We start from the raw sequence: 107,219 nt of genomic DNA, 5'->3' as shown, positions 1-107,219 counted from the left end.
TTGTGGAAAGCGCGATACTCGTTAAGGTGGCGGGACGCTGCTGGCTTGATCCTCCTGGCAGTAGGGACCGGCGGTCCTCCTCAAACCAAACTGCCGGTCCCATCATCAAAAATATCGGAAGGCCCGCCTTGTCCCGATCTGGGACAAGTCTAAATCAACTTTATGCAGCCTCTCCGTCTGCATGACCCGGCCGCCGCGTGCCCAACCCAACAGCCGGGCCTTCGAGGAAGGGCCTGATCGTTTCGACCGATCTCCTTGGGCAGCGATCAGGCCCGATCTCCTTCCGAGCTAACCCAGACAGGCGATATCTTCCCACGAATCCGCCGTGCTACAAGGCGGCGACTACCTCAAAGGGGCCGATTGGTAGAAGGGTCCGGTCGCTGCTCCCCTACCCCGACCATCTTGAAGAGCTTCAGCGCTCGCTACAGTGGCAGGCTGCCTTGTCCAGGCAGTAGGGCCTGGCTTCTCGCCCATCCACAGTACAGCGGTCAGGCCCGCTTGGCCCACGTGTCGCCTCGACGTTTTAAGAAGCTGTTTACGATGCGTGCGGGTCGCGGCCGAAGAAGCGCAATCGTGGTTTGCCAGCCGAACCGCCGTTGCTATGTCTAACGTCGGACTTGAGCTTGAGCAATTCAGGTCAGGGTCCGGCAGCATCCCCCGCCCAACCGCAACCCACTGCCGGACCCGCTTAAAAATCCCAGCACCAGCCTTGTCCCGATCTGGGACACATCTAGATTCTGTCCCGTGCAGGTCTCCTAAGACTGCATGGGTCCGACCGTCGCGCGTCCCTCATCTACAGCCTGCGGCGGCCGGTCCCTCAACGACAATGGGCCTGATCGCACTTACTGGCACCACAGAGCGGCCAGGCCCGCTTTCATTCGTCGACGTGATCGCTTAATCAGGTCTCGGGTGCGGCTTCGGCTGGTCTGAGTGGGTCTCGTCACGAATCGCTTGGTCGCTCGAAGGATTTGTAACCCCCGAGCCGCCCACTGCCCACCTGCTGTAGAGTCGGTCGCGCTTCCCAAGGTTCGCCCCTAGAAGCGACCGGACTCGTGGCACGTTTCTAAATACAAGTGCGGCACGGTTCGCGCTATGGCCCGGTAACTTGGCTCGTGGCGCCATTGCGGCGTTGCATCTCAATCGCCGCGTAGGCACCCATAAGCAGCAGCGCAACTGCACCGCCGTGCGAAAGCATCACCACGACAAAATCAGAAGTGATCATATTGAAGCTGATGACTGCGACTAGGCCGACTCCGACCGGGAGTAAATTCGTTGGCGACCGGCGCAAGATCAAAGCCGTAGCCACATCAAGCGCCAGAACACAAGCTAGCGCCAGCGCTACTCCCCAGAAACCAAAATATGCCGGCCACGAAAAAATAAAGCTTGTCGGGGCAGTGCTGGTGCTTGTCTTGTCACCCCCAGAGTAAACGGTTCCATAGCGCTGGTAGACAAGCACTGTTGGGTCTACGCTGAACCCCACGATTTTCTTCGCTAAAGGGAAAGCGCCGATACCAGGAGAACCTATTTCATCAACATAAAGGTGATGCCACGCGGCGACTTGGATTGGTGCTATAAAGGCACGATTGAAAATTGCCTTCAGGTAGTCTCCGGCTGTGAAGGTACCAACATCACTTTTGCGCTTCGTCGCAAATGTTTGTGAATTCGCGCTCGTGTGGAACTGCTTGCTTAGTTCCGCGATCTGCTCTGGCCTTAGGTTGAGCCCCCCACGCTCCAGCATCGATGCGATCAACTCTCTCGCTTGATCATTAGCTCCGAGTTTATTCACGCACCCGGCAAAATCGTAGGCCTGAACACTCCCGTTGCGGTCTTTAGCAAGCTCAAATGCGGCTAAGGCGCTGACGATGCAAAGAACGGAAGCCGCACCCGAAAATACCTTACCCCAAAAAGAGGTGCTCCAGAATACGGCGCTTAGCAGCACTACTCCAACGAGGGGCAGTAAAAGACCTTTGGCTCCTGCGAGCATGATTAAGGTGATGCAAACAAAGATTCCAAGCGTCCAAGCCGCAATCGCAATAGGTCGACGTTTTTTTATGCCGACGAAGATGATCTGGACAATTCCTATTGCTGCAATGGCTGGAAGAACCGTATTCACCAGTGCGCCGTATGACGATGTAGCAAGAGTCGAACCTGCGAATTTGATTGACACCTCACGCGCTAGTAACGTGCTCGCCGGATCGTAGATCAGCGCGAATAAGGCAGTGCACCGCGCAGGGACACGTGCAAAATAGAGCAATGTAAAAAGTAGCGCGGCCGCTATGGAAAGCGTGACTTCCACGGTAGGCAGTTTACGGGGAGCAACAGTGGCTCCGGAGAGGCTCAGCCTGTCAGTCCCCGAAACCCAGGCAATTGCACCAAACACGACGAGATGAGGGGTTAAAACGAAAAACAATGGCGAAGCTAATGACGATTCTATCTGTTCTGATGCCATTGCAATCGGCCACTGGTAGAGCAAGTTGACGAGCCCGGCGAAGGCAAAAGCAGGGCGACCAAGCAGCCAATTGTTCTTGATCAGAAGAAAAAAAAGGGCACTGGTGGCAATAGCTGCCAACAACATGCTCAAAACCGAAAACGTCGTCAAAGGTGGAAAGTCTACTTCGATAGGGTAGACGATTGAAGGCATCATGCGAACAGGCCCCATTGCTTCTTTGAACGACTAATCCTTTCTACAAACGCGAAGGCAGCGAGTAAGCAGAGAGCGACGAGTGCCCCATGCGAGAATATCGTCGTAACGAAATCTGACGTGATCATGTTTAATGAGATTGCTGACACCAAGCCAGCAGCTAGCGGCAAAGTCTCACGAGGTAGCCTTGTGGCGATGGCTGAGGCAGTTATGTCCAACGCCAATATGGCACCCACGGCCATAAGGATGCCCCACCACGAGAAATATGCCGGCCACGAAAAAATGAACGATGTTGGGGCTGTTGATGTAGAGGTCTTGTCCCCAGATGAATAGACCGTTCCGTAGCGCTGGTAGACTAGCATCGCCGGATTTACTGAAGTCCCTAGGACCCGCCCAGCGAGCGGGAACGCCCCAATCCCCGGGGGGCCAACCTCATCCACGTAAAGGTGATGCCATGCCGCCACCTGCGTCGGCGCGATTATGCCGCGATACACTATTGCTTGAAGATATGTGAACGCTCGATCAACGCTCGCGCCTTTTCTCTCACCAAATGTACGCTGCGCCGCGGGTTCGCCCGCAGACGATTCCAACTCTGCGGCACCTCCCTTCTTGTCGAAGCTCTCATTAAAGATTGGCTCTTTGGCTGTCCGGTCTGCTGACCCCATCTTGGCCGCCAAGTCTGCCTGAATTTCGGCTACCTGCGAAGCTGCGAGGCCTAGACCGCCACTTTCCTTGATAGAATTAAGCAGTTCCATGCCCTTCTCATCTGAGCCCAACTCTACACTACATGCGGCAAAGTCGTAAGGAATGCGGCCCCCCCCTCTTTCGCGCGCTAATTCGAACCCCGCCAAGGCAACAAAGAGAAGTAGTACCGACATAGCCCCGGTGACTAGTTTGGCAAGCAGGCCATGACTCCAAAAGATCGCGCTCACTAGCACGACGACAAATAAGGGGATTGTCAGACCCTTTGCACCAGCTGTCATCACCATCAGTAAGCTGGCGAGTACAGCCAATGCCCACTGCGCTACCCGCGACATGCTCCGCGCCCTAAAGCCGTGAATCATCTGAGACAAGCCAATGGCAGCTATGACAGGTGCCACGGAGTTCGCCAGAGCACCAAACGACAGAGCAGCTAAAGTCGAGCCGGAAAGCTTAATCGTCACTTCTCTTGCAAGGAGGGTCGCAGCCGGATCAAACAACAACGCGAACAAAGCCGTGCAGTGTGCAGGCATTCGCGAAAAATAAAGGGCGCCGAGCACAGCAGCAGCAATAACTGGTATGATGAGCTGCAGAACTGTTAGATCGGTACTCGTGGTTGTGCCAACCGGGATTGTCAAGTTGTGGTTGGTACTGGCAGGCCAGAGGATTCCTATTAACGCCAAGAGGTTAGGAGTTAATGAAAAATAAAAGGGGGTCGCCAGAGAGCTTTCCAGCTGCGCTGCGAGAACCGCAATAGGCCACTGATACAATAGATTAACCAAGCCGGCGAACGAGAAGGCCGGCCTGCAGATTCGCCATGGGTTGCGCAAGAATAGCCCGACCAGCAAGATCGTAGACGCCCCCGCAACAGCCAAGCTCCAGATCGCGAAAACCGACAAATCGGGAAGACTCAGTTCAATAGGATAGACAATCGGCGGCAAACGGCATCCTCCACGGCGCCGCTTGTTATCGCAGTTTCGACCGAGCCCGCAAGCTCCTAAGTCCAACGCGGTGTCGCAACACGATTAAGATCGGAGCTAGACGAGTTTGTAGTTGTTGACCCACCCAAAACAATGACCCGGAAAGCATCCCCGCTCTAAAAGAACTTGACCTCGCGCTCATCCCCGATCAAGAAGCGGTCGGGCTTTGGTTTTCATGGGCGGGTTAGAATGAATAAATTATCATCTATTATCTATTTTTTTACATGGCTTGCCTTGCTGGCCATCAGTTTTTCTTTTTTGGTCGAAACGCAGATGCCGTGGGCAACTGACGCGACTGTTTGGCAATAAATGGCAAGCAGTTGTTGAAGCGTACCTTGTTTTCATTTCTGGGTGCTGGTGCGTTCGTCGGAGCTGGTGTGTTGTTCGCCTATGAGACGCGTCCAGCGCATCATAAGGCCAAAATCGTAGCAGAACACGCGAATGGGCTCCGTAATATTGTGCGCGAAGCCGGTTTCGCCGTTGGCGGGAAGCGCGCGACCAATCAAGTAGACGCCAGTGGACACGACATTTCCACGCATATTGTCGAAACCGGCTTGCCCTTCGATCTGTTTCACCGTGCCTGGCGCACTCGCTTACGCCTCATCCTCACGGACAGTGATGAAGACGGCACCATCGCGGTCGATCCCGCAGGAGAGTATGCCATCGACCTGAAGCTCTCCGGTCAAGCCAATGTCGCACTTCAGATGAGCGAGTTTTCGGGAGACGGGCGCCAGTTGAGGTACATTTCCCTGACCACGCTGGAGTTAGTCAGGGAGCACCCTACCCGAGAATTTGGTGTGCGATTCCGAGTGTCGCCAGACGCCAGGGCGGTTCAACCGATCCTGTGGGTGACTGGTCAATCCGTCATGAATATCCACTCTGCCGACCTGGTGAGGCTACGATAAGAACGTCTCCCAACACAAATCAAGATGCTCCTCCCGGCAGGACGCAAGACAGACTCAGTCAAAAATTTCTTTTACCGGGGTAACAGTCCCCTGATAGACGTAGGCGGATGCGCCGGCGGCCAGCTTTCGAACGCGCGTCACCTGGATGAAATCAGGCTGGCTGGCCCCCGCGTCCAACTGATAATGAAGCAGCCGAGTCCAAGCGCCCGCAGCGTCAACGCCATCAATCCTGACGTTGAACGGCTTACCCGAGGTAGTGCTTTGATTTCTGGCCCACATGAAGAACTGACCGACCGTGACCCCGGGGGCAACCCTAACTTCCATGTCCACGATGTTGACCGCGACAGGGCCTTTCGTCCATTCGGTGACGGCGGAGCTTTGTGCGTCGATCAGCCCTGAATTTGCTGAACCGTTGGGGTCGGACAGCACGTAGAAGCGCGGGCGAATGATGTTAATAGAACCGCCGCGTAATCTCGTCAAATAAAGCGCTCGCTTGTCGTTGGCAGAATTGTAAAAAACGCAGTCGATGAGGTCGTTATCCTGCCCGCCGATCTTCGCGCTTTGCAAGTTGCATCGCTCGTAGACCGAATTGCGGATATCAACGTGCATGTCAGCGCCGCCGAAAGATCCGATCTGATCGGGGTGGCCGATCCACATATCCCGTAAGACGATATCATGGTTGACGATGCTGGCCGCGATCTGGAAGCCGCCAGTCGCCGTGCCGTGCCGGCCTCCGAAGCAATGGCCCCCGTTGACCGTTATGTGAGCGCACGATGCAATGACGACGCCATAGTCGAGAGTTGTCGTAAAATGAAAACCTTCCGCGATTGGCGCATTGATTTCCACGCGCGCGGATCGGTCGATGATGCCGCACCCGACATACCCGCCGACTGATCGAACGTGATCAATACGGCCACGATCAAGACCTTCCGCAAACCAGCCGTACATGGCGAGCGTTGGATCGTGCACAACGAAGTCAACGCCCGCGACATCGATCGCGCCCTTGATTTTGTGAACAGTCGTTCCGCTCGCATAGACCAGCTTTACAGGAGCCATGAGAGTTATAACCGGACCAGCTATGGACTGAACGACAACGGCCTCACCGTTCTTTTGACCAGCGGCCTCCCCGAACCATGATGAGCTTATCTGATCAACGATGAACAGAATGTCGCCAGGCACAATCGCGCCGGCAGTCGGCGTCGTGAGCAGCGTAATGGTCTTGTCGGAAATAGCGCCTGTGGCTAGCCCAAAATTGGTTATGCTGCCGGGGAAGTAAGCCAATATGTCCGTGGCGCTGCCGCCCCCAATGCGGGACTGCGTATAGACGCCACCGGCAACCGATGTAATTCGGCTCTTGCCGATTGTCCCGCGAACCTTGTCCTGACTGAACGTGAGCGGGCCAGAGGCAATGTATTCGCGCGGCGGGACGACCTTCTCAACGCCCTCGGCAGAAGCCCAAGCCTGAAGGGCCGCGAGATTTGCCGCGTTGCTGTTGCTGTCGCTGTAGCCGAAAAATTCAGGCGTGCCTGCCTTGAGGCCATCAATTTCCCAGAATGCCATTAGATTGCCTCTCCACAGAACCATGTCGAAGTTGCTTCGCCGTTGATGGCCTTGTCGCCCGTCCCGAATGCCTCGAAAAAGACCTCGAAATAGTCGGTTCCGTCTGCGCTAACGATGGTCGTGATTGATGGCGAGATGTTCGTTGTCCCGCTCGCAACGAGATAGGCGCGCGCGATACGCGCCCCGTTCTGATAGATCATCACCGCAGCTGCCGACTGGTCGACCATTCCGGAAGCGGTTAGGAGTGTGGCGCTCAGCCGATACTTTCCAGCCGGCGGTGTGAAGCGGCTTGTCGCCGTGTCATAGTAGTTGCCAATATCGAAGCTCTCTGACCCGAAGCTAATCTTCGTCGCCGTTCCGGTAACAATGGCGGTTTGGTTGACGTTGTTCTTATGGGCCTTGAAGCAGACCCCGGACCCTATAGGTTGTCCAGAGATCGTGAGCCCCGCAAAGTCCGGCGTGTCGCCGGTTCCTAGGCCGAGCTTGGTTCGCATTGCCCCGGCCGCCGCCGCATCCAAGTGTGTGGCGTTGACCGTCTCTTCGTCCAGTTCATTCGGCCCGACTGCATCCGGCCCAAGCTTGGCTCGTGTCACACTGCCATCCGAAGGCACGCCCACCTCGATTGCCGTGCCATAGGCTACTTCAATCGTCTTGCCGTCAGGCCACACCGAGCCTGATGGCGGCGACAGGTTAAGCCCGTCCAGACTGAAGATGTGGCGGGGCTGCGGTCCCTCACCTTCGACGGTGATGACGCAGTTGTTGACGCTGCCGGGATTGACGGTGAGGACAAGTGGATCGGCTGTGCCGTCGCCAACGAAGGTGTCAACAACCCAGTTGCTAAGCGCCAAGGCTGCATATCCAGCAGCTTCAGCCGCCGAAGCTGCAGCCGCCGCTTCAGCCGCTTCCGCAGCCGCCTGGATTGCTGCGCTGGCGACATCAGATAGCAGGCGATAATTCGCGCCGGCGTCCACAAAGGCCACCAGCATGCCGGCGGTCAGGTATCCGGCCGCAAGTGCATTGCCCGAATTGGTAACAAGCGGCTTTCCCGTAGCGCCATTGATCGCAACGGTCACAGCGCCAGTATTCGCAGCGAACACATTCATCAGGATAATTGCGCCATATGCAGCCGATGGAAGCGGTATCGACGACGTGGCGACGATCGCGTTGGCCGCTCCTGCGCCGGCATTGTTCGCGCGAATGAACGAATACGGCAGGTCTGCAACCCGCAGCCACGAGCCGGCACCGGATGCACCCTGCTTCTGATAGACGCCGTTGTTGGCGACCGTGCTGTCGCCGATCACCCACGCCATCTGGTTTGCGGCGTAGGTCAGGGTCATCGCCGCTTTCGTCTGGAACACGATGCCGCCACCAGCCTGAAAGCCATTGATAGCCGCCTCGTATCCTGTCAGCAGCTCGCGTATTTCGGCCTTCTTGACCTTATGCTCACCACTGGACGGAACACCCGCAGTGGTGAAGTCGCGGTATACGTTTTCGGCGGTCTGCGCCATGTGGACTCTCCAATGCAAAAAACCCCACCGGATCGGCAGGGCGAAATGTCAGTGCTGTTGGTGGATCAAGGGACGGAGTCGGCTATAGCGATGGTGCTGGCGCTCCACTCACCTGGGCGGCCTTTTTCGGTCACGTAGCGGAGCTGGAATTCATATTCTTCGTCTTCGACCAGCGTTGAACTGTCCGCGGTGGTAGCGCCCTTCGTGACCGTGATGCTGTTCCAGCTGCTGAACGAGGTCAGCTTGTAGCGCGCCTCGATGTCCAGAATGGCACTCGGCGACGGGCTGAACGACAGCCGCGCAATTGGACCAGTCAGGATATCGACTGTCGGTGCAGCCGGCACAGGAACCGTGTTGTCGACTTCCGTTTCATCGTAGACCGGCGCATCGCCCTCTTCCTGCGCCGCGTCCCATGAGTATGCAGCAGACGGCATCGACTGCACCTGCAATGTGACGCCTGCCAGAATGCCGCCCTCCCCGATGTTGAAGCGGAAATCCTGCACCTCGAACACGCTGTTGATGCCAAACGCCGGATAGGAGATGCGCACGAAGCGCTCGCCGAAGGCGGCAAGACCACCAAGATTGCACTGGAACTGCCCGACCCAGGACGGATTCGCACGGAAAGCGGCCAGTTTCATCAGCCGGCGCGCCTGGCTGTGCGACGGCGCCATAATGAATTCCATGTCGGTGGCGATCTCGCCCCGGTCACTCACATCAGCGGCATCCACCCAAGGATCGGCGTCCGCACCTTGATAGTCCTGCCCGGGATCGAGATACTTCGCCCGGATCGTGTTGGCGGTCGTAAGAATGTCGCGGCCGCGCCCGACCTCCGAGAAGCCGACTATGGTGTTCTCGTCCAGCGTGACCGTTGGCTCCTGCCACTCACCGATGTCCAACGTCAGGCCACCATCGGCTGTCGGAACCAACCGGCCATCGCAGGAGGCCATCATGCGGCCAAGCACATCGGCCGGCCGCTCCTCCAGGCTGTACGAGCCCCAGAGGCGATAGCGCGGCTCTGAGCCTGTTTTGGTAGCGATGGGGGCCGCGGCACGATTATAGGCCGTCACCCATCCGGCTTGCGCCTGAGGCGTCGAGACGATGCTTTCCGGCAAGCGCATGCCATCGGCATGGGTGACATAATCGCGGATGACAGCCGCCGCGTTGTCGTTCCAGCCCGTTGCCGAAGTAACCGGGTTCTTGACCTTGGCACCTCGGATCACCAGCCGATAGTTGGTGTTGATGCCGTTCGGAAAAGCGCCGGCATAGAATTCGGCTTCGACCGGGGCTTGCCGCACACATAGCGAAGCAACACCATCGCCGGGATGTGCCGAGGTCCATTCGGGGAAGGCGTTGGTCAGAAGGCCGTGGGCGGTCTCGATCGATGCTCCAAGGCGCGTCTGAATATTGACCAGCGGCCCGGAATTTGACTGCCAAGAGCTATCAGTGACGTTGCCGCTGCCGTCCAGAACCACGTTATTGTCGTCGAGCCAATATTGCTCGATCCCGTCGATTGGCCCCTGCCCGATAGCGAGAAGCTTGTAGAAATAGCCCGCTTTCGCCTCGGCAAACACCCACGGCCCCGAAACCTTCACCCTGCCATAGTGGCGAACACGCGGTGCCGCCGGCTGGCGCACCGATTGCTGCACATCCTCCGGCTTCGGCGCCTTCGGGGCAAAGATGCTGGCCGCCAGATAGGACAGCCCGACCGAAAGGCCGATAGAAACGGCACCTGTTATGGCAGCGATTGCGAAAGCGGAACCGGCGAGGCTGGAACCGGTGGCGAGCAGCGTCGAGAACACGATGCCCTCGATGAAGCCGGTCCTCATGACGCCTACGCCATAGAGTGCCGTCGAGCCCTCCAGGTTCAGCGTGTTCGCGATGTAGCGCGTTCTCATATGGCCCACGCCTTCCAAACGTTTTTGAGCGGCGCACCGACCAGCCCGTCTTCATGGCGGGAGAACCAGAAAGTGCCGGTATGAATTGCGACGCACATGCGCCTGTCGAAGATCACCAGCCCCAAGTCGCCGGCTTTTGGTTCACTGGTCCGCTTGAAACCGGCGGCGCGCATGACGCGGCTGAAGGCGATGGCAATGCCACCCGGCTCTGCTAACCAGTCCTGCGCCTCCTGCCGGTTGGCATGGTGGCGCCCGTAACGAGCCATCGGCGAGAAACCGCGCACCGTCTCCACCCACCGGTCAGCGGTCGACGCGCAGTCGTTCTCACCCCACGCGAAGGCTTCCGCGCCTCTGCGGCGACAAATTCGGAAATGATCAATGCAGGCTCCGACCGGATCAGAAATCTGGATACACAAAGCTTTTGAACAGCATGGATGCTGTAAACTGGAAGAACTTGTCGCCCGGCGAACGCTTCTGCTGATCACGATCGGTGTAGCGCCCATAAGGCGGGCGCGACCGGTTGAAGAAGGCATTCTCGGCCTGCAGCGTGATCGACTGGATCGCGCCTTCCGTGCCTTGCATCGGCGTCCGCGTGACACGCGCCGGCTGCATAAAGCCCCACCAGATGCCGATCGGCACACCAACCGGCTGCCAGTCCGCATTGAACAGTTGCAGGTAGACCGTTACTAACTGCTGCGTCGCGTCCTGCTTATCTTCCAGCGCCATCCTGAGCAGGTCGGTCGCCTGGTCGGGCAAGCCATTGAGCTGGAATGTCACCGCCTCAGCCGCCGTGCCTGTCGGCGCCGAAAGCCCGTCGATAACGCCGGCGCCATGCATCGGCTTCCATGTCTGGCCGCCAGTCACCAGATCGGTGTCGCCATTCCAGAGATAGGCTGTGCCGGACCTGAACTCGAACTTTGCGAGCAGGTCAACGCGCGCCGTCGAGGCCGACAGTGCGGCAATCTGATCGGGCGTGAAGAAGGCCATCACAGGTCCTCGATAAAGTTCACGCTTGGGAACCCCCACCGCCCAAGATCAAGCGGCAGGTCCATTTCACCATCCGTGGCTAACCTCATCCTCACGACCGGTTCGTCGAACTCCAGGTTTGTGCCGGATGGCACCGGCTCACGCAGCGGTGGACGGAAGGTGATTGCCCCCGTATCAGGGTTGAACGACCGCACCCGGTACAGCCGCTCACCGACGCTGAAATGCTGCCCAGGCTCGATGGTGCCGGCATAGTTCACCGTCACAGTGCCAGACACTGCACGCAGTGCCATGGAGCCGACCGTCACCACATCAATGACGCGCCCGACATAGCCTGTCCCGTCGTCGAAGAATGCATCGTCCGAATGCGGAACGGGTTCATACAGTGGCTCGGAGCCATCCGGCACCGGCTGATAGAATCGCGTGATCGGAACCAGGATGGAGCCGAGCCGGCCTTCCAGCAGATTGGCAATGGCACGCCACGCCTTCACCTTTTGCTCATCGACCACCGGTACAGCGTCATAGGTGACCTTCCAGATACCGGCATCGGAAGCGACGACCTGAGTGACGCCAGACACCGATGACGGCGCAGCCAATGAACGCTGCGCCAGATCGACGTTGAGCTTCTGCGGCCAGAGAAGGTCGATCGGCCAAAGCGGCGTTGCCATTACATTGACCTCGACTGAGCATTGGCAATCATGGAAGGCAGGGACTGGTTGACCTGCTTGACCGCCACCGATGCCCCAGCTTGAGCCGCCTTCTGGCCCATATCGGTGACGTAGGCCTTGATCTTGCCGTCATCGTCGACGGACACGCCGACAGTGACGTGAAGCTTCTGCGGTTGCGCATTGCCGTTCGCCGCGGTGACGCCGAGACGCCCATCAGGCCCCCGACGCAGCGGCATGATCGCCTCCGGTCCCGCCTCGCCCATCAACCCGGCGCCATTGGCCATCGGAAATAGCGTCGGGCGAGACACCACACCGCCGCGCGCAAATGGCGTCACCCGCCCGCCCTGGAACACGCCACCATTGGCGAAACCGAGAAACGAGAACAGCCCACCAAGGAACCCGCCTCCCCCGCCTCCAGCAGCCGAACCAACCTGGAAGATCGCGTCCAGCATGTTGTTGATCAGCTTGTCGACGATCTTGTCGATCGCCTTGCTGGCAGCGTTCTTGAAGCTTTCCCAGAAGCTCTCGCCATTCTTGAGCCCGGCGCGTAGATCGGAGACAAAGCCCCCGACCACGTCGCGAGCGAACTTCATGCCATCGCTGACTTTGTCAACTGCCCCGCGGAGCCCTGCCCAGGCGTCCTTCGCCTTGTCGGCGGCTCCCTTGGCAGCACCGCCAGCCTTGCCGGCTGCATCCTCGACGCCCCCGAAGCTCCCAGCCAAGCCACGAAGCTTGTCAGCGGCAGACGATGCCATGCTGCTGATCGCGCCGCCGATCTGCCCGACATAGTCGACGCCTTGCGCTCCGGCGAAAGCCTGCCTTGCTGCTCCCGCCGCTGCACCGGCCGAACCGGCATAGGGATTGGCGATCCCGCCCATTTTGAACGACTGAGGGCTTCCCAGGTCCTTCAACTGCACGGCATTGGCGGCGTCACCGCCCAAGGCACCGACCGCGCCCCGAATACCTCCATTGATCTTGGCAATCAGCCCGTTGACGATGGAGACGACCTCGCCCACCATCCAGTTGATGCCCTCGATGAACTTGTTCGCGGCTTGATAGCCGAGATCACCGAATGCGGCCGGGAGCGAGTTCCATGCGGCCACAACCGCATCATACCCGCCGACAAATGCGCCTATGATGAAGTTCACCGCATTCTTGGCGTCACCGACGATGTCTCGGCCGAATATCTGGGCTAGTTCGTCCCGAAAGACGTTTGCCGCAGCCACAGCAGCCGTTAGCCCAAGCACGAATGTGGCGGCAGGGTTTGCGGCGGCAAACGAGGCAGCGAGGCCGAGCGCGGCAAGCGAAAGCTGCCCGAGCAGCCCGATAAGGCTCACAATTCCGCCGATGATCGCCGGCGCATAGACCAAGGCGAGGCCCGCCGCCGCCATGGCAGCGTATGGCGCAATGATTTCAATCGCATCGGCGAGCATGTGAAGCGCCGACACCGCGAGGCCGGCCCAATCGACTAGCTTGCCCAACTCAGCCATTAGGACGCCAACGGCCACAGAGACAGCGTTGAGGGCGAAGTTGCCAACGATACCGCTGACAGTCCTCAAAACAGCGGCGAAGGCGCCATAGCTGCGCGTTGCGACATCGGCCCTCTTGGCAGCGTTAGAGACCGCCGCAGCCTGTCCGTTAACGGCGGAAGTCGCAGCCTTGGTAGCCGCCGCCGTCTGCTTCGTCCTGATGCCAAGCCGGCCGACTGTTTGGTCGTAGCTCTCCCAATTCGAATTCGCAGCCTTGGCCACTGCTCCGGCATTTTTCGTCGAAACAGTGATGCCGTCCGACGCAGCCTGTGCGCGCTTGGCCGAGTTGGTGAGCCGGTCGAGGGCACGGGTGCCCTTCTCGACCTGATCCGAACGGACCTCGAGCCCGAGTACCGCCACATCCGCCATGACTAACCCTTCCTCGCTCCGAACCCGCGCAGCAGGCCTTTCACGCCGGCACCATCATCCGCGTTGACTTCGAACTTCGCCGTTCCGCCGCCGGGTGCCGCCTTCTGCCGCTTGGCTTCGCCCATGATCTGAACGCCGTAGAGCGAGCGGAGCACTGATGCTTCCCACGGCTCTATCTCGGCACCGGTGACGCGCTGATAGGCCTCGAGCTCTGAATAGAAGGCCGTCCCGCCAATGCCGCCAAAGGAGGCTGACAGGTCGCAATACCACTGCCAGATATGGGCGGTTGCCTCTGGCGGCTCCAGATCGGTTCCGCCCTTGGCGAATTTGGCCTCAGCAAACGAGATCAGGTCGATTGCGAGGCCGTCATAAAAGCCTGGCTATCCTCGGCCGCCTTATCGATCTGCTCGGCGATGAACCAGAGATCGGGATTGGTCAGGACGGCGCGGACGCTCTCAGGCGTGCAAGGCAGTTCCTTGCCACCACGCTCGAAGCCTTCCCACGAAATCACGGATGCCACCATGATATCGAAGGCCTTCTCCTGACCTCCTCGACCGTGGCCGCCTTCTTCGGGTTGCGGCGCTGCTCGCGCATGGCGGCATTGGCCATTTTGCGCTGGAGCTTCTTGACCCGCTCCGACTGGTAGCTGGCGATCCGCACCGTCATGCCGAGCTTTTCGCCGGACACAGGATGACGGATATCGACGTCGATCCCGTCATCGAAGGTCTTGGCGAAGCCGTCAAACTTGGAAAGATCGACCATTACGGCACCACCGTCGCCGGGACTTCGATGATTGCGGTGGTGATTCCGAGGTTGAACGTCGTGCGGACGACATTGTCGCTCTCGCCGAAGTTCTCCTTGGCCGACTGCACCAGGGCATGGAAATAGAACGTGCTGTCGGTGTCGTTCGCATCCTGCGCATCAGCCGCCACGACCTTGAACGCGTAGGCGAACTTGGTCTTTTCGGCGGCGCGGGCGGCGACTTGGCCGAGATCGAGTGGATCGCGGCCGACGACGACCGACATCACCCCGGCATCACGCGAGCCCTTGAGGTGCCGGACGCGAGCATCAGAGAGCGAGGTAAAGGTGACGTCGGCCGCCTCGTCGCCAAACTCACCGAGGCTCTCGACTTCGCCGATCTCGGTATAGACGAGGGCAGCATAAGCTGCGGCATCAGCAGCGGCAGTGGTCGGGCCAATGAAGATTTTGGCCCCTGAAGCGGTCGTGACGCTCATTGGTCGGTTCCTTTCTTGGGAGCTTTGGATTTGCGGGCCTTGCCCAGTTCACTGATCGGCAGGACTTCGGCGCCGATTGCCCGGTAGGCCGCTGCGATCTGGGGCCAGTCACCGTCAATGAACACCGTGGCCGCGCCCTCGATCGGTCCTGAAAACAGGCGCGGGTTCTGGTATTTTCGGCCGCCGAGATCGGCGACCAGATGGCGCGAGTAGACGATTTCCATTGTGTCCTCTCAGGCAAAGACCGAGCAGCGCACCGTGACCGGGATCATCAGGTGCGTGTCATCGTCGATCGGCTGAGCGATCTCTGGAGCGCGGGCCACCTGAGCGGTGATGCCGGCGTAGGTCATGCGCAGATCAGCCGGGAAGTGCGCCGCCACTTGGCCAGCAATCTCCAACGCGACGGCGACGTTCTGGTTCTTCTTCGCGAACACGTCGATCTGCAGGAGCGATAGGCGCTGGTGCGGGTCAGATCCCTTGAGGAATAGGCGGCGAGTGATGTTTGGAATCCACGTCACGCGCAGATAGCCGCCCGTCGGCTTGGTGAAAGCCTCGTTCGGCCACGACACCGGGAGCACCGGCGACAGGACGAGCGATTGCACCCTCGCCTTCAGAGCGAGCCAGATCGATGTTTCGATGGATGGCATTTAAAGCCCCAAACGCTGCTTCACTTCGGCAGCCTTGGTCTCGACGATCGAAACCCAACGCTGCGCCACCATCGTCACCCATGGTCGAGGCGCCCTGCCCTGTGCCCCGTAATGCACGTAGCTGGCGTAGTTCGCGGTGTAGCCGAGATAGAGCGTGTCCCCGATCTCGGCGCCCGCGATGACAAGCATGATTTCCCCGACATCGTTCGGGGCAGGCATGCCAGGATTGGCCCGCGTGAGTTGCGGCATGGCTGATGTCGAAGCCATGAGGGAGGCGCGAAGAAACCCGGTATCAACTGGCACGAGCTCGTTGAGCTGGCTCACCAGCTCCTGCGCGCTTTCCTTGAATACAGCTTCCAAGGCGTTCGGCACCTTGTGGCACCAATCGCCTACAGTCGCCGCGAAGGATTGAGCCATCACATCACCAGTTGAGCGACGAAATCGATCTTGTATTCAGCGTAGCACTTGCAACCCACCGTGTGCCTCGCCGGAACGCCGGGAGCATGCGGGTACGGGATTGCGGTGCCGTCTGGCGCGATGAATGGCTGATCGAATTGGACCTTCTGGCCCTGCATCTCGACATGATCCTCGCGCGGGTTCTTCTGCGGCGTATGCTTCCAGGTCTTGGTGACGTGCTGGGCCTGCAGGTTGCCTTTCTCGATCTGCTGGCGAAAGGCGATGTCCTTTGCTGCTGCCATGGACTGGAACGTCTCATGCAGTGCAATCGTATCCCCGCGCAGCTTCAATAGACCGTCCGAGTAGCGCCCTACGATCCGTGTCACAGTCTCCACAGTGAGGGGCTTACCGCTTTCGATGGATTTCAGCACCGCCCGATCGAAGCGCTTATCGCGCCGGCCACGGGTCAGATAATGTCGAAGACGGTCGGGCTCACCGGAAAGCAGTTCTTGGCGGGCTCGGGCAACGTACTCGCTCTGGGCTGTGGTGAGCCCGATCAGCCCGCCCTCGCGCTTGCCTGTGGCGCGGTTGATGCGTCCGACGACATCAAGAGCGGTACGGGTCGGGTTGTCACCACGTGCAAGGCCATCTTCCAACGCGGTGCGGATCGCCTCCCGCTGATCCTCGATGATATTGGTAACCAGCGTCGTGCTTTGCTCGCGTAGCCATGCCTCAGCAGCCAGGTTGCGCGCATCCCAGCGAACCACGATCTGATGGCCTTCCGGATCGCGAAGCGTCGATATCTGTTCGACGGCGGCGACACCACCTCCGTTGAGCGCCTGTCGGATCGCCTCATCCAAGGGCCTGAACGCGGCCTCGTCCAGGTTCATGGCCCGGACAGCCCCGTTGATGTCTCCGCGCTCGAGGCGCTCTACAACGCGGCGCAGGACGATGTTGGAACGGATGTCGTCGATCGCGTCGAGGAAGGCTTTACGAAGCTGCGGCTCGTACTGGCTGACGAGAATCTCAAATCGCTGCCGAGGCGTGAGGCGAACAAGCATCGCGTCTCCTTACGGGAACAATGTCGCCAGACCGGTGTTCTTTGGAACCCACCAACCGGAGCACTTCAATGGCCAACGAATTCGAGAAGCACATCGGAATGGAGCGTGACGATACCAATCAGCTCAAGGCGTCAAACATGCATTCCCGAGCCGAAGATCAAATGAACCAAACAACCCGCGATGCCCGCGAGACCGTGCGCGAGAACCCCGGCACATTCACCACGTTGGCGCTGCTAGTTGGGACGATCGGCTTTGTCGTGGGATGGGTTTGCGGGCAGTCGTCCGCGCGTTCCGATCACTACTGGCGTTAAGCCGCGCACCACGCCTTCCACACCACGATAGTTCCTGCCGGCGGGACAGGCGTCAGATTGGTAATGGCACGCTCGGCGCCATCTATGACGAGCTTGTCCGTGAGCACCGGCACCACCTCGGGCACGGCAAATGTCACCATGTCGCCGGTCTCGACGATCAGGACCCCATTTTCGTAGCGCTGATGGAGGCGCTTCACGGTGGCCTTGAGCGGATAGGTCACCGCCGTCTCGACGGGCGGGTCCCATTCGTTCGGGCCCGGAACCGTGGTGACGCGCTTGAGGGTGACGGTGCCCTGCTGAAACCTGTCCAGCAGCCGCGTGGCCGTCTTCTGCATGCGGCCATAATCGAACTTGGCCATCAGACCACCAGGATCGCAGGCATGGGCACGGTGAGCAGCGGCACCAGCATGCCCTCAATGGCCGTCACGATCGGCTGGGCCGCCGTAGCGAGATCGGTCTTGTCCGACACGGCATATTCGACCTCGACGGCGCCATCGACGCGTTCCCGCTTAACCAGAGACGTCCCGCTGGTGATGGCCGACAACGATCCTGGTTCCCGCATCTCGATCAATGCAGCTTCATACGAGGCATTCACAACGCGGACGGGGATGATGTCAGATGCCAGCGCCGTGCCGAATGCAGTCGCTCCGGTGCGAGGCCAGGCCCTTTCCTGCTCGACACCGCCAGTGGGCATGCCTGTGAAGCGCGCACCATAGGTGGCGTCGATATAGGCGCTCCCCCGCTGCCGAGCGGCCGGGATGTTACCTTCAGGCACGGTATAGCCATTGGCCGTCATGTACGCGGTGAATCCGTCATCGTCGCCGTATCCGGCCATCACAGCCTCCGCTGGCAGGTGTCTTCAATGAGACATTTTGCCTTTTATTTCAGGGGTCTAGCCGCCTTGATTTGCTTTTATTCATGGCCATGTTTCGGGTAGCGCCCAGCGCCCGATCGAAGACCTGAAGATAAGGAGTTTGCGATGTTTGCCCGCCGGTTCTGTCCATCATGTGCAGGACCTCGCCCGCGAGCTGCGGTCCGCTGCCCATGGTGCCAGCGCAGCTATCATGTTCCCGCTAGCCAGCCGGAGCACTTTTTCGGGAATTATCTCGAAGAGAGAGGGTCGGCATCGAAACCACGCGAGGCCGCTGAGTTATTGTAGTAGGCCTCGCTCCCCGGCTCACAGCCCGAGCCGGGGATGGGATTTGGCAGGCGGTGAAGGGCCGGGTGATCAGGGCTTGGTTGCCAGTTCCATCAGGGCGAGAACGATCTCGTCCTTTTTGGCCGGCGTCTTGTCACCGAGAAGCTTGGAAGCTGCCGATTTGAAGGACATGAACGGCACGTCCTTGTCATCGGCCATGGCAAGGACTTCGGTCACCGATTTGGTGTCACCGTCTTCCTCGTCCTTCTTCGCTTTCCCGCCCTTGGCCCTCACCTTGACGCCTTCGCGGTCGAAAGCCTCGATCTGCACTTCAGTGAGTTCCTTGGCGTCCACCAGATCAGCCTCCTTGCCGGCAGGGACGACCGTGTGGCCGCCCCTCACCTTGAAGGCCTTGGCAACGGCGCTGCCGTTCTTGACGTGATACTCAGCCATGATCAGGTCCTCACGCCTTTGCGGAGCACGTCCGGACGCTGCACGAAGTAGAGCGGATAGCTGTAGAGCTCGCCGCGCGTCCATGCCTGCCGGTCACGGTCCGGGATGTTCATGGCGTAGGTGTCCTGCCCAAGCGTGTTGATGTACGGGCCGAACTCGGCCGGTGCCATCGCCTTCTTGAACACGTCACGCGCGCCCACGGGGAAGAACTTGGCCTCGTCCGTGTCGATTGCCACGGTCGAATTGTCGTCGGTACCCCGGTAGTTGTGCCAGGTGATGCTGCCATAAACGAAGGATTGGAACGACCGATCCTGTCGCAGGTCGGCGGCGGCCTGCCAGTTGATGTAGGTCTTCTCCACCTCCGGATGCGTGATCAGCGCATCAAAGAACGCGTCGCCGACCAGAGCATGGACCGTGGTCGACGGAGTGAAAGCGCCACCAGCGGAACGCTGCATCGAGCGGATCACCTCGGCCGCCTTCAGACGCACCGCACCGGGCGCCGGCGTGGGATTGTCGAGATCGAAGTCGATCGCGGCAGGCTCGGCCACGCCGAACTCGGTGAAGTAGTTGTAGATCACCGTCGTGCCGTCCGCGTCGAGCAGAAGCCCCTGCAGGGCGCCGAGGCGATGGAACTCATGAGTAAGCTCCATGTCGTCGCGGATCATCGCCATGCGGCGCAGGTATTCGGCCTGCACCTGGGCGAACTCGGTTTCCGATCCGAACGCGCGAATGCCCTGGATCTCCTCGGCATAGAGCGTGAAGCCCTTGGCCAGGCGAACTGTCTTGAGCGGGACCGCATTGCGAGGATCGACCTCGAGTTCCTTCGGCGGTGCACCGATGGCGCTCGCGGGGATCAGGACCAGCTTGTTCTCGCGGCGATCGACGAAGATCGAGCGGGTACGCACGGGCATCGGCTCGAAGATACCGAGGGACCCAAGAAGCTGGGGCTTGTACCCGACCTTGGAGACCGCGCCGGTGAGCGAGGTCATCGAGAAGGCCGAATTGTTGAAGATATCCATAGATGCCATGGTTTCGGCCTCCTTCAGCGAACGATGATGCCGAGCGCCGCCAAGGCCGCGTTGGCGGTAGCCTTCGCAGCGTCATCAGCGCCAGCCTGGTAGATGAGATGCGCACCATTCACCTCGCAGTCGCGAACGACGATGGTGCGCTTGACGGTGCCGACGGCAGCCTCAAACAGAATGCCGGCGATATCTTCGGCACCCGTGGCCGCGGCGGGGTCGTAGCGGACATAGTTTCCGCCAGCGGTGAGCTTGCCGAGGATGGTTCCCGCAAGCAGTCCGGGGGCCACACCGGCTGCAACCGTGCCTTCTTCCCGGCTGCGATACATGCCATTTGCCTCGGACACGAGGAAATTGGCGGTGCCCCGATTTTCGTTGAGCTGTGCCATTGGATCAGGCTCCCTTCTTCACGCTGACGCCGGCAGCGGCGAACACGCCCTCGCCCCAGGCATCATTGGCTGCGATGGAATGGTCCTGAGTACGGAGCGCATCCCGCACGGTGTCGTTCGGCTTGGCATCCTTGGTCAGGGCCTTGAACATGCCGGTGATCTCGGCGTCGGAAACATCCTTGACCGCCTCGTCACCAAGCCGGGCCGTCACGACTGCCTTGCGGATTTCCGCGTCCGTCTTGCCGTCGGTGACGATCTTCTCATCCACGGCCTTGGCGGCGGTCACCAGCGCGGCACGATCAGCGACCATGCGATCGATATCCGCCGGCTTAGGTGCGGCGTCCTCGAGCTTCTTCTTGTCCGCCTTGAGGGTGCCGATCTCCTCGTCCTTCTTGGCAAGTTCCGCCTTGTGGGCGGCATCGCCGTCGGTGATCCGCTTCTGGGCGTCAGCGACGGCCTTCTGAAGCTTTTCGATGGCCTGGGCGCCCTGATCGGTGGTCTGCACCGACAAGCCGTCCACGACCACAGTACGAAGTGCATCACTCATTGTGATGGTCTCCTTGTCAGTGGTTGGAGGGAGCGGGGCAGCGCCCCAGGTATTCGCGCTGTCGCCAACGCGAGCTTGTGACCCGGCACGGGCCTTATCGACCAGAGCGAGGTGATTGATGCGGATGGACCGCTGAACGGCGTCGTAGGCCTCGCCCGAGGGCGTCACGCCTGCCGTGAAATCGAAGTCGGCGACGTAGCCGGCGGACAGTTCCCGCTTGCCGCTCTCGATCTGGGCAATGGCCGACGCGTCTTTGAAGATCAGCGGCAGTTCGACCCAGTCATCCACCTTCTTGGCGGCGGTGCTAACCTCGCCAACCGAGAGAGCCTTCCAATTGTCGGCCGTCACCTGCTCGGTCGGGTGATTGATCGTGATCGGCGCGTGGCTGAAGCTTTGCAGGCTGTCCTTGGCGAACACCTCCTCAGCTGGCCGGTACACGCGCACCACCTTCATGTCGGGCTTGCCGAGTTCGTCGCCGGTATAGAGTTGGATGCCGGCACGCACACATTTGGCGGTGGCGACAAGATAGCCGTCACCGGTCCGCCGCGTTCCCGCGACGGTTACAGCATCTTGGAACTGCATGATCTGCTCGCTATTGTGGAGCCTTAGGGGAGGCTCGAAAGTATGCTGGTCCGCGAAGGTGATGAACGAACCATCGGAATCGATATCAGGCTGGCGGCTCTGCTTGCGGGTGTCGCGGGAGCACTCAACGCTGCCGGGTTTCAAGCAACAGGCTTTTTCTCCGCGAACATGACCGGTAACGTCTCTGCCATTTCCGACCACCTCGGCCTAAGCCAGATGTCCCTTGCCGCGTTTTTCGGTGCGCTCGTCGTCGCCTTCATCGCAGGTGCGTTCGTTTCCGGGCTGTTGATCGAGGCCGGAAGGACACGCGGCGTGAGAGCGATCTATGCGTACAGCATCACGCTTGAGGCCGCGTTGCTCGTTGCACTCGGCGCCATGGATTTGATTGCCCCCAATGTGATGACACTGGTCCTCGGGCTCAGCTTCATCATGGGCCTACAGAACGCCGCAACAACGCGAATTTCCAACGCTCGCGTGCGAACCACTCATGTGTCTGGGATGGCCACCGATATCGGTCTCGGCCTAGCGGCCGTTGTAGGAAATCCCCCTCAAAGGGCAGAGGCCATCGCACGGTTGCGCCTGTACCTGACCACCATCATTTCGTTCTTCGTTGGAGGCGTCCTCGGCGTCGTCGCTTACCTGGCGATCGGCGGATGGTTGCTCCTGGTCAGTTCGGTCGTATTGGTCACAATCGCCATGCCCGAGGCATTTCGCGCCTCTCGAGCGTAAGGGACGGTTACAGCCTCTTTGAATTGCATTTACAGTTCTCGCTAGACTCTCGACCAAGCTTTGCGCACGATCTGGCAGCAACTTGGGAGGTTTGGGAATGACAGACTACATCATCACTTATGATCTAACGCGTACCAACCACGAGCCGCACAGCACTATGCTTGAAGCGGAAGAACGCGGATGGAGCCGGTGGATTTGGGGGCCGCAAAGCAAGAAATGGTTTCGCCGTCCGAATACAACACTGGTGGGCGTTTTTGCTGACCGTGACACAGCCAAGAGGGCGTTCGATGATGCCGTCGCCGCCACATCCCAGGAGATTGGCCGGAAAGTGACTGTCGAGAAGTTCATTCTGGCATCATATAGCGGGGAGCTGTTCAACTCCGGCGATCGTGTTGATCCAACCTGATTGAATGCTGCGGGCCGGCGGCCGCAGTGCCCGGATACGCCGGACGCGGTCGGTCAGTCCTCCCGGACCTCTTCGAAGATTTCCGGCCCGAGCACGATCTTGCCCTGGTACGGCTCGACGTTCGCCGGCATGTCGCCGCCGATCTGGATCGAGATATGCGGCTGATAGTCGGGCCAATCCCACGACGCGCCGGCCTCGATGATCTCGCGATGACGCCAGACCAGTTCATTCGCCGTGATCAGCAGCGCGATGTATTTGCCGTCAGCGCCCAGCCCTTCCATCTGGCGTGGACCGCCGGCGCCTATCTCTACCTTCTCCGACCATGACGTCCCGACCTTGAACCAGTCGACCGGCGTCCGGCTGTAGGCGATGGTGACGTGCAGATCCGGCACGATGTCGGTGAAGCCCTGAGACTTCGCCCACCGCACGATCTCGCCCTTGTTCAGCACATCCCGGCGGACATAGAGCGTGCGCGGCGCGGCGTCCTTCGCAATCACCCGCTTGGCTGTTTCACCCTTGGCCGGCGTTAGCGCAGCTTCAGCATCGTCCTCATCATCCTCCTGATCGGCCAGACCGCCATACTTGGCGATCGCGGCCTCAAGACCTGACAGCGTGCCGTCTTCGACCAGTTCGGTGACGAATGCATCCGAAAGCGCCTCGACGGGCATCAGCGGGTTTTCCTGCCCTTTCCCTGCAATGGTGCGCGCCGCATTGGCCTTCTTTTCGAAAACCTCTGCCTTTTCCTTCTCGCTCATCTGCCACAGAGGGTTCCAGTCGTAGTGAATGTCTGGATCACGCGCACCAGTGGCCGAGCGGATCAAGCATTCGTCCAGATTGGCCATGGCCGGCTGCATCTCGAGCCTTTGGCCAGAGGCCACTCGGTCGTAATAGTTGCGCAGGTCAGCCTCGCCAGTTGAGTTGAGCCCGCCTGGCGACATACCGAACAGCCGTGTCATCGGGATATCGGCCGCGCCGCTGACGTTCTGGAAAAAGCGATCCATCAGTTCGTGCAGGTTGGTGAAGCTGGCCGCCTTACGCTCGTACTTCTCCTTCCCGTCGAGGATGAGCATGCGGTTGATGCTCTTGCCCGTGGCGGCGATGCGATATCGATCCGATACTTTCCTCTCCCCGTCAGGCGTGCCGACATAGGCCATCAGCCCTTCCATGGTGATGACGTCGACATTCGCCTCGAAGATCAGGCTGGCGATGTTTGCTGACGTCGAGTCGGCCTGCTTCACAGCTTCCATGACCGAGACAAGGACACTGTCGCCCCAGGCAAAGGCGCCGCCGGACGTCAGATCGTTATCAGGCATTTCGTTGCCGTAGAAGATGACCAGCCGCGACGGATGAATGACGGTCTGCGCCGTGGTGCCCGCAACGATGGTATAGTCTTTCGGCCGGCCATAGAGCGGCGACAGCGGGTCGGTCTCGATCTCGCCGGGCTGCAACTGCCGTGGCGTGAGCACGGTCAGGAAGCGGATACCCTGCTTTTTCACGCTCTCGACGCGCAGGGGCTGGGAGGCATCATCGCCGAGATCGATGTAGAGGGCGGCACCGCCGAACAGACGTGCCTTCTTACGCGTCTCCAGCACCTTGCTCTTGACGTTGAGGCGCTTTTCCTCCGCTTCGATTAGCTCGATCTGGCCGTTCTTGGCCTGCCATGCCCGCCAGTTGCGGCAGCTGTCCAGTGCCGGGATATCGACAATCTTGCGCGGCAGCCATGCCGAGCGATACGCGGCAACGAGTTGCTGCTGGTCGATGACCGGATCGGTGTAATAGACCGTGGCCGCCTTATCCCGCTCGGTACCGAGCCCGGCAACCATGCTGGCCAGTCCGTCACGGACGAAGGTCAGAACATTACCCATCCGTGCCTCACAGATTGTCCAGGTTCATGCCGAGGAAGCCGCAGATGTCGAGCGCGGCATCAATGAAGGGATCGACCTGGTCATCAAACCCACCGTCGGGGAACGCCGCCAGTTCGGATTCGAAGTCTTTCAGCCACGGCGCGGACTTAGGCAGCACGATCAGCCCTGCAGCAGCAGCCGGCACCACGTCGAGCGCCCTTGTGTATTTGTCTTTCTCACGAGGGACCGCGATCACCGGGATCGCCTTGCGCGTCAGCGACTGGATCAAGCCGGTGCCGGACACCTTGTCTTCAATGGCCATCTTGCGGAGATAGCCGTATCGCTCGTGATCCATGTCCTTACAGCGGGTCCAGAGCGCGAACGCCGTCTTTTCCAACTCCGGCGCCTCGAACCGGTCGCGCACCACCTCGAGCAGATAGGCCTTGCCGTCGACGCCGGCGCCCCAATGCTCGAAGACGGTGTAGTCGTTCCGCTCCTTGGTCTTTTGCGCGGTGTCGACATAGATCGCCCGCCAGGCCAGCCGGGGCACATCGTCATAGCGAGGCAGCAAGCCGGGTTTAAACAGGTTACCACCGGCGACCGTTGGCTCCTGGGCATACTGTCCCGCATAGACGTGCGGGGCGCCCTGCAGGACCTTGATCTGATCCAGCGTATGCTTCTGGTCCCACAGCGGACCGTCAGGCAGCCCATGCGGGATCAGCGTCACATCGCCCGCCGGCGCCTTCCCCTGCCCTTCAATGAGCACGGGAAGCTTCAGCAGGTGCCAATGCTCGCCGCTGTTCTCCAGCAGATGCGCAACGAAGTCATCGACATGCAGGCGCTGCATGATGACGATGACCGGGACATCCTCATGCGCCAGACGCGACTTGAAGGTGTTCTCCCACCTCGCGTTGATGAACTTCCGGGTCGTGTCGGACGAGGCATCGTCAGGCTTGAGCGGATCGTCGATGACCAGCGCGCCGGTAAAGCCCGGCTCGGCCAAGATGCCGGCGCGGAAACCTGTAATAGGCTGGCCCGCCGCCGCAGCGCGCAGATGGCCACCTGCCGTTGTTCGCCAAAGCCCCTTGGCGTTCTGATCCGGACGCATCGTCACCGGCCAGTGGCCCTGATAGCCCGGCAGGCTGATGACGTCCTTGACCTTGGTCGAGTTGTCGAGCGCCAGCGGCTCGGCGTAGCTGGCGTGGATGAACCGGGACCGCGGATTGATCGCAAATCCGCGGGCGATGAAGTTGATCACCGCCAGCTCGGTCTTACCGTAGCCCGGCGGGATATTGATGATCAGCCGCTTTATCTCGCCAGTGAATACCCGGTCGAGGGTGCCGCACATGACGGGATGGAACGGGGCAACTGAAAACGGCTGCCCTTCCTTCTCCAGAAAGAACTTCTTCGTGAAGGCCAGGTGCGAGCCGAGCAGCTTTTCCCGCTCGCGCCTTCGGTCCTCCTCAGATTTCCTCGCCTCCTTCTCGGCCCGGATCGCCGTCAACAATGCCGATCTGGACAAGTGCACGTTCAAGAACTTCAAGCTCCTGGTCACTCATGCCCTTGAGGCGGGTTATGTCCACGGTCTGGATCGGGCCACCGTTGCGGCCGGTGTGCTGCATAGAGGCAAGCTTGGGATGGACATAGGGAGCCGCGGCTTTCGCCATGTCATCGCGACGGCCGGCATCTGCCTTCGGGTTGCGCATCACCTTGAGCATGTACTCCAGCGGCGTCATGCCCGATTTGGATATCTCGCGTTCACGCCGCGCTGTGGCCCTATTCGGCGTTCCCTTCTGGCGCCCGCCAGTCTTCTTGCCGACTGCCATCTACTCTGATCTACTTTCGGTCTATTTTAGACGGAGGGCTATTGTGAACGATATCATCCGAAACGGCGATTTCGCCACTGGATTTGAGGTGGGCTACAGGGCCATCAAGGGGACGGCCACTTACCTGCCGTACACCCCTTATGCTCCATACACGAAATACAACAGTACGGCGTTTTTGATGGGTGTCCGAAAAGGCATAGAGAGTGCTCTAGGACAAACCATCGACGACATCCAGGATCTGTGCGACAACGCACGATAATCCACTTAGTCACCTACATCTTCGGCAGGAGATCAGCCCTGCCGGCCCCGAAGGGTCTTGAGAATTATGCCGCCTCTCTTTGGCGCTTCCTCGCCTCACGCTGCCGCCGCCGTTCGTTCCTCTTGGCGGCCCAGGAGAAATCATCGGCTAGCGTCTCGATCTCCCGAGTACCTTCCCTTCGGGCAAACACGATTGGCTGAAAAGCGTCGTCATCACGCCACGTGTATGACGGATTTCCTTTCGGCTGCGACTTTGGGAATGTAGCGTCAATATCCTCGATTTCGCGGTCGTCAGGCAACTCCCCCAGACCAGTGGTTTCGCAATTCTGCACATCGCTGCGGTTGAGTTGTGCATGAATACGAGCAAGAGCCCGGTCTTTGCGCCGCCGGCCAGTTTCAGGATGGATGCCATTGTCGAAACACCAATCCTTGAAGAATTGCCGCTTGCTGTCGGCCATACAGCGCGCCCACGCGGCCAGAGCAGTCCGTTCGTCTTCATGGCTGACCAGCCGGAGCCAGGACAAAGCCTCCTCGGCTTCGGTGATCTGCTGCGGTGTCGGCCTGTTGAGGATCGCCTTCCACAGGGCCGCGGTTTCTTCCTCATGGCGCGTCTTGCCCCAGCCGTTGCGATCCGCCCAACTATGCTCGTAAGGAAGCTGGAGCGATCGCGCGGGATTGGGACCGACGCGATAGGCATGGCTTGCCTCTTCGATCTCGACAGCCATGACGATGCGTTCAGCGATTTCGCCGATGTTCAAGGCTAAGCCTCCCTACTGCTTTCTTGTGCCCGCTGCCACAGAGTGCGGTCGCCCCTGGTCAGAACCTCAAGGAGCTCATGTTTCTCCCTGCGGTAGACTTTCCAGAACCCCGGATCATGGGGCTTTATCGCCTTGGTGTTGTCGATCAGGTCGGCAAGCTTGATGGTCTGGGCTTCTGCCGGCGCCTTGGCACTGTGCTCCCGGTCGATGGCTTTGCGGGCCCGACGATTGCCGTCTTGAGGCTTGGAAACATCGGTCAGCCAGCCCACGAGGTCTGCCACCTCCTTGCCGAACTCCGCCTCGATTTCCTCGATTGTGACTGCTGTATCCTCGACGACGTCATGTAGGTAGGCCGCAGCGATCATTTCCGGCGTATGCGGCACGGTCTTGACGATCTCGGCTACGGCAATGGGGTGAACGATGTACGGTTCACCGGTGTATTTGCGACGCTGGTTGATGGACTCGTGCGCTTTTGTGGCGAACTCCAGCGCGCGATCGCAGAGATCATCCGTCACGGCCGCCTCCTGTCATCGAGAAGGTCGAGCTGGGCTGAGTTGGGCCCGAACCTCCTGTAGATTCGCTCAAAGACCATGCCGCCCAACGCGTATCGCTGCGGAATGATCCCGCTGAGTTCCTGGCAGACAAACTGCAGCTCGCCGCCGGGTATCGCATCCCACATTTCCAGCCAGTCGCCGGCCTGACGCTCGATCAGTTCTCGGCACTTCAACACCATGTCGGAAGCCATCCACAAACCGACCTCGTCGAGCAGGATCTTGTTGTTGGCCGTTTCGACCAATGTCGACAGCACGAGGCGAAGATGCTCTTCACCATAGCGCCGATAGATGCGCGCCATTGTCTCGACAGCCCGCGTCTCTCCGATATCGGGATATCGATGGCGATCGATGATCCTGACGTCGAACTCGTCGCAAAGCCGCTGGATATGAGCAGGGATCGTCAAGGGCTGACCTCATCACGGCTCGCCGGTGCCGGGAACACTGCCTGCAGCCGCCCGAACATCGGCGACCCATCCGATCCGAGACAATCGGCCGGAACTGGCACTGCGACAGTGTATCGGCCTTCCTCACCCTTCGGTGTCCGCGGCTTGTCGCCGTAGATCACCACGGGGCACCATCTCCCAAGCGATCGCTCGTATCGAAACCAGGCGCTCATTTGTAGCCTCGCTTTTTCAGTGAATGCAGAACGCTCGAGTGATCGACCCCGAAGACGCGGCCGATCTGAGGCAGCGACATTCCCGGTCGCGCTTCCTTCACGGCGCATATGCATGCCTGCCGGGCATGGGCGATCTTGTCTGTGCGACACTTGCTCATCACTGCCCGGAACGTTGAACCATGCATCCGGGCCACCTTGTCGATGATGTCGAGCAATTCGTCCTTCGGCGTCTTGAACGAAACCACGTTGCTCGGCTCAGGCGCGGCCGCTGGCGCGGGCTTCGGTTCCGTGGCTGGAAGCTGCGCCAGACGTGCTCTTTCACGTTGGGCGGCTATCCTGGCGGCACCTGCCATGGTGTTGCGTGAATATGCGGCGAGGAAGCTCATGCTCGCGCCCTCCGCTTGGTTTCGAGATCAATCGGTTTCTTGCCGAGCCGGAAGAGCTTGTCCGTTTCTGTGCGAGCGGCTTCAACCTTATCTCCGAAGCCGGTAATAGTGCCGTTGATATGCTTTTCCTGGGCACGGAGTGCCGCTATCTCGGCCGCATCCTTCGTCGGGTATGCTGCTGGGCGATCCCCGTCCATGACCGGCCAATAATCGGCCTTGTGGCTGTAGCGAACGAGCGCTCGCCATGTTCCATCCAGCCATTTCGCCTTTGCGTGAATATGATTGGTCATTCCAGAAATCCTTCGAAAGCAGGCGGCGTGTCCTCACGCATCGACACGTATCTGGTGAACTGCGCCTCAAAGCGAACTTTGAAGCGCTTGTTGGGATCACCGAAGCGCCATTTGAGAACGCCGATTTCCGCTTGGTCTTCCGTCCATTTTTCACGATTGAACCGAGCGTTGATGCGGTCGATGTCTTTGTCTTCACCGGCTGTGGCCAGTTGGTTTTGCCAGTATTTCCAAGCGCGATAGAGGTAGAAAATCGCGTCGTAATCCTCCCTGCCCTGCTCGCCACCGAAGATGTCGGAATCGATCGGACGGGGGTTTGGGCGCTTTGCTCCCGATGTCGAACGCTGCATGAGATTGAGCCAGACCACGCCCATATCCTCGGCGGCTTGCTTGCAGACTCCGTTGATGTCGGCGGCGATACGGCCCTCGTGAGCTCTCGGATCGCGCGGACAGACTTTGCGGGAGTGATCGAGGATGACCAATCCGGGTTTCCCCAGCCTACGGCAAAGCGGCATGAGCGAGCGCTTCACATACCCGACAAGGTGGCCCGCAGTGTCATAGGAGCCGTTGCACTTCCGAATGCGCAGCGGCATTGCCTTCACTTCGGACAAGCCATCCAGGTAACGCTCCAATTCCTTTTCCATCATCGTCCGCGCCCGGATGCGGGTATTCTCGATACCCGTCCTCTGGCTGACGATCTGGTCGATGATCTGCTGCTTGGACTGGTCAAAGGAAAGGATCATGACCGGATGACCGCTCGCCAAAGCCTGACCGACGATCTGGAGCGCAAGGGACGTTTTGCCTTCGCCAGACCCCGAAAGCATCCCGATTAGCATCCCGGCCTCCATGTCGCCGCCGATTATCTCCCGCAGTTGGGGGAGCGGCAGCGGAACAACCGGCTTCTGACGTTGATCGGCAAAGGCCTCGACCATGCCGGCAACGATGTCTTCGACGTTGCAGCTATCGTCATCAGGCGCTTCAGCAAACGTTTCAATTATCCTTGCCTCTGCGTCCTGCCCGATTTGACGGGCAGGAGCATCTACGGGCGCGTCATAGGCGGCGCTCACCAAGTCCTCACCGATGACAATGAGGCCGCGCCTTTGAGCGAGGTCGTAGACGGCCTTTCCGTAGTCGACCGCATTGATGATGGTGACCGCTTCTGCCGCCAGCCGTGCCAGATAATGCGCGACCGTCATGTCGCCGACCTTCTCGTCGGCGGGCAGGTATGACTTTATGAGGACCGGATTGGCCATCTTGCCCATGCGGATGAGCTCGCCGGCGACCTCGAAGATCTTGCGGTGCAGCGGTTCGTAGAAATGTGAGGCTTTGAGGAAATCCGAAACGCGATAGAAGGCGTCATTGTTGACGAGGATCGCGCCGAGGAGCGCCTGTTCCGCCTCGATATTGTTCGGCGCTTCGCGGCGAAACTTCGCCTCGATGGCATCAGGGAGTGCCGGCCGGAGATCGCGGGAGTGGGCGTTCATAGCGGCTCCTCCGTAGGTGCGAGTGCCGACCCCTTGAATCGGTCGAGAAGCGATCTCAAATCTCTATCGGCCGTTTCATAACGGCTGCCTAGTTGCTGAAATCGCTCAACAATAGAGAGGGAAAGATGGACGCTAGAGCCTTCGACAAACCGGTCTATCTGAAGGAAGGTAAGTACCTGGTGCGCGAGATCACCAGTGTGACTGACGCGATCGAGTATCTGGAGGAATGGCCAGAACCCAAGCGCGACATACTCCACGAGGCCGCGCTGAGGACGTGCTCTATGGCATACAACGGGCTCAAGCCTGTTAAGGTCGCTCGAGACGCGATCCGCGCCTTCGCTATGAAGAAGGGCATCCTTGAGAAGGAGCCTGCCGTTAAGCCTTGGATGATCCAGTCGGGCTCCGGTGGCCGCGTCTCTGCTTAAAGTCGCATTGGGAATGGAGAGGTCGCTCATGCGGCCTCCTCCATCGAATTGTCGGCCGTAACTGACGCCAGCAGTGATCACTCCGCCGCCTCCCGGAATTCGATGGGATCCATCTGTCGCCGCTTTGGAGCCGCATCGGCCATGATCGCGCCGACGCATGCCTTCATCTTTGCGACGGAAACGGCGTTCCCGATCTGCTTGATCTTCTCGGTTTTGGTGCCGGCGAACTCGTATTCCTGATCGTCGGTGTTGAAGCCCATGGCAGCCGCCAATTCGTGTGGCTCCAGCATGCGGAACAGGATGTCGTAGGTTGGGGTCGCCTCAACGAGATTGACGTGCCCGGTCGCCGCGATGGTTGGGGTCGGATTGTCGATGCTGTGAACGCGCGGAGCCTGCCCTTCCCTCTCCCCGAATTGAGCAGTGATGAATGCCAGTTCGCCCCGGTTCGCCCCCGTAATCGTCGGCAACGGCATCTCAACATCCTGCACCCGCTCGTGCCCGCCGTCGTGCGTGACGGGCAGGACCACGGCGAACTCGCCACCCTTTGCCGTCGTGAGAGTGGGAATGGGTTGCTCTACGTCGCGCGCCTGGGCGCCGCCGCCTGATTGCGTGACAGGAACCACCATGCCGAAGCGAGCCTTGGCGGTAATGGTCGGAAGAGCCTCATCAACGCTGTTGCACGTCTCGCCGGAGCCGGAGCCGTAGTAAGGCGAGATCAGCGCGTGAGCGCCGCCAGTGGGCGCGGTTGGGATCGGATCGCTGACGCCCCGCGGCGCACCGCCTGACGCCTGCGAAAGAACGAACGGCTCGACAAGCATCGGCCGCACGCAACCCTCTCGCCTCGCCGTTCCGGCGCCTCCCGTGGTGATGGTCGGCAGCGGATCGTCAGCCGAGCGAGGAGCCCCGCTGTTGTTAACGGAAAGCACCAACGGCTCCGCGAGCCAAACGCCGCCTTTCGTGTCGAGCGTCGGGATCGGTTCGGTCGAAACCGGCTTGGCCTGGTTGCCTTTCCTGCCGTTCATGATGACCGGTTCGGCAGAATAGAGGTGACCAGCGTGCGAGGTTTGCGTCGGCAACGGTTCCCCTATGCCGGACGCTGTTGACTGACCTTTCATGTTGACGATGACCGGCTCGGCCAGACCGATATGCGTTCCATTCGCCGCGATGGTCGGCAATGGTCCGTCGACGCTCTGCCCGGCCATATGATTGCGCAGGATGACAAGGAATGGCTCCGGCCATCCGAACTTCACGGCACCGGCATAGATGCGTGCCAGCGTTTTCGGGGCGAGCGCCTTTTTGCGGTGGAAGATCGATCGGCCTTTGATCTGCCAGTCGATGATCTCGCGCGCCGGCCGCCACGGCTTCTTGTCATCGAACAGATCGCTGCGCTTGCCGTCGATCTTGCGATGTGTCGGCATTGGCCAGGACACCTTGCGGCCATCCGACCGGGCCATGAGGATGAACCGCTGCCGGGTCGTGGCGTCACCGTAATCAGCGGCGTTCAGCTTCCGCCATTCCGGTTCGAAGCCTAGACGCTTGATGGTTTCAATCCAGGCGTGGAAGTACTCGCCCTTGCGTTCCTTGATCGGCTTGCCGGTCTTCGGATTGACCGGACCCCAGCCGCAGAACTCCCAGACGTTCTCGATGATGATCCGATTCACCCGAAGCTCGGTCAGCCAGGTGATGATGTGCCAAGGATCTGAACGCTGCTGGTCGGACGTCGGCTTTCCGCCGCGTGCCACCGAATGGTGGGTGCAGGTCGGTGAGGCCATGAGGAGGTCCAGGTAACCTTCGGGCACGATGATGTGCGGCCGGACAGTCGAGATATCCTGCACGTAGTGGCGGGCTTCCGGATGATTGAGTTCGTGCGTCTTGATTGCCGTGCGCCAGTGATTGACGCAGACGAGCTCCATATCGAGGCCAAGTTCGGCGAGCGCGCGCTGGGCGCCAGTCGAGGAACCGCCGGCACCGCAAAGGAGATCGGCAACGAGCATCTTCCGCTTCATGCCGGAACCGCCTTTTCCGATCCGCGTTGAGTCGCGTCTCTGGAGTGCGCGTCATGGAGAACAAGCCTTTTGACAAGCCGGTGCATATTGCCTTCGGCAAACCCGGGCAGCATCGTAACGTCACCAGCGTCAGAGAAGCCGCCGAAGTCCTGCTTGATGACAAATGGCCGTCCGAGGCCGGTAAACGTCATCTGGCAGCGAGAAAAGCTTGCCTTGCCGTACTGCAGGGCCTGAAGGAGGCAAGGGAGGCCCGGAAGGCTTTTGAGGATGCTGCTTGGGAGGCAGACATTCTCCGCGATGCGCCAGCGCGCCCGGCTCGAAGTGCTTCGCCTGTACCTCGATGGAGAAAGAAGACCAAGCTGAAGCGCGATATGTGAGCTCATGCCGCCGCGCACGCTCCGATCTTGACTCTCCAAGACCGGCTTCACATATTTTTCACCGGTCGCTTCCCGCAGCTGGGACGGCCATCCCTCACACTGTTGAAATCGTTCGAACCATTGGAGATTTCGATGAGCGAGAAGACGTTCGAAAGCCCTGTATTCGTGAGAGTCGCCGAAGGGCTCATTGAGGAAATCGCGTGCCTGGAAGACGCGCTGGAATTTCTCTACGAATGGCCGAAGAACAGACGCGGCACCATTTACCAGACAGCGCTTCGAGCCTGTCAGAAAGTATTTGAGGGCGACTACCCGCTTGGAGCCGCGCGAGAGGCATTCGCCAGCTTCGCCAAGTCGGCGAAAATACTCGAAAACGTCAGCATGCCGATGCCTTGGATGATCGCGAAGACCGGCCAAGGCGGCGGTGTGACCGCCTGACAGACGCAATGGGAGGTTTCGATGCTTTCGCAGCCTTTCGAAGAACCGATCCACATCTGGATGGGCCTCGGTTTCCCGCGGCAGCTTAACTCCGTCGTCGATGCTTACCAGTTCGCCATGGAGTATTGCGGGAATAGTCCTGAACAAAAGGCAGCTATTCGCGCCTGCAAAGCGGCACTCAGGGGCGAAGTGGACCCCGAGACAGCCCGTGGCGTCTTTGTGGCCTTTGCCAAGAGGAAGGGGCTGATAGTCGACGAGTGGGTTCCCCCGGCTATCAAAGGCCGAGGAGACATCCACGTCTGATCGATGTGGGGCGGTCGTTGTCATGCGGCCGCCTTCGCCTGATCTGCGCGGTTGCGCTCCTGCTTGAACCTCTGCGTGTGCTCGCCAGCGATGGCCACGCCAACGGCTTCTGCGGCGTCGGCATTCTTCACGTCGATGCGCAATAGGCGGCAGCGATCAACCGCGGCCTTCTTCCACTGCTTCTCTGCGACGGCATCCTCGCCTTCTCTCACGATGATCTTGATCGGCGGCTTGAACCCAGCCCCGAAGAACGATTTGCGCCACGTCGCCGACGGAATGGTTTCCCATGGCTTCTTGTAGGCGCTGACCACCACCATCGCCGCGCCGACAAGACTGTAGAGCAGCATCTGGTTCGGGTTGACTGTCTGAATGACCTTGGGGCCATACATGGTCTGGATGGTTTTCTTGAACGTCTTGATGTTGCGAAGCGGCTCCTCGATCGCGACAAAGTCGGGGCGGCACTCCTTGAACATTTCGCGCAACTGGTCGCCTAGCGATGCGGCTTTGGCCTCATGACTTTCGCCGGTCGCCTTGATTAGGCCGGTTTTGATGGATGCCAGCGACGCGCCGGGCTCATACCAGGCGAATCCGGTCGTCGTTGCTATGTCGAGGCCGAGGATCAACATGCCCGCATTTCCGAAGGGTCGACGGCACTCACTTCCGCCTCTATTGCGGGGCAGGATGCCGTATGAGCACAGAAAGATTCAAAACTCCCGTCGCCGTATCCGAAGTCGACTCGAGGATTTCCCGGCTGGTTTGCACGGTGGGAGAAGCATCCGATTTCCTGTTCGACAACTGGCCCGGTCACGATAGTCAACGCTGGACCGACGCGATGAATCGATGTGAAGAGGCTAAGTCGGGAGCCACAAGCATCGACCGGGCGCTGGCAGACTTTATCCGGGCCGTTGAACAGGCCGGTATGCGGGTCGACCTCGCACTTCGCAGAAGCTAGCATCAGGCGGCCTCCCCCCTTCTGAATATCCCGCTCGCTATCGCTGCTGTTGAGGCGTACTGTGGCCGATGGATAATCAACAATTTCGAACGCCGATGGTCGTGTGCGCAGGCTCGCCACGAAGGTTCAGCCTGGTATCGACGGTAGCCGAGGCCTCGGACTTTCTCGCCGATCACGAGCCCAAGAAATATTGCTTTCAGTGGGCCGACGCGATGAACCAGTGTGCCGGCGCTGAGATTGGTACGAACAGCGTGGCGTCTGCGGGATCTGCATTTGTTTTGGCATTGAGGACGGCTGGGATGCAGATTGACACGACGGTATTGCTGTACTGACATCAGGCGGCCTCGCTGTCCTGGGCGGCCGTGAAAATGTCTTCCTGCACCGGAGGGGCTAGGTTCTCACCGAACTTGGCGGCTTCGAGATTTCGGACAGCCTGCCGGAAATAGCTCGGCTTCAGTTCGATGCCGATGCCCTTACGGCCCTTGGTAACCGCAGACCAGACTTCCGAACCGACACCCATGAATGGCGTCAGCACCGTCTCGTTGGCGTTGCTGCGCATCTGGACGATACGGTCGATCACATCGAGTTGCAGCGGATGGACGTGCTTTTCATCGTCCTGGTCCATCGCCTCGATGTAAGGGAGCACCCGCCCCATGCGGATGTCATCCCAGATCGAGGATGCGTAGCGGCGCCAGATCCAGTGCGAGAACTTGTTCTTCTTCTGGTCGCCCTCAAAGCCGCGAATACGGCGGATATCGGCCGGCATTTTGCTATCGTCACCGGCGTATTCGAGGAACCCGACGGGATTGGCGACGGGGATCGGATTGTCGCCACGTTTGCGAAAGATCAGAAGGTAATCGGCCGATGCCACGCCACACTGAACGCTGTCATCGACCGCGGTCTTGTGCGCTAGGTTCTTCTGCAGGGTACGGTTACGAACCCATAGCGGCTCTTTCCAGATCGCGTGACGGGCGACGAAATGGAAGCCCATGCGCTGGTGCAGGCGGATGATGTCGCCGGGGAAGTCGATATAGGCGTCTGACCCGGTGTTGCCGGTCGGAACGTCCATGCAATGAACGGCCGAGCACCGGCCAGGCAGCGTGAGCCGGGAAAGCTCACTCACGACATATTCGTAGTGCTCAAAGAACTGGTCATAGTCCCTGCAGTTCGACAGGTCCCGCTCGTCGCTCGAATAATGGTACAGGCCGCCGAAGGGAGGCGAATACACCGACAGGAACACACTCTCCTTCGGCAGTCCCTGCATCACGTCGATGCAGTCCGAATTGTAGATCGCGAAAGTATCGGTGATGCGCTGATCGATCACGCCGCCCATGCAGGAACCTCCATAGACATGTCGAACCGCTTGGCCGTGTCGACAGCCATTGCGTTGTTCATTTCGGAAATGAGATTGGCGAACATCGCCTCGGCCTGACCGGCCTTGCGGCGAAGGTTTTCCATGATGCGCCGCTCGCCCTCGGTCAGGACTACATCGACCTGGACCGGCTTGGTCTGGCCAAAGCGCCAGCACCGGCGGACAGACTGGTAATACTGCTCGAATGAGTGCGACGGGAAATAGACGACATGGGCGCAGTGCTGAAAATTCAGGCCAAGCGCGCCGATCTTCGGCTTTGTGACGAGCACTCGGATGTTGCCGTCGATGAAGTCCATGAACCGGCGTTCCTTGACCTCATCGGACTGGGAACCCGATACCTGCTTTGCGCCGGGAATGATCTGCTCGAGCAAATCCGCCTCTTCATTGAACTGGCACCAGACGATGGCCGGCCGATCGTGGTTGACGAGTTCGGCTGCGCGCTCGCAGCGCTCCTTGATGGTTCGCTTCTTTTCCTCGCGCTGTTCCGGCAGCGTGGTCGCAGGCAGGGCAAACAGCATCCCGTCGGCAATGGTTTCCGCCTCGACCAGATGCTCCTTTTCGATCAGCGGCGGGAGTTGGAACGCGCCGTCGTCAAAGCCCAGATCGGACGGCTTACGCATCGCACGGGCCCAAGAGCATACCCACCGCCAGAACGGCAATTCGGCATGGCCTTTGAACCGCCACTTCGGCGCCTCACCATACATGCGCCGGGTCGCGCTATTGTTCTGGTCGTTTCTGAAGAACCGGTTCAGCATGTCCATGTGGCCCATGTATCCAAGGGCCTCGGAGGACGTGCCGAGCTCGATGTAGTCGTTCGGCGCGGCGGTCGCAGTCGCCAGAAGGCGATACTGCACCTTCCTCATGAAGTCCGTGATCTCCGCCTTCCGCGCGCCGTCGAAGGATTTGAGGATCGAACTTTCGTCACAGACGACGCCGGCGAAGTCGGCCGGATTGAAATGGATCAGTCGCTCATAGTTGGTGACGACAAGTTTGCTCGGCAGGCTCCCATCGGAGGACCTGCAGGCCTCGATACCGAACTTCTCGGCTTCGCGGGTCGTCTGACCCGCCACCGCCAAGGGTGTCAGCACAAGCACAGGCTTATTGGTGTGCTCGATCATGTTCTGGGCCCAGGTTAAGAACTGGATCGTCTTTCCGAGGCCGCAATCCTCGAACAGCGCAGCCCTTCCCTTGCCGACAGCGTATTCCACCATGGATCGCTGGAAGTCGAAGAGCTCGGCCGGCATGAAGGTCGGTTCGAAACCGCGGTCAGCGCCTTCGTGGACCTTCCTGCTTAGGAACTGCCGATAGTCGGAGTGGACGGTCATATCTATTCCGCCGCCTGCGAAAACCGGCCATACGGGCGCACCACGTTCAGCACCTCGTCGACCGAAATGCAGATGTCGGTTGCAAGAAGAGCCATCAATTCCGGCTCTTCCCCGTCGCGGGTCAGGATGATGGTCCGCTTGCCCTGGCCGCAGAACCAGCCCGCTTCAAGATGGGCGGAACGACCGCAGGGAAGGACAAGAACGCAAGTATCTGCCCATTGCATCCCGCGAAGGTCGGAGAGGAAGCCGCGCGCCGCTATCGGATGAGTGGTCAGAAGTTCGCGATACCGCGCCGCCGACCAAGTTTGCCAGTCGGGATCGATCTCCGACCATGCAAAGCCCTTCACGCCATTGAAGGGATTGCGGAAGTCGTAGACCTCATGACCATGCGCCCGAAGAACTTCGACGTTCGGTTGGTGGGGGTTTCGCCACGACGACGCTACGTAGATTCTAGCCATCACGCCGCCTCCGCGTCTTCGAACGGATCGGCGTCGTCTTCGTCGGCAGGACCAGCATCGTCGCCGACAATGCGCTCGGTGGTGCTGGCTTCCGCCTTCTTCTGCTTGATGCCCTCGGCAAGTTTTGCCTGACCGGACTCCCAGCCGCGCTTGAACTCACGGCCGTGGTGCGAGTTTTCATCGTAGGGATTGGCGAGCGTATCGCCGCGAAGGCCGGCTTCCTCGCCTACATTGAATGCACGCTCATCGAGCGGCGCCAGATCGGAGAACATGTCAGCTTGGGTGTTGACCGGCAGACCAGCCCACGCGGCGGCTTGGGCATCTGCGGCCCGCTGAGCCTTGAACTTTGCCTCGCCCTCCGGCGTCCGCAGTTCCTCGTACAGTTTTATCTGGCGCATGCCATTCTCGCCAAGATCGGCCTTGATCTGCTTGCCGTGGTTCCTGAGCGCGGCATCCGCAGCCTTCTTCGCCTCCAGCAGTCGGACGTATTCATTCCGGTTGATGAAGAAGAGAACCTGCTGGTCCTTCTCGGCCATGCCGCTGTTATGTCCTGCTTCTGCCATGCTGATCTCCTTTCACCACGTCGTGGCGCGCTGGATGGATGGTTGAGTGCCGATCGCGACGTTCGCCGATGCATTCCAGGCGATCACTGCGACCAAGAGGGCGGCCATTGCCGTCAGCAGGCACACCCGCCGGCCTCTATTCCCGGGTCCGCTCAGCGCTTCGCCCAGCGACAAGATCTGCAAGCCGAGCCAGAGCCGGATGGACCGTCGTTTCATTTCGCTTTTCCTCGTAAGCCGCTTCGGCTTTCGCGCCGAACTCCTCCCAATGAGCCATGAAGACAGCCATCCAGCGCGAGACCTTCATCTCGCGTGGTGGCCTGTTCCAGCACTGGAGGAGGATGTTGGAAGGAACTCGTAATCTGGTCTGGAGACGACCGGCGGCCGCCTCGATCGTGTCGCCTGGTCCAAGGTGCTCTTTTCTCAAGAGCTCCGTGGACATGCGCTTGGCTTCTTTCCCAAGCCAGATCGGGTCATTGATACGCGTTACAGACATTTTGACGCCCCTGTCAGAGCATTTGTCACGCATGACATTTCCCTTTCGCTAGAACCGTGCGTGTCAGCACCAGCGACTAAGCCGGCAGACCCGGCAGACAGCGCCCGGAAGGGCACGATGTTGAAAGGCAAGAAAGGGATGACGAATGCGCCAGTTTCGGAAGTTGCAAGCTCGGAAACCGGTGCAGCTCGAGTTATTTCCGCCAGCGGGAGCTTGCCCCAAGGGGAATAGGCGTCTGCTGGCGGATAATGACGATGACGTGTTTGCATCAGTCGCCCCTCACCGCGGTTTCGATGACTTCGGCGTCGATGATGCCCGCGTAAGGCATGCCAGGAGCCGCAAAGTCGCGAGACACCGTGCCCGGAGCCTGACGCTTGCTGATCTTGAAGCCCGCGTAGGACCCGACGCAGAGAACCCCGACAGCGAAAGCGATTAGGTGCGTGATGACCGTCAGCATGGCGCCACCCGCTTCGGCCGACCTGGCCGCCTCTGATCTGGTTCGTATGGACGATCACGACCAAGCCGGGTCGCGCGCTCTATGGACAGGCGCTTCAGGCTTCCGGTTCATCGCAGCCGAGGATTGCGGCGATCTCTGCCGTATCGTGGCCAAGCCGGAATAGGCTGTCCGCGGTCGGTGCAACCTTTCTGCGGGGCGGGGCAACCTTCCTGCGTGGACGCAGATCATCGCCGGCGAACTGGATCAGGGTGTTGGTCATGCCACAAACCTCCAGAGTGGAAGTGGTAGCTGCCATGCATCGAATGCTTTGGAAGCTGCGGCTTGAACCCGATCGGCAAACGTTTTGGCTTCTTGCCAGGAATTTCCGTCACGGCCCTGCCGACGAGCTGCGAAACTCCAGGCCATACTGTCGGCGCTATACAAGAGCTCCCGGACACCGGGGTGCATCAGCGAGGTTCGCTTCACGCCAAATCCATGGAGCAACAGATCGGGACGAGCGCGATGGATAGCCGTGAGAACTTCGACGATCGCTTCGGGATCCCCGTTACGCTTGCAGACCGAGCCGACGCCGGCCCACATACCGAACTTGAGCCGGCCGCCATACATCTCGATGTGGCGCACGTAGTCGGATGGGGCGTAGCCCTGCAGAACAGGCATGATCGAGAACGGGCATTCTCCGCAGACCAGCCGATCCAATTCAGCCTTCAATGCGTCGTAGCGCTCGACCGTGAGCCGCTGGTGATCCCCGATCGTCAGACCGGTCTTCGCGAGCATGAATGGCTCGCACATGTAGTCTTGGGCGACGGCGGCCGCGATCTTCACGACGCCGGCGGTATGAAGCCGGTGGAGCTCGGCCGCGTACTCTTCGACGCCGTGGCGATAGCCGCAATAAAGGTTCAGTTCAGTGAAGGCGCCGCTGTCGAGCAGTACCTCGCCGCAATCGATGGGCTTCTTCCGACCGCGCAGGCGGTTGATGCTGATGCAAGCCAGATCGAAATGCTGGGCATCTGCAGGCTGGTGAAGGCCAACGAAGAACCGGACGTTCATCTACGCTGCCCTCGCCTTTGCCGCCGCATTTGCACAGGCCGAACACGACGCCATCGATCGAGCCCACTTGCAGGTTTCAGGATGAGCGCAGTTCTGGTTGATGGGGGTGACCGGAGAGGCTGGGTCAGGGCTTGGGGCCTCTCCGGTCTCGGCGGGGGCTGCCGATGGGGAATTAGAGTGCCGGTCTCTCCCGGCTGTCGCGTCCATTCTCTCAGACGTTGCAGATGCCGTTCGGCCGGCATCGACCCTACTCACCTCTCCCGTCATGCAGTCGGCTGGCCTCATCGTGGCTTCGCCTGTCGCACCGTTGTCCTCGGAGGCTTTCGCTTGGAATTGGGCCCGGACCTCAACGGCCAGGTTCTCGCCACTAATGACGACGCACTGATCGTGGATGGTCAGGGAAAGGGTAGTCATGCCGCCGCTTCCTTGTCAGCAGCGGCCGCACGGCGGCGTGCCAGCCATTCGTACGTTATGCCCTTAATGCCGCGCTGTTCGCAGGCAGCAATCACCTTCGCCCAATGCTCGGGAGCAATACTTTCGCGGTCGCGCATTTTGCGTGCCGCCTCGTATCCGCAGCCAACGTCAGCCGCGAATTCGGTGAGTTTGTCCCAGTTGCCAATCAGGCCAGAAATCGTGCTTGGTGCTTCCATAGCTCGATTTCGTACAATACGTACGACGCCTTGGCAAGATCAAATCGTACACCTTGAACGATAAAACTCGGTCATCTTGTACGAATGAGCGAGCAAAAAGACAGACTGAAAGAAGCAATCTCGGATTACGATGGGCCGGTTGATGCCTGGACGAGGAATCAGCGCGCGTTGAAAACGGGCGGTGTTGGGAAGGACCTAATGGTCAGCAATTGCAACGGCAATCGCCCCATCTCGAAGAAGGCTGCGGAGACCTATTCCAGAGTTTTTGGGAGAACACCTGGTTGGTACCTGTACGGCGATGAAGGGGCGCCGCCTGCTGCCGTCACTGATCCGTTGAAATCCGCTCAGAAAGTACGCGATACGAACGACGTTCGAAAACTGCTCAAGCGGATCGACGGACTGACGCCGGCCAACATCACCGTCTTGGTTTCCGCGATTGAGGGATTCCAACAAGCTAACGGCGTACAACCATCACAAAACCGGCCCCATGATCAATCTGAACGCGCCAGTCACCCCCGTGAAGTAGAGCCATCGCGGTAGAAAGTTCAGCGGCCTTTCTTTTCACGACCATCTTGGGATCCATCGGCTGGGCCGCGCCCGCCGCCTCACGCAATTCTGCTACTATCTCTTCATTCCGCGTCTTATAGCGCGGCCCGTATACGATCATGGCTGCCCTCGCCCGTTAATCTGCCCAGGATGACAAAACGTCTTCCGTAAATTGCCTGATCATGAGTTCCTCCCATTCGGGAACACAATAGGAACATTTACCTCATCACCCTGTCAACCAGCGTGTCACGCGGTGGGACGGTTCAGGTTAACGGAATGACTCAAGTTGTACCGATCCCCTGTGGATAGCGGCATTAATGATATCAAAACCGCATTTGTGAAACTATTTCGCGACTGTCATCTTTCGGCCATAAGCCGGGCATGACTTCGCCCACATTGTCGCCATTCCCATTACGGATGCCCAAGCGCCTCAAAGAGGAGTTGCAGGCCGCCGTCGACCGAGGTGGCAAGAGCCTCAATGATGAGATAGTCAAGCGGCTGGAGCGCACGTTCGGGCCGGATGATGCGCTACTCCAACTTGCGGAAACCTTGCGACCGTTCATGGACGGGCTCAGCGAGGAAGACCAGGCGACGTTGATTGCGGCCGCGCGAATTCTGGTCAAGGATCGCCGCAAGAAACCGGTTGGCCAATAGCAATTCCTGCTTGCAGCCTCGCTTCCCGCGCGCAATGGTGGCCGTGGGAGGGCTGGGGGCATATCGTGAAGTCAATCCATATCCAGCTGGAAACGCCCGAGCGCATCGCATTGCGCCGGCTGGCGGCTGAGCATGGCTTGTCGCTTGAGCGAGCGGCCTCGACCGTGCTGCGCGAATGGTTGATCGAGAACGGTTATCTCGAACTCGCGCATGAGTTCGACGAGGAAACCGAGACGGTAGGGAGCGCATAGACATGACCGAGCGAGACCCGCGTATAGACGCCATAGCCGCCAGCGACCTTTCATCGGCAGCGATCCTGGCAGCGTTAATCGGGATGCTTGGCGCAAAGGGTGTTCTGTCTGACGAAGAGGTTCGCGAGGTCTACGAACAGGCGCTCTTTCTGCTCCAATCTCACGAAAGCGATGAACCGGAGATGCAACCGGTGTTTGATGCCGCGCGTGAGATCATAGAGGCGCAGTTGCGGTAGGTAGGGGCTGAAGGGGAAGCGGTTTAGGGGGAAGGCTTGGGGATGGCAGAGAAAGACGATAGCGATTACGCGAAATTCGTAAGCGACCTGAATATTCCAGAAGCTCAGAAGCGCCTGGAGGAGAAAGTAACGCAACCAGCCTGCCCGTTCTGCGGAACAAACGACTGGCGCACCGAATCCAGTCCACCAGATGTCCTCCTCGGTATTGCTTCGCCAACTTTTGTAATGAAGGACCCCCGATCCTACTTTGGTCCGGCGCCTTCTATCCCAACCATTTCGGTCAGTTGTGGGAATTGCGGCTTCATTCGCCAGCATAACGTTTCGATCCTGACCGGGAGGGCGAAGTAATGGCTGTTCGTCTCATAGTCAGTAACGACAATCCAGGCGGTGAATTGAAATCCGGCGATGGCGGCGGTACATATGGGAGTATGGAAGCACGCGTAGCAAAGCTTGAAGGCATTGCCGAAGACACTCGGAAGACGCTGGAAACGATCCAGCGCCAGCTCGCACGCATCGATACGAAGCTCGACGCCAAGCCCGATATTGACAAGGTCTACAAGGCCATATTCACGGTCTATGGCCTGTCATTCACGATCATCGCAGCCGGTGCAGCCGTTCTGGCGCTGATCCTGCGGTAGCCACGAGGCCGCCATCGCCTCGAAGTTCTCGACCAGCTTCCGGCGCCAACCCTGCGGCGGCGGCCAGCCGATCCCCCATCCTGCCAACGTCGCGGCCTTCCATCCGCCCTTTGGCGTCATGGCGGAAATGATCTCGGCTTCGCTTGCCGCGCCTTTGATCTTGTCGACCTCGATCGTCGGCTTGAGCTTGCGCGCGCGACCGCGTTTCGGCTTCACCGCCAGGATCGCCTCGAACGCCTCCAGAAGCCGCCTACCGGTCATAAATTCGAAATCGACGGTGCCGATCGCCGCCAGTTTTGCATCGGAGAACGCGTCGGACAAAATAACCGCATACCAATAATCGTGCATGGCCGGATCATCGAACTTCACGCGCATCGCCTTGAGGTAAGCGAAGCATCTCGGAAATTGATGGATCGTGACAGTTCGCACACGCCACGGTTGCTTATCCTCGCGTAGAGCTTCTTTCTGAGAGGTAGGAGCTCTACGATTATCGGTCGCCCGACTTTTCCGATTTCTCTTAGGTTTCAAGGCTGATCTCCGGTCAAGCAATAGCCAGGCTTCAGGAAACGGCGCAGAAATCCCTTGGGGACCGGGCAACTAAGCCGACCCAAGGGTTCTCCATGCGGGTGCTCAAGCAATGAGCCGAGTATTCGAGGTTCCCGTATGCATCCCCGCCCGGCCATATGACGGCCCGTACCACCTGCGGATCATGGTCGGTTTCTATTGGCTGGTGAGCCTCACGCGCCGGGGCCGATCTCCCGTTGTTGTTGCGCGCCCTTCCCACACTTCTGGCAGTGGACGCCAATTGAGCCCCCGGTCTTCAACACTGCCATGGAGCGACCGCCGCTCATCCTACTGCACCTGCAGATCCAGAAACCGAGCAACCGATTCTGCCGTGAGGCCATCCCTTCCGGGGTAGGCAATCCATGGCGCCGGGCGAACTCAGAACATGCCCGACGCGGCTAGTCATAGTCGTACAAATTTTACGGCGCAACAAAAATCGTACAAAACGTACTTGCATAGCAATCGTACATGTTGTACGACAACTCCATCAGCCACGAAGAAGCGCCCCGCGCCGATCTGGCTACCGCAACCGGCAGAGGCCGGATCGGAGATGATGGAGGTAACCGCGATGCACCTAATCTTTGACGTCGAAAATCACATCGACCCGATCGTCTGCCGCACCGAGGCGGAAGTCCGCGACATGGTCGTGGAGCTTGGCGACGCACCGTTCCAGGTCCTGCGCATCGATGTGGACGAGCTCTGCAGGGATGTGACCGACGAGTTCCTGCCCGATGAGGGCGACGACAGCGACGACGCCTGCGGCATTCCTTCTCCCGACAGTCTGCGCCGTTGGCACAATTCGCGGGTGCTGTGATGTGGGAGGTTCGTTTCTTCGCAGAAGCCAACGATGGCTCCTACTACGTCTGGTTCAAATCGGCCGACCGTAGTGAGGCTGAAACCTACGCCCGCGAGTTCCAGCGCCGCCGACAGCGAAACCTTGTGACAGTCGCGGAGGCCGCCTGATGTCCCGCCTCCTCCGCACACCTTCACCTGACGAGCCTGCGACGTTCGCCGGCACCCTCACCGACGTCATCGCTGGCCTGTCCGTGATGAGCTTCCTCATCGGCGCCGCGCTTTGGATTGGGGTCTTTGCGCAATGAACGGCGACCTGATCCAGGAAGCGGCCTTCGCAATCTACCGCGAGTTCAGCCGGGAACGCGATCCTGACCGCGCCCGACGCCGGTTCGAGCGGATGCCACAGCAAATCCGAGATCAATTCTATGCAGAGGCGAAAGCCTGCCTCCGCGTCTTCGAAGCTTTTCAGATGGGAGAAGCAGCATGAACCGGCACGTTGATATCGACCAGGATCGAGCCGAGCACGTATCTGCACCGATCGGCCGCATGATGAGCAACATCGAGCGGCAGTGGGACGGCAATCCGATCACCACGCGCGGTGTCTATTCCGGCATCAGTCTCGAGGCCTATCACCGCAAGCCAGATCTGTTCGACGCGCCGTCCGTCTCCAAGTCCATCCTGAAATGGATGCTGCCGGCTCACGGCGGCTCACCCAAGGCGTTCTGGGGCCGATGGGCATGGAACCCGAACCATATCGAGCAGGAGCCTTCCGAGGCGCTGGATTTTGGCAAGGCCGCTCACTGCCTCCTGCTTGGCGACGAAGTTTTCGAGGATGGTTTTGCCCTTCGGCCGAAAGAGTATCCCGACTACCGGACCAAGGCCGCGCAGGAATGGCGCGATGCCGTGCGCAAGGCCGGAAAGACCGTTGTCACGCCTGACCAGATGGAGCGCATCCGGCGCATCCATGCCGACGCCAGCACCAATGAAATGGTCAAGCTTGGCGTCCTCAACGGACGTGTCGAGCGCACGATCTGCTGGAAGGATCGGGAAACCGGGATCTGGCTCAAGGTTCGTCCCGACGCCATGCCCAACGCCGACGGCGTGTTCGCTGATCTGAAGACCGCGGGCAAGTTCGATGAAGACTTCCTTGAGCGGCAGATTTTTGACGCCGGCTATTACCTGCAGGCCGCCATGATCCGCATGGTCTGCCGCGAGCTCGGCATCCCGTTCGAAACCTTCGTGCTGGTCTATGTCCTCAACGACGATGTGCCCGACACCGCGCACGTCGAAATGTCGAGCTTTGCGATCGACCGCGGCGAACGGGCAATCCGCTGGTGTCTGAACACGATCCGCCAGTGCCTCGACAAGAACGAATGGCCCGGAGCCCGTCCTTTCGAAGGCGGTGAGCGCGCAATCCAGATGAAGCCTTGGGCCGCCGAGCGGCTTGATTTCTTCCTCGACCAGCAAGATCGCGAGGCGGCATGATCATCGATCCTGATTTCCGCGAGGTCGATGAGCCTGTCGTTTCGGTCGAAATAGGCATGGCACAGGCCGAAGAGCTGTCCTTCCGCATCTCCGATCTTCTCTGCTGGTGCGCTGGCTTCAATGCCGCGCTCGGCGCCGACGATCATGACCGCCGCCCGATGGGCGTTGAAGCCATCCGAGAACTGAACATCGCGCTAAAACGAGCGATGAGCAAAGCCGAGAAGGGCAAATCAAAATGAACCAGATCGCAACCCGTCCCGAGACGTCCATCAACACGATCGGCATTGCGACCGGTGCCGGCGGCTCCAGCATCGCGCCCCAGAACCTTGGCGAGGTCGTTCGTTTCGCAGAGGTCATGTGCAAGGCCGACATTGCTTTGCCAAAGCACCTGCGCGGCAATGCCGGCGCCTGCATGGCCGTCGCGCTGCAAGCGTTAGAGTGGCGCATGTCGCCTTTCGCCGTGGCGTCGAAGTCCTATTCGGTCAACGGTCAGATAGCCTATGAGGCGCAACTGATCATGGCTGTGATCAATACCCGGTCAGGGATTGAAGGGCGGCTCAAGTTTCGGTTCGAAGGTGAAGGCGGGGAGCGCGTCTGTATTGCATACGGCAAGCTCGATGGTGAGGAGCTTGAAGTCCGCTCCCCGAAGTTCAAGGACATCACGCCGAAAAACTCCCCGCTGTGGAAGTCCGATCCCGATCAGCAGCACTGCTATTATACGGCACGAGCCTGGGGGCGCCGGTACACGCCGGAGGTCATCCTTGGCGTCTATGACCGGGATGAGGTCGAGCAGTTCCGCAATTCCGAGAACGCGCGCGACGTGACGCCGTCACTCCAGGAGCGGTTGAGGCTTGCCAAGATTGAGCAGCACGACGGCTCCCAGCACCGCGAAGGCTTCGACCAATCCTTTGTGACCCGCGAGACAGCCGTTCTCACTGGCGAGCCTGCCAACGACCATACAGAAGACAATTCCCAAACCGACGACGGCAGCGAGAACGTCACTCAGTCTAGCGTAGGCGATCCCGCTGCCGACAGTTCCGCCCCTACGGGCGATGAGGGCGAGGCAGGGCAGATAGAAGCCGAGGATGGTCCTGCGGCAAGCTCTGTCTCGCCCGACCTATCGGATGAGCAGGTCCTCTTGCTGCGCATTTTCCGCACTATGCAGGATTGCGTCGGCCCGTCGGTCGAGGACTTCAATCAGGCCTTCAAGATATTCGATGCCGATCTTGCCGATGCGTCGGAGACGGTAAAGCGCAAGGCCGAGACTATCCGAACCTCACTCGAGTTCTGCTGCGGTGACAATCCGAAACGGACCAAATTGCAGGCGCGCACCTATCTGGCTGGGGTGATCGGCGTCGATGAGACGGGGCTGGACTGATGGTCGACCGCCCTCACCTCGTCGGAATAGGCGCTGGGTCTGGGTCGGGATCAGGCATTGGCCCCGGAGGCACTGGCGGTAGCGGGTCTGTTGGGACCGGCTTAGGTGCATTGATCGGCGCGTGCATCGGCGGGTTCCGCGTCTCGTCCGGGTTCGGGTTGGGTTCCTCGTCCGGCAACCGGTCCGGGTCGGGCTCGTCGATTGGCTTCGGCTCGCGGCCTGGCACCGGTGGCGGCGGATTTGGCATGTCGTCCGGATTTGGCTTGCTCGGGTCGTGGTCCTGCATCGCTGCATCTCCTTTCAGGACAAACCGGAAGCGGAACGGATCGGTTCCGTCGGAGGTGGTTCAATGCCTTTGATCTCGGACCCCTTCGGCGGCCGCTCGATTGAGGAATGGGTCGGCTCCAGTCCAGACGCCAAAGTGCCAGACAAGGTCCGTGACCGCGTGTTCTTCCGCGCCAAAGGCATCTGCCACATCAGCGGACGGAAAATCGTCGTCCCGCGCGACCGGTGGGAGCTTGAGCACGTCGTGCCGCTGTCCATGGGCGGCGAGCATCGAGAAAGCAACCTGCGCCCTGCCCTTGTCGAACCTCACCGAGAAAAGACGAACGCCGAGGCCACTGGCCGCGCCAAGGCTGACCGTATCCGGCGCAAACACAACGGCACATGGCCGAAGTCAAAGGCGCCAATCCGTTCACGCGGCTTTTCGCCGACACGCCAGACCGAACGTGAGGAAACGCTATGAAGCAAGTGCTGGAGGCGGCGCGCCCGCCGCGCGAACTCGTCTGGAACGAATATCACGACGAGCAAGGCCTCCCCGATCGTTGGGATGCTGAGACGCCGTGCGTTCGCCGATGCGCTGCATTCCTCACCGACGCGCCAGCCCACGACGTGGAACTTGACCCTGTGTATAATGGGGATAACGGGCATGACTAGGCTGGCCGTCATACCGGTGGGTTGCTGGCCCGCCAGGATGCCGCCTGAGATTGCCGCTGGATATGTCGGCGAGCGTTCCGCAGATGCGTTCCTGCGCCTCGTGGGGAAAGAATACCCCTATCCTGTCGTCGACGAGGGCACCGGCAAGGGACGACGGCGGCTTTGGCTGAAAGCGGACCTCGACAGACATCTCGGCATCGAGAACGGCGGCGGAGACCCGGAGCCGTTGTGATGGTGCCATTCGAGTTGCCGCGATACACATCCTTCAAGCGGCTGGCCAGCGGCAAAATCGCCTTTTACTGGACCTGCCCGTCTGCTTACCGGAAGGACGGATGCCCATTCCTATCGGCACCGCTGGGCATAAACCTATCTCAAAGCGAGGTGGCCGACGCCGCAAAGATATGGAACGACCGCCTCGACGACTGGCGGCGGAGCCGACACGCGTCACCCGACGTCAAGCACACGCGATACGGCACGATCGACTGGCTGGTCGACGCATACCTCAAACACGATTCCTTCCGCGAGCGGGTTTCTGAGTACTCGCGCCCGGATTACCGTCGGGTTTTCGATAGAGTGTGCGATTTGGAGATCAAATCCGATCGTGGTTCGGAATTCCGGGTCGGAGACGTGAAGATCAACCAAATCGGCGTCAGTACGGCCGAGAAGGTTTATCACGCTTTCTGCGACCAAGGCGCAGCCAGGACATCTGAAAAGGTGGTGACCTACTGCAAGGCGATGTGGAAGCGCATGCGCCCGCATTATCCTGATCTCTTCCGGTCAGACACACCGAACCCATGGGAAGGTGTCACGGTCAGACGACGGGAAAAGGCTACCAAGGGGCACGCTGATCGGGATGCGACCTACCGATTCGCGCGCGGCGCCCTCGCCAATGATGCCCCGGAACTCGCCGCAGCCGCGGTTCTCGCCTTTGAATGGCTTCTGCGGCCGTCGAACATCGGCGCCGGTTGGGCAGCTTGGACCGGATATCGAGGCGATGCCCACCCGGATAAAATCGTGATCAGGCATCGAAAGAACGGCGAAGTCGCGATGCATCCGCTCGAGTATGTCGATGATGAGGGAAACGTCGTTCGCCTCTACTCCGACGCCGAAGCCATTTTGTCGCAGGTACCTCAGCGCGGCATATCGATCGTCGCGAAGCAGGACGGGACACTTTACGGCGACGGCACCCTTTTATCGCAGAGAGTGCGTGAGATCGCAGACAAGATCGGACTTCCGTCCTTCACACTGGACGCCGCCAGGCACGGCGGCATGACCGAACTTGAGGAAGCCGGTCTCACAGAAGGTGAAGGCCGGGTGCTCTCAAAGCACCGCACAAGCACGGCCTATCGAGGCTACGCCAAAGAGACCGAACTGAGGGTGCTCAGCGCCACGAAAAAGCGTTTCGGCCATTCTGAAAAGGCGGAAAAAGTGAATAAAAACAATGGCCGAAAAGTAGGAAAATCTACCTAATCGAGGGGCGTTTTTCAGAACGTGCGTTGATTTTCCTCAATCCGGCTAGGATTTGCAGTCCTCTGCGTAACCACTCCGCCACGAGGCCTCACCGCTGCCGCAGTACGTGGGTTCAATAGGTTGCCAGATTTTTTGCGTCAAGCCGGCAAGAGCCATTCTGAACGCTTTCCTTCAAGCCGCCTCTATCGACCCCCGTGGCGGCAGTAGGTGCCGGCATGCTGACTTATGCCCTATTCCGATCGGCCTTTGCGACGGCGTTCCCACCATATGACGATCCTTCGCCGGAATCGCCGCACGATAGCGAACTCGTAAGACAGGATGAGCAGCCCCAGGGGAATCATCCAGAAGCCGAGAATCGGCAGAAAGCCGAAAATCCCCAAAATCACCAGCGCCGCGCCGATGGCGATGCGATGGCTGCGGGACCTCGGCATTTTCATTTCGCGGCCTAACACCGAAATCACGCGTTTTGGCGGCTTTTCGTGAGACGGGGTTTCGGAATCTGCCATTTCGGTCTCTGGTCTGCTTGCGTTCACTATCGTGCCGCGTCGCGGCATGCACAACGGCCCGGAGGTCATCATATGAGGCGTACGGTCGCAATTGCGAGGCGGCAACCGAAATATCCGTAAAAAAGCCGGAAGACCGCTTTGCAAACCTGAAATGGGTTTGCTATAGGCAGCGTCGTTCAATCGAGCCGCTGTTCCCCGGTAGCTCAGTGGTAGAGCAACCGGCTGTTAACCGGTTGGTCGCTGGTTCGAATCCGGCCCGGGGAGCCATTTTCAGCTCGCAAACGCTTCAAACCCAAGCATTCCAGCGGTTTGCGCTTCCATTGGGTACCATGCTGGGTACACATATGGGGCCACGGATGAAGATTGAAGTGCAGTAGCTCCAGAAACGAAGCGCTGGCGCTACAAACGCCCAGTTCCCAAACATCTCCAAGCAGCACTCGGCAAGAAGAACATCCTGCTTCCCTTGGCAGAGATGAGGGGCGCGCGATCCAAGCCTAACCGAAGGCTCACGAAACGGCTGAGGCTCTGTTGCGGCGCGCTGCCGTGCAGCCCTCTGGCGAACCAAGCTTTCCTCTGATCGAATCAGAGCCGAGGATCTTTGGGTGTAACTGCCTGTCCTCGTGATCGCGCGGACAGAATAGGCCAGGATCACCTAAGAGAACATTAGGCAGTGGTTACAATCGAGGCTCCACAGTTAGCCCTTGCGGGCAAGCAGGATGCCGGCAAGAACCACAATGCCGCCAGCGGCCTGCATGAACCCGATGCGCTCGCTAAGCAGGGCCCAGGCGAGAATAGTCGCCACCACCGGCTGGATGAGCAGTGTCAGCGATGAAAAGGCCGGCGGCAGCCAGGCGAGCGCGAAGATGATCAGCCCCTGTCCTGCCGCGTGCGTGAACCAGGCCAGTCCCAACAATATCGTCCAACCGAAAAGGGTCACGGGCCAGAACCCGGTCTCAAAGAAAAGCGCCAGCGGCAGCATGAAAATCGTGGCCGAACCTGTCGTCCACAGCATCGTGGTGAGGGTGGAATAGCGGCTGCGCAAGCGCCCAAGCGCGAGTATGTAGCCGGCATAGAACACGCTTGCGCCGATGGCGAGCATGTCACCGGCGATGTCACCGCCTCCGAGCGTCTGAGGACCGCCTTTCAAAATGATGATGCCGGCAAGCGCCAGCGCAAGGCCGGTCAGGAAAACGCGCGTGATCTGCGTGCGGAAGATCAGCCAGCCGCCCAAGGTAACGAAGATCGGCGCCATATTGGCGAACAGTGTCGCATTGGCAACCGACGTCATGTGGAGCGAGATGTGCCAGGCAACAAGGTCTCCGGCGAGCATCAGCCCAGGCAGGACGAGGGCGAAACAATCGGCAAGACGGCGCGGGCGCGCATCCTCGCGCGCAGCCGCCGGGCTTGCTCCAAGCCAAGCCAGCAACGGCAGCATGGCCAGCCCCGTCCGCCAGAAAGCCGTCGTCAGCGGCCCCACTTCGGACACGCGAACGAAAATGGGCGAACACCCTATCATCACCGCGCCGAGGACGAGTGCCGCAAGCGCCAGACGCTGGGACGTCATGGCCGGGCTGGATGCGATGGTGGTGCTCATGGACAACTCGTAACGGCATTGCGAAGGCGCACTCATAACGCCAGGCGCCGTCCGTTCGCTCAGCCAAGCCGGTTAAAGCGGAGGTCCAGCAAGGTCTGAGTCTCCAGCGTGCGAAATCCCCCTCGCCTTCGGAGTGAAAGCAAGTTGATTCGGCTCAAATACAGCGTGACAGGAACGCATCTCTGCATCGGCCCGAAATCGGATCGCCTCCAGGCCGATGCGATAGATTCAATGAATTGCCCTGCGTCGAGAGGGACGCCGGCAGCTAGTAGTCGATGACGCCGTCGAGCGCGTAGTGCTTGATGGTCTTGCGATTGGCAATCAGTTCGTCGGCGGTCGGCTTGCCGGTCATGGCGCGCGAAATGGCGAGCTTCGTCGCTTCGTAGTTGGTCCGGTAAAGGTCCTTCTTGTCGAGGTTCTCGTCGTCGGCGCAGCGCGGGTCCAGCCAGACCGTGATGATCATGCAGAGTTCATCGGCCTGATCCTTCGGCAGGACGCCGTCCGCCAGGCAATCGACGATCGCGTCGCCCATGGCCGCCTGAACAACGCCGCCGAGCAGCTCGGCGTAAGCCATGCTCTTGATGGTGACCTTGCTGGTCATCATCGTCGCCGGCTTCACGGCCTGATTGAGATCGCGCACCACGAACATGCGCGTATGCCCCTTCACCTGCCCCATCATCGAGGCAAATGCCTGGCCGACCGGGCCCTTAACCGAGCCGATCACCACTTCCGGCATGGCGTCCGTGGCCTGCCCTTCGGCAGCCAGCACAGTCGCCTCGCCTGTACGAAACCAAATGTCAGTCATGTATTCTCCCCTTTCTAGAGTGCGGCTCGAACCTATCGACGGCACCCGCCTGGGTCCAGTTGACAGAAAGTCGCCCAATGACGATGCGGAAATGGTGGCGTTCAGGGCTTGCGCTTGACCGAAAGCCCGGCGCGGCGCCTGGCGTCGTCGATCAGCATGTTGGCCACCTGCATGCGCACCATGGCGCGCTGGCGCAGATGTGGCGCAACCCGATCGGGATGATTGTTGAACGCAAAGCTACGGCGAAGTCGTCCAAAATCGGCGTTCGCCTTGGCGATGCCCAGCCCGAGTTCCGCCGCAATCGCTTCCGGATCGACCGGCGGCAACTCCTCGTCGGCTGCACCGCTTTCCGCAAGCCGCTCGAGATTGGAAAGAAAGGCGGCGAGGCCACCCTCATAGCCGTCGGCCGCCTCACGATATTCCGCCGTGGCATGATCGGCCGCAACCCTGATCCGGCCTGAATGCAGCTCGTCGGCGACTGAAAGATAATCGACACGGATCGATGGCGGCGGAAGAGGCTCGTCCGCACGCGCTGGCGCCACAAAAAGATCGTCGAGCAGCGAGGCGAAATCGCGATCGGTTCCGGTTCCCAAGAAAGCCCCCTCGCCCATCGGTTCGCAACTGGCCCTTGGGCTGACAATAGGGTGAGGCCGTTAAGAATAGCTTGGCGACATGTCGAAAACTTTAGCTGCCTGGGTCAGGCTCCACCTGGCACGGATGCCTGAGACATCGACACGGTCATCGGGAACCTCTTGCGTGACCCGATTGGAGTAACGCCTCGCCGAAACGGATTGCAAAGGGCCACGATGGCGCCGCATTCCATGCTAGAGAATCAGGCATTCCAGTGGAGATTCGCGATGAAAGCACTCCTTGCCGCCACGGCCATTTCGATGCTTGCCGCGAACGCCGCCTGGGCCGCCGAACCGCCCTATCTGGACGACCGATCGGATGCCGCATCCCTCATCCGCTCGCTCTACAACGCCATCAACCGTCGCGAATATTCCCGTGCCTGGGACTATTTCGGCGAGACGAAGCCGGCCAAGGATTTCAAGAGTTTCGTCGAAGGCTATGAGAAAACCAGCGAGGTCCGTGTCGTCACCGGCGAGGCCGGAGCCGAAGGAGCGGCAGGCAGCGTCTACTTCAACATTCCAGTCGCGATCCTCGCCCGTGACAAGGACGATACGGAAACGGTCTTCGCCGGCTGCTACACGGCGCGGCTAAGCAATCCGCAGGTGCAGGAGCCACCCTTCATGGCGCTCCACATCGAAAAGGGCGCCCTGAAGCCTGCCGAAGGGCCATTGGAGGATGCGTTGCCCGCGACATGCGGCGACGGGCCGGCGCCTACGCCCAAGGATGCGGTGCTCGAGCAGGCACGAGCCGCCTTCATCGCCACCCATGCCGAACAATGCACTTCGCTGGAGCCCGGCCAGGACGACAGCGCCGCCGGCCCCGAGGAATATGCGATCAATTTCCGCGCCGGCCATGATGCCGAAACCGATCCGGAGCGGAAGGCGCGGCTGTTCCGCTTTTTCTGCACCGCCGGCGCGTACAATCAAGTTCACGTCTATTATCTCGCCGACGACACAGGCAGCGTGCGCGAATTGCATTTCGCCACGCCGGAACTGGATATCCACTATGAAAACGGCGACAGCGAGGGCAAGGTCGAGGCGATCAACACCATCGGCTATCGAGCCGCCGGCGAACTGATCAACTCTTCCTATGATGATGCGACGAGGACGATTACCTCGCACGGCAAATGGCGCGGCGCGGGCGACGCCTCATCCAACGGAACATGGCTGTTCCGTGACGGCGATTTCACTCTCGTCCAGTACGACGTTGACGCTTCCTACGACGGCGAGATCAATCCGCAAACCGTTCTCGACTACAACACCGCGCCGTAGACAGTCGACAAACCGAATCAGGATCAAGCACGAAACTATCGCGTTGAAAGGTTATTTTACGGCTGCGCCGACAGCATCCAGTCGAGCGCTTCGCGCCAGTCGATCATGCGGATCGGCGTGCCATGCGTGCCGGTTTCGAAGCGCACGAAGCGGGTCGGATAACCGGACGATGCGTCCGCTATAGACCGGAAGAATGCCTCCTGGTTCTCCACCGGAAAGACGGTGTCGCGACTGCCATGCGCGAAGAAAACCGGAACCTTGCGCTTGAAGGCGGTGCTTGACAGGAAGGACTCATCCCAGAGTGAGCCGAGCAGGAACAGCCCCGAAATGCGCCGGTTGGCCCGTCTGTCGTCGGCAAGCTTCCAGCACAGGGCCCCGCCCATCGAACCGCAGGCGACGAAGAGCGGCGCGCCAGGCGATCGGTCCGCATAGTGCGACATCAGGGCGGCGATCTCGGCAGCACCTTTATCGCCGAAATCCGAAAAATCCGGCGACAGATAGAGCCCGCCATTTGCCGCCGCCAGGTTCTTCAGCCGATTGAAATTGCCGCCGAACGTGAAGTCATCGACGCCCTGCTTACGGCTGCCGCCCTGCCCATGCAGGTAAAGGACGATGAATTTGGCATTCTCCCGCGCCCCGACCGCGAAGTGGCTTACGTCGCCGGCACCGGTTTTCAGCACCAGGTCCTTTTGGACGCTCCTTACCCTCGTCGAGACGTATTTCGCGCGCACGCGTCGTTCTGGAATCTCGTCGCGACCATTGATGTCGCGCATTTCGCGATAGTCAACGACCGTATAGGCGCCGCCATCGGACGAGGAGATTATGCCAGGATAGGCAAAGAGCTCGTCCTTGTAGGGCGAAAGCGTTGTTTGGCCGGCGATCGCTGTCGAAGGCAAGCTTACCGCCAGAGCCAGCACTGCGCGGCGCAACATGGCGGGTGACTTCATTGGGCGTATCTTCTAGTCATGTTTCCTGCAACACGCCACCGGCGTGCGACATTGCATCCCGAGTGTCGACATCGACAGCGGCACCCGCGCCGATTTCGACGTCGATGACATTTTCGCCTTCGTTCTCGACCAGATGGCGGGCTCCGGTGTCGCCTTGCAGCGCCGCCACTGCCGGAAACACCGACTTAGGCAGCAGCACCGGATTGCCGCGCTTGCCATTGTGGGTGGCGCGCACGATCGGCATTGCGGCATCGGACTTGAAGGCATCGATGACGCGATCGAAATCGGCGGTGGTAACGCCAGGCATGTCGCCAAGCACGATCAGCGCGCCGGCTGCGTCCGCCGGAAGAGCGGCCAAACCTACCTTCAGGGATGAAGACAGGCCTGAGGCGAAATCCGGATTGTGAGCGAACCGCACGTCGAGCCCGGACAAGGCCGTCTCGATGCGTTCCGACTGATGCCCGGTCACGACGATGGTGCCGGCTGCGCGCGACACCTTCACCCGCTCGACCGTCTGACGGATCAGCGGCCGGTCTGCGAAAAGCGCCATCAGCTTGTTCGGCCCGCCCATGCGGCTCGACCGGCCGGCCGCAAGGACGACAGCGTAGACGTTGCGGCGCATCGGCTTCGGCGACGCATCGCGGGGTTCCGGCCGTGCCGGGATTTCCATCAGCAGGCCGCCGACGCCCATGTCGGCAATGTCGTCCTTGGTCACTTCCACATCGGCGATCAGCCGATCGAGAACCCAGTCGAAGCCGTTCTCCTTCGGACTGCGAGCGCAGCCCGGCGCGCCGAGCAACGGCTTTCCGTCGCGCTCGCCAAGCACGAAAAGATTGCCGGGATCCACCGGCATTCCGGCACGAAACACCGTGCCGCCTGAGGCACGGATCGCAGCCGGGATAACATCTTCCGGATCGCTCATGGCGGAGGCGCCGAACACCAGCACCATATCCGTCTGGTCAGACAATTCGCGGATTGCGGTGGCAACTTCCTCGGCTGCATGCGGCGTGCGCCGTTCGGCGACCACGTGGCTGCCGGTGCGGCCAAGCCGAGCCTCGGTGACCCGCAGCGTCTTATCGAGAACGCTGGCCTTGACGCTTGGCAGAACCGTCTGGATCACACCCACGCTCCTTGGACGGAACGGGCGCACGGAAAAAGCCTCCCTGCCGTCGGCCAGCGTCAGAACCTCCCGCATCACCGGCGCAGGCACCGCATAGGGAATGATCTTGACGGTCGCCACCATCTGGTCGGCAAGCACGGAAGCGTAGGCGGCCACGGTTGCAACCGTGACAGAGGGATCGACGTGGTTGATAGCGTCGATCAGGTGCTTGTCGACCGTGAACAGGCCCGCCTGTTCGGCATAGAGATTGACCCGTCCCGTGGTCGCCGGTTTCGCGACCACGCCGGAGAACTGAAGCGCTTCCGCTATAAGCGTCGCCGCCTCGTTTTCCTCCACGTCGTCCTTATCGAGGATTGCAACGACGATTTCCTTGAACCCCGCCGCCTGCAGGACGGCAATATCCTCGGCCGTCAGCACATGCGCCTTGCGCAGCCGCTTGTCACCGGCCATCGTCGTATGCGCAAGAATTGTACCTTCCGCTTCACCGACCGGAACTGGTCCGAACTTCACGCCGCCTCCCCCTTCGTATCACCCGCCGCACCGCGCGAGCGCAACGCTGCAATGATCTGCGCCAGAACGGCGACAGCAATCTCGGCGGGGCTTGCCGCTCCGATGTCAAGACCGATCGGTGAGTGAACCCGCGCGATCGCATCTGCCCCAACGCCCATCTCACGCAGCCGTTCGACCCGTTTGGCGTGGGTCTTGCGGCTGCCGAGCGCGCCGACATAGAAGCAGCCCGCATCGAGGGCGGCTTTCAAGGCGAAATCATCGATTTTCGGATCGTGCGTCACGGCGGCGACGGCAGTATAGGCGTCGAGCGGACGGTCTTTCAACACCACCTCCGGCCACTCGGCGAAAAGCGGAACATCAGGGAAGCGTTCAGGCGTCGCGAAAGCCGTTCGCGGGTCGATGATTTCCATGTCGTATCCGGCGACCTTGGCCATGGGCGCAAGCGCCTGACTGATGTGGACCGCTCCGATAACGACCAGCCGCGGATGCGGAACGTGGACGTTGAGGAAGAACGTCCGTCCTTCGACCTCCACGGCTCCGGACCTGCCGGTGCGGAAAGCTTTGCCGATCGCCTCGCCCAATTCACCGCCGACAGCCTCGCCCTCGCGCACGATGCGGTCGCGGCCGTCGCCGAGATCGGTAACCAACATAGCCGCCCGGCGTGCCCGGCGCTCGGCGTTAAGCTTTTTGAGATGCAGCGGATCCATGTCAGCCCAACCGCTCGACATAGACCTTGATGCGACCACCGCAGGACAGCCCAACCTGCCAGGCCGTCGCGTCGGCGACACCGAACTCGAGCATCCGCGGCTTGCCGCTCTCGATCACATCGGCGGCTTCGGCGATCACTGCGCCCTCCACACAACCGCCTGAAACCGAGCCCTCGAAATTGCCTTCGGCGTCGATCACCAGATGGCTGCCGACCGGACGCGGCGCTGAACCCCAGGTTTCCACCACGGTGGCAATGGCAACATCCTTGCCAGTTGCCATCCAGCTTTCAGCGATGGCGAGCGGATCACGGCTTTCATCCAGATGCGCTTGGATCTCCATGGCGTCTCCTCCTTCAATTCATGCAGCGTATGTTTCGCCGGCCCTCATCCAACGACGCGGATCGGCATCGCGGTCATTTGATTTGTCGAGCGACGCGCAAAGGTCGGACAAGGCGTTCAGATTGTGCACCGGCCGAAACTCATCGACGTGAGGCAGCATCGCCTTGACGCCGCGCGCGCGGGGCTCGAAACCATCGAAGCGCAGCAGCGGGTTCAGCCAGATCAGCCGTCGGCAAGACTTCCGCAACCGCTCCATTTCCTTGCTCAAATCACCCACCTGATCGCGCTCCAGCCCGTCAGTTATCAGGAGCACGATTGCACCCTGCCCAAGCACGCGGCGCGACCACAAAAGGTTTAAGTCGTGCAGCGCCTCGCCGATGCGCGTCCCTCCCGACCAGTCGCGCACCGCGGCCGAACAATCGGCCAGCGCCTCGTCGGGATCGCGATGGCGCATCTGGCGCGTCAGGTTGGTCAGTCGCGTACCGAATACGAATGTATGCACCCGCCGCCGCTTTTCGGTCAATGCATGCAGGAAATGCAGGAAAATCCGTGTGTATTGGCTCATGGAGCCGGAAATATCGGCCAGAACGACCAGCGGCGCCTGAATTTCGCGCGGTGTCCTGAATTCAGGCAGAATCAGTCCGCCTCCCGACCTGGCCGCCGCGCGCATCATGGCGCGCGGGTCGATACGGCCGCGATGGTGGGGCTTGAAACGCCGTGTCCTCGTCATATCGAGGGGCAGTCGAAGTGCGGCTATGGCGCGCTTGGCCTCGGCGATCTCGGCGGCATCCATCTGCGCAAAATCTTTGGCGCGCAGCACTTCGTCGGCCGAGACGGTAAACCTTGCATCTACATCATATTCCAACGTCTCGCGCGGCGGCCTGTTCTTTTGCTGTCCCTCGAACAGCGCCTGGCCGACGCGCGTTTCGGCAGCGCGCGGCTTCGCCTTCTCGCGGTTTCCCGGCGCCACCGGCGAAAACATCGCGATCATTTTCTCGATCAGCTCACGCGATCTCCAAAACAGGCGGAACGCTTCATCGAAGACCGCATGATCCTCGTGACGCGAGACGAACACAGCATGCAGCGTCCAGTAGAAATCGTCACGCGAGCCAATGCCGGCGGCAAGCACCGCCTCGATCGCATCCTTGACCGAGGCGGGGCCGACCCGCATGCCGGCCTTTCGCAGAGTGCGGGCGAAATAGACGATGTTGTCGGCGATGCGTCCGTCAGGCCTGGCGGTATCCGGCATCGACTTCATGTCAGCCAACCGCCGAAAGCTCCGCCTTCACCTCCTTCAGGATGCGGCGGCCCTCGCCCTCTTCGATGCGCGCTATATCGTCCTGATATTTCAGCAGAACGCCGATCGTGTCGGATATGGTTTCCGGATCGAGCGCCACCTTATCGAGTTCGTTCAGGGCATTGGCCCAGTCGATCGTCTCGGCCACGCCCGGCACCTTGAACAGGTCGAGGTCGCGCAGTTTCTGGATGAAATGGACGATTTCGGCGGACAGGCGCCGGTTCGCGTCGGGCACCTTGCGACGGACGATTTCGAGCTCACGTTCGGCGTCCGGATAGTCGACCCAATGATAAAGGCAGCGGCGCTTCAACGCATCGTGGATTTCGCGCGTCCGGTTGGTGGTGATGATGACGATCGGCGGCTCCTTGGCCTTGATCGTTCCAAGCTCGGGCACTGTCACCTGGAAGTCGGACAGGATTTCCAGCAGAAACGCCTCGAACGCCTCGTCGGTGCGATCGAGCTCGTCGATAAGGAACACCGGCGCGCTGCCCTCCTCGCCGGTAAGCGCGTCGAGCACCGGGCGGCGGATCAGGTATTTTTCGGAGAATACGTTGCGCTCCATGTGGTCGCGGTCGACCTTGCCAGCCGCTTCCTCCATGCGGATCTCGATCATCTGAGCGGCGTAGTTCCACTCATAGACGGCCGAGGAGACGTCGAGCCCTTCATAGCATTGCAGCCGGATCAGCCGACGGCCGAGCGCCTGCGCCAGCACCTTGGCGATTTCCGTCTTGCCGACGCCCGCCTCGCCCTCCAGGAACAGCGGCCGCTTCATGCGCAGGCTGAGGAAAAGCACCGTCGCCAGCGACCGATCGGCGACGTATCCGCCCGCCGTCAACATGTCGAGCGTTTCGTCGATCGTTTGAGGTGACGGCAGCGCTGCCCTGGTCATTGCCTCTCCGTGCCCGCCGACCTCAAAGCACCCGGTAGCTGCGGGCGTGATAGAGGAGCGGCTCGAAATTATCGCCAAGGCGCAAGCCTGTCACCTTGCCAAAAAGCACACGATGGGTGGCGAGATCCTTGGTGTCGATCAACTCGCAGTCGAACACGGCAAGCGCGTCTTTGAGCGTCGGCGCGCCGCTGGCGATCGTGTCCCAGCTTCCAAGCGCGAAACGATCGTCACTCGACTGGCCGGTCGCGCCGGAAAATGCCGCCGCAAGCGGCTGATGACGCGCCGCGAGCGTGTTCAGGGCAAAATTGCCGTTTTCGACATAGAGCAGGTTGTTCGGGTTTTCGCGGTTGAGACAGACCAGAACCATCGGCGGCGAATCGGATACCGAACAGGCTGCGATCACGGTGGCTCCGCGCCGGCCGGCCGGACCATCGGTCGTCACCACATGCACCGCGCCGGCAAAATGGCTCATCGCATCGCGATAGGCCTGCGGTTCGACGTCGTTCTTCTTCAGCACCTGAAACCCCAATCTGTCGGTCGCTCGGTATATATGGCCGCAACAGCGGCGCCACAAGCGAATGCGAATGGCACAGCGCCGTTCATTCGATTGTTGCGGAAATCCGGGCCAGCCTTTACGTCTTGACCGCAAAAGCCGGCTGCCGACCCGCCGGCACCGAGGATTGCTTTGATTCCATGAAGACGCACGCCGTCATCAGCGCCCTGGCCGGCATCGTGCTCGCCGGCGTCAACGCCCAGGCCGAGCCATTTCGCATCGGTGTCGCGGCGCCGCTGAGCGGATCGTCTTCCCTGCTGGGCCAGCAGATCGGCAACGGCGCGAAAGCCGCGGTCAAAGCCGATGCGGATGTTGAGCTGGTCGTCGCGGACGATGCCTGCACCGCGGCCGGCGGAGCCGAAGCCGCCCATGAATTCGTTGCCAGCAAGGTCGGCATCGTCGTCGGCTTCCTCTGCACCGAATCGATCGAGGCGGCGCTGCCGATACTGAAGCAGGCAAAAACCCCGGTGATCGCGGTCGGGCCGCGCGCCGACAGCCTGACCGACCGGCGCGAGAAGACCGGATGGTCCGTCTTTCGGCTCGGGCCGCGCGCCGATGGCGAACGGGAAGCGGCAGGGCAAATTCTGACAAGGCTGTGGCGCAACGAACTTTTCGCTGTCATCGACGACGGCACCATCTATGGGCGCGAGCTTGCCGAGAGCTTTCGCATCTCCGCCGAACAGGCGGGCCTCAAGCCGGTATTCGTCGACACCTTCCGCCCTCAACTGGAGAACCAGATCGGCCTCGTCGGACGGTTGCGCAAGGCAGGAGCCACGCATGTCTTTGCCGGAGGCGATCGCGACGACATCGCCATCATGGCACGGGATGCGGCAAAGATCGGAGCCGACATGATCTTTGCCGGCGGCGAAGCCTTGCGGGCCGCACCGGGCGACGTGCCGCTCGCTGCCGGAACGTTGATGGTCGGATTGCCGGAATGGGCGGATATTGCGAACCGAAACGTGGTTACAGCCCTGATTGCACGGAAAATCCAGCCGGACGGCTATGTTCTGCCGGCCTTCGCCGCCGTCGAAATCGCCACTGCGGCCATGGCCGAAGCATCGGCTTCCGGCAAGCCGCTGGAGACGATCCTGACAGACGGCGAATTCGCTACGGTGCTTGGCCCGATCTCGTTTGATGCCCAGGGTGATCTCTCCAAAAATCCCTATGGCGTGTTCCGTTTCGACGGCGCAGAGTTCACTCCGGTGGATGTGGAATGACTTTCAAGACCGGCTCCCGCAACCTCATCACCGACGTTGCCGGCCTCAGGGTCGGCAATGCCGACGACGCGGGGTTGAAATCAGGCGTCTCGGTCGTACTCTGCGACGAGCCTACTGTCGCCAGCGTGCAGGTGTTGGGCGGCGCGCCCGGAACGCGAGAAACCGACCTTCTGGAGCCGCACAATTCCGTGGAAGGGATCAATGCGGTGGTGCTTTCGGGAGGCTCCGCCTTCGGGCTCGACGCTGCATCGGGCGTACAGGCAGCATTGCGCGAGGATGGCATCGGTTTTGCGGTTGCAGACCAACGCATTCCGATCGTGCCGGCCGCCATCCTGTTCGACCTGATAAACGGCGGCAACAAGGATTGGGGGCGTCATCCACCCTATCGTGAACTCGGCTACGATGCGGTGCGTAATGCCTCGACCGATTTCGCGATCGGTACGGTTGGTGCCGGCAGCGGCGCGCTGACGGCCGGGCTGAAAGGGGGTCTCGGTTCCGCCTCGACCCGGCTCGACAGCGGCATCATTGTCGGCGCGCTGGTCGCGGCAAATCCGCTGGGCTCCGTCACGATAGGCAGGAGCCGGCATTTCTGGGCTGCCCCCTTCGAGATCGGCGATGAATTCGGCGGGCTGGGCTATCCGTCCCCGCTACCCGACGACGCGGCCGAGATAGAACTGAAGTTCCGTCAATCGGCAAAGGCCGGCATGAACACGACAATCGCCGTGATCGCCACCGACGCGGTGCTGACCAAGGCAGCGGCCAAGCGGCTGGCAATCGCGGCCCATGACGGCTTTGTCCGCGCTATCTGGCCGGCTCATACGCCAATGGATGGCGATCTGGTGTTTTCACTCGCCACCGGAAAAAGCGGCATAGTGCCTGAAGCCGACGCGGCGATGGATCTTTACGCCGCAGCCGGCGCCACCATGGCGCGGGCGATCGCTCGCGCGGTGTTTGCGGCAACGGTTGCGGAAGACGATTTGATGCCGGTCTGGTCGTCGCTCACCCGCTGACGGATCAGCTACCGTCCTGCTCCTCCTCGAACGTCACGGCAACATTGGCATTGGCCGAAAGCCGCACTTTGTCGCCCTCGACTTCGGCAACGAGAGCGAGCGGCACGTAATGATGGTGGCCCCGGTGCGAACCCTGGCCGCTATCCTTTTTGGTCAGCTTGATGCGGTGATCTTCCACCGCATCGACCGTGCCGACATGCACGCCGTCGGCGCCTATCACTTCCATATGTTCCCTGATCCCGCTGATGCTTGCCACGACTGGCCTCCTTCCGTTGATGGACCCCCGGCCAGCAACGCGCCGCCGCCGTTTTGGATGCATGGCGCAACGCAGTGTTAGGACCTGCGCGTCATGGTATGAAGCCGAACTGAAATCACCGAGGACGAAGACGATGAAATTCGCCAACAGGACCGGCATGGCCGGCCTTTTCATTCTGGCGCAGCTCGTCACCGCTCATGCGGGCGATACGGCGGAGGTCGAAATCCTCGGTTTCAGCCAGGATGGCGACATATTCGCCTTCGAGGAGTATGGCATCCAGGATGGGTCAGGTTTTCCCTATGCCAACCGCTATTACATCGACACGGCCACCGACAAGTTTCTGAAAGGAACGCCTGTCCGCGTCAGGCTTGACGATGAAAATGCCACGATTGCCCAAGCCCGTCGAAAGGCTCGTGAAGGCAGTCAGATCTTCATCGAGGACAAGACGCTCGCCGAAAACCGCGGGCACACCGTTGGCTTCAATGCCGTAACCGAACTCAGCGCCGATCCGTACCGTATCGTCGTCAATCCACGGCCGGTGTTTCCGCCCATCGACGATCCAATCGAGTTCCGCCTGGAGGAGTTCCCGCTCAAGGCCGGCGATCGTTGCGAGGGGCTCGGTGAACTGGCCGGCTTCAAGCTGGTGCGCATCGACGCCAAGCAGAAGGACAAGCCCGTCGTTCTGCATGAAGACGAGACGCTGCCGCAAAGTCGCTCCTGTCCGACCGGCTACCGGCTGGGCGGCGTACAAATGCTGTTTCCCACTGGCGGCAAGCCCACTTTCGCGGTGCTGGTCACCGTCGAGAGAGTGGGCTTTGAAGGCCCCGACCATCGCTGGATAGCAGTCACGGGCCGGCTGTGATGGCATCCCGCGCCGAGACCGTTGCCATCAACAACCTGGTGCCGCGTGGCCGTTTGCTTCGCAGCATGCCAACGGTGCGAGCTTCGATCGCGGGCGCCATTCTGTGGGCGATAACCATGGGCGCCAGCGCACTGTTCGGCCTTACGCTGAATGCGTGGGAAACGCCCGCCAGTGTGCGAGCCGTGACGATGCTGTTTGCGGTCGGCGGGTTCCTGGCCTTCCCCCTCGCCCTATTTCTTGCGCGTTTTCTCGCCGAGGGGCGACACGCGAACGCCGCCTTCGCGGCTTTCATGGTCTCGCTTGCAGTTGTGACAATCGCGTCCACGAGCCTCATCTACGCACTGCAATACCGCTCCTATTATGCGCACTCGCATGACGATGCCTTCACGATAACCTGGCTCTTGCAGTTCGTTTTCACGATGCTCGGCTCGCTCTATCAGTTTGCCGTTCTCGGCTTGCGGCTGTTTTTTCCGATCGGTTTTGCGGCGCTGTTCGTTGCGGCCCTGTGGTTTGCACGCTATCCGCGTTAAGCGCATTTTATTGCCGCATCAGGCTTGCCAGAAATCGATTTCGATTTTCGGGGTTATGCGGTAGGACGCCGCCAGACGCCGCTCACATGGATATGCTCACATGATCCCTCGTTATTCGCGCCCGGAAATGGTGGCCATCTGGTCGCCGGAGACCCGCTTCCGCATCTGGTTCGAGATCGAGGCGCATGCCTGCGATGCAATGGCCGAGATCGGCGTCATCCCCAGGGAAGCGGCCAAGACGATCTGGGAAAAGGGCGGCGTCGCCACTTTCAATGTCGAGCGCATCGACGAGATCGAGCGCGTTACCAAGCATGACGTCATCGCCTTCCTGACGCATCTGGCCGAATTCGTCGGCCCCGACGCCCGCTTCATCCATCAGGGCATGACCTCGTCGGACGTGCTCGATACCTGCTTCAGCGTGCAACTGGTTCGCGCCAGCGACATTCTTCTGGCCGATCTCGATGCGCTGCTTGCGGCACTGAAGCGCCGCGCCTTCGAGCACAAGGACACCATCACTATCGGCCGCAGCCACGGCATCCATGCCGAACCCACGACTTTCGGCGTCAAGCTGGCGCAAGCCTATGCCGAGTTTTCCCGCTGCCGCGCGCGGCTCGTCAACGCGCGCGAGGAGATCGCCACCTGCGCGATCTCCGGCGCGGTCGGCACCTTCGCCAATATCGATCCGCGCGTGGAGGAGCATGTCGCCGCAAAACTCGGCCTGAAGCCGGAGCCGGTTTCCACGCAGGTCATCCCCCGCGACCGTCACGCCATGTTCTTCGCCACGCTCGGCGTCATCGCCTCGTCGATGGAGCGCCTGGCGACCGAAATCCGCCATTTGCAGCGCACGGAGGTGCTGGAGGCGGAGGAATATTTCTCGCCCGGCCAGAAGGGCTCGTCGGCCATGCCGCACAAGCGCAATCCCGTTCTGACCGAGAACCTCACCGGTCTCGCCCGCATGGTGCGGGCCTTCGCCACGCCGGCGATGGAGAACGTGGCGCTCTGGCACGAACGCGATATTTCGCACTCGTCTGTCGAGCGGATGATCGGTCCCGATGCGACGATCACGCTCGATTTCGCCCTCGCGCGATTGACCGGCGTGATCGACAAGCTCGTCGTCTATCCGGAAAACATGCTGAAGAATATGAACAAGTTCCGTGGCTTGGTTCATTCGCAGCGGGTGCTTCTGGCGCTGACGCAGGCCGGCGTCTCACGCGAGGACGCGTATCGGCTGGTTCAGCGCAATGCCATGAAGGTATGGGAGCAAGGCGCTGATTTTCTTGATGAGCTGCTTGCCGACAAGGAAGTGACGGCGGCTCTGTCGGAAAGCGAAATCCGTGAGAAATTCGACCTTGGCTATCACACCAAGCATGTCGATACGATCTTCAAACGGGTGTTCGGCGGAAGCTGATTTCGGGAACTTTTTTCGGCACACTGCGTTATATTGCGCCGGTGAGAGAAAATTTGCGGCACGACGGCCGCACCTCCAGTCAAGAAGGGCCTGCGCATCCCTGCCGCAGGCCCTTCTTTTAGCTGCTTATCAGTCCATTCAGGCTTTATCGGCCACCGTCCGGATGATCGTTCCCCACGGGTCCTCGCGCGTTTCATCCGTCCTGGCGATCGCCGAGCGCATCTCGACGAAGGTCAGGCCGGTGTGGCCTGGCTCACGCCTGCCGGCGCGCGCGCTTCGCCAGGAATTGGCGCCGATGTGATGGTGATAGCCGCCGGACGACAGAAACACCGCCTGCTCGCCATATTTCTGGACGGTGTCGAAGCCGAACTCGGAATTCCACCATGCTTCAGCCTCCGCCGGATCGCCGACACGCAGATGGACGTGGCCGACCACGCTGTTTTCCGGTGCGCCCTTCCATTCCGGCGCCCCTTCCGGGACCGAGGCAATGACCGAAGCGATATCCAGCCGTTCGGTCGCCATGTCGACGCGGGAACCATGCCAATTCCAGCTTTCACGCGGACGGTCGACATAGATCTCGATGCCATTGCCTTCGGGATCGTTCAGATAGAGTGCCTCGCTGACCAGATGATCGGACGCGCCATCTATGGCAATGTTCTTGGCGATGGCATGTCTGATCCAGCGACCGAGATCGGCGCGCGCCGGAAGCAGAAAGGCGGTGTGAAAAAGGCCGGCACTGCGTGGGTCTTCCGGCTGAGCCGAAGGATCGGCTTCGATTTCCATCAGTTCACGATCCCCCACGCCAAGCCGTATTGACGACTTGTCGCGGGAAAGCTCTTCAAGCCCAATCACCTCGCGATAGAAGGAAGCGAGATTTTCGGCGTTTCGCGCCCTCAGTCCGATCTGGGCGACGCTGATCGGCGTCGTTGCGGCAAATGGAAGTTCGTTCATTGTTCGGCTCCATATGTCGGCACCGGCCCTTAAGCGAGCACTCCGAGCGCCGCCGATAAATCCGCGTCGAAATTGCGACGCCCAACTAGCAATAAGATCGGGCGTGAGACGGGTTGCGGCAAGCTACCAAACGGGAAACAAGCTGTTCAGCAACGCGATACCGGGCGCCGTGCGGTTGCAGAAGCCCTCGCCCATCGCTAAATGCGCCCGCATGAAGGTCAAGGACGCTGATATTCTCATCATTCCCGGATACACCAACTCGGGTCCCGATCACTGGCAGTCACGCTGGGAGGGCAAGCTCTCCACCGCGCGGCGAGTGGAGCAGGCCGAATGGTCGAAGCCGGTTCGCGAGGACTGGACGGCGGCGGTCGCCAAGGCAGTCAATGAAGCCGAAAAACCGATCGTGTTCATCGCGCATTCGCTCGGCGTACCGACCGTGGTGCAGGCGATTCCGCAATTCAGGAACCGCGTAGCAGGAGCGTTTTTTGTGGCGCCGCCCGATGTCGCCAATCCGGCGATCAGGCCGAAGCACCTGATGACGTTCGGCCCCTACCCACGCGACCCGCTGCCGTTCCCGTCGATCGTCGTTTCCAGCAGCAACGACCCGTTCTGCGCAGCGGAGGTCGCCGCTGACATAGCATCCGCCTGGGGTTCGCTTCTCATACATGCGGGCGATGCGGGCCACATCAACACCGAGGCCGGCTATGGACCCTGGCCGGAGGGCTCGATGGCGTTTGCGAATTTCCTGACGCGACTCTGAGGCGACGTCAGTCTTTGATGACCTGAATCAGGACGGACGCGTAAGTCATTGTTTTATATAGTTCAAGACATCGAGTTCCGCGCAGTCTTGAGCAGGCTTTCGGCGCCCAGGGCCATATATTTGTGCTCGGTTCCGAGCGCAAGGAAGCGGTAGCCCATCTCGACAAACCGCCCGCACATGCCGGCATCTACGACAAAAATGCCTGCATGTTTACCGGCGGCATTTGCCCGATCGGCGATGGAGGCGACGGTCTCCATCATGTCCTCGAGCGTGGAGTCGACAGTACCACCCTCGGTCCACGCGATCGAAAAGTCGGCCGGGCCCACGAAAATGCCGTCGATACCCGGCGTTTCCAATATGCCGTCCAGCGCCTTAAGCGCCGCCCTCGTCTCGATCATGGCGAAAGACACCGTGTTGGCATTGGCCTCGCGCAGCCAGCTTTTTGAATCGCCGCCGCCATTGCGCGGGAGGGCGAAAGTCGGGCCCCACGAGCGCTCGCCGATAGGCGGATATTTCATAGCCGCGGCAAAGCTCTGCGCATCTTCCACCGAATTGACCATTGGCGCGATTACCGCCTCGGCACCGAAATCGAGCGCGCGGCTCGCCATGTCGAAGCGCCCGACCGGAACTCGCACCACCGGATGCCGGCCAGCGCGCAACACCGGGACGATCGAGCGAAGCACGCTATCGTCGGTATGGCCGCCATGCTGCATGTCCAGCGTCACGGCGTCTACGCCTTGCGCAGCGACGATCTCGACCGTCAGGGGGTCCGGAATGCCGGACCAAGCGGTCAGTAGCGTTTCACCGGCATGCAGGCGGCTTGCGAATGTCATGTCGCATCCCTTGAGCTGAACATTTTAGGCTATCTCACCCGCAAACCGCCGGCGGCGCAAACAAAAACCGCCCTGGACGGGCGGTTCGTTGGTCGGCTGCTGGCTTATGTCGGTCTCAGGAATTCTTGACCTGCTCGATCGCGGTCGCCAGCAATTCTTCCATGGTACGGCGTATCTGATGGTCCGACTGCTGCACGCCGGCCGCGTCGAAATCGCGGCGCACCTTGCGGAACACGTCGTGATCGCCGGCCTCCTCGATGTCGGAAACCACCACTTCCTTGGCATAGGCTTCCGCGTCAGCGCCGGTCTTGCCAAGTTTTTCAGCGGCCCACAATCCGAGCAGCTTGTTGCGCCGTGCCGTCGCCTTGAAACGCAATTCTTCGTCCAGCACGAATTTTTTTTCGAAGCCTTCCTGTCGGTCCTTCATGCTGCTCATTGCAGTGTCTCCGGCTGAAATTTCGATTTCTGATTCGAGACCGGGAATATGGGTTATTCAAAGGCAAACCAAAAGAGGCCGGCGCAATCAATCTCACGTGGTTTCTGCCGCCCGCGGCATTTCGCATGGAAAGCGGTTGATTGCGCCGTTTTGCCGATTGAGCAATCCGCGCGATTGGGATAGAGACCGGCTTTGAGACCTGCAACAGCCGCTCTTGCGTGCTATTATAGAGGGATCGGTCGCTTACCGCCTGCCCTTGCATCCAGAGAAATCAGAAAATGAAAAACCGCCGCCGCATTTATGAAGGCAAGGCCAAGATTCTTTACGAAGGGCCGGAGCCGGGAACGCTGGTTCAGTTCTTCAAGGATGACGCCACTGCGTTCAACAAAAAGAAACATGAGGTCGTCGACGGCAAGGGTGTGCTCAACAACCGCATCTCCGAGCACATTTTCACCCATCTCAACCGGATGGGTATTCCCACCCACTTCATCCGGCGGCTGAACATGCGCGAGCAGCTGATCCGCGAGGTCGAGATCATCCCGCTCGAAGTGGTGGTGCGCAATATCGCCGCCGGCTCGCTGGCCAAACGCCTCGGCATCGAGGAAGGTACGGTGCTGCCGCGCTCGATCATCGAATTCTACTACAAGGCCGACGCGCTCGACGATCCGATGGTGTCGGAAGAACACATCACCGCGTTCGGTTGGGCGAGCCCGCAGGAAATCGACGACGTGATGGCACTGGCCATCCGCGTCAACGACTTCCTGTCCGGCCTGTTCCTCGGCGTCGGCATTCAGCTCGTCGACTTCAAGATCGAATGCGGCCGCCTGTTCGAGGGTGACATGATGCGCATCGTCGTGGCCGACGAGATTTCGCCGGATTCCTGCCGCCTGTGGGACGTCAACACGCAGGACAAGCTCGACAAGGACCGCTTCCGCCGCGACATGGGCGGGCTGGTCGAAGCCTATCAGGAAGTCGCGCGCCGTCTTGGCATCATGAACGAGAACGAACCGCCGCGCCCCACCGGCCCGGTACTGGTGAAGCACTGAAACCTTTGCGCCACGGTTCGGCCATCGGGCCGTGGCATTCGACCCCGACCGAATTTCCCGGAGACAAACGGCCGTGATCAAAGCCCGTGTAACCGTTACACTCAAGAACGGTGTGCTCGACCCTCAAGGCAAGGCGATCGAGCACGCAATAGCGGCACTCGGCTTTGAAGGCGTTGGACAGGTGCGCCAGGGCAAGGTGTTCGACATCGAGATCGACGGGGCGGATCGAGCCAAGGCCGCAGCCGATCTCAGCGCCATGTGCGATAAGCTGCTGGCGAATACGGTGATCGAAAACTACGCAGTGGAGATCGCTTGAGGTGAAATCGGCCGTCGTTCTCCTTCCCGGCCTCAACCGGGACCGCGACATGATCGCCGCGCTGACGAAGATCAGCGGCAAGCCGCCCCTGACCGTCTGGCAGACCGACACTGAAATTCCGGATGTCGATCTGATCGTCATTCCCGGTGGCTTTTCCTATGGCGACTATTTGCGCTGCGGGGCCATTGCCGCGCGCATGCCGGTGATACGGGCGGTTGCCGAAAAGGCCGCAAGCGGAGTGCTGGTGATCGGAGTTTGCAATGGCTTCCAGATACTGCTCGAGGCCGGTCTGCTGCCGGGCGCGCTGATGCGCAACGCCTCGCTGAAATTCGTCTGCCGCGAAGTGAAGCTCGAGGTCGCCAACGCCAACACGCCCTTTACCCGCCGCTACGCCCCCGGCCAGGTGATCCGCTGCCCGGTCGCCCATCACGACGGCAATTATTTTGCAGAGCCCGACACGCTGGCACGGCTGGAAGGCGAAGGTCAGGTCGTGTTCCGCTATGCCGACGGCACCAATCCCAACGGATCGATCAACGACATTGCCGGCATCGTCAATGCCAAGGGAAACGTGCTCGGCCTGATGCCGCATCCCGAGAACCTCATCGAGGCGGCGCATGGCGGCGGCGATGGGCGTGGACTGTTCGAAAGCGTGCTTGGATATGAGCCTCCCCACCCAGAGCCGGTGGATGCCTGAGCCGTCGAATATTCCGCTATTCACCCTCCGCCTTCGGACCGCAGCCGACAACTCGACAGGGTCTTCCGCGACATGAAGAAACTCCGCCTGATTGCCGCAGCCCTGACTTCGGCGCTCGCGCTGACGGCATGCCAGTCCGGCACAAAGAGCGCCAGCACCACGGATTCGGGCAAAAGCGCATCTCTACGGACCATGGAGACGGTGGCCATCGCCGCGCACAAATGCTGGTTTGCAGCCAAGGACCCGGCGTTCAGACCCTATCGCATGGCCAATGAATTGAATAATTTCGGTGGCACGCCGCGCTTCCTGCTGGTGCCTGCGAAAGACTATGGCGCGCGGCCTCTGCTCGTCGTTCAGGCCACCGGCAGTTCTTCGCGTGTCGAGGTTTTCGGGCCATTGATGGATCAGGCGCTCGGCGCGCGTATCAATTCGGACGTCAGCCGATGGGCGGCAGGCGACAGCGGCTGCGGCGCCTCGGCCTGAAACCCTGAACCAATTCCCTCTCGGGACCGGACAGTGCCATGACCATTTCGAATACCGTCAAGATCACCGACGAACTGATCGCCTCTCACGGACTGAAGCCGGACGAGTATCAGCGCATTCTGGATCTGGTCGGACGCGAACCGACATTCACCGAGCTCGGCATTTTCTCGGCGATGTGGAACGAGCACTGCTCGTACAAATCCTCAAAGAAATGGCTGCGGACGCTGCCGACCAAGGGTCCACAGGTTATCCAGGGACCAGGCGAAAATGCCGGCGTGGTCGATATCGGTGACGGCGATTGCGTGGTCTTCAAGATGGAGAGCCACAACCACCCCTCCTATATCGAGCCCTACCAGGGTGCTGCCACCGGTGTCGGCGGTATCTTGCGCGACGTCTTCACCATGGGCGCACGGCCGATTGCCGCCATGAACGCGCTGCGCTTCGGTGCACCGGATCATCCGAAGACGCGCCATCTCGTCTCCGGTGTGGTCTCCGGTATCGGCGGCTATGGCAATGCATTCGGCGTGCCGACAGTCGGCGGCGAGGTCGATTTCGACCCGCGCTACAACGGCAACATTCTGGTCAACGCCTTTGCGGCGGGTCTTGCCAAGACGGATGCGATCTTTCTTTCAGAAGCGAAGGGCGTTGGATTGCCCGTCGTCTATCTTGGCGCCAAGACCGGCCGCGACGGCGTCGGTGGCGCCACCATGGCGTCGGCCGAATTCGACGACAAAATCGATGAAAAGCGGCCGACCGTTCAAGTTGGCGATCCATTCACGGAAAAATGCCTGCTGGAAGCCTGCCTTGAACTGATGGCCTCAGGCGCCGTCATCGCCATCCAGGACATGGGGGCCGCCGGCCTCACCTGCTCGGCGGTCGAAATGGGCGCCAAGGGCGATCTCGGCATCGAGCTCGATCTCGACACAGTGCCGGTGCGCGAGGAGCGCATGAGCGCCTATGAGATGATGCTCTCTGAAAGCCAGGAGCGCATGCTGATGGTGCTGCGCCCGGAAAAAGAGGAGGAAGCCGAGGCGATCTTCCGCAAATGGGGCCTGGACTTCGCGATTGTCGGCAAAACCACGGACGATTTGCGCTTCCGCATCATCCATCAGGGCGAAGAGGTCGCCAATCTGCCGATCAAGGAGCTCGGCGACCAGGCGCCCGAATATGACCGGCCATGGAACGAGCCGAAAAAGCCAGCGCCGCTGGCGAAGGACGATATTCCCCAAGCCGATATCGCCGACGCATTGCTGAAGATGCTCGGTGGCGCCAATCTTTCCAGCCGGCGCTGGGTGTGGGAACAGTATGACACGCTGATCCAGGGCAATTCGCTGCAGCTTCCGGGCGGCGATGCCGGGGTCGTGCGCGTGGAAGGCCATGAGAGCAAGGCGCTTGCCTTCTCCTCGGACGTTACGCCTCGCTATTGCGAGGCCGATCCGTTCGAGGGAGGAAAGCAGGCAGTGGCCGAATGCTGGCGCAACCTGACTGCGGTCGGAGCCGAGCCGCTGGCGGCCACGGACAATCTCAATTTCGGCAACCCCGAGCGGCCTGAGATCATGGGGCAGTTGGTCAAGGCCATCGAAGGCATCGGCGAGGCCTGCCGCGCGCTCGGCTTTCCGATCGTTTCCGGCAACGTTTCGCTCTACAACGAGACAAACGGGCAAGGCATCCTGCCAACTCCGACGATCGGCGGCGTCGGCCTGATCCGCGACTGGTCGAAAATGACCCGTATCGGCTTCGCCGCCGAAGATGAGACGATCCTGCTGGTCGGCGCGCCGGCGGGCTGGGGCACGCATCTCGGTCAATCCATCTATACGCGCGACATCCATGGCCGCGTCGATGGACCGCCGCCTCCGGTCGATCTCGCGCATGAGAAGAAGACCGGCGATGCTGTCCGGGCCCTCATTGCTGAGGGAGCCGCAACGGCCGTTCACGACCTTTCCGACGGCGGCCTGGCGGTCGGCCTCGCCGAAATGGCCATGGCATCCGGCATCGGTGCCGAGGTGAGACAATTGAACGGCTCCTCGCCGATACCTATCTTTTTTGGCGAGGACCAGGGTCGTTATCTGGTGACGGTGCCGCGCGACCGCGCAGAGCGGGTTCTTGAACAGCTCAAGGAGAGCGGCGTCGCCGTCGACCTGATCGGCACGACCGGCGGCGGCGAATTGAAACTTGGCGGGGCGCGTGCGATACCTCTGGCCGAGATGATAGAGGCCCACGAATCGTGGTTTCCGCGATTCATGGACAATTGACAGGACCCCTGCCATGGCAATGAATGCGCATGATATCGAGACCCTCATCAAGGAAGGCATCCCGGATGCCAGGGTGACGATTCGCGATCTTGCCGGCGATGGCGAGCACTATGCCGCCGAAGTTGTCGCGGAGAGCTTCCGCGGCAAGAGCCGTGTGCAGCAGCACCAGATGGTCTACGACGCGCTCAAGGGCAATATGGGCGGTGTTCTTCATGCCCTTGCCCTTCAAACCAGCGTTCCGGAGTGATACATAGGGCGCATGAAATTTTCGAACGCCGGACTCGCAGCCGGCGAGGTTAGGAAAGAAAAATGAGCGGAATCAGTGAGTTTATCGGCAACGAAGTCAAGAATAACGACGTCGTGCTGTTCATGAAGGGCACCCCGGGCTTTCCGCAGTGCGGCTTCTCGGGACAGGTCGTCCAGATTCTCGACTATATCGGTGTCGATTACAAAGGCATCGACGTGTTGACGTCGAACGAGTTGCGCCAGGGCATCAAGGATTATTCGAACTGGCCGACAATTCCGCAGCTCTACGTCAAGGGCGAATTCGTCGGGGGCTGCGATATCATCCGTGAGATGTTCCAGGCGGGTGAATTGCAGTCGCTGTTCGAAGGCAAGGGAGTAGCCACCAAGGCCGCGTGATCCGCAGCAAGGGTCGGATTTCTACTTAATTCGTCCGAACTCTTTTGAAGGCGCCGGCCGCACCGGCGCCTTTTTCCGTCTTCTGGATTAGCTATTTTAGAGTGAAGTAATGGATGCATCGTCAACCACGAAGCCCTCGCGCCTGCAAGGCATGGGAAAGGCCGAATTCATTGCCTTGATGGCAATGCTCATGGCGATGAACGCCCTGGCGATCGACATCATGTTGCCGGGCCTGCAGGAAATCGGCGCCAGCCTCGGTGTGGAGAGCGAGAACCATCGTCAGTATGTGATTTCCGCCTATCTGATGGGCTTCGCCTTCGCGCAGATCGTCTATGGCCCGTTATCGGATCGCTTCGGCCGCCGAATGCCGATGATTGCGGGGCTCGTTATCAGCGTGCTTGCCGCGCTCGCCGGCGCGGTTGCACCGACATTCGAAGCGCTGCTGTTGATGCGGTTCGTTCACGGCGTTGGCTCCGCTGCCACACGGGTCATCACGGTTTCGATCATTCGCGACGTTTTCGGCGGTCGTCAGATGGCGGAAGTGATGTCGCTGGTGATGATGATATTCATGATCGTTCCGGTCATTGCGCCCGGCACCGGTCAGGTCATCATGCTGTTCGGCGAATGGCACCTGATATTCGTCTTCATGGCCGCCATCAGCCTGGCAGTCACGCTGTGGATGGCCCTGCGCCTGCCCGAAACGCTCGATCCGGCCGACATCCGGCCCTTCACCCTCAAGTCCATCGTCCAGGGCTTCGGCATTGTGTTGAGCGACCGCGTGGCGCTTTGCTACACGCTGGCCTCCGCCTTCATCTTCGGCGCACTCTTCGGCTTCATCAATTCCGCCCAGCAGATTTACGTCGGCATCTATGAACTCGGTGCATGGTTCCCGGTGGCCTTCGCCGCCGTTGCAGCTTTCATGGCGCTATCCTCCTACCTCAATGCACGGCTGGTCGGCCGCTTTGGCATGCGCAGGATCTCGCACGGCGCACTGATCGGGTTCATGATCGTCAGCGGCATCTGGTTCGTGCTGTCGCTGTTCGGCACGATTCCCTTTCCGTTATTCCTGCTGCTCTTTGCGCTGGCGATGTTCCAGTTCGGCCTCATCGGCTCGAACTTCAACGCCCTGGCGATGGAACCACTGGGTCACGTCGCCGGCACCGCCTCGTCGGTGCTCGGCTTCATGGGCACGGCCGGCGGCGGCGTGATCGGTGCGCTGGTGGGTCAAGCCTTCGACGGCACAACGACGCCGCTTGGCGCGGGCTTCCTGGGAGTGTCCGTGGTGGGGCTGATTTTCGTGATCATTGCGGAAAAGGGCAAGCTGTTCCAGCCGCACAGCCAGCCGATCCGTTAGATCAGTCGAGAGGCGACCTATCCGCGCCCTGCCCGGCGATGAGGCCGGCGAAATCGAACAACTTGCGGTCGAGCAAATGGCTCGGCCGCACATTGGTGAGCGCGCGGATCATCGTATCCTTGCGGCCCGGCATGCGCGTTTCGATGTCATCGAGCATTGCCTTCATGACATTGCGCTGCAATCCGTCCTGGCTGCCGCAGAGATCGCAAGGGATGATCGGAAAGGCCATCGCCTCGGCGAATTTCGCCAGATCCGTTTCCGCGCAATAGCTGAGCGGTCGCAACACCATGACGTCGCCCTCGTCGTTCAGGAGCTTGGGCGGCATGGCGGCCAATCGGCCGCCATGGAAAAGGTTCATGAAGAACGTCTCCAGAATGTCCTCGCGGTGATGGCCAAGCACCAGCGACGAGCAGCCTTCCTCCCGGGCAATGCGATAGAGGTGACCGCGCCGCAGGCGCGAACAGAGCGAGCAGTAAGTTGCGCCCTCGCCGATCTTATCGGTGACGATCGAATAGGTATCGCGATACTCGATGCGATGGCGAACGCCGTAGCGATCCAAGAATCCGGGCAGAATGTGCTTGGGAAAGTTCGGCTGGCCCTGGTCGAGGTTGCAGGCCAGCAGTTCGACCGGCAGAAGCCCGCGCCATTGGAGATCGAGCAGCACCGCGAGCAGCCCATAGGAATCCTTGCCGCCCGACAGCGCCACCAGCCAACGCTCGCCCGGCTTGACCATGGCGAAATCCTCGATTGCCTGCCGGGCGTTACGCAGCAGCCGCTTGCGCAGTTTGTTGAACTCGACCGTGGACGGCGTTGCCCGAAACATGGCGTGACAGGAGGCGTCGTCGCCTTCGGCAATCTGTTCCGGCATAATGTTCATGGGGACCCGGCTCTCTGATGTGCGGCTTCGGCTGAATTAGCGAACTGATCCGCCAAAGAAAAGGCCGCCCGAAGGCGGCCCGTTCCTGATTGCAGAAAATCGGTCCAATCAGCGCGAATAATATTCGACGACCAGATTCGGCTCCATCTGCACGGCAAACGGAACGTCCGAGAGGCTCGGCACGCGCGCATAGGTGGCGACCATCTTGTTGTGGTCGACCTCGATGTAGTCGGGCACGTCACGCTCGGCGAGCTGCACGGCTTCCAGAACGATCGTGAGCTGCTTCGACTTTTCGCGCACTTCGATCACGTCGCCAGCCTTGCAGCGATAGGAACCGATGTTGACGCGGCGGCCGTTCACATTGACATGGCCGTGATTGACGAACTGACGGGCGGCAAAGATCGTCGGAACAAACTTCGCGCGGTAGACGATAGCGTCGAGACGCGACTCGAGCAGACCGATCAGGTGCTCCGGCGTATCGCCCTTGCGGCGGTTGGCTTCCTCATAAGCCTTGCGGAACTGCTTTTCGGAGATGTCGCCATAGTGGCCCTTGAGCTTCTGCTTGGCGCGCAGCTGCAAACCATAGTCCGAAAGCTTGCCCTTGCGGCGCTGGCCATGCTGGCCGGGACCGTATTCGCGCTTGTTGACCGGGGACTTCGGGCGACCCCAGATGTTCTCGCCAAGGCGGCGGTCGATCTTGTATTTCGCGGATTCGCGTTTGCTCATCGCATTCCCTTTCAAAACAATGCATCCGGAACTTCATGTTCCGGATGAAGGAAACGCGCCCTCCTCTGGCCGCCGTTTTAGAGGCCTGACAGGATTTTCCGCGCACGCTTGCGGAAATACCCACGGGACACGTCAAATAGAACACCGGACCTCGCGGCCCGGTGCTGGTGTGGGGTGCGTAGAGAAAATCGGCCTGAAAGTCAACAAGCGCGTTCAGCGCTCGACACCATAAGGCTCAGGATTTCTTGTCGGGCAAGCCCTTGCGCTTGGTTTCGGCCATTTCTTCCAGTTCCTTCTCGCTCATGGATTCGTACATTCCCTTGGACGCACCTTTGAGCTCGCTTTTCTTGGTGTCGCCGCGCTTGGCCGAAAGGGCGGCGCCAGCAGCCTTTTGCTGGGCTTTGGATTTTGCGGGCATGACTTCATCTCCCTATCTGAGTTTGGGAGATAACCGGACAGGATGCGACGGGTTCCAGTTTCCGTCCTCAACTCACCGAAAGGCCAAACCCATGCATCAGCCGGCGTGTCTGGAAATCCGGATTGCCTGAGGTGAAAATCGCTGTATCCAGGCCGTGGTGCGGTTCGGTTACCGGTTTTGACTTCAAAAGCGACACGGCACGACGAGCGATGGCTTCTGCCGGATCCAGCCAATCGACCGGCCATGGCGCCAAGCGGCGGAAAACATTGGCAAGAAAGGGATAGTGCGTGCAGGCAAGCACCACGATGTCAGTGCGCTTGCCCGCTTCCTCGACGAAACAAGGCGCTGTCTCCGCCCGGAGCGCCACGTCGTCTATGGCTTCGCCACGAATGTGCGCCTCGGCCATGCGCGCTAGGTTCTGGCTGCCGACGAGCCGCACGTGGCATTGCGCGGCAAATGACTGGATGAGACCGCGCGTATATTCACGCTTCACCGTTCCGGGCGTTGCCAGGACCGAAACCAATCCGGAGCGCGTACGCTCTGCCGCCGGCTTTATCGCCGGTACGGTGCCGACGAACGGCGTATCGGGATAGGCGGCGCGCAATTCCGTCAGAACCAGCGTTGAGGCGGTATTACAGGCGATCACCGCTATATCGGGCCGATGCTCAGCGATCAAACGGCCGAAAAGCGCCACGATGCGCTGCTTCAGCGCCTCTTCCTCCCAATCGCCATAAGGAAAACCGGCATCGTCGGCGACATAGACGAAGCGGCGGTCCGGCATGCGCACACGGGCTTCGCGAAGAACCGTAAGGCCGCCGATGCCCGAATCGAACACCAGAACCGGCCGCTCAGCCATTGCCGGCGCCGCCGATATCGGGATCGTCATCGTTAGCCATATGCGTCGCGCGATCCGCCTGCGCCTTTCGTTGTGGATAGGCGGAGCCGCGCGGCTCCTTCGGCGAAAAGTAATCGAGGGACGACAGAACCCCGCGCAGCAGCTTGATTTCCTTCAGCGTGAAACCGGGCCGCGTCAGCACCGCGCGCACATTGTCGAGCATCTTCGGCTTCTTCGCGGCAGGTCGAAAATAACCGCGGGCATCGAGTGCGGTTTCAAGATGATCAAGAAACCCATGCAGATGCTCCTTGGCCGCCGGCGTTATTTCCGGGCCCGAAAAGGCGGTATCGGTCTCCGATTCCAACCCCGACTTCATCCACTCATACGACATCAAGAGCACGGCCTGGGCGATGTTCAGCGAAGCGAAAGCCGGATTGACCGGAAAAGTGACGATCTCGTCGGCGAGGCTGATCTCTTCGTTCGAAAGGCCGAAGCGCTCACGTCCGAACATGATGCCGGTGCGCTGGCCGGCGATGAACCGCGACCGCAACTGCCTGCCGGCCTCGACCGGCCCTCGCACCGGCTTGAATCCGTCGCGCGGGCGGGCGGTGGTGGCAACCACGAAATTGAGATCGGCGAGCGCCGACGACAGGTCGTCGAACACCACCGTCGCGTCGATGACGTGATCGGCCTTGCTGGCGGCCGCCCGTGCCTTGTCGCTCGGCCAGCCGTCGCGGGGGGTGACCAGACGCAGTTCGGACAGGCCGAAATTCGCCATGGCACGCGCCACCATGCCGATGTTCTCGCCAAGCTGCGGCTCGACCAGAACGATCGCCGGCCCCTCGGCAATCATGGGCTTGTCGCGATCCGTTCCTGCCATATTCCCAACCGATGCCGGTGTTGCGAGCCAGGCCTCGCCGGCTCTCGCACGAATGTCAGATGTCATTTGCACAGTTTGCCGTCAAACGGAACCGGCGACGGTTCCATCGCGGATCAATGCGCGGACGGCCCAAGGATATAGCGGCATCCAGACCATCGAAACCATCATGCGCGCGCCGCTTCGTAGCGTTTGCGCACGTCGGGGCGCTTTGCTATAGGGGCTTCACTCCCTTCGCGAAGCTTGCGGAACAGCTCGGTTCCTCTCCAGAATGAGGCGTTTTCCATGACCAAGATCAAGGTTGCCAACCCCGTCGTAGAACTCGACGGCGATGAGATGACTCGCATCATCTGGCAATTCATCAAGGACAAGCTGATCCATCCTTATCTCGACATCGACCTGAAATATTTCGATCTCGGCGTCGAGCATCGCGATGCCACCGACGATCAGGTCACCGTCGACGCGGCAAACGCCATCAAGAAATACGGCGTCGGTGTCAAATGCGCGACGATCACGCCCGACGAGGCGCGCGTCGAGGAATTCGGCCTCAAGAATATGTGGAAGTCGCCCAACGGCACCATCCGCAACATATTGGGCGGCACGATTTTCCGCGAGCCGATCATCATGAAGAACGTGCCGCGTCTGGTGCCGGGCTGGACCAAGCCGATCATTGTCGGCCGCCACGCCTTCGGCGACCAGTACAAGGCCACCGATTTCAAATATCCCGGCAAGGGCAAGCTCTCGATCAAATTCGTCGGCGAGGACGGGCAGACGATCGAGCACGAAGTGTTCGATGCACCGGGCGCCGGCGTGGCGCTGGCCATGTACAATCTCGATGAATCGATCCGGGAATTCGCCCGTGCCTCGCTGAATTACGGCCTGCTGCGCGGCTATCCGGTTTACCTGTCGACCAAAAACACCATCCTGAAGGCCTATGACGGGCGCTTCAAGGATCTGTTCCAGGAGGTCTACGAAAAGGAATTCGAACAGGAGTTCAAGGCCCGGAAGCTCTGGTACGAGCACCGGCTGATCGACGACATGGTCGCCTCCAGCCTGAAATGGTCGGGCGGCTACGTCTGGGCCTGCAAGAACTATGACGGCGACGTGCAGTCCGATACGGTGGCGCAGGGCTTCGGTTCGCTCGGCCTCATGACCTCGGTGTTGATGACGCCGGACGGCAAGACCGTCGAGGCAGAGGCCGCGCACGGCACGGTGACCCGCCACTATCGCCAGCACCAGAAAGGCGAGGAAACCTCGACGAACTCGATCGCCTCTATCTTTGCCTGGACACGCGGCCTTGCCCATCGGGCCAAGCTCGACGGCAACACCGAACTGGACCGGTTCGCCAACACTCTGGAGCATGTCTGCATCCAGACCGTCGAGTCCGGCCACATGACCAAGGACCTTTCGCTGCTGATCGGCCCCGATCAGCCCTGGCTCTCCACGACCGGCTTCCTCGACAAGATCGACGAGAACCTGCAAAAGGCCATGGGCTGAAGCATCGCCGGCGGTCTTGACGGGACTTTCGGGGGTGAAAACGCCAAGATGATCACGGCCGCCGCCGCTAGCCTGCCGCGCCTCTTCGGTGCGGACTATAGCGTCTACGTTCGTATTGTGCGGCTTGCCCTTGCCGAAAAGGGCATCGCCTATGAGCTCGTTCCGGTGGATGTTTTTGCGCCGGCGGGCCTGCCGGCCTGGTATCTGGAGCGGCATCCGTTCGGCCGCATTCCAGCGTTCGAGCATAGCGACATCCGCCTGTTCGAGACCGCCGCGATAACGCGCTATATCGATGAAGCCTATAGTGGTCCGGCGCTCCAGCCAGCCGCACCGCTCCAGCGCGCCCTGATGAACCAGATCATCGGCATCCTCGACGCCTATGCCTATCGGACGATGGTCTGGGATATCTATGTCGAGCGGGTTTCCAAGCCGAAGGAGGGAGGAACGTCGGATGAAGAGACCATCCGCGCCGCCATCCCCATCGCCAAGATCTGCCTCGACGTGCTTTCGGACCTGAAATTGGAAGGCGCGTGGCTGCTCGGCGACCAGCTGACGCTTTGCGATTTGCACGCCGCGCCGATCTTTGCCTATTTCGTCCAGGCTTCGGAAGGCCGCCGGATGCTGAGCGACCATCCGGCACTTTCAGCATGGTGGGAGAACGTTTCGGCTCTGCCGAGCTTCATTGCGACCGCGCCCACTTCGTGACATGGCGCCTGTTCCGCTACGATCGGAGTGGGCCTTGTTCATTTGTTCAAGCGTGATCCCGAACGACCGGCTCCGCTTTTGCGATCATACCTGAGAGTTCGAGCGCCGCGCGCGCGCATGCACGAACGGCGCTTCCGAACTCATGCGGCCTGCATTGCCGCCTTCACTGCCGCAATGGCGTTGTCCGCCTTGGAAGCATCGGGACCGCCGGCCTGCGCCATATCCGGACGACCACCGCCGCCCTGCCCGCCAAGTGCGGCGGAGGCAACACGCACCAGATCCACCGCGCTGAAACGGCTCGTCAGGTCATCCGTGACGGCGACGACGACGCTCGCCTTGCCATCCGCCGCACCGACGAACACAACGACGCCTGAACCCAGCGACTTCTTGCCCTCGTCGGCCAGCGGCTTGAGATCGCGTGGCGACACGCCGGAAACCGAGCGGCCGAGAAAGCCGACACCGGCCACCGTTTCACCATCACTGCCGGCGCCGGCGTCAGAGCCGCCGCCGAGCGCAAGCTTCTTACGCGCATCGCTCAATTCTTTTTCGAGCTTGCGCCGCTCTTCCAGCACCGCCTCCATGCGCTGAAGCGCATCGGCGGGCGACACCTTGAGCGCAGCCGCGATCGCCTTGAGGCGACGATCCTGCTCATCAAGATGGCGGCGCGCCGCTTCGCCGGTCAGCGCCTCGATGCGCCGCACGCCCGAGGCGACGGCACCTTCCGAGACCAGCCGCACCAGGCCGATATCGCCGGTGGCGCTTACATGAGTTCCACCGCAGAGCTCTACCGAATATGGCTTGCCTGCCTTCTCTCCATGCAGCCCGGTTCCCATGGAAACCACCCGCACCTCGTCGCCATATTTTTCGCCGAACAACGCCATCGCGCCTTCGGCGATGGCATCGTCGACGCTCATGAGCCGCGTCGTTACCGGACTGTTCTGCACCACGATCTCGTTGGCCATCGCCTCGACGCGCTCGAGCTCCGCGGCCGAGATCGGCTTCGGGTGCGAGAAGTCGAAGCGCAGGCGCTCAGGCGCCACCAGCGAACCCTTCTGTGCGACATGGGTGCCGAGCACCTCACGCAGCGCTTCATGTACCAGATGGGTTGCGGAATGGTTGGAGCGCAGCCGCGTGCGCCGCGCATGATCAACCTGCATGGCAACCGGCACGCCGGTGGTCACACGGCCCTTCGCCACCCGGCCGGAATGAACGAAAAGCCCGTCGCCCTTCTTCTGGGTGTCGGTGATCTCAAGCGAAAACCCGTCGCCGGATATCGTTCCGGTATCACCCATCTGGCCACCGGATTCGCCATAGAACGGCGTCTGGTTCACCACCACCTGAACTTCGTCACCTGCCTCGGCAGCCTCGACGCTGACGCCGCCCTTCACCAGGGCTTGCACGATACCTTCGGCCTCTTCGGTATCGTAGCCCAGGAATTCGGTCGCCCCGGTCTTCTCCTTGACCGCGAACCATACGGCCTCGGTGGCGGCCTCGCCGGACCCTGCCCAACTGGCGCGGGCCTCGGCCTTCTGACGTTCCATGGCCGTGTTGAAGCCATCGAGATCGACCGAAATGCCCCGCTGGCGCAGCGCATCCTGTGTCAGATCAAGCGGGAACCCGTAGGTATCATAGAGTTTGAACGCAGTTTCGCCATCCAGCCGATCGCCGCTGCCCAGGGTCTCGGTTGCGTCCGACAAAAGGGTGAGGCCGCGTGCCAGGGTCTTGCGGAACCGGGTTTCCTCAAGCTTCAACGTCTCGGTGATGAGTGGCTGGCCGCGCACGAGCTCTGGATAGGCCTGCCCCATTTCGCGAACCAACGCCGGCACCAGACGCCACATCAACGGCTCCGATGCGCCGAGGAGTTGTGCGTGGCGCATGGCGCGGCGCATGATGCGGCGCAGCACATAGCCACGACCTTCATTCGAGGGCAGCACCCCATCGGCGATCAGGAAACTGGTGGCGCGCAAATGATCGGCGATAACCCGGTGGCTGGCTCGGCTCTTGCCCTCGGCCTTGACGCCGGTCGCCTCCTCCGACGCACGAATGAGCGCCTTGAACAGGTCGATATCGTAATTGTCATGCACGCCCTGCATGACAGCGGCGATCCGCTCCAGCCCCATACCGGTATCGATGGAAGGACGCGGCAGCGTGACGCGCTCCTCCTTCGTCAACTGCTCGAACTGCATGAAGACGAGGTTCCATATTTCGATGAAACGATCGCCATCCTCGTCAGGGCTTCCGGGAGGTCCGCCCGGAATTTCCTCTCCATGATCGTAGAAAATCTCCGAGCACGGGCCGCATGGGCCAGTGTCACCCATTGCCCAGAAATTATCACTGGTGGCGATGCGGATGATCTTGTGCTCGGGCAGGCCGGCAATCTTGCTCCAGAAACCCGCCGCTTCATCGTCGGTATGGTAGACGGTAACCAGCAGGCGATCGCGCTCGAGCCCGAATTCCTTGGTGATCAGGTTCCAGGCAAGCTCGATGGCGCGCTCCTTGAAATAGTCACCGAAGGAGAAATTGCCGAGCATCTCGAAAAAGGTGTGATGGCGGGCGGTGTAGCCGACATTGTCGAGATCGTTGTGCTTGCCGCCGGCGCGCACGCATTTCTGCGACGTTACCGCGCGCGAATAGGCGCGGCTCTCAAGCCCGGTGAAGACATTCTTGAACTGCACCATGCCGGCGTTGACGAACATGAGCGTCGGGTCGTTACGGGGCACGAGCGGGCTTGAAGCCACGGCTTCATGTCCGTTTTTCCGGAAATAGTCGAGAAATGTCGACCGGATTTCGTTTACGCCACTCATGTCATTGCCTTTGCGAGAACTCCGCCGGTGCCAAAGGCGGGAAAATGGACAGAGCCTTTTAGCCGCCGCCCCCCGCACTGTCCAGAATTGCGGAAACAAACCCGACGAGGAAGCCTTGCCAAAACAAAGCCGCCGACACAGAGGCCGGCGGCTTTGAAAATCCGGCTCAGGCAGGGCCCGTTCACATTTCGCCGGCTTCAGCCTCGAAACCGCCGTCGGGCTCGCCCTCGAGGAATTTCTCGGCAATCAGCCCGGCATTCTGCCGCAAGGTGAGCTCGATCTCGCGGGCGGTGTCGGGATTGTCGCGCAAGAACAGCTTGGCATTCTCCCGGCCCTGGCCGAGGCGCTGTGAATTGTAGGAGAACCAGGCGCCTGCCTTCTCAATCACGCCGGCCTTGACGCCGAGATCGACAAGCTCGCCGGTCTTGGAAACGCCTTCGCCATACATGATATCGAATTCCACCTGCTTGAAAGGCGGCGCAAGCTTGTTCTTCACCACCTTCACGCGGGTCTGGTTGCCGACCACCTCGTCGCGATCCTTGACCGAACCGATGCGGCGGATGTCGAGGCGAACCGAGGCATAGAACTTGAGCGCATTGCCGCCAGTCGTGGTTTCGGGCGAGCCGAACATCACGCCGATCTTCATACGAATCTGGTTGATGAAGATGACCATCGTGTTGGAGCGCGAGATGGAAGCGGTCAGCTTGCGCAACGCCTGGCTCATGAGGCGTGCCTGGAGACCAGGCAGCGAGTCGCCCATCTCGCCTTCGATTTCGGCACGCGGCGTCAGCGCCGCCACCGAATCGACGACCAGAACGTCAACGGCTCCCGAGCGCACCAGCGTGTCGCAGATTTCCAAGGCCTGTTCGCCGGTGTCGGGCTGGGAAATCAGAAGGTTCTCAAGGTCGACGCCAAGCTTTCGCGCATAGACCGGGTCAAGCGCGTGTTCGGCGTCAACGAACGCACAGATACCACCCTTTTTCTGCGATTCGGCCACCGTATGCAGCGCAAGCGTCGTCTTGCCGGAGCTTTCCGGGCCATAGATTTCGATGATGCGGCCGCGCGGCAACCCGCCGACGCCGAGCGCGATGTCGAGTCCAAGCGAGCCGGTCGATACGGTCTCGATCTCGACGATCTTCTCGTTCGCTCCCAGGCGCATGATCGAGCCCTTGCCGAAAGCGCGTTCGATCTGCGACAGCGCGGCATCCAAAGCCTTAGATTTGTCCACCGATTTGTCCTCTACGAGCCGTAACGAATTCTGAGCCATGATACATTACCCCTTGGACGTCAATGAGGACCCGCCGGTCCGATTTATCATTCCATGTGTACCCTTTTTGTTCTCTTTTCGCAATAGGAGCTATGTATTTGATAATAAATCACATCTGTGATTTGTTCTATTTTTATACTCATCCGGCGCGAAGCGATGGCAGGATGGCCGGTCGGACCTTCCCATGGCATCGCCTAAGCGATTCGACGTTGAACGCGCTTCATGATCCATCCGCCTGCGGCGGATTACGATGAGATTGAACCCATGAACTCTCCTCGAATACTCGCCGTCGGCGGGGCGCATATCGACCGGCGCGGCCGGATAACGGACGCCTATGTGCCGGGTGCGTCAAATCCGGGAGTGATGCGCGAGGATGTGGGCGGCGGCGTCTTCAACGCACTGCGCAATGCGGTCCGGCGCGGCGCGGTGGGCTCGCTGATGTCGATTCGAGGCGGAGACGCGGCCGGGGAAACAGTTTCGCGGGCTATCGCAGCGGAAGGCATTGCCGATCTTTCGGTCGTCTTTCTCGACCGAGTGACGCCGAGCTATACGGCAATCATCGATCGTGATGGCGAAGTGATCCTAGGCTTCGCCGACATGGCGCTTTACGACCTTGCTTTTACCAAGCAGATGCGCCGCTCGAAAATGCGCGAGGCGATCGAGCGCGCCGATGCGCTGCTGTGCGATGCCAACCTGCCCGCCTCCGCCCTGCGGCTACTTGCTGAGATTGCGGCTGGCAAACCATCGTTCGCGATAGCGATTTCTCCGGCCAAGGTCTCCCGCTTGGCCGATGGACTGAGTGGCCTTTCCTGCCTGTTCATGAACCAGCGCGAGGCAGCAGCCCTTTCTCACATGAGCGAGTATGCGCCCGCCGCCGCGACGGTGCGTGCCCTGCAAAGCCAGGGATTGGTCAGTGGCGTGATAACCTCCGGCAGCGGGCCGGTTACAGGATTTGACGGCGATGGGCTGTTTTCGATTATCCCGCCGCCGGCATCAGCGGTGCTCGACGCGACGGGCGCCGGCGATGCACTTGCGGGTGCGACTGTCGCGGCGATTGCACGCGGCATGAATTTACGCGAAGCGCTTCGCGAGGGTGTTGCGGCGGCCACGCTTGCCGTTCAGAGCCGCGCATCCGTGCCCGTCTTTTCGGCGCAGACATTTGCCGCTACGCTGGCGCTGGTGCCGCAGGCGGTGGAACTCGGCACGAAAATCGGAGAAACACCATGACACCGGAAGCCGCCCGTTCCTTCACGGACGTCAATCCGCCGGTGGCCGAAGCGCTCGCCTCAGGCAGGCCGGTGGTGGCGCTCGAAAGCACGATCATCACCCATGGCATGCCATACCCGCAAAACAGCGCCATGGCCGCCAATGTCGAGCAGATCGTCCGGGATGAAGGCGCGGTTCCGGCCACCATCGCGGTGATCGGCGGTCGGTTGAAAATCGGCCTCTCAGGCGAGGAGCGTGAGGCCCTCGCCAATTCCACCGGAGCCATGAAACTGTCGCGCGCAGATCTGGCCTTTGCGGTCACCCAAGGCCGCACCGGCGGTACGACTGTCGCGGCAACGATGATCGCGGCACATCTGGCCGGCATCGAGGTATTCGCCACGGGCGGCATCGGCGGCGTCCACAAGGGTGCGGAAGCCAGCTTCGACATCTCGGCCGATCTCGATGAACTCGCGCACACGCCGCTGATTGTCGTTTCAGCGGGGGCCAAGGCCATTCTGGACATCGAGAAGACGCTGGAAGTGCTGGAGACGCGCGGCGTGCCCGTCGTGGCGTTCCGGGCCGACGTGATGCCGGCGTTCTGGTCGCGAAATTCGAATATTTCGGCGCCATTGCGCCTCGACACGGCCAAGGACATCGCGGCTTTCTTCCACACCCGCCGCGCGCTCGGCATCGCCGGCGGCATGCTGGTGGCCAATCCGGTTCCGCAAGACGCCGAGATCGATGCAGCCAGAATGGCGAACTACATCGCCGACGCGCAGGACGCCGCCAGATTGCGGCACATCACCGGCAAGGCGGTGACGCCTTTCCTGCTGGCCAGGATCTTCGAACTGACGAACGGCGAAAGCCTCAAGACGAATATCGCGCTCGTCGAAAACAATGCGCGGCTTGCGGCCGCAATCGCGCGCGAACTGATCCATGAGCCCGCGACAACAAGCCGGCGCCTCAAGAAGCAGTAGTTTTCGAAAATCACCGCAGACCGTGGTTGCCTCGGCCGATGAACCGCGCCAGGCCCTATTTGGCCGACCGCAGCGCGGCCGCGTAGGCCTTGCGCGCCCAGATCGCCATCTCGTCGGGATCGTCGATGGCGCTGTCGGGAATGCTCCAGTATGGCATGGCGACGTTCTTGCCGTGCTTGGAGCCGGTATAAGACCATTGCCTGCAACCAGCAGCTTCGAATTCCGGTGCGGCTTGCGCGTCGGCCTTCAGCATCAGTTCGCCACGCAGTTCGATCGCGATGATCAGACCGTCGTGGTAGATGCCCTTGCCGCCGAACAGCTTGCGAATGCTGACCGGGCCGAGGCCAGCGAAAAGATCGCGAATGGCCTCGTTGTCCATGGCTTCAGACGGCGCCGGCAGCCCGCGCCTGCGCCAGAGCCTTCAGATCGGCGGGATTGAGCTCCACCGATTCGCCGCAGCCGCAGGCCGAGCTCTGGTTCGGATTGGTGAAGGTGAAGCCGGTGCGCAACTGGGTCGTTTCGAAGTCCATGACTGTTCCGAACAGGAACAAGGCCGCTTCCGGCGCGACATAGACATGAGCGCCATCCCGTTCGATATGGTCGTCCTTCGGATCCGGCTCGGTCACCAGATCGACCGTATATTCCATGCCGGCGCAACCGCCCTTTTTGATGCCAAGGCGGATGCCATGGGCCTTCTCGCGCGTGGCCACGATCTCGTTGACCCGCGCGGCGGCCCGATCAGTCATGCTGATGACTGCAAAACGTCCCATATCCTGCTCCACTCTGCGCAGGTTAAAGGCCTGCGGAATGATTCTGTCCTAAGATGGTGAATATTTGGCGGGCGCGCAAGTCGGGCTGTTATCGATGCGAACCGAACATTCCGAAAGCTCATTTTCCATTGCCGGACGCCCGCAGAGCGAGCCCTATGGCGATCGCAATCGCAATGCCAATTCCGATTCCCATCGTGATGTTGTCCGAAGCCAGACCTATTGCCACGCCGATTGCGACACCAATGCCGATACCGGCTGCACCACTCATCCTCATGGATATTCCATGTAGGAGGAAACCACCCTCTGACAACAGCGCAGCGTCGGTTGTCAGTACCATCCGACTGCGATCTGCGCCTCTTCCGACATGCGGTCGGGCGTCCAAGGGGGATCAAAGGTCATGTCGACCTCGACATTGGAGACGCCTTCCACCGCACCGATCGCGTTCTGTACCCAGCCAGGCATCTCGCCCGCGACGGGGCAGCCGGGCGCGGTCAGCGTCATGAGGATTTTAACCGAACGGTCGTCCTCTATGTCGATCTTGTAGACCAGACCGAGTTCGTAGATGTCGGCCGGTATCTCCGGATCATAGACTGTCTTCAGCGCCGAAATGACATCGTCGGTCAGTCGCGCCAGTTCATCCGCCGGAATGGCGGAGGCTGACGGCGCGTCCTGCTGCGGGTCGGCTTCGTTGGTCGCGACAGTGTCATCCATGAAGCTCACCCAAAGAACTTCCGTGCCTTTTCAAGAGCTTCGGCCAGAATGTCGACTTCGGCTCTCGTATTGTACATGCCGAACGAGGCCCGGCAGGTCGAAGTCACGCCGAAGCGCTTCAGCAGCGGCTGAGCGCAATGGGTGCCGGCACGCACCGCCACACCCGCTCGGTCGATGACCATCGAAACGTCATGGGCGTGGATACCCTGCAGTTCAAACGAAACGATCGCGCCCTTGTCCGGCGCCTCGCCGAAAATGCGCAGCGAATTGATGGCGCGCAGGCGTTCATGCGCGTAGTCCTTCAGTTCGGCCTCATGCGCGGCGATCGCGGCGCGACCGACCTTTTCCATATAGTTCAGCGAAACTCCAAGGCCGATCGCCTGCACGATCGGCGGCGTTCCAGCCTCGAAGCGATGCGGCGGATCGTTGTAGGTGACGTTGTCTTCGGTCACCTCGAAGATCATCTCCCCGCCGCCCTGGAACGGGCGCATCCGCTCCAGGAACTCGCGTTTGCCATAGAGCACGCCGATGCCGCTCGGCCCATAGACCTTATGGCCGGTGAAGACATAGAAATCGCAGTCGAGGTCCCGAACGTCGACCGGCAGGTGCACGGCCGCCTGACTGCCGTCAACCAGCACCGGAATGCCCCGCTCGTGGGCTATCCGAACGATTTCCTTGATGGGCGTCACCGTACCCAGCGCATTCGACATATGCGTGATGGCGACCAGCTTTGTCCGGTCGGTCAGGCGCTTCTCGAATTCCTCGATATGGAAGGCACCCTGGTCATCCACCGGCACCCAGACAAGTTTCGCGCCCTGGCGCTCGCGGATGAAATGCCACGGCACGATATTCGAGTGATGCTCCATGATCGAAAGGACGATCTCGTCGCCCTCGCCGATATTCGGCATGCCGAAACCATAGGCGACCGTGTTGATCGCCTCGGTCGTGGATTTGGTGAAAACGATCTCTTCGACGCTTCCGGCATTCAGGAACCGCCGCACCGTTTCTCGAGCCTTTTCATAGGCTTCGGTGGCGGCGTTCGACAGAAAATGCAGGCCGCGATGGACGTTGGCATATTCGCTGGCATAGGCATGTTCGACCGCGTCGAGCATGACTTGCGGCTTCTGCGCCGACGCACCATTGTCAAGATAGACAAGCGGCTTGCCATAGACCTCACGTGAAAGGATCGGAAAATCGCGGCGAATGGCCTCGACGTCATAAAAATCCGCGATTTTCTCCGGTGCGTTCATGCCTCACCCGTGCGTCTGGAACCATTCGGCAAGACGCTCTTCAAGAGCGTCGACCACCGGCTCGTCTTCCAGTTCCTCGATCACTTCGGCAACGAAGGCCCGAACCAGCAGGCCGCGCGCCGTCTTCTCGTCGACGCCCCGCGCCATAAGGTAAAAGAGATGGTTGCGGTTGATCTCGGTAACGGTTGCACCGTGGCCGCACTGCACGTCGTCGGCAAAGATTTCGAGCTCCGGCTTGGCGGCAAACTCACCGTCGTCCGACAAAAGCAGCGTGTTGCACGCCATCTTCGCGTCGGTCTTCTGGGCATATTGAGCGACATTGATGCGGCCCTGGAACACGCCGCGCGCCTTGCCGGTCACCACGTTGCGGATGACCTCGGTCGAGGTCGTGTGCGGAACCGAATGGTCGAGCACCATGGTCACGTCGGTGTGCGTATCACCGGCCAGCAGGTTGATGCCGCGCAGCGTGAAGTCGGCACCCTCGCCCGCTGCGTCAACGACAACTTCCTGCCGGACCAGCTTGCCGCCCGCGTTCATGATGAACAGCGTCAGCTTTGCGTTCTTGCCCAGCTTGGCCTTGAACTGCGCAAGATGCGTTGCGACGTCGGGCTGCTCCTGAACGATCAGCCAGCGGACTTCGGCGTCATCGCCGATCAGGAGTTGGCTGACCGAGCTGGTGAGCGCGGAGCCGGTTCCGGTCTGGCGCTCGACGATCGTCGCCTTGGCGCCATCGCCGACCCGAACCGGAAAACGCACATGCGTCTGTCCGCCCGCCTGCACGTTCTGAAGTTCGATCGGGGCTCCAAGCTCCGCGCCGGCTGCGATGTCGACGAAATAGCCATCGGCAACGAACGCCGCATTCAGCGCGCCGATCGCATCGTCCTTGCCGTACAGGTCGAGCGCGGCAGCAAAACTGCCGTCGGTCAGCTTCTCGGCCAACGCCTGGACGCTCACGCCCTCGACGGGCGCGATTTTCTGGCTTGCCGTCCCGTTCAGAACCGAAAACACGGTCGAGCCGTCAAGCACCGGCGCGAGCGGCTTGGCGTCGGCGGCCTCATCATGGGCGGGAACAGCAGTCAAGAGCCGGCGCAGATCGGTATAGTGCCAGGATTCAACGCGCTTGGTCGGAAATCCCGCCTTAAGCGCCTCGATTGCGTCGTCGCGCTTTACGGTGACCGCGCCGTCGCCCGGCAGTAGCGAAATCCGCTCTCCGAAAGCGTCGAGCAGCGCCGTCTCGGCAGCGGTCCGCTGAGGTGTCGCATGCATGTTCATCGCCTCACCTATGCCGCTTCTTCGATGATCCCGGCGTAGCCGTTCTCTTCCAATTCGAACGCCAACGATTTGTCGCCGGATTTGATGACCTGGCCACGATGAAGCACATGGACCGAATCCGGCACGATGTGCTGAAGCAGACGTTGATAGTGGGTGATGACAATGATCGACCTGTCGGGCGAGCGCAACGAATTGACGCCGTCGGAGACGATCTTCAGCGCGTCGATGTCCAGACCGGAGTCGGTCTCGTCGAGCACGCACAGCTTCGGCTCAAGCAGCTTCATCTGCAGGATTTCGGCACGCTTTTTCTCGCCGCCCGAAAACCCGACATTGAGCGGCCGCTTCAGCATGGCCATTTCGATGTCAAGCGCGCCGGCCGCTTCCTTGACCCGCTTCAGCAGATCGGGAACCTTGAGCGGCTCTTCGCCGCGCGCCTTGCGCTGCGAATTGATCGCTACCTTCAGGAATTCCATGGTGGCGACGCCGGGTATCTCCATGGGATACTGGAATGCCAGGAAAATGCCGGCCGCCGCGCGTTCGGACGGGTCCATTTCCAGGATCGACTCGCCATTATAGAGAATGTCGCCTTCCGTTACCTCGTAGTCCGGCCGACCGGCGAGGATATAGGACAGCGTCGACTTGCCCGACCCGTTCGGCCCCATGATGGCGGCGACTTCGCCGTCCTTAACGGTCAGGTTCAAGCCACGGATGATCTCGGTGCCGGTTTCGGCGATGCGGGCATGCAGGTTCTTGATCTCGATCATATTCTTGTTCTTCCTAAAATCTCTGGTCAGCCGACCGAACCTTCGAGGCTGATGCCGATCAGCTTCTGGGCTTCAACCGCGAACTCCATCGGCAGTTCCTGGATGACGTCCTTGACGAAGCCGTTGACGATCAGCGCGATCGCCTCTTCCTCGGGAATGCCGCGCTGCATGACGTAGAACTTCTGGTCTTCGGAAATCTTCGAGGTCGTCGCCTCATGCTCGAATTGCGCGGTGGCGTTCTTCGCCTCCATGTAGGGCACGGTGTGCGCGCCGCACCGATCACCGATCAGCAGGCTGTCGCAGTTGGTGAAGTTGCGGGCGTTCTCCGCCTTGCGGTGAGCCGAAACCTGGCCGCGATAGGTGTTCTGCGAAAAACCGGCGGCAATGCCCTTGGAGATGATGCGACTCGTCGTGTTCTTGCCGAGATGGATCATCTTGGTACCGCTGTCGACCTGTTGGTAACCGTTCGACACGGCAATCGAGTAGAACTCGCCGCGCGAATTGTCGCCGCGCAGGATGCAGGACGGGTATTTCCAGGTGATCGCCGAACCGGTTTCGACCTGGGTCCAGGAGATCTTCGAATTCTTGCCGCGGCAGTCGCCACGCTTGGTGACGAAATTGTAGACGCCGCCCTTGCCTTCGGCATCGCCGGGATACCAGTTCTGCACGGTCGAATACTTGATCTCCGCATCATCGAGCGCGATCAGTTCGACAACCGCAGCATGAAGCTGGTTTTCGTCGCGCTGCGGGGCGGTGCAGCCCTCCAGATAGGAAACGTAAGCGCCTTCCTCGGCAATGATGAGGGTGCGCTCGAACTGGCCGGTGCCCTTCTCATTGATGCGGAAATAGGTCGACAACTCCATCGGGCAGCGCACGCCCTTCGGCACGAAGACGAAGGAGCCATCGGTGAACACCGCCGAGTTGAGCGTCGCGTAGAAGTTATCCGACTGCGGCACCACGGTGCCAAGATATTTTTTCACCAGTTCCGGATGCTCGCGAATGGCCTCCGAAATGGAGCAGAAGATCACGCCGGCCTGTGCCAGCTCCTTCTTGAAGGTGGTGACGACTGAGACGGAATCGAACACCGCGTCGACCGCGACGCGGCCCGACTTGTAGACGTTGTCGCTCGCCTCAAGCTCCTCGCCATCGGCCGGCTTCTTCTGGACGCCGGCAAGGATTTCCTGCTCCTTGAGCGGAATGCCGAGCTTTTCATAGACCCGCAGCAGTTCCGGATCGACTTCGTCGAGCGATGTCGGTCCGGGCGTGCTTTTCGGCGCGGCATAGTAATGGATGTCCTGGAAATCGATCTTCGGATATTCGACGCGCGCCCAGGTCGGCTCCTCCATGGTCTGCCAGCGACGGAACGCTTCAAGACGCCACTCAAGCATCCATTCGGGCTCGTCCTTCTTGGCCGAAATAAGCCGAATGATCTCCTCGTCCAGGCCCTTGGGGGCCTTGTCCATTTCGATTTCGGTCTGGAATCCGTATTTGTATTGGTCGACGTCGATCTTGCGGACCCGATCGATCGTTTCCTGCACAGCAGGCATCAGCGTTCTCCATCCTCGCCGGGGTCAAGGCCCGGCAGTTTTCAAACTATGGCACCGCCCGAGGCGATCCATGGCGGCGTAAGCTCCATATAGTGTGTCCTGTCCGGAAGTTCATCCGTCAGAAGTGCCTGCGGCACTCCAGCACACACCGGCTTGTTGGCCCAATGGAGCCAAATTCAGTCTTCTGCCCTCAGGCAGCTTTCGTCTTTTGCGCCCGCCGCGCCAAAATCGCGGCCAGTGCGCTCTTGAATTTTTCTATCTCCGCGGGCGTCGTCGAGCGGCCGATCGAAACGCGCAGCGCGCCGTCCGGATTGTCGTATCCCATCGCCTTCAGCACGTGGCTCGGGCCGACTTTCCCGGATGAGCAGGCAGATCCCGCCGAGAGGGCGACACCGGCAAGATCGAACGCGATCTGCGCGGTTTCGGCTTTCACTCCGGGGATAGCGAAAAATACCGTGTTGGCAAGCCGCTCTACCGCCCGGCCGAAAATTTCCACATCGGGCGCAAGCTGACATATGGCGTCTTCGAGCCCATTGCGCAAATTGCGTAGCTGCCCAATTTCGCCAAGCGCCGATAGCGCCTCCCGCGCCGCCGCTCCAAAGCCGGCAATCGCCGCCAGGTTTTCGGTGCCGCCGCGAAAGCCCCGCTCCTGCCCGCCGCCTGTAACGAGCGCCTTCGGCATCATCAGGTCCGACGCGGCGACAAATGCGCCAACACCCTTTGGGCCGCCGATCTTGTGCGCGGACAAGATCATATAATCCGCGTAACCTCGCGCTATATCGAGCGGAATGCGACCCGCGGCCTGCACCGCGTCGACGACAAACACCCCGCCGGCCGCTTTGACAATCGCCGACAGTTCGGCCAGCGGCTGGATGACGCCCGTCTCATTATTGGCGGCATGGATGGCAACGAGCGGCAGGCCCTCGGAGCGGTCATGCGCGGCCAGCGCGCGCTCAAGCGCCGGAAGATCGGCAATGCCGTTCTCGTCAACCCCGATACGAACCACGCGATCGGCGCCGAAACGGCCACCGTTCAAAAGACAGGGATGGTCGGCCTGCGAGACATAGAGCCTCGACATGCGCATCGCCCCCCGGCCCATCTGCCAGTCGGGCGAAAGCAGCGTCGCTGCAGCTTCCGTCGCCCCGGACGTGAAGACGACATGATCATGCCCGGCATTGACCAGCGCTGCGACGTCACGACGCGCCTCCTCGATGATCTTGCGCGCCTGCCGGCCTTCGCTGTGTACGGACGAGGGATTGGCCGCGACTTCAAGTGCGGCAAGCATTGCCCCTCGCGCCGCTGGCAGCAGCGGTGCGCTCGCATTATAATCGAGATAGGCGCGCGATCCGGTCATTTCCGCTCTTTCGGCCGTCTTCGCCGCGACAGAAACAACGCGAACGTTATTTCCTTGAAATTCCAAGGCCAGACGTCCTATTTACCCGTTTTGCCGGCCGGGTGACTAGCCCAGCCAGTTTTGAATGGTTCTAAACTAGTTTCTAAGTAGGTGCCCGCCCGGCGTCAAGGCCAGCGGCGCAATTGTTTACAATTGCAGTCTGCTTTTCGCCAATCGAGTGGAGTTGTCATGCCCGAGGTCATTTTCGCCGGTCCCGCTGGTCGCCTGGAAGGCCGCTATCAGCCGTCGAAGGAAAAGAACGCGCCGATCGCCATCATCCTGCACCCGCATCCACAATTCGGGGGCACGATGAACAACAAGATCGTCTACGACCTCTTCTACATGTTCCAGAAGCGCGATTTCACCACGCTCCGCTTCAATTTCCGCGGCATCGGGCGCAGCCAGGGCGAATTCGATCATGGCACCGGCGAATTGTCGGATGCCGCCGCAGCACTTGACTGGATTCAGTCGCTTCATCCCGATTCCAAGAGTTGCTGGGTCGCCGGCTATTCCTTCGGCGCCTGGATCGGCATGCAGTTGCTGATGCGCCGGCCGGAGATCGAAGGCTTCATCTCGGTCGCGCCTCAGCCCAACACCTATGACTTTTCATTCCTGGCGCCCTGCCCTTCGTCCGGGCTCATCATCCATGGTGACGCCGACAAGGTGGCTCCGGCCAAGGACGTGCAGGGGCTGGTCGACAAGCTGCACACACAAAAGGGCATCACCATCACTCAGAAGACGCTGCCCGGCGCCAACCACTTCTTCACCAACGACGCGCAACTGTTGATCGACGAATGCGCGGATTATCTTGACCGCAGGCTTGCCGGCGAATTGTCCGCTCCGCGGCCAAAGCGCCTGCGCTGAAACCTGCGGCTCAAGGCCGGGCAAGCACACCGCCGGTCACCGCCTCGCGGCACCCGGTTGTGGTGGGAAAAGTAAGCGGAAGGCCCTTAAGCGAACGCACCGCCAGATAGGCCCAGGCTTCGGCCTCGGTCGAATCGCCGTTCAGCCCGGCATCTTCGGCGACGATCACCTCGGCACCCGTTTTTTGCGCGCCCGCCCTGAGATCACCAACGATATGCGGATTCTTTCGCCCGCCGCCGCAGACGATCCAAAGTTTCGGCGGTTGCGGCAGGTGCTCGGCCGATTTCAGTATGGCTCCAGCCGAGACCGCCGCCAGCGTACGCGCGCCATCGGCGAGTTCGAGGCCCTGTACAGGAGCCAGCGTAAAATCGTTGCGGTCCAATGACTTGGGGCCGGATTTTGCGAGGAACGGCGCCTGTAGATAACGTTCAACCACCACCGAAACGATGCGACCTTCGCTGGCGATCGCGCCGTCCGCGTCATAAGGAACGCCGCCCTCGCGTGAGACGAACTGATCGATCAGCGTGTTGCCCGGCCCGGTGTCGAAAGCGATCGGATCGCCTTCTGCCGGCACATAGGTGATGTTGGATATGCCGCCTATATTGACGAACACGACCGGGAATTTCCCGGCGAACCGCTCCGGCAGCGCGGCGGCAAGGGCAGCATGATAGGCTGGCACCAACGGCGCGCCCTGCCCGCCGTGAACCATGTCGTTGGCGCGCATGTCGTAGACCACCGGCAGTTTCAGTTCGCGGGCCAGCAGCGCCCCTTCGCCTAATTGCACCGTCAAGCCGACCAGTGGCCGGTGCAGCACGGTCTGGCCGTGAAAACCGATCACCTCAGGGCTACCCCACTTGCCGACCGCCGGAGAATGCAGAAATTCTTTCACTGCCCGCGCATGCCGCAGCGTGATGTCGCGCTCCAGCGCGGCCAGATCGCCCGGTCGGTCCTGCCGCCGGCGGATGTCCTTGGCAGCCTCCAGCGCCATTTCGATGCGTCGCGCGAACGCCGCATCATAAGGTACGAACAGCGATGGGCCGGCCTCGACAGCAGCGATGCCATCGGTCCTCAGCATGGCGATATCGATGCCGTCCATCGAAGTGCCGCTCATCAAACCGATCGCGCAGATAGGGGCCATGTGCTCGCCGTTCTTGTGATTCCCTGGCATCGGATGCTAAACGCGCCGCAACACACTTGCCATGCTCGCCGCACGCTTCATGGTGATAACGGGAATATGACGAATGTCCGCTTTCAAATCCGACTTCCTGCGCATCATGTCCGAGCGCGGCTTCATTCAGCAGACCTCGGATGATGCCGGCCTCGACAAGCTGTTCGCGACGGAGACGGTAACCGCCTATATCGGCTTCGATCCGACCGCCTCCAGCCTGCATGCCGGCGGCCTCATCCAGATCATGATGCTGCACTGGATGCAGAAAACGGGGCACCGGCCCATGGCCCTGATGGGCGGCGGAACCGGCATGGTCGGCGACCCCTCGTTCAAGGACGAGGCGCGCAAGCTGATGACGCCGCAGACGATCCAGGCGAACATCGACGGCATCAAGAAGGTGTTTTCGAACTATCTTACCTTCGGCGAAGGCCCGCGCGATGCGCTGATGGTCAATAATGCCGACTGGCTGCTGCCGCTGAATTATCTCGAATTCCTGCGCGATGTCGGCCAGCATTTCTCGGTCAACCGCATGCTGTCGTTCGATTCGGTCAAGCAGCGGCTCGACCGCGAGCAATCGCTGTCTTTCCTCGAATTCAACTACATGATTCTGCAGGCCTACGACTTCGTCGAGCTTAACCGGCGCTATGGCGTAAGGCTGCAGATGGGCGGTTCGGATCAATGGGGCAACATCGTCAACGGCATCGATCTCGGCCACCGTCTCGGCACGCCGCAGCTCTATGCGCTGACCTCGCCGCTGCTCACCACCTCGTCCGGCGCCAAGATGGGCAAATCGTTGAATGGCGCGGTCTGGCTCAACGCCGACATGCTGTCGCCCTACGAGTTTTGGCAATACTGGCGCAACACCGAGGACGCCGATGTCGAGCGGTTCCTCAAGCTCTACACGACCCTGCCGCTCGATGAGATCACCCGACTTGGCAAGCTGGGCGGCGCCGAGATCAACGACGCCAAGAAGGTGCTGGCGACTGAGGTAACGGCAATGCTGCACGGACGGGACGCGGCCGAACAGGCCGCCGAAACCGCCCGCAAGACCTTCGAAGAGGGCGCGCTTGCCGAAAGCCTTCCGACAGTCGATCTCGACAGATCGGCGCTGGAAGCCGGGACAGGCATTCTCTCGCTGTTCGTTTCCGCGGGCCTTGCCGCCTCCAACGGCGAGGCGCGCCGCCACATCCAGGGTGGTGGCGTGCGGCTCAACGACCAGAACATCGCCGATGAGCGCCGCATGGTCACGCTTGCCGACCTGACTTCGGAAGGCGTGCTGAAGCTTTCGCTCGGCAAGAAGAAGCACATTCTGGTGCGGCCGAAATAACGGCCGCACCAGCGATTCCGCTCCGAAAACCGCTGCCCGCTTTTTCCTGGAATTGTGCCTACTGGAACTCAAAGATGGACCGGAAGATCCCCGGCGCGATTACCGACAACGGATTGATCTGGAGCACGGGCGACTTGGCCCTGCCCGCAAGCCGATAGGTCACGCCGATGAGGCCGCGATCGCGACCATTGCCCAAAATGGCGCCGAAAATCGGAATCTCGCCGAAAAGGCGATTGAGACCATAGGCCGGCATGAACGTCCCGGTCATGGCCATATTGCCGTTCTGGTCGTAAAGCGTTCCCTGGAATGTCGTGCCGATCAATGGTCCGCGCAACACGCCATTGGCGATCCTCAGATAGCCCTGCCCCTTTTCGATTTGCGCGGAGCCGCGCTCGAACTGAACCCGCGACGTATCGATTTCCTTGCGCACTGCCTGATTGAGGCTGCGATTGTCGCCCGGCGGCGTGGTTGAAACGATCGAGGCAAGTTTCGGCTCGTTGACGATCCAGAAATTCCTGGCATCGATCCTGCCGACCATTGGACCATCGCCCTCGGCGGCCAGCGCCGCCCCGATCTGACCGCCCTCCATATGCTGGTAGATGTTCAGGAAGCGCAGGATGGCGCCGGCATCCGCCGACCGCAATTTCAGGCTGCGCCGACCGCCTTCGGAGGCACTGCTGGCGGTTATGGCAGCGCCCGAACCGGACACGGCGCTGATCTGGAGGCCGTTTACCCTCGATCCCGTCGCATCATATCTGAGCGCCGCATCGGACAGGGTTTCGCCATTGAAGCCCCTGATGGACTTGACGTTCAAATCTATGGAGACGGCGGCAGTTTGTGTCGATTTGGCCGCCGCGCCGATCTCGGAGGTGTACTGCTTGATCAGGGAGCGGGCGTCCATGCCCTTGCCGCTTACCTTGACGGAAAACTTCTTGCCCGACCGCTTGATCGAGACGGCTACATCGTCGCCGCGATTGAGCCTGACTTTGGCGAAGCGCGCCGAGGCCAACTGCCCCTGCTCCAGCGTGACATCGCCACCTATTGAGAATGACTCGCCTTCCAGTTTGAAGTCGGAGAGTGTCGAGACCCCATCGGCCTTCTGAAGCACGAAAGCGATATCGGCTTTTATTCCGCGCCCCTTCGACCAGCCGACCCACGGAATGTCGAGCCTGGCTCCCGTGAGATCGGCGCTGACCTCCTGCCTGTCCTTCCTCGCGACATCCAGATCCACCTTCACGGTGCCCGATATCAGCGACGCAAGGCCGGGAATGAGCGTCTCTCGCGTCTTGTCGTCCAGAATGAGCCGAACCTTGCGCTCCCGCTCCGGGCCGCCGGTCCGCAACGGCTCAACCAGCGAAATCTCCGCAGGTATGCCGTTCAAATCGGCTTTCGCCTCTATCAGAGCCTGCTCCGGCTCTATAGTGATCGTGCCGTCGGCCTCGCTGATCTTCTGACCATCCATGGGCTTGGCCAGCGTCAGGCCCTCATAGTCAAGCACCACGCGCCATCCGAGCTTTCCTGCATCGACCCCCTTTTGGAGTGGAACGTCGGCCTTTACATTACCGCGCACCTTTCCGCTGAAATCATCAGGGGCCAGCGGCACATGGCGCATCGCATTGATCGGTTCGTATGAGGCGAGTTCCGTAATCGCCGCCGCATCGCCCTCGACATCCATATCCAGCGTACCGATCAATGGCTTACGATTTGCCTTTTCGATGCGCAGCGTGCCGTTGCTGGCGGCGACGCTGCGGCCGCTCTGCATGTAGACGGTGCCTGAGGAAAGCGAGATATCGACCTCGTTGCCGCGAAAATCGACAGCGCCCATCGCATCACGCACCGGCGGCATGAGACCCGCCGTATCGAAACGCGTACCCTCTATCTGAAAATGTCCGGAAACCTCCTCTGTCGTCAGCGGAATGCCGTTTCCAAGCCGCCCCGGCGGAACCCGGAATTGCACGCGGCCTTCAGCCACGCGACCACCGAACAGATGCTCGAGCACCCATTTCCTGGCGCCTCGGGCGGCGAACCACGGCCACAACTGCTTGGCGTGGGAGACCTCCATTGAAGTGACGGTGACGGCGAGGGCTATGCCAGGCGCCTCGCCCGGCGCAAACTCCACCGAACCGGTGCCAAGCGCGGTACCGGACCCGCTTTTGATCGCAATTTCATCGGCGGTCAGTCGATTGGCCTCGGGATTGTAGGTGCCGCTGACGCGCGCCAGAAAATCGAGAGTGGGCTCCGGCGAATCCGCGGGCGCCAACGTTGTATCCGTGCTGACGAGTTCATACCGATAGACGGGAATCTCATCCGGCTTGCCGCTGCCGGGCCTCGGCCCGACCGCGCCATTGAACTCCAGGCTGCTGCGCCCGGTCACCACACGCAAGCTGTCGATTTCGACCTTGTTGGAGCCGCCCAGCAAAGTGGCCTGAAGCGCAATGCTTCCGTGAAACGCATCCTTTTTGCCGAGATCGATCACCGAATCGTCGAGACGCAGAGCGACACCCAGCCGCGCAGGATCGTCGCCCGAACCCTCCGCCCCGGCGATAGAGAGCTCGAAGGGACCGAGCCTGTTTTCGTCGCCCGGCTCTGCCGCTTCACCGGTGCTCGAGACTGCCACCTCGGGCGGCGCCTCGCTTCCCATGACGAGATCGAGCGCCGTCACCCGGCGCAAAACAGCGTCGCGCGCTGCCGTTCCCTCTATCGACAGCGCCCGGCCGTCGATCTCGACCTTTGCATCCACCGCAAGCTTGCCCGGCTCTGCGCTGGTCAAGGCGGCGGTCATGACGTGCAGCAAGCGCAGGCGCCCATCCTCCGGAAGCACGATTTCGACATTTTCGAGCTCGATCTCGTCGGTCGACCCTGCCCGCAGCCAATCCAGCGCATTGTGAACCTGATCGAATACGACCTGCGAAACCTTGTCTGGGTCGATCAGGCCCACTTCGTTCTGAAGGGTTTTTGTCCAGTCGCCGCGATCGGCCGGCGGCATCGCCGCTGTCGTGATCCGCGCGTCGTAGATTTTTGCGCTACCGAGCCGCAGATTGCCCGTCAGAAGCGGCAGGAACCGAACCCCGAACCTGACGACGCCTGCCTTGACGATCGGAGTGCCATCGGCTGCGTCGAGGCTGACGTCACGCACCTCGACCGCGAGCAGGCGCGAGCCATCCACCGACATGGAGGCCGATCCCATGGTCGCGCCGATATCGACCCCGACCGCCGCCGTGATCGCCTTCTCGGCCTCCGAGCGCAGCCGCTCTGTGCCCAAGCCGGAATTTGCCACCAGCAGGACGACCAGCGCACAGAGCCCCGCCACCCCCGCCAAGATGGCAAAGGTCGCGGCAACGGCTTCAACAATGCGCCGTCCGAAAGGTCGTTTTTTCTTGGAGTCACGTTCCCCTGCCGACGGAAAGGCATCAAGATCTACGATCTCGGTGCGTCGGAACCGTACCTTTTCGTGTTTTGGTATGTCGTGATCCACACGATATCCCGTCGCAGCACTTCTTTCGGGGACGAATCCTCGAATAACAATATATATCCGAAGCTCACCTCATGACGACAAACAAGGGCACCTATATGGCTGAACTCGAAGCGGGGCAAACCGCGCCAAATTTCAATCTGCCGCGCGATGGCGGGGGTTCCATGGCACTTGCCGATCTCAGCGGCAGGAAGGTCGTGCTCTACTTCTACCCCAAGGACGATACCAGCGGCTGCACCGCTGAATCCATCGACTTTTCTGCACTGAAGCCTGAGTTCGAGACGGCAGGTGCAATTGTCATCGGCATGTCGCCGGACAGCGTCAAAAGCCACGACAAGTTCAAGGCCAAGCATGGTCTCGCCGTCGATCTGGTCGCCGACGAAGAACGCAAGACGCTCGAGGCCTATGGCGTCTGGGTGGAGAAAAGCATGTACGGGCGCAAATATATGGGTGTCGAACGCTCGACGTTCCTGATCGACGCCGATGGCAAGATCGCCAGAATCTGGCGCAAGGTGAAGGTGCCCGGTCACGCGCAAGCGGTGCTGGAGGCGGTGCGCGCCCTTTGAGGCGCTCTCCTCAATCGGGAACGCTTTGGGCGCTAAGGCATTTCAACTCCGAAGGAAATCACCAAGGAGAAGACCATGCTGCGTGGTGTATTACTCTGGTTGCTGGGCGTGCCGATCCCCATCATCATCCTGCTCTGGCTGTTCCTGGACTGAGGGAACAGTTCGTTTTCGCATCTTCGCTCCCCTACCGTCTCGTTGTTCTACGGGCTCAACCGGATTCAAAGCTTTGTTAACCCTAACAGTGTGTAATCGCCCTCATTGGTGATTGACTTGGGGTGAGTTCGGTCCCGTGAAAAAATCTGGGGAAGCCACGGTATTCGGCAAACGCCGAGAACCGCACACGATCATCATCGCTCGCGGCAATGACATACGCCATTTTACCATCCGGCCATGGGCCGCGGCCTTTGTGGGCTCGGTGCTGGCTGCCGCGGCGATCGGCTATCTGCTCGCCACTTCCTATCTGGTGTTGCGCGACGATCTGATCGGCGCGACGACAGCGCGGCAGGCCCGCATGCAGCAGGCCTACGAGGACCGCATCTCGGCGCTGCGCGCGCAGGTGGACCGCATCACCAGCCGCCAGTTGCTCGACCAGCAGATCATGGAAACCAAGGTCAGCGAATTGATCGAACGCCAGGCCAAGCTTTCCGAGCGCCATGGCCGGCTGGAACCGCTGCTTGGCACTGGCAATGCCGCGGCCGCCTTGCCGGAAACGATTTCGCCGCCGGTGGGCAAGCCGGAAATCCGTGCGAGCCTCTTCGATGGCGAAACGGCAACACCCCTGCTCGAGCTGGCATATGCCGCAGCGAGCACAAGCTCGGCAAATCCGTTTGCACTCTGGACCACACGCGACACCGCGCAGCCAACACAATCCTCGGCCGACCATGCCGACAGGCTTTTCGTCGCGATAAACAAGTCGCTGCGCACGATCGAGAGCGAGCAAATGGCACGCATCGAGGCGCTTGCCGACAATGCCTACCAGACGGCCGACGCGATTTCAGACGCCCTGCAAACCGCCGGCCTGCCGGTCGATGAGGATTTCGGTCAAGGTGGCGTGGGTGGACCGCTGATTGCCGTCGACGATCCGAGCAAGTTCGACACCAAGGTCAAGGAACTCGACGAAGCGCTCGATACTCTGGACAAGATGAAGAAGGCGGCGCGCCGCCTGCCGCTCGCCAATCCGGCGCCCGGTCACTCGATTTCCAGCACCTTCGGCATGCGCAAGGACCCGCTTCTCGGCTCGCCTGCCTTACACTCGGGAATGGATTTTCGCGCCCCCACCGGCATCGATGCACGCGCGACGGCAGCGGGAACGGTGGTAAAGGCCGGGTGGCATGGCGGCTATGGCCGGATGATCGAGGTTGATCATGGCGGCGGTTTCACCACGCGCTACGCTCATTTGAGCAAGATAGAGGTCAAGGAAGGCCAGAAGGTCGGCATCGGCCAGGTCCTCGGGAAAGTCGGAAGCAGCGGACGTTCGACCGGGCCGCACCTTCACTATGAAGTCCGGCAGAACGGTCATCCCATAAATCCGCTCAGACTGCTGACACTCGGAAAGACCATCAGTCAGTTTCTGTAAGCGCGACCATGATCGGCCGGCACGTTAAAGCTAGATTGCGGCCTTCAGGCTTGTCTCGACATAGATCTGGCGAAGCCCGTTCGCCACCGGTCCCGGCTGACCTTCCCCCAGCGACACACCGTCAATTTCCACCACCGGGCAAACGAAACCTGTCGCCGAGGTCGTGAACGCCTCGCGCGCCTCCAGCGCTTCCGCAATCGTGAACGGCCGCTCCTCGACCTTCATCTGAAGGGTGCGCGCGCATTCGAGCACTGCCGCGCGGGTGATGCCGGCCAATATGTCGCTTGAAAGATCGCGCGTGACGATCGTGCCGTCCCGCGTCACGATATAAGCGTTGTTGGACGTGCCTTCGGTGACGTGGCCGTCCTGCACCAGCCAGGCATCGTCGACGCCCTTTTCCTGCGCGATCATCTTGGCCATCGACGGATAGAGCAGTTGCACGGTCTTGATGTCGCGCCTGCCCCATCTGAGATCCTCCACCGACACGACCCTTGCGCCGCGTTTCGCCAACGGGCTGTCGACGATCGATTTCGACTGGGTGAACAGGACCAGAGTCTGCGGCGTGGCGCTCGGATAAAGGAAGTCGCGGTCGGCGACGCCGCGTGTGATCTGGAGATAGACAAGGCCTTCGATGACGGCGTTGCGCGAAACAAGTTCGCGATGGATCGCCAGAAGTTCGTCCTCCGGCAGCGGCATCGCCATCTGCAATTCTCCAAGCGAGCGCTTGAGCCGTCGCATATGACCATCAAAGTCGATCAGCTTTCCGCCGAGCACCGAGGTCACTTCGTATACGCCGTCGGCGAACAGGAAACCCCGGTCGAAAACGGAGATTTTGGCATCGCCTTCGGCAACGTAGTCGCCATTCACATAGACCGTGCGCGCCATCGGTTTACTGTCCTTTCTGCCGTGCGCCCGATCATCCTGTTTCGCAGGCGCTTCCTGCAATCACTCGTACTTTATGACCTCTTCGGGGAGCAGCCCCTTGGGCGCAAAACGCAGCACGAGAATGATCGTCAGACCAATCACGAACACACGCATCTGCAGCGCACGTGTCGCGAGATCGTCAGGCGGGGCAATGCCGAAAGCCTGCTGTATCCATGTGGCGCCGTAGTGGAACCCGATCAGCGCCGCCGGTTCCGACATGGTCCAGATGACATAGACGAGCAATGCGCCGAAAATCGAGCCGAGGTTGTTTCCGGAACCGCCGAGCACGACCATGATCAAAACAAGGAAGGTGTGGTTGATCGGCAGAAATCCAGACGGATCGAAAATGCCACCGAAGGTGATCAGTGCGGCCCCACCGATACCGACAATGAAATTGCCGATCACGAACATTTCCAGAAGCCGCCGATTGACGTTCTTGCCGGTGGCTTCGGCGGCGAGTTCGTTGTCGCGAATGGCGCGCATCATGCGGCCCCACGGGGAGGCCCAGCCACGCTGCAAAAGCACATAGATGATGACGATCAGCACCGCCGTGACCGACAGATAGGCCGAGCGCGCCGCGACGAAGCCGATGTCGCTGGGCGTCGGTACCGGCCATGGCAGTGGCGAGACGGTCAGGGTTCCCCTGGTCAGCCAGTCGGCATTCTTCAGGAAAGCCTTCACGATTTCGGCAATGCCGAGCGTCGCGATCGCCAGATAGTCGGAACGCA

The 107,219-nt window shown here is 60.7% G+C and carries 130 protein-coding genes, 1 tRNA gene and 2 pseudogenes (1 of these 133 only partly in view); 52 read left to right on the top strand and 81 right to left on the bottom strand.

Annotated features, from left to right (window positions below):
• Positions 1–1,090: 1,090 nt before the first annotated feature.
• Both ACLKMW_RS03655 and ACLKMW_RS03650 read right to left on the bottom strand, forming a co-directional pair.
• The gene (locus ACLKMW_RS03655) at positions 1,091–2,644 is read right to left on the bottom strand and encodes a hypothetical protein (RefSeq protein ID WP_415723015.1); all 1,554 of its coding nucleotides are present in this window, start codon (positions 2,642–2,644) and stop codon (positions 1,091–1,093) included.
• Positions 2,641–4,281: a hypothetical protein gene (locus ACLKMW_RS03650; protein WP_415723014.1), complete on the bottom strand. Its 1,641-nt coding sequence runs from the start codon at positions 4,279–4,281 to the stop codon at positions 2,641–2,643. The genes ACLKMW_RS03655 and ACLKMW_RS03650 overlap by 4 nt, the downstream gene beginning before the upstream one ends.
• A gap of 362 nt (positions 4,282–4,643) precedes the next feature.
• Between ACLKMW_RS03650 and ACLKMW_RS03645 the strand changes: the two genes are divergently transcribed.
• A complete protein-coding gene (locus ACLKMW_RS03645; RefSeq protein ID WP_415723013.1) occupies positions 4,644–5,225 on the top strand; it encodes a hypothetical protein in 582 nt (193 codons plus the stop codon).
• Between the two features lie 54 nt (positions 5,226–5,279).
• On the opposite strand, the gene ACLKMW_RS03640 is transcribed toward ACLKMW_RS03645, so the two are convergent.
• The 16 genes and pseudogenes from ACLKMW_RS03640 to ACLKMW_RS03570 form a co-directional block, all read right to left on the bottom strand.
• Positions 5,280–6,785 (bottom strand): phage tailspike polysaccharide lyase family protein, encoded by a 1,506-nt coding sequence (locus ACLKMW_RS03640; RefSeq protein ID WP_415723012.1) that lies wholly within the window; start codon positions 6,783–6,785, stop codon positions 5,280–5,282.
• Complete coding sequence (locus tag ACLKMW_RS03635; RefSeq protein ID WP_415723011.1) at positions 6,785–8,293, bottom strand: hypothetical protein; 1,509 nt, start codon at positions 8,291–8,293, stop codon at positions 6,785–6,787. The genes ACLKMW_RS03640 and ACLKMW_RS03635 overlap by 1 nt, the downstream gene beginning before the upstream one ends.
• Positions 8,294–8,358: 65 nt before the next feature.
• Positions 8,359–10,119 carry a phage tail protein gene (locus ACLKMW_RS03630; protein WP_415723186.1) on the bottom strand — a complete coding sequence of 587 codons (1,761 nt, stop codon included), beginning with the start codon at positions 10,117–10,119 and terminating at the stop codon, positions 8,359–8,361.
• Between the two features lie 65 nt (positions 10,120–10,184).
• Complete coding sequence (locus ACLKMW_RS03625) at positions 10,185–10,691, bottom strand: DUF6950 family protein (RefSeq protein ID WP_415723010.1); 507 nt, start codon at positions 10,689–10,691, stop codon at positions 10,185–10,187.
• Positions 10,585–11,175, bottom strand: coding sequence for a hypothetical protein (locus ACLKMW_RS03620; protein ID WP_415723009.1), 591 nt, complete (start codon positions 11,173–11,175; stop codon positions 10,585–10,587). The genes ACLKMW_RS03625 and ACLKMW_RS03620 overlap by 107 nt, the downstream gene beginning before the upstream one ends.
• Entirely contained in the window at positions 11,175–11,840 is a 666-nt protein-coding gene (locus tag ACLKMW_RS03615; protein ID WP_415723008.1) for a hypothetical protein, read from the bottom strand. The genes ACLKMW_RS03620 and ACLKMW_RS03615 overlap by 1 nt, the downstream gene beginning before the upstream one ends.
• Positions 11,840–13,738: a phage tail tape measure protein gene (locus ACLKMW_RS03610; RefSeq protein ID WP_415723007.1), complete on the bottom strand. Its 1,899-nt coding sequence runs from the start codon at positions 13,736–13,738 to the stop codon at positions 11,840–11,842. The genes ACLKMW_RS03615 and ACLKMW_RS03610 overlap by 1 nt, the downstream gene beginning before the upstream one ends.
• A 2-nt stretch (positions 13,739–13,740) precedes the next feature.
• Positions 13,741–13,893: a hypothetical protein gene (locus tag ACLKMW_RS03605; protein ID WP_415723006.1), complete on the bottom strand. Its 153-nt coding sequence runs from the start codon at positions 13,891–13,893 to the stop codon at positions 13,741–13,743.
• A 6-nt stretch (positions 13,894–13,899) separates the two neighbouring features.
• A pseudogene (locus ACLKMW_RS26535) lies at positions 13,900–14,043 on the bottom strand (phage tail assembly chaperone); the annotation flags it as partial.
• A gap of 41 nt (positions 14,044–14,084) precedes the next feature.
• A complete protein-coding gene (locus ACLKMW_RS03600) occupies positions 14,085–14,261 on the bottom strand; it encodes a hypothetical protein (protein ID WP_415723005.1) in 177 nt (58 codons plus the stop codon).
• Positions 14,246–14,500, bottom strand: coding sequence for a hypothetical protein (locus ACLKMW_RS03595; RefSeq protein ID WP_415723004.1), 255 nt, complete (start codon positions 14,498–14,500; stop codon positions 14,246–14,248). Before ACLKMW_RS03595 ends, ACLKMW_RS03600 begins: the two co-directional genes overlap by 16 nt.
• Positions 14,500–14,973, bottom strand: a complete 474-nt coding sequence (locus ACLKMW_RS03590) for an iron ABC transporter substrate-binding protein (RefSeq protein WP_415723003.1) — start codon at positions 14,971–14,973, stop codon at positions 14,500–14,502. Before ACLKMW_RS03590 ends, ACLKMW_RS03595 begins: the two co-directional genes overlap by 1 nt.
• A complete protein-coding gene (locus ACLKMW_RS03585; RefSeq protein WP_415723002.1) occupies positions 14,970–15,197 on the bottom strand; it encodes a hypothetical protein in 228 nt (75 codons plus the stop codon). The genes ACLKMW_RS03590 and ACLKMW_RS03585 overlap by 4 nt, the downstream gene beginning before the upstream one ends.
• A 9-nt stretch (positions 15,198–15,206) precedes the next feature.
• On the bottom strand, positions 15,207–15,620 hold the full coding sequence (locus ACLKMW_RS03580; RefSeq protein ID WP_415723001.1) for a DUF4128 domain-containing protein: 414 nt from the start codon (positions 15,618–15,620) through the stop codon (positions 15,207–15,209).
• Positions 15,621–16,040 (bottom strand): HK97 gp10 family phage protein, encoded by a 420-nt coding sequence (locus ACLKMW_RS03575; protein ID WP_415723000.1) that lies wholly within the window; start codon positions 16,038–16,040, stop codon positions 15,621–15,623.
• On the bottom strand, positions 16,037–17,077 hold the full coding sequence (locus tag ACLKMW_RS03570) for a head morphogenesis protein (RefSeq protein WP_415722999.1): 1,041 nt from the start codon (positions 17,075–17,077) through the stop codon (positions 16,037–16,039). Before ACLKMW_RS03570 ends, ACLKMW_RS03575 begins: the two co-directional genes overlap by 4 nt.
• A 68-nt stretch (positions 17,078–17,145) precedes the next feature.
• On the opposite strand from ACLKMW_RS03570, the gene ACLKMW_RS03565 reads away from it, so the two are divergent.
• Positions 17,146–17,388, top strand: coding sequence for a hypothetical protein (locus tag ACLKMW_RS03565; RefSeq protein ID WP_415722998.1), 243 nt, complete (start codon positions 17,146–17,148; stop codon positions 17,386–17,388).
• On the opposite strand, the gene ACLKMW_RS03560 is transcribed toward ACLKMW_RS03565, so the two are convergent.
• From ACLKMW_RS03560 to ACLKMW_RS03535, 6 genes are all read right to left on the bottom strand, one after another.
• Complete coding sequence (locus ACLKMW_RS03560; protein WP_415722997.1) at positions 17,385–17,747, bottom strand: hypothetical protein; 363 nt, start codon at positions 17,745–17,747, stop codon at positions 17,385–17,387. The genes ACLKMW_RS03565 and ACLKMW_RS03560 overlap by 4 nt on opposite strands.
• Entirely contained in the window at positions 17,747–18,223 is a 477-nt protein-coding gene (locus ACLKMW_RS03555; RefSeq protein WP_415722996.1) for a DnaT-like ssDNA-binding protein, read from the bottom strand. Before ACLKMW_RS03555 ends, ACLKMW_RS03560 begins: the two co-directional genes overlap by 1 nt.
• Positions 18,224–18,616: 393 nt before the next feature.
• Entirely contained in the window at positions 18,617–18,979 is a 363-nt protein-coding gene (locus ACLKMW_RS03550; RefSeq protein ID WP_415722995.1) for a hypothetical protein, read from the bottom strand.
• A gap of 2 nt (positions 18,980–18,981) precedes the next feature.
• On the bottom strand, positions 18,982–19,968 hold the full coding sequence (locus tag ACLKMW_RS03545; protein ID WP_415722994.1) for a major capsid protein: 987 nt from the start codon (positions 19,966–19,968) through the stop codon (positions 18,982–18,984).
• A 53-nt stretch (positions 19,969–20,021) separates the two neighbouring features.
• Complete coding sequence (locus tag ACLKMW_RS03540; protein ID WP_415722993.1) at positions 20,022–20,387, bottom strand: head decoration protein; 366 nt, start codon at positions 20,385–20,387, stop codon at positions 20,022–20,024.
• A gap of 4 nt (positions 20,388–20,391) precedes the next feature.
• Positions 20,392–21,516, bottom strand: coding sequence for a DUF2213 domain-containing protein (locus tag ACLKMW_RS03535; protein WP_415722992.1), 1,125 nt, complete (start codon positions 21,514–21,516; stop codon positions 20,392–20,394).
• A 42-nt stretch (positions 21,517–21,558) separates the two neighbouring features.
• Between ACLKMW_RS03535 and ACLKMW_RS03530 the strand changes: the two genes are divergently transcribed.
• A complete protein-coding gene (locus tag ACLKMW_RS03530; RefSeq protein ID WP_415722991.1) occupies positions 21,559–22,245 on the top strand; it encodes a YoaK family protein in 687 nt (228 codons plus the stop codon).
• 97 nt (positions 22,246–22,342) lie between these two features.
• Complete coding sequence (locus ACLKMW_RS03525) at positions 22,343–22,651, top strand: hypothetical protein (RefSeq protein ID WP_415722990.1); 309 nt, start codon at positions 22,343–22,345, stop codon at positions 22,649–22,651.
• 53 nt (positions 22,652–22,704) lie between these two features.
• Here ACLKMW_RS03525 and ACLKMW_RS03520 read toward each other — a convergent pair whose 3' ends face one another.
• The 3 genes from ACLKMW_RS03520 to ACLKMW_RS03510 are packed head-to-tail and all read right to left on the bottom strand — an operon-like array spanning position 22,705 to position 26,321.
• Positions 22,705–24,516, bottom strand: a complete 1,812-nt coding sequence (locus tag ACLKMW_RS03520; RefSeq protein WP_415722989.1) for an anti-CBASS protein Acb1 family protein — start codon at positions 24,514–24,516, stop codon at positions 22,705–22,707.
• Between the two features lie 7 nt (positions 24,517–24,523).
• Positions 24,524–26,017 carry a phage terminase large subunit gene (gene terL / locus ACLKMW_RS03515; protein WP_415722988.1) on the bottom strand — a complete coding sequence of 498 codons (1,494 nt, stop codon included), beginning with the start codon at positions 26,015–26,017 and terminating at the stop codon, positions 24,524–24,526.
• Positions 25,959–26,321 carry a hypothetical protein gene (locus ACLKMW_RS03510; RefSeq protein WP_415722987.1) on the bottom strand — a complete coding sequence of 121 codons (363 nt, stop codon included), beginning with the start codon at positions 26,319–26,321 and terminating at the stop codon, positions 25,959–25,961. Before ACLKMW_RS03510 ends, terL begins: the two co-directional genes overlap by 59 nt.
• Before the next feature lie 43 nt (positions 26,322–26,364).
• Here ACLKMW_RS03510 and ACLKMW_RS03505 point away from each other — a divergent pair, with 43 nt between their 5' ends.
• Complete coding sequence (locus tag ACLKMW_RS03505; RefSeq protein WP_415722986.1) at positions 26,365–26,580, top strand: hypothetical protein; 216 nt, start codon at positions 26,365–26,367, stop codon at positions 26,578–26,580.
• Positions 26,581–26,644: 64 nt separating this feature from the next.
• Here ACLKMW_RS03505 and ACLKMW_RS03500 read toward each other — a convergent pair whose 3' ends face one another.
• The 7 genes and pseudogenes from ACLKMW_RS03500 to ACLKMW_RS03470 form a co-directional block, all read right to left on the bottom strand.
• Positions 26,645–27,337 (bottom strand): DUF6362 family protein, encoded by a 693-nt coding sequence (locus tag ACLKMW_RS03500; RefSeq protein ID WP_415722985.1) that lies wholly within the window; start codon positions 27,335–27,337, stop codon positions 26,645–26,647.
• Positions 27,338–27,339: 2 nt separating this feature from the next.
• The gene (locus tag ACLKMW_RS03495) at positions 27,340–27,852 is read right to left on the bottom strand and encodes an HD domain-containing protein (RefSeq protein ID WP_415722984.1); all 513 of its coding nucleotides are present in this window, start codon (positions 27,850–27,852) and stop codon (positions 27,340–27,342) included.
• Complete coding sequence (locus ACLKMW_RS03490) at positions 27,849–28,295, bottom strand: hypothetical protein (RefSeq protein WP_415722983.1); 447 nt, start codon at positions 28,293–28,295, stop codon at positions 27,849–27,851. Before ACLKMW_RS03490 ends, ACLKMW_RS03495 begins: the two co-directional genes overlap by 4 nt.
• A gap of 208 nt (positions 28,296–28,503) precedes the next feature.
• Positions 28,504–28,893 carry a helix-turn-helix domain-containing protein gene (locus ACLKMW_RS03485; protein ID WP_415722982.1) on the bottom strand — a complete coding sequence of 130 codons (390 nt, stop codon included), beginning with the start codon at positions 28,891–28,893 and terminating at the stop codon, positions 28,504–28,506.
• Positions 28,890–29,183: a hypothetical protein gene (locus ACLKMW_RS03480; RefSeq protein ID WP_415722981.1), complete on the bottom strand. Its 294-nt coding sequence runs from the start codon at positions 29,181–29,183 to the stop codon at positions 28,890–28,892. The genes ACLKMW_RS03485 and ACLKMW_RS03480 overlap by 4 nt, the downstream gene beginning before the upstream one ends.
• The gene (locus ACLKMW_RS03475; RefSeq protein ID WP_415723185.1) at positions 29,180–30,112 is read right to left on the bottom strand and encodes a DnaB-like helicase C-terminal domain-containing protein; all 933 of its coding nucleotides are present in this window, start codon (positions 30,110–30,112) and stop codon (positions 29,180–29,182) included. The genes ACLKMW_RS03480 and ACLKMW_RS03475 overlap by 4 nt, the downstream gene beginning before the upstream one ends.
• A gap of 62 nt (positions 30,113–30,174) precedes the next feature.
• A pseudogene (locus ACLKMW_RS03470) lies at positions 30,175–30,664 on the bottom strand (DnaB-like helicase N-terminal domain-containing protein); the annotation flags it as partial.
• A gap of 125 nt (positions 30,665–30,789) precedes the next feature.
• On the opposite strand from ACLKMW_RS03470, the gene ACLKMW_RS03465 reads away from it, so the two are divergent.
• Positions 30,790–31,089, top strand: a complete 300-nt coding sequence (locus ACLKMW_RS03465; protein WP_415722980.1) for a DUF982 domain-containing protein — start codon at positions 30,790–30,792, stop codon at positions 31,087–31,089.
• Positions 31,090–31,166: 77 nt separating this feature from the next.
• Here ACLKMW_RS03465 and ACLKMW_RS03460 read toward each other — a convergent pair whose 3' ends face one another.
• Positions 31,167–33,095: a DNA cytosine methyltransferase gene (locus tag ACLKMW_RS03460; RefSeq protein ID WP_415722979.1), complete on the bottom strand. Its 1,929-nt coding sequence runs from the start codon at positions 33,093–33,095 to the stop codon at positions 31,167–31,169.
• A gap of 53 nt (positions 33,096–33,148) precedes the next feature.
• Here ACLKMW_RS03460 and ACLKMW_RS03455 point away from each other — a divergent pair, with 53 nt between their 5' ends.
• From ACLKMW_RS03455 to ACLKMW_RS03445, 3 genes are all read left to right on the top strand, one after another.
• Complete coding sequence (locus ACLKMW_RS03455) at positions 33,149–33,472, top strand: DUF982 domain-containing protein (RefSeq protein WP_415722978.1); 324 nt, start codon at positions 33,149–33,151, stop codon at positions 33,470–33,472.
• Positions 33,473–33,604: 132 nt separating this feature from the next.
• Positions 33,605–33,907 carry a DUF982 domain-containing protein gene (locus tag ACLKMW_RS03450; protein WP_415722977.1) on the top strand — a complete coding sequence of 101 codons (303 nt, stop codon included), beginning with the start codon at positions 33,605–33,607 and terminating at the stop codon, positions 33,905–33,907.
• Between the two features lie 21 nt (positions 33,908–33,928).
• On the top strand, positions 33,929–34,210 hold the full coding sequence (locus tag ACLKMW_RS03445) for a DUF982 domain-containing protein (protein WP_415722976.1): 282 nt from the start codon (positions 33,929–33,931) through the stop codon (positions 34,208–34,210).
• Between the two features lie 20 nt (positions 34,211–34,230).
• Here the strand turns inward: ACLKMW_RS03445 and ACLKMW_RS03440 are convergent, their stop codons facing one another.
• Positions 34,231–34,836 carry a hypothetical protein gene (locus tag ACLKMW_RS03440; protein ID WP_415723200.1) on the bottom strand — a complete coding sequence of 202 codons (606 nt, stop codon included), beginning with the start codon at positions 34,834–34,836 and terminating at the stop codon, positions 34,231–34,233.
• On the opposite strand from ACLKMW_RS03440, the gene ACLKMW_RS03435 reads away from it, so the two are divergent.
• Both ACLKMW_RS03435 and ACLKMW_RS03430 read left to right on the top strand, forming a co-directional pair.
• A complete protein-coding gene (locus ACLKMW_RS03435; protein WP_415722975.1) occupies positions 34,764–35,162 on the top strand; it encodes a DUF982 domain-containing protein in 399 nt (132 codons plus the stop codon). The two genes, ACLKMW_RS03440 and ACLKMW_RS03435, sit on opposite strands and share 73 nt — an antisense overlap.
• A 68-nt stretch (positions 35,163–35,230) precedes the next feature.
• A complete protein-coding gene (locus ACLKMW_RS03430) occupies positions 35,231–35,494 on the top strand; it encodes a DUF982 domain-containing protein (protein WP_415722974.1) in 264 nt (87 codons plus the stop codon).
• 2 nt (positions 35,495–35,496) lie between these two features.
• On the opposite strand, the gene ACLKMW_RS03425 is transcribed toward ACLKMW_RS03430, so the two are convergent.
• The 9 genes from ACLKMW_RS03425 to ACLKMW_RS03385 form a co-directional block, all read right to left on the bottom strand.
• Positions 35,497–36,495 (bottom strand): DNA-methyltransferase, encoded by a 999-nt coding sequence (locus ACLKMW_RS03425; RefSeq protein WP_415722973.1) that lies wholly within the window; start codon positions 36,493–36,495, stop codon positions 35,497–35,499.
• On the bottom strand, positions 36,483–37,859 hold the full coding sequence (locus ACLKMW_RS03420) for a helicase-related protein (RefSeq protein ID WP_415722972.1): 1,377 nt from the start codon (positions 37,857–37,859) through the stop codon (positions 36,483–36,485). Before ACLKMW_RS03420 ends, ACLKMW_RS03425 begins: the two co-directional genes overlap by 13 nt.
• 2 nt (positions 37,860–37,861) lie before the next feature.
• Positions 37,862–38,320 (bottom strand): hypothetical protein, encoded by a 459-nt coding sequence (locus ACLKMW_RS03415; protein ID WP_458575163.1) that lies wholly within the window; start codon positions 38,318–38,320, stop codon positions 37,862–37,864.
• Positions 38,317–38,880: a hypothetical protein gene (locus tag ACLKMW_RS03410; protein WP_415722970.1), complete on the bottom strand. Its 564-nt coding sequence runs from the start codon at positions 38,878–38,880 to the stop codon at positions 38,317–38,319. Before ACLKMW_RS03410 ends, ACLKMW_RS03415 begins: the two co-directional genes overlap by 4 nt.
• A 12-nt stretch (positions 38,881–38,892) precedes the next feature.
• Positions 38,893–39,096 carry a hypothetical protein gene (locus tag ACLKMW_RS03405; RefSeq protein WP_415722969.1) on the bottom strand — a complete coding sequence of 68 codons (204 nt, stop codon included), beginning with the start codon at positions 39,094–39,096 and terminating at the stop codon, positions 38,893–38,895.
• Between the two features lie 545 nt (positions 39,097–39,641).
• Entirely contained in the window at positions 39,642–39,830 is a 189-nt protein-coding gene (locus tag ACLKMW_RS03400) for a hypothetical protein (protein ID WP_415722968.1), read from the bottom strand.
• Between the two features lie 94 nt (positions 39,831–39,924).
• Positions 39,925–40,089, bottom strand: a complete 165-nt coding sequence (locus ACLKMW_RS03395) for a hypothetical protein (RefSeq protein ID WP_415722967.1) — start codon at positions 40,087–40,089, stop codon at positions 39,925–39,927.
• Positions 40,086–40,877 (bottom strand): deazapurine DNA modification protein DpdA family protein, encoded by a 792-nt coding sequence (locus ACLKMW_RS03390; RefSeq protein WP_415722966.1) that lies wholly within the window; start codon positions 40,875–40,877, stop codon positions 40,086–40,088. The genes ACLKMW_RS03395 and ACLKMW_RS03390 overlap by 4 nt, the downstream gene beginning before the upstream one ends.
• A 410-nt stretch (positions 40,878–41,287) precedes the next feature.
• A complete protein-coding gene (locus tag ACLKMW_RS03385) occupies positions 41,288–41,527 on the bottom strand; it encodes a hypothetical protein (protein WP_415722965.1) in 240 nt (79 codons plus the stop codon).
• 84 nt (positions 41,528–41,611) lie between these two features.
• Between ACLKMW_RS03385 and ACLKMW_RS03380 the strand changes: the two genes are divergently transcribed.
• From ACLKMW_RS03380 to ACLKMW_RS03355, 6 genes are all read left to right on the top strand, one after another.
• Positions 41,612–42,067: a hypothetical protein gene (locus ACLKMW_RS03380; protein WP_415722964.1), complete on the top strand. Its 456-nt coding sequence runs from the start codon at positions 41,612–41,614 to the stop codon at positions 42,065–42,067.
• Between the two features lie 387 nt (positions 42,068–42,454).
• Complete coding sequence (locus ACLKMW_RS03375) at positions 42,455–42,727, top strand: Arc family DNA-binding protein (protein WP_415722963.1); 273 nt, start codon at positions 42,455–42,457, stop codon at positions 42,725–42,727.
• 65 nt (positions 42,728–42,792) lie between these two features.
• Complete coding sequence (locus ACLKMW_RS03370) at positions 42,793–42,978, top strand: hypothetical protein (protein WP_415722962.1); 186 nt, start codon at positions 42,793–42,795, stop codon at positions 42,976–42,978.
• Positions 42,979–42,980: 2 nt separating this feature from the next.
• Positions 42,981–43,214 (top strand): hypothetical protein, encoded by a 234-nt coding sequence (locus ACLKMW_RS03365; protein ID WP_415722961.1) that lies wholly within the window; start codon positions 42,981–42,983, stop codon positions 43,212–43,214.
• Positions 43,215–43,256: 42 nt separating this feature from the next.
• The gene (locus ACLKMW_RS03360) at positions 43,257–43,562 is read left to right on the top strand and encodes a hypothetical protein (protein WP_415722960.1); all 306 of its coding nucleotides are present in this window, start codon (positions 43,257–43,259) and stop codon (positions 43,560–43,562) included.
• Positions 43,562–43,852 carry a hypothetical protein gene (locus ACLKMW_RS03355; RefSeq protein WP_415722959.1) on the top strand — a complete coding sequence of 97 codons (291 nt, stop codon included), beginning with the start codon at positions 43,562–43,564 and terminating at the stop codon, positions 43,850–43,852. Before ACLKMW_RS03360 ends, ACLKMW_RS03355 begins: the two co-directional genes overlap by 1 nt.
• Here the strand turns inward: ACLKMW_RS03355 and ACLKMW_RS03350 are convergent.
• The gene (locus tag ACLKMW_RS03350) at positions 43,799–44,221 is read right to left on the bottom strand and encodes a hypothetical protein (protein ID WP_415722958.1); all 423 of its coding nucleotides are present in this window, start codon (positions 44,219–44,221) and stop codon (positions 43,799–43,801) included. The genes ACLKMW_RS03355 and ACLKMW_RS03350 overlap by 54 nt on opposite strands.
• A gap of 763 nt (positions 44,222–44,984) precedes the next feature.
• Between ACLKMW_RS03350 and ACLKMW_RS03345 the strand changes: the two genes are divergently transcribed.
• The 11 genes from ACLKMW_RS03345 (at position 44,985) to ACLKMW_RS03295 (ending at position 50,480) form a co-directional block, all read left to right on the top strand.
• A complete protein-coding gene (locus tag ACLKMW_RS03345; protein ID WP_415722957.1) occupies positions 44,985–45,230 on the top strand; it encodes a hypothetical protein in 246 nt (81 codons plus the stop codon).
• Positions 45,230–45,379: a hypothetical protein gene (locus tag ACLKMW_RS03340; RefSeq protein ID WP_415722956.1), complete on the top strand. Its 150-nt coding sequence runs from the start codon at positions 45,230–45,232 to the stop codon at positions 45,377–45,379. The genes ACLKMW_RS03345 and ACLKMW_RS03340 overlap by 1 nt, the downstream gene beginning before the upstream one ends.
• Positions 45,379–45,516 (top strand): hypothetical protein, encoded by a 138-nt coding sequence (locus ACLKMW_RS03335; protein ID WP_415722955.1) that lies wholly within the window; start codon positions 45,379–45,381, stop codon positions 45,514–45,516. The genes ACLKMW_RS03340 and ACLKMW_RS03335 overlap by 1 nt, the downstream gene beginning before the upstream one ends.
• Positions 45,513–45,698, top strand: coding sequence for a hypothetical protein (locus ACLKMW_RS03330; RefSeq protein WP_415722954.1), 186 nt, complete (start codon positions 45,513–45,515; stop codon positions 45,696–45,698). The genes ACLKMW_RS03335 and ACLKMW_RS03330 overlap by 4 nt, the downstream gene beginning before the upstream one ends.
• Positions 45,695–46,696 (top strand): PD-(D/E)XK nuclease-like domain-containing protein, encoded by a 1,002-nt coding sequence (locus tag ACLKMW_RS03325; RefSeq protein ID WP_415722953.1) that lies wholly within the window; start codon positions 45,695–45,697, stop codon positions 46,694–46,696. The genes ACLKMW_RS03330 and ACLKMW_RS03325 overlap by 4 nt, the downstream gene beginning before the upstream one ends.
• A 56-nt stretch (positions 46,697–46,752) precedes the next feature.
• The gene (locus ACLKMW_RS03320; RefSeq protein WP_415722952.1) at positions 46,753–46,935 is read left to right on the top strand and encodes a hypothetical protein; all 183 of its coding nucleotides are present in this window, start codon (positions 46,753–46,755) and stop codon (positions 46,933–46,935) included.
• Positions 46,932–48,074 (top strand): recombinase RecT, encoded by a 1,143-nt coding sequence (locus ACLKMW_RS03315; protein WP_415722951.1) that lies wholly within the window; start codon positions 46,932–46,934, stop codon positions 48,072–48,074. Before ACLKMW_RS03320 ends, ACLKMW_RS03315 begins: the two co-directional genes overlap by 4 nt.
• 349 nt (positions 48,075–48,423) lie before the next feature.
• Positions 48,424–48,819 (top strand): HNH endonuclease, encoded by a 396-nt coding sequence (locus ACLKMW_RS03310; RefSeq protein ID WP_415722950.1) that lies wholly within the window; start codon positions 48,424–48,426, stop codon positions 48,817–48,819.
• Positions 48,816–49,010: a hypothetical protein gene (locus tag ACLKMW_RS03305; RefSeq protein WP_415722949.1), complete on the top strand. Its 195-nt coding sequence runs from the start codon at positions 48,816–48,818 to the stop codon at positions 49,008–49,010. Before ACLKMW_RS03310 ends, ACLKMW_RS03305 begins: the two co-directional genes overlap by 4 nt.
• Positions 49,003–49,242: a hypothetical protein gene (locus tag ACLKMW_RS03300; RefSeq protein ID WP_415722948.1), complete on the top strand. Its 240-nt coding sequence runs from the start codon at positions 49,003–49,005 to the stop codon at positions 49,240–49,242. Before ACLKMW_RS03305 ends, ACLKMW_RS03300 begins: the two co-directional genes overlap by 8 nt.
• On the top strand, positions 49,242–50,480 hold the full coding sequence (locus ACLKMW_RS03295) for a hypothetical protein (RefSeq protein ID WP_415722947.1): 1,239 nt from the start codon (positions 49,242–49,244) through the stop codon (positions 50,478–50,480). Before ACLKMW_RS03300 ends, ACLKMW_RS03295 begins: the two co-directional genes overlap by 1 nt.
• A 230-nt stretch (positions 50,481–50,710) precedes the next feature.
• Here ACLKMW_RS03295 and ACLKMW_RS03290 read toward each other — a convergent pair whose 3' ends face one another.
• The gene (locus ACLKMW_RS03290; protein WP_415723184.1) at positions 50,711–50,986 is read right to left on the bottom strand and encodes a PGPGW domain-containing protein; all 276 of its coding nucleotides are present in this window, start codon (positions 50,984–50,986) and stop codon (positions 50,711–50,713) included.
• A 192-nt stretch (positions 50,987–51,178) separates the two neighbouring features.
• On the opposite strand from ACLKMW_RS03290, the gene ACLKMW_RS03285 reads away from it, so the two are divergent.
• A tRNA-Asn gene (locus ACLKMW_RS03285) sits at positions 51,179–51,253 on the top strand.
• A gap of 427 nt (positions 51,254–51,680) precedes the next feature.
• On the opposite strand, the gene ACLKMW_RS03280 is transcribed toward ACLKMW_RS03285, so the two are convergent.
• The 3 genes from ACLKMW_RS03280 to ACLKMW_RS03270 all read right to left on the bottom strand — a co-directional run bounded on the left by ACLKMW_RS03280 (position 51,681) and on the right by ACLKMW_RS03270 (position 53,978).
• On the bottom strand, positions 51,681–52,580 hold the full coding sequence (locus tag ACLKMW_RS03280) for a DMT family transporter (protein WP_415722946.1): 900 nt from the start codon (positions 52,578–52,580) through the stop codon (positions 51,681–51,683).
• 265 nt (positions 52,581–52,845) lie between these two features.
• Complete coding sequence (gene fae, locus ACLKMW_RS03275) at positions 52,846–53,385, bottom strand: formaldehyde-activating enzyme (RefSeq protein ID WP_415722945.1); 540 nt, start codon at positions 53,383–53,385, stop codon at positions 52,846–52,848.
• Positions 53,386–53,486: 101 nt separating this feature from the next.
• Positions 53,487–53,978 (bottom strand): hypothetical protein, encoded by a 492-nt coding sequence (locus tag ACLKMW_RS03270; protein WP_415722944.1) that lies wholly within the window; start codon positions 53,976–53,978, stop codon positions 53,487–53,489.
• Between the two features lie 264 nt (positions 53,979–54,242).
• On the opposite strand from ACLKMW_RS03270, the gene ACLKMW_RS03265 reads away from it, so the two are divergent.
• Positions 54,243–55,286: a DUF1176 domain-containing protein gene (locus ACLKMW_RS03265; RefSeq protein WP_415722943.1), complete on the top strand. Its 1,044-nt coding sequence runs from the start codon at positions 54,243–54,245 to the stop codon at positions 55,284–55,286.
• 56 nt (positions 55,287–55,342) lie between these two features.
• On the opposite strand, the gene ACLKMW_RS03260 is transcribed toward ACLKMW_RS03265, so the two are convergent.
• The 7 genes from ACLKMW_RS03260 to ACLKMW_RS03230 are packed head-to-tail and all read right to left on the bottom strand — an operon-like array spanning position 55,343 to position 61,612.
• Positions 55,343–56,233 (bottom strand): alpha/beta hydrolase, encoded by an 891-nt coding sequence (locus tag ACLKMW_RS03260; protein ID WP_415722942.1) that lies wholly within the window; start codon positions 56,231–56,233, stop codon positions 55,343–55,345.
• A gap of 16 nt (positions 56,234–56,249) precedes the next feature.
• Positions 56,250–57,863: an NTP transferase domain-containing protein gene (locus ACLKMW_RS03255; protein ID WP_415722941.1), complete on the bottom strand. Its 1,614-nt coding sequence runs from the start codon at positions 57,861–57,863 to the stop codon at positions 56,250–56,252.
• Positions 57,860–58,570 (bottom strand): XdhC family protein, encoded by a 711-nt coding sequence (locus ACLKMW_RS03250; RefSeq protein ID WP_415722940.1) that lies wholly within the window; start codon positions 58,568–58,570, stop codon positions 57,860–57,862. The genes ACLKMW_RS03255 and ACLKMW_RS03250 overlap by 4 nt, the downstream gene beginning before the upstream one ends.
• Before the next feature lies 1 nt (position 58,571).
• The gene (locus tag ACLKMW_RS03245) at positions 58,572–58,910 is read right to left on the bottom strand and encodes an XdhC family protein (protein ID WP_415722939.1); all 339 of its coding nucleotides are present in this window, start codon (positions 58,908–58,910) and stop codon (positions 58,572–58,574) included.
• 18 nt (positions 58,911–58,928) lie between these two features.
• A complete protein-coding gene (locus tag ACLKMW_RS03240; protein WP_415723183.1) occupies positions 58,929–60,167 on the bottom strand; it encodes a vWA domain-containing protein in 1,239 nt (412 codons plus the stop codon).
• Between the two features lies 1 nt (position 60,168).
• Positions 60,169–61,095 carry an AAA family ATPase gene (locus ACLKMW_RS03235; RefSeq protein ID WP_415722938.1) on the bottom strand — a complete coding sequence of 309 codons (927 nt, stop codon included), beginning with the start codon at positions 61,093–61,095 and terminating at the stop codon, positions 60,169–60,171.
• Positions 61,096–61,117: 22 nt separating this feature from the next.
• Entirely contained in the window at positions 61,118–61,612 is a 495-nt protein-coding gene (locus ACLKMW_RS03230) for a flavin reductase (RefSeq protein WP_415722937.1), read from the bottom strand.
• 176 nt (positions 61,613–61,788) lie between these two features.
• On the opposite strand from ACLKMW_RS03230, the gene ACLKMW_RS03225 reads away from it, so the two are divergent.
• Positions 61,789–62,865, top strand: coding sequence for a branched-chain amino acid ABC transporter substrate-binding protein (locus ACLKMW_RS03225; RefSeq protein ID WP_415722936.1), 1,077 nt, complete (start codon positions 61,789–61,791; stop codon positions 62,863–62,865).
• Positions 62,862–63,875, top strand: coding sequence for a P1 family peptidase (locus ACLKMW_RS03220; RefSeq protein ID WP_415722935.1), 1,014 nt, complete (start codon positions 62,862–62,864; stop codon positions 63,873–63,875). Before ACLKMW_RS03225 ends, ACLKMW_RS03220 begins: the two co-directional genes overlap by 4 nt.
• Before the next feature lie 4 nt (positions 63,876–63,879).
• On the opposite strand, the gene ACLKMW_RS03215 is transcribed toward ACLKMW_RS03220, so the two are convergent.
• Complete coding sequence (locus tag ACLKMW_RS03215; protein ID WP_415722934.1) at positions 63,880–64,131, bottom strand: DUF2171 domain-containing protein; 252 nt, start codon at positions 64,129–64,131, stop codon at positions 63,880–63,882.
• A 133-nt stretch (positions 64,132–64,264) separates the two neighbouring features.
• Here ACLKMW_RS03215 and ACLKMW_RS03210 point away from each other — a divergent pair, with 133 nt between their 5' ends.
• From ACLKMW_RS03210 to purB, 3 genes are all read left to right on the top strand, one after another.
• Positions 64,265–64,993, top strand: coding sequence for a DUF2259 domain-containing protein (locus tag ACLKMW_RS03210; protein ID WP_415722933.1), 729 nt, complete (start codon positions 64,265–64,267; stop codon positions 64,991–64,993).
• Complete coding sequence (locus tag ACLKMW_RS03205; RefSeq protein WP_415722932.1) at positions 64,993–65,523, top strand: hypothetical protein; 531 nt, start codon at positions 64,993–64,995, stop codon at positions 65,521–65,523. Before ACLKMW_RS03210 ends, ACLKMW_RS03205 begins: the two co-directional genes overlap by 1 nt.
• Positions 65,524–65,623: 100 nt before the next feature.
• A complete protein-coding gene (gene purB / locus ACLKMW_RS03200) occupies positions 65,624–66,931 on the top strand; it encodes an adenylosuccinate lyase (RefSeq protein ID WP_415722931.1) in 1,308 nt (435 codons plus the stop codon).
• 138 nt (positions 66,932–67,069) lie between these two features.
• Here the strand turns inward: purB and ACLKMW_RS03195 are convergent, their stop codons facing one another.
• Positions 67,070–67,882: a VOC family protein gene (locus ACLKMW_RS03195; RefSeq protein WP_415722930.1), complete on the bottom strand. Its 813-nt coding sequence runs from the start codon at positions 67,880–67,882 to the stop codon at positions 67,070–67,072.
• A 211-nt stretch (positions 67,883–68,093) separates the two neighbouring features.
• Here ACLKMW_RS03195 and ACLKMW_RS03190 point away from each other — a divergent pair, with 211 nt between their 5' ends.
• Entirely contained in the window at positions 68,094–68,642 is a 549-nt protein-coding gene (locus tag ACLKMW_RS03190) for an RBBP9/YdeN family alpha/beta hydrolase (protein ID WP_415723182.1), read from the top strand.
• 62 nt (positions 68,643–68,704) lie between these two features.
• On the opposite strand, the gene ACLKMW_RS03185 is transcribed toward ACLKMW_RS03190, so the two are convergent.
• Positions 68,705–69,475, bottom strand: coding sequence for an HpcH/HpaI aldolase family protein (locus tag ACLKMW_RS03185; protein WP_415722929.1), 771 nt, complete (start codon positions 69,473–69,475; stop codon positions 68,705–68,707).
• A gap of 115 nt (positions 69,476–69,590) precedes the next feature.
• Positions 69,591–69,911 (bottom strand): DUF1476 domain-containing protein, encoded by a 321-nt coding sequence (locus ACLKMW_RS03180; protein WP_415722928.1) that lies wholly within the window; start codon positions 69,909–69,911, stop codon positions 69,591–69,593.
• 278 nt (positions 69,912–70,189) lie between these two features.
• On the opposite strand from ACLKMW_RS03180, the gene purC reads away from it, so the two are divergent.
• From purC to ACLKMW_RS03140, 8 genes are all read left to right on the top strand, one after another.
• The gene (gene purC, locus ACLKMW_RS03175; protein ID WP_415722927.1) at positions 70,190–70,957 is read left to right on the top strand and encodes a phosphoribosylaminoimidazolesuccinocarboxamide synthase; all 768 of its coding nucleotides are present in this window, start codon (positions 70,190–70,192) and stop codon (positions 70,955–70,957) included.
• Between the two features lie 73 nt (positions 70,958–71,030).
• The gene (gene purS, locus ACLKMW_RS03170; protein WP_415722926.1) at positions 71,031–71,273 is read left to right on the top strand and encodes a phosphoribosylformylglycinamidine synthase subunit PurS; all 243 of its coding nucleotides are present in this window, start codon (positions 71,031–71,033) and stop codon (positions 71,271–71,273) included.
• Between the two features lies 1 nt (position 71,274).
• Positions 71,275–71,967, top strand: coding sequence for a phosphoribosylformylglycinamidine synthase subunit PurQ (gene purQ, locus ACLKMW_RS03165; protein WP_415722925.1), 693 nt, complete (start codon positions 71,275–71,277; stop codon positions 71,965–71,967).
• Between the two features lie 72 nt (positions 71,968–72,039).
• On the top strand, positions 72,040–72,450 hold the full coding sequence (locus ACLKMW_RS03160; RefSeq protein ID WP_415722924.1) for a hypothetical protein: 411 nt from the start codon (positions 72,040–72,042) through the stop codon (positions 72,448–72,450).
• 38 nt (positions 72,451–72,488) lie between these two features.
• Positions 72,489–74,702, top strand: coding sequence for a phosphoribosylformylglycinamidine synthase subunit PurL (purL, locus tag ACLKMW_RS03155; RefSeq protein ID WP_415722923.1), 2,214 nt, complete (start codon positions 72,489–72,491; stop codon positions 74,700–74,702).
• A 13-nt stretch (positions 74,703–74,715) separates the two neighbouring features.
• The gene (locus tag ACLKMW_RS03150) at positions 74,716–74,949 is read left to right on the top strand and encodes a BolA/IbaG family iron-sulfur metabolism protein (protein WP_415722922.1); all 234 of its coding nucleotides are present in this window, start codon (positions 74,716–74,718) and stop codon (positions 74,947–74,949) included.
• Positions 74,950–75,011: 62 nt separating this feature from the next.
• Complete coding sequence (gene grxD / locus ACLKMW_RS03145) at positions 75,012–75,344, top strand: Grx4 family monothiol glutaredoxin (RefSeq protein WP_415722921.1); 333 nt, start codon at positions 75,012–75,014, stop codon at positions 75,342–75,344.
• A 151-nt stretch (positions 75,345–75,495) separates the two neighbouring features.
• The gene (locus ACLKMW_RS03140) at positions 75,496–76,698 is read left to right on the top strand and encodes a multidrug effflux MFS transporter (RefSeq protein ID WP_415723181.1); all 1,203 of its coding nucleotides are present in this window, start codon (positions 75,496–75,498) and stop codon (positions 76,696–76,698) included.
• A gap of 1 nt (position 76,699) precedes the next feature.
• Here the strand turns inward: ACLKMW_RS03140 and ttcA are convergent, their stop codons facing one another.
• From ttcA to ACLKMW_RS03115, 5 genes are all read right to left on the bottom strand, one after another.
• Positions 76,700–77,575, bottom strand: coding sequence for a tRNA 2-thiocytidine(32) synthetase TtcA (ttcA, locus tag ACLKMW_RS03135; protein ID WP_415722920.1), 876 nt, complete (start codon positions 77,573–77,575; stop codon positions 76,700–76,702).
• Between the two features lie 108 nt (positions 77,576–77,683).
• A complete protein-coding gene (rpsD, locus tag ACLKMW_RS03130) occupies positions 77,684–78,301 on the bottom strand; it encodes a 30S ribosomal protein S4 (protein WP_415722919.1) in 618 nt (205 codons plus the stop codon).
• A 235-nt stretch (positions 78,302–78,536) separates the two neighbouring features.
• The gene (locus tag ACLKMW_RS03125) at positions 78,537–78,719 is read right to left on the bottom strand and encodes a DUF3008 family protein (protein WP_415722918.1); all 183 of its coding nucleotides are present in this window, start codon (positions 78,717–78,719) and stop codon (positions 78,537–78,539) included.
• A 67-nt stretch (positions 78,720–78,786) separates the two neighbouring features.
• The gene (murI, locus tag ACLKMW_RS03120; RefSeq protein WP_415722917.1) at positions 78,787–79,575 is read right to left on the bottom strand and encodes a glutamate racemase; all 789 of its coding nucleotides are present in this window, start codon (positions 79,573–79,575) and stop codon (positions 78,787–78,789) included.
• Positions 79,568–80,434 (bottom strand): RNA methyltransferase, encoded by an 867-nt coding sequence (locus ACLKMW_RS03115; protein ID WP_415723180.1) that lies wholly within the window; start codon positions 80,432–80,434, stop codon positions 79,568–79,570. The genes murI and ACLKMW_RS03115 overlap by 8 nt, the downstream gene beginning before the upstream one ends.
• 282 nt (positions 80,435–80,716) lie before the next feature.
• Here ACLKMW_RS03115 and ACLKMW_RS03110 point away from each other — a divergent pair, with 282 nt between their 5' ends.
• Both ACLKMW_RS03110 and ACLKMW_RS03105 read left to right on the top strand, forming a co-directional pair.
• Positions 80,717–81,928, top strand: a complete 1,212-nt coding sequence (locus ACLKMW_RS03110; RefSeq protein WP_415722916.1) for an NADP-dependent isocitrate dehydrogenase — start codon at positions 80,717–80,719, stop codon at positions 81,926–81,928.
• Positions 81,929–81,976: 48 nt separating this feature from the next.
• A complete protein-coding gene (locus ACLKMW_RS03105; protein ID WP_415722915.1) occupies positions 81,977–82,633 on the top strand; it encodes a glutathione S-transferase family protein in 657 nt (218 codons plus the stop codon).
• A 140-nt stretch (positions 82,634–82,773) separates the two neighbouring features.
• On the opposite strand, the gene alaS is transcribed toward ACLKMW_RS03105, so the two are convergent.
• Both alaS and recA read right to left on the bottom strand, forming a co-directional pair.
• Positions 82,774–85,437, bottom strand: coding sequence for an alanine--tRNA ligase (gene alaS / locus ACLKMW_RS03100; protein ID WP_415722914.1), 2,664 nt, complete (start codon positions 85,435–85,437; stop codon positions 82,774–82,776).
• A gap of 181 nt (positions 85,438–85,618) precedes the next feature.
• Positions 85,619–86,704 (bottom strand): recombinase RecA, encoded by a 1,086-nt coding sequence (recA, locus tag ACLKMW_RS03095; protein WP_415722913.1) that lies wholly within the window; start codon positions 86,702–86,704, stop codon positions 85,619–85,621.
• Positions 86,705–86,968: 264 nt separating this feature from the next.
• Here recA and ACLKMW_RS03090 point away from each other — a divergent pair, with 264 nt between their 5' ends.
• A complete protein-coding gene (locus ACLKMW_RS03090; protein ID WP_415722912.1) occupies positions 86,969–87,931 on the top strand; it encodes a carbohydrate kinase family protein in 963 nt (320 codons plus the stop codon).
• Positions 87,928–88,887 (top strand): pseudouridine-5'-phosphate glycosidase, encoded by a 960-nt coding sequence (locus tag ACLKMW_RS03085; protein WP_415722911.1) that lies wholly within the window; start codon positions 87,928–87,930, stop codon positions 88,885–88,887. Before ACLKMW_RS03090 ends, ACLKMW_RS03085 begins: the two co-directional genes overlap by 4 nt.
• 55 nt (positions 88,888–88,942) lie before the next feature.
• Here the strand turns inward: ACLKMW_RS03085 and ACLKMW_RS03080 are convergent, their stop codons facing one another.
• The 9 genes from ACLKMW_RS03080 to ACLKMW_RS03040 all read right to left on the bottom strand — a co-directional run bounded on the left by ACLKMW_RS03080 (position 88,943) and on the right by ACLKMW_RS03040 (position 96,555).
• Positions 88,943–89,266: a TfoX/Sxy family protein gene (locus tag ACLKMW_RS03080; RefSeq protein ID WP_415722910.1), complete on the bottom strand. Its 324-nt coding sequence runs from the start codon at positions 89,264–89,266 to the stop codon at positions 88,943–88,945.
• 4 nt (positions 89,267–89,270) lie between these two features.
• Positions 89,271–89,657 (bottom strand): Fe-S cluster assembly scaffold SufA, encoded by a 387-nt coding sequence (gene sufA, locus ACLKMW_RS03075; protein ID WP_415722909.1) that lies wholly within the window; start codon positions 89,655–89,657, stop codon positions 89,271–89,273.
• A gap of 118 nt (positions 89,658–89,775) precedes the next feature.
• On the bottom strand, positions 89,776–89,994 hold the full coding sequence (locus ACLKMW_RS03070) for a hypothetical protein (protein WP_415722908.1): 219 nt from the start codon (positions 89,992–89,994) through the stop codon (positions 89,776–89,778).
• On the bottom strand, positions 89,985–90,368 hold the full coding sequence (locus tag ACLKMW_RS03065; protein WP_415722907.1) for an SUF system Fe-S cluster assembly protein: 384 nt from the start codon (positions 90,366–90,368) through the stop codon (positions 89,985–89,987). The genes ACLKMW_RS03070 and ACLKMW_RS03065 overlap by 10 nt, the downstream gene beginning before the upstream one ends.
• A 5-nt stretch (positions 90,369–90,373) precedes the next feature.
• On the bottom strand, positions 90,374–91,618 hold the full coding sequence (locus ACLKMW_RS03060; RefSeq protein ID WP_415722906.1) for a cysteine desulfurase: 1,245 nt from the start codon (positions 91,616–91,618) through the stop codon (positions 90,374–90,376).
• Positions 91,619–91,621: 3 nt separating this feature from the next.
• Positions 91,622–92,890: a Fe-S cluster assembly protein SufD gene (gene sufD / locus ACLKMW_RS03055; protein ID WP_415722905.1), complete on the bottom strand. Its 1,269-nt coding sequence runs from the start codon at positions 92,888–92,890 to the stop codon at positions 91,622–91,624.
• Between the two features lie 8 nt (positions 92,891–92,898).
• Positions 92,899–93,654, bottom strand: a complete 756-nt coding sequence (gene sufC, locus ACLKMW_RS03050; RefSeq protein WP_415722904.1) for a Fe-S cluster assembly ATPase SufC — start codon at positions 93,652–93,654, stop codon at positions 92,899–92,901.
• A 26-nt stretch (positions 93,655–93,680) separates the two neighbouring features.
• Entirely contained in the window at positions 93,681–95,201 is a 1,521-nt protein-coding gene (gene sufB, locus ACLKMW_RS03045) for a Fe-S cluster assembly protein SufB (protein WP_415722903.1), read from the bottom strand.
• 190 nt (positions 95,202–95,391) lie between these two features.
• Positions 95,392–96,555 (bottom strand): cysteine desulfurase family protein, encoded by a 1,164-nt coding sequence (locus ACLKMW_RS03040; protein WP_415722902.1) that lies wholly within the window; start codon positions 96,553–96,555, stop codon positions 95,392–95,394.
• A 228-nt stretch (positions 96,556–96,783) separates the two neighbouring features.
• Here ACLKMW_RS03040 and ACLKMW_RS03035 point away from each other — a divergent pair, with 228 nt between their 5' ends.
• Positions 96,784–97,458 carry an alpha/beta hydrolase gene (locus tag ACLKMW_RS03035; RefSeq protein WP_415722901.1) on the top strand — a complete coding sequence of 225 codons (675 nt, stop codon included), beginning with the start codon at positions 96,784–96,786 and terminating at the stop codon, positions 97,456–97,458.
• A 10-nt stretch (positions 97,459–97,468) separates the two neighbouring features.
• On the opposite strand, the gene ACLKMW_RS03030 is transcribed toward ACLKMW_RS03035, so the two are convergent.
• Positions 97,469–98,596 carry an anhydro-N-acetylmuramic acid kinase gene (locus tag ACLKMW_RS03030; RefSeq protein WP_415722900.1) on the bottom strand — a complete coding sequence of 376 codons (1,128 nt, stop codon included), beginning with the start codon at positions 98,594–98,596 and terminating at the stop codon, positions 97,469–97,471.
• A gap of 103 nt (positions 98,597–98,699) precedes the next feature.
• Here ACLKMW_RS03030 and tyrS point away from each other — a divergent pair, with 103 nt between their 5' ends.
• Positions 98,700–99,953: a tyrosine--tRNA ligase gene (tyrS, locus tag ACLKMW_RS03025; RefSeq protein ID WP_415722899.1), complete on the top strand. Its 1,254-nt coding sequence runs from the start codon at positions 98,700–98,702 to the stop codon at positions 99,951–99,953.
• A 58-nt stretch (positions 99,954–100,011) separates the two neighbouring features.
• On the opposite strand, the gene ACLKMW_RS03020 is transcribed toward tyrS, so the two are convergent.
• Positions 100,012–103,428 (bottom strand): YhdP family protein, encoded by a 3,417-nt coding sequence (locus ACLKMW_RS03020; protein ID WP_415722898.1) that lies wholly within the window; start codon positions 103,426–103,428, stop codon positions 100,012–100,014.
• Positions 103,429–103,523: 95 nt separating this feature from the next.
• On the opposite strand from ACLKMW_RS03020, the gene ACLKMW_RS03015 reads away from it, so the two are divergent.
• Both ACLKMW_RS03015 and ACLKMW_RS03010 read left to right on the top strand, forming a co-directional pair.
• Entirely contained in the window at positions 103,524–103,991 is a 468-nt protein-coding gene (locus ACLKMW_RS03015) for a peroxiredoxin (RefSeq protein ID WP_415723179.1), read from the top strand.
• Between the two features lie 289 nt (positions 103,992–104,280).
• On the top strand, positions 104,281–105,567 hold the full coding sequence (locus tag ACLKMW_RS03010) for a peptidoglycan DD-metalloendopeptidase family protein (RefSeq protein ID WP_415722897.1): 1,287 nt from the start codon (positions 104,281–104,283) through the stop codon (positions 105,565–105,567).
• 30 nt (positions 105,568–105,597) lie between these two features.
• On the opposite strand, the gene ACLKMW_RS03005 is transcribed toward ACLKMW_RS03010, so the two are convergent.
• Positions 105,598–106,452 (bottom strand): D-amino-acid transaminase, encoded by an 855-nt coding sequence (locus ACLKMW_RS03005; RefSeq protein WP_415722896.1) that lies wholly within the window; start codon positions 106,450–106,452, stop codon positions 105,598–105,600.
• A gap of 60 nt (positions 106,453–106,512) precedes the next feature.
• A protein-coding gene (locus tag ACLKMW_RS03000; RefSeq protein WP_415722895.1) for a branched-chain amino acid ABC transporter permease crosses the window boundary here: on the bottom strand, positions 106,513–107,219 show its 3' portion. It continues 562 nt past the right edge of the window; the window shows 707 of its 1,269 coding nt (coding positions 563–1,269); its start codon lies off the right edge, out of view — the gene reads right to left on this strand; it ends in the stop codon at positions 106,513–106,515.

The sequence above is a fragment of the Borborobacter xinjiangensis genome, assembly GCF_047739745.1.
Lineage (GTDB): Bacteria > Pseudomonadota > Alphaproteobacteria > Rhizobiales > Rhizobiaceae > Pseudaminobacter.
Note: the sequence above shows the minus strand (reverse complement) of the source record. Positions and strands in the feature narration are given on the sequence as shown.

Coding starts and splice junctions, on each gene's coding strand:
- ACLKMW_RS03365 (WP_415722961.1), top strand. CDS start 42,981: ATGACCGAGCGAGACCCGCGTATAGACGCCATAGCCGCCAGCGACCTT.
- ACLKMW_RS03205 (WP_415722932.1), top strand. CDS start 64,993: ATGGCATCCCGCGCCGAGACCGTTGCCATCAACAACCTGGTGCCGCGT.
- ACLKMW_RS03240 (WP_415723183.1), bottom strand. CDS start 60,167: ATGAAGTCGATGCCGGATACCGCCAGGCCTGACGGACGCATCGCCGAC.
- ACLKMW_RS03610 (WP_415723007.1), bottom strand. CDS start 13,738: ATGGCGGATGTGGCGGTACTCGGGCTCGAGGTCCGTTCGGATCAGGTC.
- ACLKMW_RS03520 (WP_415722989.1), bottom strand. CDS start 24,516: ATGGGTAATGTTCTGACCTTCGTCCGTGACGGACTGGCCAGCATGGTT.
- ACLKMW_RS03630 (WP_415723186.1), bottom strand. CDS start 10,119: ATGAGGACCGGCTTCATCGAGGGCATCGTGTTCTCGACGCTGCTCGCC.
- ACLKMW_RS03560 (WP_415722997.1), bottom strand. CDS start 17,747: ATGGCCAAGTTCGATTATGGCCGCATGCAGAAGACGGCCACGCGGCTG.
- ACLKMW_RS03655 (WP_415723015.1), bottom strand. CDS start 2,644: ATGATGCCTTCAATCGTCTACCCTATCGAAGTAGACTTTCCACCTTTG.
- ACLKMW_RS03555 (WP_415722996.1), bottom strand. CDS start 18,223: ATGGCCGGATACGGCGACGATGACGGATTCACCGCGTACATGACGGCC.
- ACLKMW_RS03065 (WP_415722907.1), bottom strand. CDS start 90,368: ATGGATGACACTGTCGCGACCAACGAAGCCGACCCGCAGCAGGACGCG.
- ACLKMW_RS03250 (WP_415722940.1), bottom strand. CDS start 58,570: ATGGATCCGCTGCATCTCAAAAAGCTTAACGCCGAGCGCCGGGCACGC.
- ACLKMW_RS03595 (WP_415723004.1), bottom strand. CDS start 14,500: ATGGTCGATCTTTCCAAGTTTGACGGCTTCGCCAAGACCTTCGATGAC.
- ACLKMW_RS03195 (WP_415722930.1), bottom strand. CDS start 67,882: ATGAACGAACTTCCATTTGCCGCAACGACGCCGATCAGCGTCGCCCAG.
- ACLKMW_RS03300 (WP_415722948.1), top strand. CDS start 49,003: ATGACTAGGCTGGCCGTCATACCGGTGGGTTGCTGGCCCGCCAGGATG.
- ACLKMW_RS03540 (WP_415722993.1), bottom strand. CDS start 20,387: ATGGCACAGCTCAACGAAAATCGGGGCACCGCCAATTTCCTCGTGTCC.
- ACLKMW_RS03115 (WP_415723180.1), bottom strand. CDS start 80,434: ATGGCAGGAACGGATCGCGACAAGCCCATGATTGCCGAGGGGCCGGCG.
- ACLKMW_RS03525 (WP_415722990.1), top strand. CDS start 22,343: ATGACAGACTACATCATCACTTATGATCTAACGCGTACCAACCACGAG.
- ACLKMW_RS03530 (WP_415722991.1), top strand. CDS start 21,559: ATGCTGGTCCGCGAAGGTGATGAACGAACCATCGGAATCGATATCAGG.
- ACLKMW_RS03635 (WP_415723011.1), bottom strand. CDS start 8,293: ATGGCGCAGACCGCCGAAAACGTATACCGCGACTTCACCACTGCGGGT.
- ACLKMW_RS03070 (WP_415722908.1), bottom strand. CDS start 89,994: ATGGTACTGACAACCGACGCTGCGCTGTTGTCAGAGGGTGGTTTCCTC.
- ACLKMW_RS03475 (WP_415723185.1), bottom strand. CDS start 30,112: ATGGTCGAGGCCTTTGCCGATCAACGTCAGAAGCCGGTTGTTCCGCTG.
- ACLKMW_RS03550 (WP_415722995.1), bottom strand. CDS start 18,979: ATGGCTGAGTATCACGTCAAGAACGGCAGCGCCGTTGCCAAGGCCTTC.
- ACLKMW_RS03225 (WP_415722936.1), top strand. CDS start 61,789: ATGAAGACGCACGCCGTCATCAGCGCCCTGGCCGGCATCGTGCTCGCC.
- ACLKMW_RS03190 (WP_415723182.1), top strand. CDS start 68,094: ATGAAGGTCAAGGACGCTGATATTCTCATCATTCCCGGATACACCAAC.
- ACLKMW_RS03360 (WP_415722960.1), top strand. CDS start 43,257: ATGGCAGAGAAAGACGATAGCGATTACGCGAAATTCGTAAGCGACCTG.
- ACLKMW_RS03315 (WP_415722951.1), top strand. CDS start 46,932: ATGAACCAGATCGCAACCCGTCCCGAGACGTCCATCAACACGATCGGC.
- purL (WP_415722923.1), top strand. CDS start 72,489: ATGACCATTTCGAATACCGTCAAGATCACCGACGAACTGATCGCCTCT.
- purC (WP_415722927.1), top strand. CDS start 70,190: ATGAAAAACCGCCGCCGCATTTATGAAGGCAAGGCCAAGATTCTTTAC.
- ACLKMW_RS03355 (WP_415722959.1), top strand. CDS start 43,562: ATGGCTGTTCGTCTCATAGTCAGTAACGACAATCCAGGCGGTGAATTG.
- fae (WP_415722945.1), bottom strand. CDS start 53,385: ATGACTGACATTTGGTTTCGTACAGGCGAGGCGACTGTGCTGGCTGCC.
- ACLKMW_RS03565 (WP_415722998.1), top strand. CDS start 17,146: ATGGCCAACGAATTCGAGAAGCACATCGGAATGGAGCGTGACGATACC.
- ACLKMW_RS03040 (WP_415722902.1), bottom strand. CDS start 96,555: ATGACCGGATCGCGCGCCTATCTCGATTATAATGCGAGCGCACCGCTG.
- rpsD (WP_415722919.1), bottom strand. CDS start 78,301: ATGAGCAAACGCGAATCCGCGAAATACAAGATCGACCGCCGCCTTGGC.
- ACLKMW_RS03640 (WP_415723012.1), bottom strand. CDS start 6,785: ATGGCATTCTGGGAAATTGATGGCCTCAAGGCAGGCACGCCTGAATTT.
- ACLKMW_RS03390 (WP_415722966.1), bottom strand. CDS start 40,877: ATGAACGTCCGGTTCTTCGTTGGCCTTCACCAGCCTGCAGATGCCCAG.
- tyrS (WP_415722899.1), top strand. CDS start 98,700: ATGTCCGCTTTCAAATCCGACTTCCTGCGCATCATGTCCGAGCGCGGC.
- murI (WP_415722917.1), bottom strand. CDS start 79,575: ATGGCTGAGCGGCCGGTTCTGGTGTTCGATTCGGGCATCGGCGGCCTT.
- ACLKMW_RS03220 (WP_415722935.1), top strand. CDS start 62,862: ATGACTTTCAAGACCGGCTCCCGCAACCTCATCACCGACGTTGCCGGC.
- ACLKMW_RS03440 (WP_415723200.1), bottom strand. CDS start 34,836: ATGTTGATCCTCGGCCTCGACATAGCAACGACGACCGGATTCGCCTGG.
- ACLKMW_RS03580 (WP_415723001.1), bottom strand. CDS start 15,620: ATGCCATCCATCGAAACATCGATCTGGCTCGCTCTGAAGGCGAGGGTG.
- ACLKMW_RS03480 (WP_415722981.1), bottom strand. CDS start 29,183: ATGACCAATCATATTCACGCAAAGGCGAAATGGCTGGATGGAACATGG.
- ACLKMW_RS03320 (WP_415722952.1), top strand. CDS start 46,753: ATGGCACAGGCCGAAGAGCTGTCCTTCCGCATCTCCGATCTTCTCTGC.
- ACLKMW_RS03015 (WP_415723179.1), top strand. CDS start 103,524: ATGGCTGAACTCGAAGCGGGGCAAACCGCGCCAAATTTCAATCTGCCG.
- ACLKMW_RS03080 (WP_415722910.1), bottom strand. CDS start 89,266: ATGGACAACGAGGCCATTCGCGATCTTTTCGCTGGCCTCGGCCCGGTC.
- grxD (WP_415722921.1), top strand. CDS start 75,012: ATGAGCGGAATCAGTGAGTTTATCGGCAACGAAGTCAAGAATAACGAC.
- ACLKMW_RS03410 (WP_415722970.1), bottom strand. CDS start 38,880: ATGGCAGAAGCAGGACATAACAGCGGCATGGCCGAGAAGGACCAGCAG.
- sufC (WP_415722904.1), bottom strand. CDS start 93,654: ATGATCGAGATCAAGAACCTGCATGCCCGCATCGCCGAAACCGGCACC.
- ACLKMW_RS03485 (WP_415722982.1), bottom strand. CDS start 28,893: ATGAGCTTCCTCGCCGCATATTCACGCAACACCATGGCAGGTGCCGCC.
- ACLKMW_RS03310 (WP_415722950.1), top strand. CDS start 48,424: ATGCCTTTGATCTCGGACCCCTTCGGCGGCCGCTCGATTGAGGAATGG.
- ACLKMW_RS03105 (WP_415722915.1), top strand. CDS start 81,977: ATGATCACGGCCGCCGCCGCTAGCCTGCCGCGCCTCTTCGGTGCGGAC.
- ACLKMW_RS03235 (WP_415722938.1), bottom strand. CDS start 61,095: ATGACCAGGGCAGCGCTGCCGTCACCTCAAACGATCGACGAAACGCTC.
- ACLKMW_RS03340 (WP_415722956.1), top strand. CDS start 45,230: ATGTGGGAGGTTCGTTTCTTCGCAGAAGCCAACGATGGCTCCTACTAC.
- ACLKMW_RS03375 (WP_415722963.1), top strand. CDS start 42,455: ATGACTTCGCCCACATTGTCGCCATTCCCATTACGGATGCCCAAGCGC.
- ACLKMW_RS03450 (WP_415722977.1), top strand. CDS start 33,605: ATGAGCGAGAAGACGTTCGAAAGCCCTGTATTCGTGAGAGTCGCCGAA.
- purB (WP_415722931.1), top strand. CDS start 65,624: ATGATCCCTCGTTATTCGCGCCCGGAAATGGTGGCCATCTGGTCGCCG.
- sufB (WP_415722903.1), bottom strand. CDS start 95,201: ATGCCTGCTGTGCAGGAAACGATCGATCGGGTCCGCAAGATCGACGTC.
- ACLKMW_RS03435 (WP_415722975.1), top strand. CDS start 34,764: ATGCCAGCGACGCGCCGGGCTCATACCAGGCGAATCCGGTCGTCGTTG.
- ACLKMW_RS03005 (WP_415722896.1), bottom strand. CDS start 106,452: ATGGCGCGCACGGTCTATGTGAATGGCGACTACGTTGCCGAAGGCGAT.
- ACLKMW_RS03085 (WP_415722911.1), top strand. CDS start 87,928: ATGACACCGGAAGCCGCCCGTTCCTTCACGGACGTCAATCCGCCGGTG.
- ACLKMW_RS03585 (WP_415723002.1), bottom strand. CDS start 15,197: ATGGAAATCGTCTACTCGCGCCATCTGGTCGCCGATCTCGGCGGCCGA.
- ACLKMW_RS03465 (WP_415722980.1), top strand. CDS start 30,790: ATGGACGCTAGAGCCTTCGACAAACCGGTCTATCTGAAGGAAGGTAAG.
- ACLKMW_RS03615 (WP_415723008.1), bottom strand. CDS start 11,840: ATGGCAACGCCGCTTTGGCCGATCGACCTTCTCTGGCCGCAGAAGCTC.
- ACLKMW_RS03290 (WP_415723184.1), bottom strand. CDS start 50,986: ATGGCAGATTCCGAAACCCCGTCTCACGAAAAGCCGCCAAAACGCGTG.
- ACLKMW_RS03125 (WP_415722918.1), bottom strand. CDS start 78,719: ATGCCCGCAAAATCCAAAGCCCAGCAAAAGGCTGCTGGCGCCGCCCTT.
- ACLKMW_RS03455 (WP_415722978.1), top strand. CDS start 33,149: ATGGAGAACAAGCCTTTTGACAAGCCGGTGCATATTGCCTTCGGCAAA.
- ACLKMW_RS03535 (WP_415722992.1), bottom strand. CDS start 21,516: ATGCAGTTCCAAGATGCTGTAACCGTCGCGGGAACGCGGCGGACCGGT.
- ACLKMW_RS03405 (WP_415722969.1), bottom strand. CDS start 39,096: ATGAAACGACGGTCCATCCGGCTCTGGCTCGGCTTGCAGATCTTGTCG.
- ACLKMW_RS03140 (WP_415723181.1), top strand. CDS start 75,496: ATGGGAAAGGCCGAATTCATTGCCTTGATGGCAATGCTCATGGCGATG.
- ACLKMW_RS03570 (WP_415722999.1), bottom strand. CDS start 17,077: ATGCTTGTTCGCCTCACGCCTCGGCAGCGATTTGAGATTCTCGTCAGC.
- ACLKMW_RS03110 (WP_415722916.1), top strand. CDS start 80,717: ATGACCAAGATCAAGGTTGCCAACCCCGTCGTAGAACTCGACGGCGAT.
- ACLKMW_RS03245 (WP_415722939.1), bottom strand. CDS start 58,910: ATGGAGATCCAAGCGCATCTGGATGAAAGCCGTGATCCGCTCGCCATC.
- ACLKMW_RS03420 (WP_415722972.1), bottom strand. CDS start 37,859: ATGACCGTCCACTCCGACTATCGGCAGTTCCTAAGCAGGAAGGTCCAC.
- ACLKMW_RS03385 (WP_415722965.1), bottom strand. CDS start 41,527: ATGGAAGCACCAAGCACGATTTCTGGCCTGATTGGCAACTGGGACAAA.
- ACLKMW_RS03160 (WP_415722924.1), top strand. CDS start 72,040: ATGAAGAAACTCCGCCTGATTGCCGCAGCCCTGACTTCGGCGCTCGCG.
- ACLKMW_RS03510 (WP_415722987.1), bottom strand. CDS start 26,321: ATGGCAGTCGGCAAGAAGACTGGCGGGCGCCAGAAGGGAACGCCGAAT.
- ACLKMW_RS03545 (WP_415722994.1), bottom strand. CDS start 19,968: ATGACCTCGCTCACCGGCGCGGTCTCCAAGGTCGGGTACAAGCCCCAG.
- ACLKMW_RS03335 (WP_415722955.1), top strand. CDS start 45,379: ATGTCCCGCCTCCTCCGCACACCTTCACCTGACGAGCCTGCGACGTTC.
- alaS (WP_415722914.1), bottom strand. CDS start 85,437: ATGAGTGGCGTAAACGAAATCCGGTCGACATTTCTCGACTATTTCCGG.
- ACLKMW_RS03400 (WP_415722968.1), bottom strand. CDS start 39,830: ATGCTGACGGTCATCACGCACCTAATCGCTTTCGCTGTCGGGGTTCTC.
- ACLKMW_RS03425 (WP_415722973.1), bottom strand. CDS start 36,495: ATGGGCGGCGTGATCGATCAGCGCATCACCGATACTTTCGCGATCTAC.
- ACLKMW_RS03260 (WP_415722942.1), bottom strand. CDS start 56,233: ATGAAGTCACCCGCCATGTTGCGCCGCGCAGTGCTGGCTCTGGCGGTA.
- ACLKMW_RS03180 (WP_415722928.1), bottom strand. CDS start 69,911: ATGAGCAGCATGAAGGACCGACAGGAAGGCTTCGAAAAAAAATTCGTG.
- sufA (WP_415722909.1), bottom strand. CDS start 89,657: ATGGGACGTTTTGCAGTCATCAGCATGACTGATCGGGCCGCCGCGCGG.
- ACLKMW_RS03625 (WP_415723010.1), bottom strand. CDS start 10,691: ATGGGCGCTACACCGATCGTGATCAGCAGAAGCGTTCGCCGGGCGACA.
- ACLKMW_RS03330 (WP_415722954.1), top strand. CDS start 45,513: ATGAACGGCGACCTGATCCAGGAAGCGGCCTTCGCAATCTACCGCGAG.
- ACLKMW_RS03600 (WP_415723005.1), bottom strand. CDS start 14,261: ATGGTGGCATCCGTGATTTCGTGGGAAGGCTTCGAGCGTGGTGGCAAG.
- ACLKMW_RS03395 (WP_415722967.1), bottom strand. CDS start 40,089: ATGACCAACACCCTGATCCAGTTCGCCGGCGATGATCTGCGTCCACGC.
- ttcA (WP_415722920.1), bottom strand. CDS start 77,575: ATGAACATTATGCCGGAACAGATTGCCGAAGGCGACGACGCCTCCTGT.
- ACLKMW_RS03345 (WP_415722957.1), top strand. CDS start 44,985: ATGCACCTAATCTTTGACGTCGAAAATCACATCGACCCGATCGTCTGC.
- ACLKMW_RS03280 (WP_415722946.1), bottom strand. CDS start 52,580: ATGAGCACCACCATCGCATCCAGCCCGGCCATGACGTCCCAGCGTCTG.
- ACLKMW_RS03305 (WP_415722949.1), top strand. CDS start 48,816: ATGAAGCAAGTGCTGGAGGCGGCGCGCCCGCCGCGCGAACTCGTCTGG.
- ACLKMW_RS03035 (WP_415722901.1), top strand. CDS start 96,784: ATGCCCGAGGTCATTTTCGCCGGTCCCGCTGGTCGCCTGGAAGGCCGC.
- ACLKMW_RS03295 (WP_415722947.1), top strand. CDS start 49,242: ATGGTGCCATTCGAGTTGCCGCGATACACATCCTTCAAGCGGCTGGCC.
- ACLKMW_RS03090 (WP_415722912.1), top strand. CDS start 86,969: ATGAACTCTCCTCGAATACTCGCCGTCGGCGGGGCGCATATCGACCGG.
- ACLKMW_RS03445 (WP_415722976.1), top strand. CDS start 33,929: ATGCTTTCGCAGCCTTTCGAAGAACCGATCCACATCTGGATGGGCCTC.
- ACLKMW_RS03590 (WP_415723003.1), bottom strand. CDS start 14,973: ATGAGCGTCACGACCGCTTCAGGGGCCAAAATCTTCATTGGCCCGACC.
- ACLKMW_RS03620 (WP_415723009.1), bottom strand. CDS start 11,175: ATGGCCTTCTTCACGCCCGATCAGATTGCCGCACTGTCGGCCTCGACG.
- ACLKMW_RS03185 (WP_415722929.1), bottom strand. CDS start 69,475: ATGACATTCGCAAGCCGCCTGCATGCCGGTGAAACGCTACTGACCGCT.
- sufD (WP_415722905.1), bottom strand. CDS start 92,890: ATGAACATGCATGCGACACCTCAGCGGACCGCTGCCGAGACGGCGCTG.
- ACLKMW_RS03150 (WP_415722922.1), top strand. CDS start 74,716: ATGGCAATGAATGCGCATGATATCGAGACCCTCATCAAGGAAGGCATC.
- ACLKMW_RS03325 (WP_415722953.1), top strand. CDS start 45,695: ATGAACCGGCACGTTGATATCGACCAGGATCGAGCCGAGCACGTATCT.
- ACLKMW_RS03060 (WP_415722906.1), bottom strand. CDS start 91,618: ATGAACGCACCGGAGAAAATCGCGGATTTTTATGACGTCGAGGCCATT.
- ACLKMW_RS03210 (WP_415722933.1), top strand. CDS start 64,265: ATGAAATTCGCCAACAGGACCGGCATGGCCGGCCTTTTCATTCTGGCG.
- ACLKMW_RS03430 (WP_415722974.1), top strand. CDS start 35,231: ATGGATAATCAACAATTTCGAACGCCGATGGTCGTGTGCGCAGGCTCG.
- recA (WP_415722913.1), bottom strand. CDS start 86,704: ATGGCTCAGAATTCGTTACGGCTCGTAGAGGACAAATCGGTGGACAAA.
- ACLKMW_RS03460 (WP_415722979.1), bottom strand. CDS start 33,095: ATGAAGCGGAAGATGCTCGTTGCCGATCTCCTTTGCGGTGCCGGCGGT.
- ACLKMW_RS03380 (WP_415722964.1), top strand. CDS start 41,612: ATGAGCGAGCAAAAAGACAGACTGAAAGAAGCAATCTCGGATTACGAT.
- ACLKMW_RS03265 (WP_415722943.1), top strand. CDS start 54,243: ATGAAAGCACTCCTTGCCGCCACGGCCATTTCGATGCTTGCCGCGAAC.
- ACLKMW_RS03030 (WP_415722900.1), bottom strand. CDS start 98,596: ATGGCCCCTATCTGCGCGATCGGTTTGATGAGCGGCACTTCGATGGAC.